This window comes from Microbacterium sp. bgisy207 (assembly GCF_057706855.1).
On record NZ_JBYIPB010000010.1, the window covers coordinates 1 to 115343 of the forward strand.

Annotated in this window: 98 protein-coding genes, 1 tRNA gene and 1 pseudogene (1 of these 100 running past the window's edge); 66 read left to right on the forward strand and 34 right to left on the reverse strand. The window is 69.4% G+C overall.

Annotated features, from left to right (window positions below):
• Window positions 1-1101, reverse strand: a 1101-nt coding sequence (locus AC3ENO_RS10735; protein WP_434970612.1) for a hypothetical protein, incomplete at its 3' end; no start/stop codon positions are given.
• A gap of 742 nt (window positions 1102-1843) precedes the next feature.
• On the opposite strand from AC3ENO_RS10735, the gene AC3ENO_RS10740 reads away from it, so the two are divergent.
• The gene (locus AC3ENO_RS10740; protein WP_434970613.1) at window positions 1844-4489 is read left to right on the forward strand and encodes a LuxR C-terminal-related transcriptional regulator; all 2646 of its coding nucleotides are present in this window, start codon (window positions 1844-1846) and stop codon (window positions 4487-4489) included.
• On the opposite strand, the gene AC3ENO_RS10745 is transcribed toward AC3ENO_RS10740, so the two are convergent.
• Window positions 4400-5689: an MFS transporter gene (locus tag AC3ENO_RS10745; protein ID WP_434970614.1), complete on the reverse strand. Its 1290-nt coding sequence runs from the start codon at window positions 5687-5689 to the stop codon at window positions 4400-4402. The two genes, AC3ENO_RS10740 and AC3ENO_RS10745, sit on opposite strands and share 90 nt — an antisense overlap.
• Window positions 5690-6043: 354 nt before the next feature.
• Between AC3ENO_RS10745 and rplM the strand changes: the two genes are divergently transcribed.
• Genes rplM through glmM form a run of 3 tightly spaced genes read left to right on the forward strand, consistent with a single transcriptional unit; the run spans window position 6044 to window position 8388 of the window.
• Complete coding sequence (gene rplM, locus AC3ENO_RS10750) at window positions 6044-6490, forward strand: 50S ribosomal protein L13 (RefSeq protein WP_434970615.1); 447 nt, start codon at window positions 6044-6046, stop codon at window positions 6488-6490.
• Window positions 6491-6531: 41 nt separating this feature from the next.
• Window positions 6532-7002: a 30S ribosomal protein S9 gene (rpsI, locus tag AC3ENO_RS10755; RefSeq protein WP_434970706.1), complete on the forward strand. Its 471-nt coding sequence runs from the start codon at window positions 6532-6534 to the stop codon at window positions 7000-7002.
• Between the two features lie 21 nt (window positions 7003-7023).
• Window positions 7024-8388 carry a phosphoglucosamine mutase gene (gene glmM, locus AC3ENO_RS10760; protein WP_434970616.1) on the forward strand — a complete coding sequence of 455 codons (1365 nt, stop codon included), beginning with the start codon at window positions 7024-7026 and terminating at the stop codon, window positions 8386-8388.
• Between the two features lie 515 nt (window positions 8389-8903).
• On the opposite strand, the gene AC3ENO_RS10765 is transcribed toward glmM, so the two are convergent.
• Both AC3ENO_RS10765 and AC3ENO_RS10770 read right to left on the reverse strand, forming a co-directional pair.
• A complete protein-coding gene (locus AC3ENO_RS10765) occupies window positions 8904-9836 on the reverse strand; it encodes a Ppx/GppA phosphatase family protein (RefSeq protein ID WP_434970617.1) in 933 nt (310 codons plus the stop codon).
• An 82-nt stretch (window positions 9837-9918) separates the two neighbouring features.
• Entirely contained in the window at window positions 9919-10494 is a 576-nt protein-coding gene (locus AC3ENO_RS10770) for a YdcF family protein (RefSeq protein WP_434970618.1), read from the reverse strand.
• A gap of 133 nt (window positions 10495-10627) precedes the next feature.
• Between AC3ENO_RS10770 and coaA the strand changes: the two genes are divergently transcribed.
• From coaA to AC3ENO_RS10825, 11 genes and pseudogenes are all read left to right on the forward strand, one after another.
• Window positions 10628-11590 carry a type I pantothenate kinase gene (gene coaA / locus AC3ENO_RS10775; RefSeq protein ID WP_434970619.1) on the forward strand — a complete coding sequence of 321 codons (963 nt, stop codon included), beginning with the start codon at window positions 10628-10630 and terminating at the stop codon, window positions 11588-11590.
• A 167-nt stretch (window positions 11591-11757) separates the two neighbouring features.
• Complete coding sequence (locus AC3ENO_RS10780) at window positions 11758-13059, forward strand: esterase/lipase family protein (RefSeq protein WP_434970620.1); 1302 nt, start codon at window positions 11758-11760, stop codon at window positions 13057-13059.
• 156 nt (window positions 13060-13215) lie between these two features.
• On the forward strand, window positions 13216-15069 hold the full coding sequence (gene glmS / locus AC3ENO_RS10785) for a glutamine--fructose-6-phosphate transaminase (isomerizing) (RefSeq protein ID WP_434970621.1): 1854 nt from the start codon (window positions 13216-13218) through the stop codon (window positions 15067-15069).
• 151 nt (window positions 15070-15220) lie between these two features.
• Complete coding sequence (locus AC3ENO_RS10790; protein ID WP_434970622.1) at window positions 15221-20503, forward strand: lamin tail domain-containing metallophosphoesterase family protein; 5283 nt, start codon at window positions 15221-15223, stop codon at window positions 20501-20503.
• A 66-nt stretch (window positions 20504-20569) separates the two neighbouring features.
• Window positions 20570-20917: pseudogene (locus tag AC3ENO_RS10795) on the forward strand (holo-ACP synthase); the annotation flags it as partial.
• Between the two features lie 164 nt (window positions 20918-21081).
• On the forward strand, window positions 21082-22221 hold the full coding sequence (gene alr / locus AC3ENO_RS10800; RefSeq protein ID WP_434970623.1) for an alanine racemase: 1140 nt from the start codon (window positions 21082-21084) through the stop codon (window positions 22219-22221).
• A complete protein-coding gene (gene tsaE, locus AC3ENO_RS10805) occupies window positions 22218-22724 on the forward strand; it encodes a tRNA (adenosine(37)-N6)-threonylcarbamoyltransferase complex ATPase subunit type 1 TsaE (RefSeq protein ID WP_434970624.1) in 507 nt (168 codons plus the stop codon). The genes alr and tsaE overlap by 4 nt, the downstream gene beginning before the upstream one ends.
• A 50-nt stretch (window positions 22725-22774) precedes the next feature.
• The gene (tsaB, locus tag AC3ENO_RS10810; protein ID WP_434970625.1) at window positions 22775-23521 is read left to right on the forward strand and encodes a tRNA (adenosine(37)-N6)-threonylcarbamoyltransferase complex dimerization subunit type 1 TsaB; all 747 of its coding nucleotides are present in this window, start codon (window positions 22775-22777) and stop codon (window positions 23519-23521) included.
• The gene (gene rimI / locus AC3ENO_RS10815) at window positions 23518-24018 is read left to right on the forward strand and encodes a ribosomal protein S18-alanine N-acetyltransferase (protein WP_434970626.1); all 501 of its coding nucleotides are present in this window, start codon (window positions 23518-23520) and stop codon (window positions 24016-24018) included. Before tsaB ends, rimI begins: the two co-directional genes overlap by 4 nt.
• Entirely contained in the window at window positions 24015-25136 is a 1122-nt protein-coding gene (gene tsaD / locus AC3ENO_RS10820) for a tRNA (adenosine(37)-N6)-threonylcarbamoyltransferase complex transferase subunit TsaD (protein ID WP_434970627.1), read from the forward strand. The genes rimI and tsaD overlap by 4 nt, the downstream gene beginning before the upstream one ends.
• On the forward strand, window positions 25133-25501 hold the full coding sequence (locus AC3ENO_RS10825; RefSeq protein WP_434970628.1) for a hypothetical protein: 369 nt from the start codon (window positions 25133-25135) through the stop codon (window positions 25499-25501). Before tsaD ends, AC3ENO_RS10825 begins: the two co-directional genes overlap by 4 nt.
• 101 nt (window positions 25502-25602) lie before the next feature.
• Here the strand turns inward: AC3ENO_RS10825 and AC3ENO_RS10830 are convergent, their stop codons facing one another.
• Entirely contained in the window at window positions 25603-26802 is a 1200-nt protein-coding gene (locus AC3ENO_RS10830; protein ID WP_434970629.1) for a class I SAM-dependent methyltransferase, read from the reverse strand.
• Between the two features lie 40 nt (window positions 26803-26842).
• Window positions 26843-28207 (reverse strand): extracellular catalytic domain type 1 short-chain-length polyhydroxyalkanoate depolymerase, encoded by a 1365-nt coding sequence (locus tag AC3ENO_RS10835; protein WP_434970630.1) that lies wholly within the window; start codon window positions 28205-28207, stop codon window positions 26843-26845.
• Between the two features lie 348 nt (window positions 28208-28555).
• Here AC3ENO_RS10835 and groES point away from each other — a divergent pair, with 348 nt between their 5' ends.
• Together groES and rarD are read left to right on the forward strand one after the other, a co-directional pair.
• A complete protein-coding gene (groES, locus tag AC3ENO_RS10840; RefSeq protein ID WP_341577724.1) occupies window positions 28556-28852 on the forward strand; it encodes a co-chaperone GroES in 297 nt (98 codons plus the stop codon).
• Between the two features lie 387 nt (window positions 28853-29239).
• On the forward strand, window positions 29240-30181 hold the full coding sequence (gene rarD, locus AC3ENO_RS10845; protein ID WP_434970707.1) for an EamA family transporter RarD: 942 nt from the start codon (window positions 29240-29242) through the stop codon (window positions 30179-30181).
• Between the two features lie 363 nt (window positions 30182-30544).
• Here the strand turns inward: rarD and AC3ENO_RS10850 are convergent, their stop codons facing one another.
• Genes AC3ENO_RS10850 through AC3ENO_RS10860 form a run of 3 tightly spaced genes read right to left on the reverse strand, consistent with a single transcriptional unit; the run spans window position 30545 to window position 33509 of the window.
• Window positions 30545-30913 carry a metal-sensitive transcriptional regulator gene (locus AC3ENO_RS10850; RefSeq protein ID WP_434970631.1) on the reverse strand — a complete coding sequence of 123 codons (369 nt, stop codon included), beginning with the start codon at window positions 30911-30913 and terminating at the stop codon, window positions 30545-30547.
• Complete coding sequence (locus AC3ENO_RS10855) at window positions 30910-33306, reverse strand: heavy metal translocating P-type ATPase (protein ID WP_434970632.1); 2397 nt, start codon at window positions 33304-33306, stop codon at window positions 30910-30912. The genes AC3ENO_RS10850 and AC3ENO_RS10855 overlap by 4 nt, the downstream gene beginning before the upstream one ends.
• The gene (locus tag AC3ENO_RS10860) at window positions 33303-33509 is read right to left on the reverse strand and encodes a heavy-metal-associated domain-containing protein (RefSeq protein ID WP_434970633.1); all 207 of its coding nucleotides are present in this window, start codon (window positions 33507-33509) and stop codon (window positions 33303-33305) included. The genes AC3ENO_RS10855 and AC3ENO_RS10860 overlap by 4 nt, the downstream gene beginning before the upstream one ends.
• A 241-nt stretch (window positions 33510-33750) precedes the next feature.
• Here AC3ENO_RS10860 and AC3ENO_RS10865 point away from each other — a divergent pair, with 241 nt between their 5' ends.
• Entirely contained in the window at window positions 33751-35022 is a 1272-nt protein-coding gene (locus AC3ENO_RS10865; RefSeq protein WP_434970634.1) for an ABC transporter substrate-binding protein, read from the forward strand.
• Window positions 35023-35243: 221 nt separating this feature from the next.
• On the opposite strand, the gene AC3ENO_RS10870 is transcribed toward AC3ENO_RS10865, so the two are convergent.
• Genes AC3ENO_RS10870 through AC3ENO_RS10885 form a run of 4 tightly spaced genes read right to left on the reverse strand, consistent with a single transcriptional unit; the run spans window position 35244 to window position 39306 of the window.
• Window positions 35244-36008, reverse strand: a complete 765-nt coding sequence (locus tag AC3ENO_RS10870) for an ABC transporter ATP-binding protein (protein WP_434970635.1) — start codon at window positions 36006-36008, stop codon at window positions 35244-35246.
• Window positions 36005-37018, reverse strand: coding sequence for an ABC transporter ATP-binding protein (locus AC3ENO_RS10875; RefSeq protein WP_434970708.1), 1014 nt, complete (start codon window positions 37016-37018; stop codon window positions 36005-36007). Before AC3ENO_RS10875 ends, AC3ENO_RS10870 begins: the two co-directional genes overlap by 4 nt.
• Window positions 37019-37022: 4 nt before the next feature.
• The gene (locus AC3ENO_RS10880; protein ID WP_434970636.1) at window positions 37023-38003 is read right to left on the reverse strand and encodes a branched-chain amino acid ABC transporter permease; all 981 of its coding nucleotides are present in this window, start codon (window positions 38001-38003) and stop codon (window positions 37023-37025) included.
• A 13-nt stretch (window positions 38004-38016) separates the two neighbouring features.
• Window positions 38017-39306, reverse strand: coding sequence for a branched-chain amino acid ABC transporter permease (locus AC3ENO_RS10885; RefSeq protein ID WP_434970637.1), 1290 nt, complete (start codon window positions 39304-39306; stop codon window positions 38017-38019).
• 237 nt (window positions 39307-39543) lie between these two features.
• Here AC3ENO_RS10885 and guaB point away from each other — a divergent pair, with 237 nt between their 5' ends.
• From guaB to AC3ENO_RS10925, 8 genes are all read left to right on the forward strand, one after another.
• The gene (guaB, locus tag AC3ENO_RS10890) at window positions 39544-41046 is read left to right on the forward strand and encodes an IMP dehydrogenase (RefSeq protein ID WP_434970638.1); all 1503 of its coding nucleotides are present in this window, start codon (window positions 39544-39546) and stop codon (window positions 41044-41046) included.
• A gap of 225 nt (window positions 41047-41271) precedes the next feature.
• On the forward strand, window positions 41272-41919 hold the full coding sequence (locus AC3ENO_RS10895) for a hypothetical protein (protein WP_434970639.1): 648 nt from the start codon (window positions 41272-41274) through the stop codon (window positions 41917-41919).
• A 162-nt stretch (window positions 41920-42081) separates the two neighbouring features.
• A complete protein-coding gene (locus AC3ENO_RS10900) occupies window positions 42082-42360 on the forward strand; it encodes a DUF2277 domain-containing protein (RefSeq protein WP_434970640.1) in 279 nt (92 codons plus the stop codon).
• 47 nt (window positions 42361-42407) lie between these two features.
• Window positions 42408-43202 carry a HesA/MoeB/ThiF family protein gene (locus AC3ENO_RS10905; protein WP_434970641.1) on the forward strand — a complete coding sequence of 265 codons (795 nt, stop codon included), beginning with the start codon at window positions 42408-42410 and terminating at the stop codon, window positions 43200-43202.
• Entirely contained in the window at window positions 43199-44422 is a 1224-nt protein-coding gene (locus AC3ENO_RS10910) for a molybdopterin molybdotransferase MoeA (RefSeq protein ID WP_434970642.1), read from the forward strand. Before AC3ENO_RS10905 ends, AC3ENO_RS10910 begins: the two co-directional genes overlap by 4 nt.
• Window positions 44419-44889 carry a cyclic pyranopterin monophosphate synthase MoaC gene (gene moaC / locus AC3ENO_RS10915; protein WP_434970643.1) on the forward strand — a complete coding sequence of 157 codons (471 nt, stop codon included), beginning with the start codon at window positions 44419-44421 and terminating at the stop codon, window positions 44887-44889. The genes AC3ENO_RS10910 and moaC overlap by 4 nt, the downstream gene beginning before the upstream one ends.
• Window positions 44886-45932, forward strand: coding sequence for a DUF6457 domain-containing protein (locus AC3ENO_RS10920; protein WP_434970644.1), 1047 nt, complete (start codon window positions 44886-44888; stop codon window positions 45930-45932). The genes moaC and AC3ENO_RS10920 overlap by 4 nt, the downstream gene beginning before the upstream one ends.
• Window positions 45932-46165: a MoaD/ThiS family protein gene (locus AC3ENO_RS10925; RefSeq protein ID WP_434970645.1), complete on the forward strand. Its 234-nt coding sequence runs from the start codon at window positions 45932-45934 to the stop codon at window positions 46163-46165. Before AC3ENO_RS10920 ends, AC3ENO_RS10925 begins: the two co-directional genes overlap by 1 nt.
• A gap of 189 nt (window positions 46166-46354) precedes the next feature.
• Here the strand turns inward: AC3ENO_RS10925 and moaA are convergent, their stop codons facing one another.
• Genes moaA through AC3ENO_RS10945 form a run of 4 tightly spaced genes read right to left on the reverse strand, consistent with a single transcriptional unit; the run spans window position 46355 to window position 50842 of the window.
• A complete protein-coding gene (gene moaA, locus AC3ENO_RS10930) occupies window positions 46355-47473 on the reverse strand; it encodes a GTP 3',8-cyclase MoaA (RefSeq protein ID WP_434970646.1) in 1119 nt (372 codons plus the stop codon).
• The gene (locus AC3ENO_RS10935) at window positions 47470-47928 is read right to left on the reverse strand and encodes a molybdenum cofactor biosynthesis protein MoaE (RefSeq protein WP_434970647.1); all 459 of its coding nucleotides are present in this window, start codon (window positions 47926-47928) and stop codon (window positions 47470-47472) included. Before AC3ENO_RS10935 ends, moaA begins: the two co-directional genes overlap by 4 nt.
• Window positions 47928-48485, reverse strand: a complete 558-nt coding sequence (locus AC3ENO_RS10940; RefSeq protein WP_434970648.1) for a MogA/MoaB family molybdenum cofactor biosynthesis protein — start codon at window positions 48483-48485, stop codon at window positions 47928-47930. Before AC3ENO_RS10940 ends, AC3ENO_RS10935 begins: the two co-directional genes overlap by 1 nt.
• Window positions 48482-50842 carry an FdhF/YdeP family oxidoreductase gene (locus tag AC3ENO_RS10945; RefSeq protein ID WP_434970649.1) on the reverse strand — a complete coding sequence of 787 codons (2361 nt, stop codon included), beginning with the start codon at window positions 50840-50842 and terminating at the stop codon, window positions 48482-48484. Before AC3ENO_RS10945 ends, AC3ENO_RS10940 begins: the two co-directional genes overlap by 4 nt.
• Before the next feature lie 216 nt (window positions 50843-51058).
• Between AC3ENO_RS10945 and fdhD the strand changes: the two genes are divergently transcribed.
• On the forward strand, window positions 51059-51937 hold the full coding sequence (gene fdhD / locus AC3ENO_RS10950; RefSeq protein ID WP_434970650.1) for a formate dehydrogenase accessory sulfurtransferase FdhD: 879 nt from the start codon (window positions 51059-51061) through the stop codon (window positions 51935-51937).
• 6 nt (window positions 51938-51943) lie between these two features.
• On the opposite strand, the gene AC3ENO_RS10955 is transcribed toward fdhD, so the two are convergent.
• Complete coding sequence (locus tag AC3ENO_RS10955) at window positions 51944-53434, reverse strand: DHA2 family efflux MFS transporter permease subunit (protein WP_434970651.1); 1491 nt, start codon at window positions 53432-53434, stop codon at window positions 51944-51946.
• Window positions 53435-53501: 67 nt separating this feature from the next.
• On the opposite strand from AC3ENO_RS10955, the gene AC3ENO_RS10960 reads away from it, so the two are divergent.
• From AC3ENO_RS10960 to AC3ENO_RS10985, 6 genes are all read left to right on the forward strand, one after another.
• Window positions 53502-54113, forward strand: a complete 612-nt coding sequence (locus AC3ENO_RS10960) for a TetR/AcrR family transcriptional regulator (RefSeq protein WP_434970652.1) — start codon at window positions 53502-53504, stop codon at window positions 54111-54113.
• A gap of 166 nt (window positions 54114-54279) precedes the next feature.
• Window positions 54280-55398 carry a GuaB3 family IMP dehydrogenase-related protein gene (locus AC3ENO_RS10965; protein ID WP_434970709.1) on the forward strand — a complete coding sequence of 373 codons (1119 nt, stop codon included), beginning with the start codon at window positions 54280-54282 and terminating at the stop codon, window positions 55396-55398.
• Window positions 55395-56237, forward strand: a complete 843-nt coding sequence (locus AC3ENO_RS10970) for an SURF1 family protein (RefSeq protein ID WP_434970653.1) — start codon at window positions 55395-55397, stop codon at window positions 56235-56237. Before AC3ENO_RS10965 ends, AC3ENO_RS10970 begins: the two co-directional genes overlap by 4 nt.
• A 9-nt stretch (window positions 56238-56246) precedes the next feature.
• A complete protein-coding gene (locus AC3ENO_RS10975; protein ID WP_434970654.1) occupies window positions 56247-56783 on the forward strand; it encodes a DUF3817 domain-containing protein in 537 nt (178 codons plus the stop codon).
• Between the two features lie 28 nt (window positions 56784-56811).
• Window positions 56812-58395, forward strand: a complete 1584-nt coding sequence (gene guaA / locus AC3ENO_RS10980) for a glutamine-hydrolyzing GMP synthase (protein WP_434970655.1) — start codon at window positions 56812-56814, stop codon at window positions 58393-58395.
• 138 nt (window positions 58396-58533) lie between these two features.
• Complete coding sequence (locus tag AC3ENO_RS10985) at window positions 58534-59928, forward strand: glycosyltransferase family 4 protein (RefSeq protein WP_434970656.1); 1395 nt, start codon at window positions 58534-58536, stop codon at window positions 59926-59928.
• Between the two features lie 108 nt (window positions 59929-60036).
• On the opposite strand, the gene AC3ENO_RS10990 is transcribed toward AC3ENO_RS10985, so the two are convergent.
• Window positions 60037-60957 (reverse strand): Bax inhibitor-1/YccA family protein, encoded by a 921-nt coding sequence (locus AC3ENO_RS10990; protein ID WP_434970657.1) that lies wholly within the window; start codon window positions 60955-60957, stop codon window positions 60037-60039.
• Between the two features lie 122 nt (window positions 60958-61079).
• On the opposite strand from AC3ENO_RS10990, the gene AC3ENO_RS10995 reads away from it, so the two are divergent.
• From AC3ENO_RS10995 to AC3ENO_RS11010, 4 genes are all read left to right on the forward strand, one after another.
• Window positions 61080-62111 (forward strand): glycerophosphodiester phosphodiesterase family protein, encoded by a 1032-nt coding sequence (locus tag AC3ENO_RS10995; protein ID WP_434970658.1) that lies wholly within the window; start codon window positions 61080-61082, stop codon window positions 62109-62111.
• A gap of 93 nt (window positions 62112-62204) precedes the next feature.
• The gene (locus AC3ENO_RS11000) at window positions 62205-63860 is read left to right on the forward strand and encodes a sensor histidine kinase (RefSeq protein ID WP_434970659.1); all 1656 of its coding nucleotides are present in this window, start codon (window positions 62205-62207) and stop codon (window positions 63858-63860) included.
• 313 nt (window positions 63861-64173) lie between these two features.
• Window positions 64174-65832 (forward strand): PAS domain-containing sensor histidine kinase, encoded by a 1659-nt coding sequence (locus tag AC3ENO_RS11005; RefSeq protein ID WP_488185775.1) that lies wholly within the window; start codon window positions 64174-64176, stop codon window positions 65830-65832.
• Window positions 65833-65995: 163 nt separating this feature from the next.
• Window positions 65996-67672, forward strand: coding sequence for a sensor histidine kinase (locus tag AC3ENO_RS11010; protein ID WP_434970661.1), 1677 nt, complete (start codon window positions 65996-65998; stop codon window positions 67670-67672).
• On the opposite strand, the gene AC3ENO_RS11015 is transcribed toward AC3ENO_RS11010, so the two are convergent.
• From AC3ENO_RS11015 to AC3ENO_RS11025, 3 genes are all read right to left on the reverse strand, one after another.
• Window positions 67673-67969, reverse strand: a complete 297-nt coding sequence (locus AC3ENO_RS11015; RefSeq protein ID WP_434970662.1) for a hypothetical protein — start codon at window positions 67967-67969, stop codon at window positions 67673-67675.
• A gap of 111 nt (window positions 67970-68080) precedes the next feature.
• Complete coding sequence (locus AC3ENO_RS11020) at window positions 68081-68359, reverse strand: helix-turn-helix transcriptional regulator (protein ID WP_434970663.1); 279 nt, start codon at window positions 68357-68359, stop codon at window positions 68081-68083.
• A gap of 49 nt (window positions 68360-68408) precedes the next feature.
• On the reverse strand, window positions 68409-68657 hold the full coding sequence (locus tag AC3ENO_RS11025) for a hypothetical protein (RefSeq protein ID WP_434970664.1): 249 nt from the start codon (window positions 68655-68657) through the stop codon (window positions 68409-68411).
• A 90-nt stretch (window positions 68658-68747) separates the two neighbouring features.
• Between AC3ENO_RS11025 and AC3ENO_RS11030 the strand changes: the two genes are divergently transcribed.
• Genes AC3ENO_RS11030 through AC3ENO_RS11040 form a run of 3 tightly spaced genes read left to right on the forward strand, consistent with a single transcriptional unit; the run spans window position 68748 to window position 71722 of the window.
• Window positions 68748-69674, forward strand: a complete 927-nt coding sequence (locus AC3ENO_RS11030; protein WP_434970665.1) for an ABC transporter ATP-binding protein — start codon at window positions 68748-68750, stop codon at window positions 69672-69674.
• Complete coding sequence (locus AC3ENO_RS11035) at window positions 69671-70714, forward strand: ABC transporter permease (RefSeq protein ID WP_434970666.1); 1044 nt, start codon at window positions 69671-69673, stop codon at window positions 70712-70714. Before AC3ENO_RS11030 ends, AC3ENO_RS11035 begins: the two co-directional genes overlap by 4 nt.
• A gap of 24 nt (window positions 70715-70738) precedes the next feature.
• Complete coding sequence (locus tag AC3ENO_RS11040) at window positions 70739-71722, forward strand: hypothetical protein (RefSeq protein ID WP_434970667.1); 984 nt, start codon at window positions 70739-70741, stop codon at window positions 71720-71722.
• Window positions 71723-71874: 152 nt separating this feature from the next.
• On the opposite strand, the gene AC3ENO_RS11045 is transcribed toward AC3ENO_RS11040, so the two are convergent.
• Window positions 71875-73575, reverse strand: a complete 1701-nt coding sequence (locus tag AC3ENO_RS11045; protein WP_434970668.1) for a DUF222 domain-containing protein — start codon at window positions 73573-73575, stop codon at window positions 71875-71877.
• A 167-nt stretch (window positions 73576-73742) separates the two neighbouring features.
• On the opposite strand from AC3ENO_RS11045, the gene AC3ENO_RS11050 reads away from it, so the two are divergent.
• Window positions 73743-74291, forward strand: a complete 549-nt coding sequence (locus AC3ENO_RS11050) for a DUF421 domain-containing protein (RefSeq protein ID WP_434970669.1) — start codon at window positions 73743-73745, stop codon at window positions 74289-74291.
• Between the two features lie 101 nt (window positions 74292-74392).
• Complete coding sequence (locus AC3ENO_RS11055) at window positions 74393-74584, forward strand: hypothetical protein (RefSeq protein ID WP_434970670.1); 192 nt, start codon at window positions 74393-74395, stop codon at window positions 74582-74584.
• A gap of 25 nt (window positions 74585-74609) precedes the next feature.
• Here the strand turns inward: AC3ENO_RS11055 and AC3ENO_RS11060 are convergent, their stop codons facing one another.
• The gene (locus tag AC3ENO_RS11060) at window positions 74610-75785 is read right to left on the reverse strand and encodes a Mur ligase family protein (RefSeq protein WP_434970671.1); all 1176 of its coding nucleotides are present in this window, start codon (window positions 75783-75785) and stop codon (window positions 74610-74612) included.
• A gap of 199 nt (window positions 75786-75984) precedes the next feature.
• Between AC3ENO_RS11060 and AC3ENO_RS11065 the strand changes: the two genes are divergently transcribed.
• Both AC3ENO_RS11065 and AC3ENO_RS11070 read left to right on the forward strand, forming a co-directional pair.
• Window positions 75985-76569 carry a helix-turn-helix domain-containing protein gene (locus AC3ENO_RS11065; protein WP_434970672.1) on the forward strand — a complete coding sequence of 195 codons (585 nt, stop codon included), beginning with the start codon at window positions 75985-75987 and terminating at the stop codon, window positions 76567-76569.
• Window positions 76560-77018, forward strand: coding sequence for a hypothetical protein (locus AC3ENO_RS11070; RefSeq protein ID WP_434970673.1), 459 nt, complete (start codon window positions 76560-76562; stop codon window positions 77016-77018). The genes AC3ENO_RS11065 and AC3ENO_RS11070 overlap by 10 nt, the downstream gene beginning before the upstream one ends.
• Window positions 77019-77055: 37 nt before the next feature.
• On the opposite strand, the gene AC3ENO_RS11075 is transcribed toward AC3ENO_RS11070, so the two are convergent.
• The 3 genes from AC3ENO_RS11075 to AC3ENO_RS11085 form a co-directional block, all read right to left on the reverse strand.
• Entirely contained in the window at window positions 77056-77841 is a 786-nt protein-coding gene (locus tag AC3ENO_RS11075) for a nucleotidyltransferase domain-containing protein (RefSeq protein ID WP_434970674.1), read from the reverse strand.
• Window positions 77842-77874: 33 nt separating this feature from the next.
• A tRNA-Met gene (locus tag AC3ENO_RS11080) sits at window positions 77875-77947 on the reverse strand.
• A 60-nt stretch (window positions 77948-78007) separates the two neighbouring features.
• Window positions 78008-78619, reverse strand: coding sequence for a MerR family transcriptional regulator (locus AC3ENO_RS11085; RefSeq protein WP_434970675.1), 612 nt, complete (start codon window positions 78617-78619; stop codon window positions 78008-78010).
• A 94-nt stretch (window positions 78620-78713) separates the two neighbouring features.
• Here AC3ENO_RS11085 and AC3ENO_RS11090 point away from each other — a divergent pair, with 94 nt between their 5' ends.
• Window positions 78714-79130 (forward strand): hypothetical protein, encoded by a 417-nt coding sequence (locus AC3ENO_RS11090; protein WP_434970676.1) that lies wholly within the window; start codon window positions 78714-78716, stop codon window positions 79128-79130.
• Between the two features lie 9 nt (window positions 79131-79139).
• Here AC3ENO_RS11090 and AC3ENO_RS11095 read toward each other — a convergent pair whose 3' ends face one another.
• Window positions 79140-79556, reverse strand: coding sequence for a YccF domain-containing protein (locus AC3ENO_RS11095; protein ID WP_434970677.1), 417 nt, complete (start codon window positions 79554-79556; stop codon window positions 79140-79142).
• A gap of 94 nt (window positions 79557-79650) precedes the next feature.
• Window positions 79651-80358 carry a DUF1684 domain-containing protein gene (locus AC3ENO_RS11100; protein WP_434970678.1) on the reverse strand — a complete coding sequence of 236 codons (708 nt, stop codon included), beginning with the start codon at window positions 80356-80358 and terminating at the stop codon, window positions 79651-79653.
• 109 nt (window positions 80359-80467) lie between these two features.
• Between AC3ENO_RS11100 and AC3ENO_RS11105 the strand changes: the two genes are divergently transcribed.
• The 10 genes from AC3ENO_RS11105 to AC3ENO_RS11150 all read left to right on the forward strand — a co-directional run bounded on the left by AC3ENO_RS11105 (window position 80468) and on the right by AC3ENO_RS11150 (window position 94523).
• A complete protein-coding gene (locus AC3ENO_RS11105; protein WP_434970679.1) occupies window positions 80468-83137 on the forward strand; it encodes an ABC transporter substrate-binding protein in 2670 nt (889 codons plus the stop codon).
• A 76-nt stretch (window positions 83138-83213) separates the two neighbouring features.
• A complete protein-coding gene (locus AC3ENO_RS11110; RefSeq protein WP_434970680.1) occupies window positions 83214-84152 on the forward strand; it encodes an ABC transporter permease in 939 nt (312 codons plus the stop codon).
• Window positions 84149-85006, forward strand: a complete 858-nt coding sequence (locus AC3ENO_RS11115) for an ABC transporter permease (RefSeq protein WP_434970681.1) — start codon at window positions 84149-84151, stop codon at window positions 85004-85006. Before AC3ENO_RS11110 ends, AC3ENO_RS11115 begins: the two co-directional genes overlap by 4 nt.
• The gene (locus AC3ENO_RS11120; protein ID WP_434970682.1) at window positions 85003-86571 is read left to right on the forward strand and encodes an ATP-binding cassette domain-containing protein; all 1569 of its coding nucleotides are present in this window, start codon (window positions 85003-85005) and stop codon (window positions 86569-86571) included. The genes AC3ENO_RS11115 and AC3ENO_RS11120 overlap by 4 nt, the downstream gene beginning before the upstream one ends.
• Window position 86572: 1 nt before the next feature.
• Window positions 86573-87661 (forward strand): peptidase C39 family protein, encoded by a 1089-nt coding sequence (locus AC3ENO_RS11125; protein ID WP_434970683.1) that lies wholly within the window; start codon window positions 86573-86575, stop codon window positions 87659-87661.
• A 73-nt stretch (window positions 87662-87734) separates the two neighbouring features.
• Window positions 87735-90131, forward strand: a complete 2397-nt coding sequence (locus AC3ENO_RS11130; protein WP_434970684.1) for an ATP-dependent helicase — start codon at window positions 87735-87737, stop codon at window positions 90129-90131.
• Window positions 90132-90257: 126 nt separating this feature from the next.
• Entirely contained in the window at window positions 90258-91841 is a 1584-nt protein-coding gene (locus tag AC3ENO_RS11135) for an aspartate:alanine exchanger family transporter (protein ID WP_434970685.1), read from the forward strand.
• A 96-nt stretch (window positions 91842-91937) separates the two neighbouring features.
• Window positions 91938-92969: an SseB family protein gene (locus tag AC3ENO_RS11140; RefSeq protein WP_434970686.1), complete on the forward strand. Its 1032-nt coding sequence runs from the start codon at window positions 91938-91940 to the stop codon at window positions 92967-92969.
• On the forward strand, window positions 92959-94014 hold the full coding sequence (gene ligD / locus AC3ENO_RS11145; RefSeq protein ID WP_434970687.1) for a non-homologous end-joining DNA ligase: 1056 nt from the start codon (window positions 92959-92961) through the stop codon (window positions 94012-94014). Before AC3ENO_RS11140 ends, ligD begins: the two co-directional genes overlap by 11 nt.
• Window positions 94011-94523: a nitroreductase family deazaflavin-dependent oxidoreductase gene (locus tag AC3ENO_RS11150; RefSeq protein WP_434970688.1), complete on the forward strand. Its 513-nt coding sequence runs from the start codon at window positions 94011-94013 to the stop codon at window positions 94521-94523. Before ligD ends, AC3ENO_RS11150 begins: the two co-directional genes overlap by 4 nt.
• A gap of 19 nt (window positions 94524-94542) precedes the next feature.
• Here AC3ENO_RS11150 and AC3ENO_RS11155 read toward each other — a convergent pair whose 3' ends face one another.
• From AC3ENO_RS11155 to AC3ENO_RS11165, 3 genes are all read right to left on the reverse strand, one after another.
• Window positions 94543-95589 carry an ATP-dependent DNA ligase gene (locus AC3ENO_RS11155; protein WP_434970689.1) on the reverse strand — a complete coding sequence of 349 codons (1047 nt, stop codon included), beginning with the start codon at window positions 95587-95589 and terminating at the stop codon, window positions 94543-94545.
• Window positions 95590-95633: 44 nt separating this feature from the next.
• Window positions 95634-96791, reverse strand: coding sequence for an AI-2E family transporter (locus tag AC3ENO_RS11160; RefSeq protein WP_434970690.1), 1158 nt, complete (start codon window positions 96789-96791; stop codon window positions 95634-95636).
• Window positions 96792-96886: 95 nt separating this feature from the next.
• Complete coding sequence (locus AC3ENO_RS11165) at window positions 96887-98353, reverse strand: phytoene desaturase family protein (protein ID WP_434970691.1); 1467 nt, start codon at window positions 98351-98353, stop codon at window positions 96887-96889.
• Between the two features lie 183 nt (window positions 98354-98536).
• Here AC3ENO_RS11165 and AC3ENO_RS11170 point away from each other — a divergent pair, with 183 nt between their 5' ends.
• Window positions 98537-99022, forward strand: coding sequence for a flavodoxin family protein (locus AC3ENO_RS11170; RefSeq protein ID WP_434970692.1), 486 nt, complete (start codon window positions 98537-98539; stop codon window positions 99020-99022).
• A 61-nt stretch (window positions 99023-99083) separates the two neighbouring features.
• Here the strand turns inward: AC3ENO_RS11170 and AC3ENO_RS11175 are convergent, their stop codons facing one another.
• Window positions 99084-99761: a TetR family transcriptional regulator gene (locus tag AC3ENO_RS11175; protein WP_434970693.1), complete on the reverse strand. Its 678-nt coding sequence runs from the start codon at window positions 99759-99761 to the stop codon at window positions 99084-99086.
• A 209-nt stretch (window positions 99762-99970) separates the two neighbouring features.
• Here AC3ENO_RS11175 and AC3ENO_RS11180 point away from each other — a divergent pair, with 209 nt between their 5' ends.
• From AC3ENO_RS11180 to purH, 10 genes are all read left to right on the forward strand, one after another.
• Complete coding sequence (locus AC3ENO_RS11180; RefSeq protein ID WP_434970694.1) at window positions 99971-103564, forward strand: glycosyltransferase family 2 protein; 3594 nt, start codon at window positions 99971-99973, stop codon at window positions 103562-103564.
• The gene (locus AC3ENO_RS11185; protein WP_434970695.1) at window positions 103561-105138 is read left to right on the forward strand and encodes a chitinase; all 1578 of its coding nucleotides are present in this window, start codon (window positions 103561-103563) and stop codon (window positions 105136-105138) included. Before AC3ENO_RS11180 ends, AC3ENO_RS11185 begins: the two co-directional genes overlap by 4 nt.
• Window positions 105139-105268: 130 nt before the next feature.
• A complete protein-coding gene (sucC, locus tag AC3ENO_RS11190) occupies window positions 105269-106432 on the forward strand; it encodes an ADP-forming succinate--CoA ligase subunit beta (protein WP_434970696.1) in 1164 nt (387 codons plus the stop codon).
• 36 nt (window positions 106433-106468) lie between these two features.
• Window positions 106469-107371 (forward strand): succinate--CoA ligase subunit alpha, encoded by a 903-nt coding sequence (gene sucD, locus AC3ENO_RS11195; RefSeq protein ID WP_434970697.1) that lies wholly within the window; start codon window positions 106469-106471, stop codon window positions 107369-107371.
• 129 nt (window positions 107372-107500) lie between these two features.
• Window positions 107501-107935 carry a nitroreductase family deazaflavin-dependent oxidoreductase gene (locus AC3ENO_RS11200; RefSeq protein ID WP_434970698.1) on the forward strand — a complete coding sequence of 145 codons (435 nt, stop codon included), beginning with the start codon at window positions 107501-107503 and terminating at the stop codon, window positions 107933-107935.
• Between the two features lie 131 nt (window positions 107936-108066).
• Window positions 108067-108654 (forward strand): hypothetical protein, encoded by a 588-nt coding sequence (locus AC3ENO_RS11205; protein WP_434970699.1) that lies wholly within the window; start codon window positions 108067-108069, stop codon window positions 108652-108654.
• Window positions 108651-110240 (forward strand): polysaccharide deacetylase family protein, encoded by a 1590-nt coding sequence (locus AC3ENO_RS11210; protein ID WP_434970700.1) that lies wholly within the window; start codon window positions 108651-108653, stop codon window positions 110238-110240. Before AC3ENO_RS11205 ends, AC3ENO_RS11210 begins: the two co-directional genes overlap by 4 nt.
• 43 nt (window positions 110241-110283) lie before the next feature.
• Window positions 110284-111540: a cell division protein PerM gene (locus tag AC3ENO_RS11215; protein WP_434970701.1), complete on the forward strand. Its 1257-nt coding sequence runs from the start codon at window positions 110284-110286 to the stop codon at window positions 111538-111540.
• 4 nt (window positions 111541-111544) lie between these two features.
• Complete coding sequence (purN, locus tag AC3ENO_RS11220; RefSeq protein WP_434970702.1) at window positions 111545-112129, forward strand: phosphoribosylglycinamide formyltransferase; 585 nt, start codon at window positions 111545-111547, stop codon at window positions 112127-112129.
• A gap of 102 nt (window positions 112130-112231) precedes the next feature.
• Window positions 112232-113839 carry a bifunctional phosphoribosylaminoimidazolecarboxamide formyltransferase/IMP cyclohydrolase gene (gene purH, locus AC3ENO_RS11225; protein ID WP_434970703.1) on the forward strand — a complete coding sequence of 536 codons (1608 nt, stop codon included), beginning with the start codon at window positions 112232-112234 and terminating at the stop codon, window positions 113837-113839.
• 141 nt (window positions 113840-113980) lie between these two features.
• Here the strand turns inward: purH and AC3ENO_RS11230 are convergent, their stop codons facing one another.
• Window positions 113981-115343, reverse strand: the 3' portion of a protein-coding gene (locus AC3ENO_RS11230) for a dihydrolipoyl dehydrogenase family protein (RefSeq protein WP_434970704.1). The gene runs 56 nt beyond the window's last position; the window shows 1363 of its 1419 coding nt (coding positions 57-1419); the start codon falls outside the window, past its right edge; it ends in the stop codon at window positions 113981-113983.

The window sequence follows — 115343 nt, forward strand, 5'->3', positions numbered from 1 at the left end:
AAGAAGCGCAGCGCTCAACAACGTCACCCGAAGGAACTCGAGTTGACGCAGGGGAGAGGTCTGGGCGTGCAGGCCGATCAGTCGACGGATGGCCTCAGCCGAGTCGCCGGATCCCACCGCGACGGCTTCGCGCAGCACGCGATAGATCGCCGGGCGCTCATCGATGCCGCTGAGAAGCACACGGGCCTGCGGGACGTCGCCTCGCAGGAGTGCCGCTGTCGCATGAGCCGCCGCGAACACACTTCCGGGCACGCCCTGGCCGGGAACGAATCCCGAAGCCGCGGGCTGAAAGCGAGCCACGCTCGCCTCAGCTTCATCGAGTCGCCCGCGACGCAGATGAAGTCGGAACAGGACATCCACGCGGTAGGGCCAGAGCTCACCCAGAAGCGGCACCGGGATCCGCTCGACCTGCTCAACCGCATCATCCAAGCCGCCGTCGCCGGCGACCGCTGCCGCTGCCAGCGCGGCGTGCGCGTCGATGACGTGCTCGACCCAGCTGGAGGTGCGCGGCAGCTCCGCGGCCAGCGCGAGCTTGCGCCGCGCTGTCCGAGGATCGCCGTGAAGCGCGTGTACGAGTGCCGGCTTCACATATGCGTCACGAAGGAGCGCGGTAAGCGGAGCCGGGGGCGGCGTCCGGCGCGCGAGCGTGAACGACGCCAGTGCCTCGGCCAGGTCGCCTGTCAGCATCTGTGACAGTCCCAGTTGCACGGCCTGGAAGGTCGCCATCCCGGCGGTCTCATCGAACAGCGCATTCATCCGGGGGGACTCGGAGGCCCGTCGCATGACGTCGGCTGCCTCGCGCGCCTCGCCGCGAGCGCGGGCATCGAAGAATGACGCCGCCATCTCGCTGGGGTCAAGGTCCGTCGTTGAGTGAGCCACAACGGGCCCGTTCAGGAACAGGCGGAACGCGCGCACCGCGCTGCCAGCCGGGATCGAATCCGGCGGGATGGCGCGCAGGATCTCGCGCATCTGGTCAGGAGGCACTCCGAACCACGCTTCGAGCGGGGAGCGGGTGATGATTGCGACGACCTCATCCGCATTGCCGGCATCGTGGGCCGCGAGAAGGCGCACCCCAGTGGTGACCTCGATCTGCGGCTCCATCGCGAACCCTTCACCCCCACCGCCCGCCGGGTATCGGGCGTCACCTGCACATCTTCACGCGCATTCGGCACGAGTCTAGGACGCGGCACCCGTGTCCCCAGCGCATTGGAGAGTGCGCGTCGAACCCCCGTGAGTTCCGCCGCGTGAGCCGCTGAGACGGGTCGAGCGATGGCCGCTCGGGAAAGCGGCCATCGCTCCGGCCCGAAGGCCGCCCCCCACGCGATCGCGAGCGTGATCTCCAGGTCGCATCGGATCGCGCTCCGCGGCAGGGATCGCTGCCGCACGAGTCGACGCTAGCCAAGCCGCCGTGCCGCCGAGAACCAGGGTGCGCAGGTTCACCCGACAGATCACCCGGGTCGCGGGTCTGAGGGCAGCCGCGCCAGGGTGAATGGGCGGGCGAATTTCGCGGTCGGTAGCTCCTACCTCGACGGCGGGGTGCTTACGCTCGCCACGGGACTCCCAGATCCCTCCAGCGGCGGGCCGCGTAATCTCCCCGAGTGGCGGCCCGCCGTCTGGATCCGCGCACCGATCATCCGCGCTAGAAAGGCACGCCCGTCATGACGAATCTGCGCTTGGCCCTCGCGTTCGCCAGCCTGTTTCTTCTGGGCACGTGTCTTCTGTTGGTCGGAGCAATCGTGCGCGGCACCGTTACGGGGCCTGTGCCCCTGTTCTGACGGCCCGTATCCTAGGGGAGGCGCCGCCACGCCCTCCCTCGCCCCGTGGCGATGCCGAGGTCGATTCGATGGGTCTTGCCGGAGTTCCGCGCCTTCCCGGCGCGCTGATCGATCGCGCACGCCTCGAAGCCGTTCTCGAGGAAGACTATGGCCTGGGTGTGCTGTGTGCGCCAGCAGGTATGGGAAAGACCGTCGCGATGGCCCAGTGGGCAGCCCGGACTCCACGCCGCGGCCTCTGGCTCCGCGTCACGGACGGCGGAGGCTCGCCGACCGTCTTCGCGGGCCACCTCGCCCTGGCCCTCCACGACTATGGCCTTCTCGACTCCGGGAACCCGCTCGCGGCAGGGCCCGCCGCCTTCCAGTTCGTCGCCGAGCCCTGGGATACGCTCCGCCGAGGGCTCGCCCGGCTCGGAGAGCTCGCACTCGCGATCGATGAGAGCGAATATCTCGAACCCGACACCGTCAGCGGCGTCATCCGGCTTCTGAACGATCTGCCATCGCTGTCGGTGCGCACCACCACCCGCGTGGCGAACGGTTTCGTCGAGCCCGCCCTCACGATCGCGCTCGACGTCGTCGTGCTGCGCGACGACGAACTCGCCCTCACTCGGGGTGAGACGGCGGCGCTCCTTCACGCCGATGAAGACACTCCGATCGTGTCGGATGTTCTCGACCACGGGGGCGCGCCCGGGCTCGCTCGGCTGCTGACCTTCGACGAGAGCGCGACGGGAGGGCGCGGCGGCGACCGGACCCTGCGGGAGATCGACTCGTCTCGCGTCTCGGAGATCGTCGACTCGTTCCTGCGCATCCGAAGGCCGTCCTGGGACTCGCGGTTCATCGACTTCCTCGAAGCGATCTGTCTCGCGGATGCCGTCGACATCGAGCTCGCTGTCCGCCTGACCGGAGAAGCCGATGCCGCAGCACTCCTCGACCGCGCGGAGCGGGAAGGGCTCGGTCAGTGGCGTGGGCACGGCAGCCACGGCCTCCGGCGGGAGGCTGCCGCCCTGTTCGAACCGTCGCCGTTCGCGCAGCGGGCACTCTCGGCATCCGCTCGCCGCAACATGCAGGCAGAGCGGCTTCGGGAACTCGAACTCTCAATTGCGCGCTGGGAGAGCGAGCACGGCCGACCGTTCGAGGCGTTGCGGAGGGCAACCACCCAACGGGACTGGCCGTTCGTGACCGACATCGTGCGGCGTTCGTCGAGCGAGTTGCTCCCGTATGGCGGGCAGATCAGCCAGCTGTTTCGCGACGTTCCGCTCACCACGCTCGGTCGCCTTCCCCTCGTGACCACCCTGTTGGCGCTCATCGCCAACGCGCGACCCGATCACCGGCTGCGCGCGCTCGAGTACTTCCTCCTGGCGGCCTACGGATCCCGCCAGCGGTCGGCGACCCGAGACCCCGCGGACCGCGTGCTTCTGGGCACGCTCGAATCCGTGGCGCAACGTGTCTCCGGCAGGGACGGTGGAAAGGCGGCGCGGAAGGCGTTCGATACAATCGAGGCGCTGTCCCCCAGCGACCGCTCACGGCTGGGGCGCAACGAGCCCAGTGTCTGGAATCAGATCGGGACGAGCCTGCTCTACAGCGGTGATGTCCCCCGGGCCATTGCCAGTTTCCGGCAGGCCATCGCCGCCAGCGACGCCGGGGGGTATCGAGCCGGACTCCAGGGACTCGCGCTCCTAGCCGGCACGCATGCGCTGAACGGAGAGATGACGCAGGCACGCGCCGTCGCGGATCGAGCCGAATCGCGCGAGTGGCCCGACCGGTGGAAGACCGGCTACCCCGGGAGCTTCCTCCAACTGGCGCATGCGCTGATCGCTCTCGAGTCCGGGGACGCCGCAACGGCACAGGCTCACCTGCACACACTCGACGAGCATCGCGAGACGATCGAGCACTGGGCCCCACTCCTGCACGTGGACGTCCTCATCGAACTGCGTCTTCACCGAGCCGACACCGCTCGCGAGCGCATCCGGAGCATCGCGAGCGCACAGCGGGCCCGGCGGGCAGTGTCACATTTCACGGGCGATCGGCTGCGACACACCAGCGCGCTGGCCGCTCTCGCGGCAGGGGACCTCTCAGGCGCTGAGCGAATCCTCGGCCGTGCCGGTGACCCGCGCACCGCCGTGAGCCGCGCGCGCATTGCTCTCACCGGCGATGACCCCGAGCGCGCGCTCCGGCTCCTCACCGCGGCCCCGGGTGAAGCCATGTCGGCGCGGACGCGCGCCGAACACCTCGCCCTCACCGCTGCTGCCGTCGCTGTCCTGGGACAAGACGATGCGCATGCTCGCGCCGCGAACCAGCGAGCCGACGCTGCGCTCGCTGAAAACGCGCAGATGCTCGCCCTGGCGCTGGTGCCGGATGCCGCACTCGAGAAGTTGGCCACCAGCGCACATCGCCTCGCGCAGCGCGCCTTCGCGAGGCGGGTGGAGCGAGCCCGGGGCTGGGGGATGATTCCATCCCCGGGTGTGGCTCCACGACTCACATCCCGTGAACTGGCCGTTGCCAGCGAACTCGGCCGCCATGAGGGTGTGTCGCAGATCGCCGCCGCCCTCAACGTCTCGCCCAACACCGTCAAGTCCCAGTTGCGTGCGCTCTACCGCAAGCTCGGCGTGAACACCCGAACCGACGCGCTACGCGTGCTCGCGGCCTGGGGGCTCGTACGGCCGGGCGTCGACACCGGCTTCGACGACCTTGACGCTCGCGGACCGCAGGAAGGGTAGGACCGCCAAGCCGGCGAGGCTCACCACGGCGGCGCCTACGCACAGGGCCGTGAAGTTGTCGGCGGCGCCCGAGATCGGATCCGAGCCGCCGAGGGTGAGCAGCCAGGCGGCGATGCTCGGGACCATGATCTGGGGCAACGTATCGGCGATATTCAAGGCGCCCAGATATCGGCCGCCGGCGCCGACGGGGATGCGACCCAGCGCTGTCGTGAGATTCACCGCTAGGAACATCCCCATGGCGATCCCGCCCAGAACCGCGCTCACCACCAGGGCCGGCGCGCTCCCGGCGCCCGCCCGAACGATTGCTGCGATCGCCAGGAGGAGAGCCGAGGCAGCGAGCAGGATGCGCGGATCGATCCGGTCGGCGACCCAGCCGACGGCGAGGGCTGCGCCGACGATCGCCGCGCCGCCCGCCAGCGTCGACAGCGATGTGAGCGCGGTGGCGCCGCCCGCCGTTCCGGTGATTCGGTCTGCCACGAGGTAGAGCATGAACGAGGTCACGAGACCGAACGCCACCGACTGGATGAACCGGCTGACCCACACCGGGGCGAATCGGCGGATCGAGCCGATGCCGCCAGGTCCGGCATCCGGGGTTTGCTTCGCCATCACGGCGCGCGGCGGGAGCATCGCTGCCGCGATGACGGCAATGGCTACTGCCACAAGCGACATGGACATCGTCACCGTTCCGATGTGATCAGGAAGAACACTCGACAAGAGCAGGGGAGGGACGGTGCCGAGGAACGCCGCAGCAGAGAAAGCTCCCGACGCCCGCCCACGCTCGGCATCCGGAACGGCGTCAGCCAGAAGGCCCGCCGCCGCTGCAAGGAGTGCGTTGTAGGACACCTGCACGAGAACCCACGCCGTCAACAGGATCCCGATCGAGGGCGCGACCACGAGCAGGGCGGTCGAAGCGAGCCCGAAGACGGCGCCGCCGATGATCCACGGATGCCGCGCCCCGAGCCGCGAGCGCGTGCGGTCTGAGAGTGCCCCGAAGAGAGGATTGGCGATCGTCGCCGCCACCGCGCCAAGGGTCACAGCCAGCGCGAGGATGCCGGTTCGCTCTGTCGGGGGAGCGAGAAGATCAACAGCCAGCGGCAGACCGGTAATCGCGGGCGCCGTCATTGCCCCGATCCCGACAAGGTTCAGGGCCGCCGGAACCAGTGCCCCCCGTCCCAGTCGACGACGCAGGGCAGGAGGCATGAGCGCCAGGGTAACCTCTCGCGAGTTCGGGTGCCGACGAAAAGCGCCGGGAGCGACCGGGATGCTAGGTCGCAACGGCGCACCGTTTGGCGCACACGCCGGCGCCGCCGCCACGCCTGCGGCGTGTCGCGGTCGGGGTGCGCCGTTGCGACAGGGCTGGTACCACGGGCACGGCGCGGATGGTTCGCGCGCAGCATCCGGATGCCGTAAGCTATCCCTTTGGTGCTTGCCTCACTGCGGCAGACACCTGCGAACGTGAGCCCTCCACTGGCGTGTTCGGCGGCCTTCGGCCTCGGAACCACCCCGGAGCGGGATTCACGAACTCCTCCGTTCGAACCAGAAAGCAGCACTATCGTGACGCGCACATTCACCCCCAAGGCTGGCGAAATCCAGCGCGAATGGCTCGTGATCGACGCCACCGACGTCGTTCTCGGCCGCCTCGCCTCCCACGCCGCAGCGCTCCTGCGCGGCAAGCACAAGGCCACCTTCGCGCCGCACGTCGACAGCGGCGACCACGTCATCATCATCAACGCCGACAAGGTCGCCCTCACCGGCCAGAAGCTCGAGCAGAAGAAGGCCTACCGCCACTCCGGTTACCCGGGCGGCCTGAAGGCCGTCTCGTACAGCGAGCTGCTCGAGAAGAACCCCGTCCGCGCCGTCGAGAAGGCCATCCGCGGCATGCTCCCCAAGAACAGCCTGGGTCGCCAGCAGCTGTCCAAGCTGAAGGTGTACACGGGTGCCGAGCACCCGCACGCCGCTCAGCAGCCCAAGACGTACACGCTCGACCAGGTCGCCCAGTAAGCGCCGGACAGACCCAGAAGGACATACTCGTGGCGAACGACATCACCGCAACCGAGCCCACCAGCTACACCACCGAATCCGCCGTCGACGTCGAGGCCGTCGAGGCCGCGCGCCCCGTGCTCAACGTGCCCGGCGCAGCCGTCGGGCGCCGCAAGGAGGCCATCGCGCGCGTGCGCCTGGTCCCGGGCACCGGCACGATCACCGTCAACGGCCGCACGTTCGAGAACTACTTCCCGAACAAGCTGCACCAGCAGCTCGTGACCGACCCGTTCACGCTGCTGAACCTCACCGGCGCCTACGACGTCATCGCCCGCATCCAGGGTGGCGGCCCCTCGGGCCAGGCGGGCGCCCTGCGCCTCGGGATCGCGCGCGCTCTCAACGAGATCGACGCCGAGAACAACCGCCCGGCTCTCAAGAAGGCCGGCTTCCTCTCGCGCGACGCCCGCGTGAAGGAGCGCAAGAAGGCCGGTCTCAAGAAGGCGCGCAAGGCTCCGCAGTACTCGAAGCGTTAATCGCTTCGCGCAGCGCGTACCATGCCGCTTTTCGGCACGGACGGCGTGCGAGGGCTCGCCAATGGCGCCCTCACCGCCGATCTCGCACTTTCCCTGGCCCAGGCGACCGCCGTCGTCCTGGGCCAGGGGCGCACCGCTGAGGCCCGCCGCGCGGCGGGTAAGCGGCTCACCGCTGTCGTCGCACGCGATCCGCGCGTGTCGGGGGAGTTCCTTGTCGCCGCCGTCTCGGCAGGCCTTGCCTCCTCTGGCGTGGATGTGCTCGATGCCGGCGTGCTGCCGACCCCGGCGTTGGCGTACCTCGTCGGCGACCACGATGCCGACTTCGGCGTCATGGTCTCGGCATCCCATAACCCTGCCCCCGACAACGGAATCAAGATCTTCGCGCGCGGCGGGGTGAAGCTGCCCGACGTCGTCGAGCAGCGCATCGAAGCCGCCATGAGCGGTGACAAGCTGCAACCGACCGGCGCCGCCGTGGGTCGGATCGCTCGGTTCTCGGATGCGGAGGACCGCTACGTGCTGCACCTGCTGCAGTCCCTGCCGCATCGCCTCGAGGGTCTGCACGTCGTGCTCGACTGCGCGCACGGCGCGGCATCCGGGGTCTCGCCGCAGACCTTCTCGGATGCCGGAGCGCGCGTGACCGTCATCGGCGCCGATCCCGACGGACTGAACATCAACGATGGTGTCGGGTCGACCCACCTCGACCAGCTCGCGGCCGCGGTCGTCGCGCACGGCGCCGACCTCGGCATCGCCCACGACGGCGACGCCGACCGCTGCCTGGCCGTGACGGCCGAGGGCACCGTCGTCGACGGCGACCAGATCATGGCGATCCTCGCCGTCGCGCTCAAGGAGCGCGGGGAACTCACCGCCGACACGCTCGTGGCGACCGTCATGAGCAACCTCGGTCTACACCGGGCGATGGCCGCTCACGGCATCCGTGTCGAACAGACGGCCGTGGGCGACCGGTACGTACTCGAGCGGATGAACGAGGGCGGCTTCGCGCTCGGCGGCGAACAGTCGGGCCACGTCATCATGTCGCGGTTCGCGACCACCGGAGACGGACTGCTGACGGGCCTGCACCTCATGTCGGAGATGGCGCGGACGGGGCGCTCGCTCGCCGAACTCGCCTCGATCATGACCGTCTACCCGCAGGTGCTCGTGAACGTGACGGGAGTCGACCGTTCGCTGGTGGCGACAGACGAGACCGTGCAGGAGGCCGTTGCGCGAGCATCCGCCGCCCTGGGGCTGTCGGGCCGCGTGCTGCTGCGCCCCTCGGGGACCGAGCCGCTCGTACGCGTCATGGTCGAAGCGGCGGATGCCGAAACCGCCCACGCCCACGCCGAAGCGCTCGCCGACGTCGTCCGCGAGCGGCTGAGCCTGCCCTCCTGACACCGGAACGGGCATCCGTCCCCGGCGTGGCGGGTGTGACGGGCGTGGTGAGGCGGCGCAGCGGCGCGCGGGGGCTAACTCCTCAATCCCGGCCGCCGCACCGCCGCGTCCGCGCGCACGTGCGCCCATCGGCGTCGACCGTTGAAGAGTAGGCAACGGTCGAGATCCCTGTGCTGCCTCCGCGCGCTCGGGGATTCGTGTGTAGAGGACGCGCAGAGGCGCCGACACGACGACGGCGACTGGAGGCAGCGTTCCGGCGGGTGGGTCCGGGCGGCCCTGAGGTCCAACGGCGCAGGTATCCGGCGACACGCCGCGGGCTGCGTCCTGGGGCCGGCGTGTCGGGCACGGTATGCGCCGTTGCGTTAGCGGACCCCGTCGCGCTGCCGAGCCTGATCAGCCCAGCCCGCCCGCCGACCCCACAAGTCCGGCGCCGAACCCTCATGTTTCGGCAGCGCAGGGGTGTGTGTTCGCAACCGGAGCTGTGGGTTCGCGCCCTCGAGGGGGAGGGGGAGGGATCAGCCCCAGCCCATGGACTCGATGTACCGCAGCAGCACGCCCTCGCGCAGCGCCCACGGGCTCACCTCGAGCTCGTCGACATCCATCGCCCGCATCGCCTCGTGCAGGACGACCGCGCCGGCGACGATCTGGAAGGTGCGGTCGGCGGTGATTCCGGGAAGCTCTTGCCGGGCGGATGCCGGGATCCGCGCCAGCCGCGGAATCCACGACCCGAGTGCGGCGCGAGGGAGCATCATCCGTTCGCTTCCGGACCATCCTGGAAGCGGGTAGCCGACGAGTTTGGCCAGCGACCGGATCGCCTTGGAGGAGCCGACGGTGTGGTCCGGGCGGGGAAGCGCACCGAACGTCTTGGCGAGCGGCTTGAGCGTCTGGCGGGCGTGGGCGCGCAGCCGATCGACAGCCTCCTCGCCGGGCGGATCGTCGGGAAGGTAGGCGAGGGTCATCCGTCCGGCACCGAGGGGAACGGATGCCGCCTCATCGGGAAGCTCGTCGGCGCCCGCTGCGATCTCCAGGGACCCGCCGCCGATGTCGAAGAGCAGGATCTGACCGGCGGACCACCCGAACCAGCGGCGGACGGCGAGGAACGTGAACCGGGCTTCGGCGACCCCGCCGAGCACCTGGAGCGGCTGACCCAGCGCCTCCTCGATGCGGGCGATGACCTCCGGTCCGTTCGTCGCCTCGCGCACGGCCGACGTCGCCGTCGCGAGGAACTCGTCGACGTTCTCGCTCTCGGCGACGGTGCGGGCCTGCGCGACCGCCTTCACCAGTGCTCGGATTCCGGCCTCACTGATTGCGCCATCCGCCGTCAGGTAAGTCATGAGCCGGAGGACGGAGCGGTGACTGGTGGTCGCCAGGGGGCGGCCGCCGGGGTGCGCGTCGGCAACGAGAAGATGCACGGTGTTCGAACCGATGTCGAGAACTCCCAGACGCACGGGGGACAGCCTATCGGTGGTGCGGATCGGGCCGCCGACCGGCGCCGGGGAGGGTGAGCCCAGACCAGGGCCCAGACCACGCTCAGGTCAGGGCGTCCGCGGGCGGCTCGGCGCAGCCGAGGATCCACGCCTTCACGAACGCGGCAGTTTGGTAGGCGTAGTTGTAGATCCACCGCGACAGGGTGAGGTGCTCGTCGACGGGGATCACGGTGGTCGCGGCATCCGCGCACAGCCCGAAGATGTAGCTCGTGCGCAGGACGTGCGGCGTGTATGTCAGGACGATGACGTCGTCTCCCGCCGCGGCGTACGCCTCGAGCATCGCCGCTTCGCCTCGCGTCGTGAACGGATCGGGAGTGCGGCAGGTGACGTAGGAGCGCCAGCAGTAGGCGAGGTCATCGGCGGAATCGGCGCCCGACGGCGGAACGGACACGAGCACCTCGTCGGCGACGCCGCGTTCCCGCAGGCTCTCGGCATCCGCGATCCGGGGCGCCGTGGGCGGTCCGATCACGTAGATCAGATCGGCCTTCGGCGGCGTCGGGGTCGGCGGGAAGACATACAGCGGAAGCCCGACGAGTCCCACGAGCGCGAGAGCACTCAGGATGCCGAGAGCAGCACGCCGGGCCCACCGCGCTCGCCTGATGATCGACTCGTCGTCCACGCACAACCTCCGTCTCCTCCTGCGGCGACCTCGGCGTCGACGTGCTCCGACGAGCCACAGTGTACTGAGCCGATGCGGACTCGAGCTGCCCGCAGGTGCAGGAGGATCGCGTGTGCGGGGATACGATGGCCCCGTGCCCAGCGATGCCGCCGCCCTCGACGCCCGCGAGCAGCTGAATCCACAGCTGTACCGAGAGATCCTGCGACACGACTGGGCGCGGCTGGCCGCTGACATGCGCCAGCCCCTCACCGAGACCGAGATCGTGTCGCTGCGGGGACTGGGCGACCGCCTCGATCTCGACGAGGTCCGCGAGGTCTACCTTCCGCTCAGTCGCCTGCTGAGCCTGTACGCCGGCGCCACCCGCCGGATCGGCGCCGACACGAGCGCATTCCTGCAGGAGGCCGACACGACGACCCCGTTCGTCGTGGGCGTGGCCGGGTCGGTCGCGGTCGGAAAGTCCACGATCGCCCGTCTGCTGCGCGAACTCATGAGCCGCTGGCCCGACACCCCCCGCGTCGAGCTCGTGACAACCGACGGCTTCCTCTACCCCAACGCCGAACTCGAGCGTCGCGGCATCATGCACCGCAAGGGGTTCCCGGAGTCCTACGACCGGCGCGCACTCGTGCAGTTCCTCACCGACGTCAAGAGCGGAGCGCCCGAAGTGCGCGCTCCGTTCTACTCCCACATGAAGTACGACATCGTCCCGGATGCCGTCATCACGGTGCGCCGGCCGGACGTCGTGATCGTCGAGGGGCTGAACGTGCTGCAGCCGCCGCCCTCGCCGAACGAGGTAGCCGTCAGCGACCTTTTCGACTTCTCGATCTACGTGGATGCCGACCCCGAGCACATCACCCAGTGGTTCGTGGACCGGTTCCTCGCGCTCAAGCACAGCGCGTTCGCGGATCCGGGATCCTTCTTCAACGTGTTCTCGGACCTCACCGACGAGACTGCCGTCGAGACCGCGTTGGGGTTCTGGAACGAGATCAACCTGCCGAACCTCATCGAGAATGTCCTCCCGACCAAGCATCGGGCGACACTAGTCCTGCAGAAAGCTGCCGACCACGCCGTCGACCGGGTGCTGCTTCGCAAGGTGTGATCTGACGCAGTCGCCAACGCTCTCGAGCTGAGAGCGGTCCCATACCGCCCCCGCGCACCCCGATATCGCGACACGCCGATCGTCATGATAAAGATGAACTATGCGGGGTGGTCACCGGGGGCCGTATGAAAGCGCTGCACCCTAAGAGGTACGCGCGCTCTTTCGGCGTGACGTTCCTGTCGGCGATAGCGGCAGGGGCGCTGATCGGAGTTCCCGGATTGGCGTCCGCGGCGCAGGCCGATCCGGCGGTCTCTGCCGCATCCGTCGCCGCGATCGTCTCCGCCGCCGCCCGTCCGATGGTGTCCAGCACCGCCCCCGCGCCGGGCACCGTGACGGATGCCGCATCCTGCCTGTCGGGAACGTCCCCGTATCTCATCCGGCTCACGGGGACCGACGGCGACCCCGTCCGAAACCCCGTGCTGCTGGTACACGGATGGCTCAGCACCGCCATGCCCGAGGCCGAGGCAGGGCCTCGCCCCGTCACGACGAGCACCGGGATCGCGAACTCTCCGTTCTCGCGCCCTGTGGAGTGGTCATCGGACGGCGAGCCCGCGGTGGATCTGCGTTCGCTGCAGGAGCGACTCACGGAACTGCCCGACACATCGGTCTTCGCCTTCGACTATTCCTCGATCGCCGCGCTCTGGGTCGGCCACACGGCCACCTCGCCGGCGCTGGCGGGCGCGATCGAATGCCTCGCGGCTCTGTCGGGGGAGAAGGTCGACATCGTCGCGCACTCGATGGGCGGGCTCGCCCTGCGCTATGCCCTCGGTGGCAGCGACGAGGGCGTCACCGTGCACGTCGGGCAGGTCATCACCGTCGCGACGCCGAACGAGGGGTCCGAGGTCGCCTCCGTCGTCTCGGGGATCGGTGAGGCGACGGAGGCGGTGTTCTCGTCGGCATCCGTGCTCGCGCAGATCGCCCTGCCGGCGATCGTCGGCATCTGCAACCGCGAGATGGAGTCGGACGCGCGTGTCGGGTGCGACATCCCGCCGAGCGTGCGGACGGTGTTCGCGGTCGCGGGAGACGGTGGCCAGGCCCTGCGGGCGGGGTCGGTCGAACTGTCGAGCGTGCCCGCCTGGCCGACGAGTCTGCGCATCCACGCCATCGCGGGCGACTACCGCATCCACCTCACCTCGGGGCTCGTGCCGCCCGAGGCCTTCACGGCGATGCGCGACCTGGCGCGCGGGTTCGGATTCGATCTGGCCCCGGCCGTCGACGAGACGATCGAGGCGGGCGACGGGATCGTGGAGGTCAGTTCCTCGACCGCGGACGCCGCATCGACCTTCATCGCGCGCTGCGAGGTCTCGATCGATCTCACGACGACCGACGGCGCGGCGCAGTTCGGTGACATCGCCGATCGTTTCGGCGGCATCCCGCCGCTGGCGGGCCCCTGCGCGCACGACCGGTTGTTCGAGAACGACGACGTCGTCCGGGACATCGTCGAGACGCTCGAAGCGTCCCGCGGATAGGTCGGTCGAGACGCTCGAAGCGTCCCGCGGATAGGTCGGTCGAGACGCTCGAAGCGTCCCGCGGGGAGGTCGGTCGAGACGCTCGAAGCGTGCCGCGGACCGTATTCCCGGCGGCGACGCAGGATGACGGCATCCATGCCCCGTACCATGTGTGGAATGTGTGGAATCGTCGGCTACGTCGGGCCCCGTGAGAGCCAGCCCATCCTCATCGCCGGACTGTCGCGCCTGGAGTACCGCGGGTACGACTCGGCCGGCATCGCCGTCATCGACGCGGAGGGCCACCTCGGGATGCGCAAGCGCGCCGGAAAGCTCAGCGTGCTGCGGAACGACCTCAGCGAGCATCCGCTTCCGGCCGGTACGACCGGCATCGGCCACACCCGCTGGGCCACCCACGGCGGACCCACCGACGCCAACGCCCACCCGCACCTCGCCGACGACGACAAGCTCGCGCTGATCCACAACGGCATCATCGAGAACTTCGCCGGCATCAAGGATGAGCTCCGCGAGGAGGGCTACGAGTTCCGCAGCGAGACCGACACCGAAGTGGCGGCGGTGCTGCTGGGCCGGGAGTACCGTGCCCACGAGGGGGATCTCGTCGCCGCGTTCCGCGCCGTCGTCCGCCGCCTCGACGGGGCGTTCACGCTCCTCGCGATGCACCGCGACAACCCGGGCCTCGTCGTCGGGGCGCGTCGCAACTCCCCGCTCGTGATCGGCCTCGGCGAGGGAGAGAACTTCCTCGCCTCCGACGTCGCCGCGTTCGTCGAGCACACGCGCCAGGCCCTCGCGATCGGTCAGGACGAGATCGTCGCCATCACGCCCGCCGGCGTCGAGGTGACCGACTTCGACGGCAACCCGGTCGGCGTCGAGCCCTTCGAAGTGCTGTGGGATGCCGCGGCCGCCGACAAGGGCGGATGGTCATCGTTCATGGCCAAGGAGGTGTCGGAGGAGCCGGAAGCTGTCGCGAACACCGTGCGTGGCCGCGTCCGCGACGGTCTCGTGTCGATTCCCGAACTCGACGGTCTCGACGATCTGTTCGCGGGCATCACCCGGGTCATCATCGTCGCCTGTGGCACCGCCGCCTACGCCGGCATGGTCGGCAAGTACGCCATCGAACAGTGGGCGCGAGTGCCGGCGGATGTCGAGCTGGCGCACGAGTTCCGCTATCGCGATCCCGTGATCGGCCCCGACACCCTCGTCGTCTCGATCAGCCAGTCCGGCGAGACGATGGACACGCTCATGGCGGTCAAGTACGCCCGAGAGCGGGGAGCCAAGACCCTGTCGATCTGCAATACGCAGGGCGCGACGATCCCCCGCGAGTCCGACGCGATCGTCTACACGCACGCCGGCCCCGAGGTCGCGGTCGCCTCGACGAAGGCGTTCGTCGCGCAGATCACCGCGCTCTATCTGCTCGCACTGCACATCGGGCATGTCCGTGGCACGCTCAGCGACACCGAGATCCGGCAGCAGGTGCTCGAGCTCGAGGCGGTTCCGACCAAGATCGCGCGCGTGCTGGAGGGCGAGCAAGAGCACATCGAGCAGTTCGCCCGGTGGATGGCCGACACGCAGTCGGTGCTGTTCCTCGGTCGGCACGTCGGTTACCCGATCGCGCTCGAGGGTGCGCTCAAGCTCAAGGAGATCTCGTACATCCACGCCGAGGGCTTCGCGGCCGGGGAACTCAAGCACGGCCCGATCGCGCTCATCGAGCCGGGTCAGCCGGTGTTCGTCATCGTCCCGTCCCCGCGGCACTCGCCGCTGCTGCACTCCAAGGTCGTCTCCAACATCCAGGAGATCCGCGCGCGCGGCGCCCGCATCATCGCCGTCGCGGAAGAGGGCGACGCCGCTGTTCTGCCCTACGCCGACGAGGTGCTGCGCATCCCGCTGGCCGACCCGCTCTTCGAGCCGCTGCTGGCTGTCGTGCCGCTGCACATCTTCGCGATGGGACTCGCGACGGCCAAGGGGCTGGACGTCGACCAGCCGCGCAACCTCGCCAAGTCCGTCACGGTGGAGTAGTCGCCGCTCGGCTCGCGGGGCATCCGTAGAGCTGGCCGCACCCGTAGCGCACCGAGATCTCACCCGCTGGTTACGCCGTGTTCACCCGGGCGTCGCCGGTGGTCACGTGGGCTTCATAGGTTCGCAGGGTTGCTCCAGACGAAAGCTGTTCATGCCCCTCTCCACCCCCGCACGCCTGTTCCGCCCCTTCTCCCTCCTCACCGCCGCCGCAGTCTTGGTGACACCTCTTGTGGTCGCCGCTCCCGCTGCTGCAGCTCCCGAGACGCCGAGCCTGCTGATCACCGAGATCGCGCCCGATAACTCCGGGTACGACGACTTCGAGTTCATCGAGGTCCACAACGCGGGAGGCACCGCGGTCGACCTGAGCGCTGAGGGCATCGAGCTGTCGTACATCTACGCCGACAGCGACGACACCGCCTCGGACGTGCCGCTGACCGTCGCGCCGGGCACGACGGTTGAGGCAGGGGAGACGATCGTCCTCTGGTTGAGCTACGCCACCTCGACGGTCGACAGCTTCGCCAAGACGGTCGAGGACTTCCGAGCGCACTTCGCCGCGACGCAGCCCGAGCTGGGGTACGACGTCGTGCGCGTCACCGGCCAGGCGGGGATGGCCAACGGTGGCGACCGCGGGGTCCGGCTGAGCGCGGATGACGTCGAGATCGCGCGCTCCTTCGTGCCCGTCGGGGCCGCGGGAGCAGACCTCAGCGTCCACTTCCAGGTGCCGGCATCCGGAATCTCGGCGGCTGTCCTCGAGACCCGCTCCGCTCCCACCCCCGGCGCGATCGTGCCCGAGGCACTCGTGGCCGAGGAGCCCGAGCCGGTCGTCGAGATCGCCCCGCGCGACCTCGTCATCACCGAGTTCGCGCCCGACAACGCCGGCACCGACCGGTGGGAGTACGTCGAGGTCTACAACACCACCGACCACGACATCGACCTCACGGCGACGGGCACGAGCGTCGTCTACGACTACGTCTCGAACGCCAAGGCGCTCGAGGTCCCCGCGGGCAGCGTCATCCCCGCCGGCGAGGCCGCGGTGCTGTGGCTGCAGTACTCGCCCAACACCGACGGCTACACCGCTGCCGACTTCCGCACTTTCTACGGCGCGGATGCCGATCTCACGGTGATCCCGATCACCGGCCAGTCCGGGTTCGCCAACGGCGGGGGCCGCGGCATCCGTCTCGTCTCGGGCGAGGAGGTCATCACGGAGGCCTGGTACGCCGCCGGGGAGGTGGGGAGCGCCCTGAGTGTGGACTACCGCCTGCCCGCACGCCTCACCGAGACGATGATGGCGGTGCTCGCGACACAGGTCGCCCCGACGCCGGGCGTCATTCCGGCAGACACCCTCGTTCCGGCCCCGTTCGACCCGCAGCCCGACGCCGACCTCGTGACGGCGCCCCTGCAGGTCACCGAGGTGGCGCCCGATACGTCCAACATGGGCGGCTCCGACGCGTACGAGTTCATCGAGGTCTACAACGCCACCAGCGCACCCGTCGACTTCTCGGACTACACCCTGAAGTACCTGTACCCGCTGGCCGACCTGACCAACTCCTCGACGACGCTGTGGCCGGCGACCGTCCGGAATGCGACGATCCCCGCGGGCGGTGTGATCGTCTTCTGGATCAAGAACGGCGCCAATGACGCCCTCACGGCTGCCGACTTCAACTCCCACTTCGGCAGTTCGCTGGTCGCCGACGAGAGCCTCTTCGAGATCCGCTCCGGCGGAATGGCCAACTCGGCAGCGCGAGGGCTCGAGATCACGACGAACACGGGCTTCACCGTCAACCGCGCGTACTACAACCTCGGTGGCGTCGACGACACGACCCCCGACCAGCCGATCCAGTACGCCGTCAACCACGACGACCTGACCCTGCAGACCAAGCTCGGTACCGCGAGCGCCACGCCCGGCGCGATCGCGCCCGAGCAGGTCGACGACGGACTCATGATCGTGCCCGGTGACACCACGGCACCCCAGATCACCGACCAGACGGCCGCCGAGATCGCCGCGGGCGTCGACTTCGAGATCGCCGTCGTGGCGACCGACGATGTGCAGGTCAAGACCGTCTCGATCGCCGTGCGCAGCAACCTGGATGCCGAGCCGGTGCGCTACGAGATCGTCTCGGACGGTGCCGATCGCTACGCCCTGCCGATCGCGGCCGCGGACCTCACCGGCAAGCGCTGGTTCGAGTACACCGTCGTCGCCGACGACGGTGCGAACGAGACCGTCGTGGGTCCGGTGCGGGTTCCGCTCGCCGGGGTGGACACCTCACCGGTGCGACTCAACGTCACCGACGAGCAATGGGTGCGCGGCAACGTCGACCTGATCGCCGGCGGCGATACGTATCCCGCCGACGTCGAGCTCACGATCGACGGAACCCCCGTCGAGGCCTCGCCCCAGCTGGAGGCCGCACCGGTCTTCGCGTTCGAAGCCAGCGGCGTCGACACGTTCTTCCGCAACGGTGTCAAGGTCGGCGGCGACGTCCTCACGATCTTCGACGACGGGATCTACTCGGGCTGGGAGACGATCTCCACCTCCGTACCGCTCGCGTACGTCACCGCGGGGCAGACCGTGACCGTCAGCGTCTGGGCAGGCACGAAGGCCGCACCCGAGATCGACCCCGACGAGAACAACGACGACTTCAGCATCCGCGGTCTGCGTCTCATCCTCCCCGACGGCCGGACTCTCACGCCGACCGGGTACGACGACCCCACCCTCGTGCTCTCGATGGGTGACAGCGCCGGAAAGTACGAGTTCTACGAGGCGACCTTCACTGTGCCGTCCGACGCGGCCACCGCCGTCGGCTACACGTGGGACACGACGACGGTCACCGACGGCGAGCACGTGGTCGCGGCATCCGTCACCGGCACCGAGGTCGACGCGAACGTCCGGGTCGACAACACCCTGCCCGAGATCGTGACCGACCTCGAGACCGGCAGGCTCTACCAGGGGGCGTTCACGATCGATGCGCAGGCGACCGATCTCGGCTCGGGGCTCGTGTCGCTCGAGACGACCCTCGACGGTCGTGTCGTGACGCTGCCCTACGCGACCTCGTCGCTGATCCTCCCCGAGGGCGACCACGAGGTGGTCATGACCGCGACGGATGCCGCCGGCAACGTCGCCGAGAGGATCATCACCTTCCGCACCCCCGTCGAGAACCCCGCCGTCACGCTCGTGACGCCGGAGGACGGCGCGACAGTCGAAGAGGGCTCGGTGACGCTCGAGGCCCGGGCCGTGGACCCGACCGGCGACGTCCTCGACGTCACCTTCGCCGAGGGTCACGCGCTGAGGGTCGGTGACGGTGTGACGGCGTCGACCGGGACCGTGGGCACCGCCGACACCACCGACCGCACTGCCGCGCGGACGCTCACTGCCGACGAGGTCAGCAGGATCGGGGAGTTCGACGGTCAGACGCTTGTCGAGACATCCGGAACTGCCTTCCCGTACCAGCTGTTCGACGTCGCGGTGCCCGCGGATGCCGGAGACGACGCCCGCGTTCGCGTGCACTGGGAGGGTTCGGCCAACGCCGACGCGAAGCTCCTGCTGTACGCGCTCGGAACCGACGGCAGCTGGGACGAGGTGGATCGCCTCGTCACCGAGGACGACGTCACGACCGTCGCGCTGGACGCGGTCCTGCCGGTGGCCGGCTACGCCGCAGGCGGCACCGTGCGTCTGCTCGTGCAGCACTCCGAGGGCTTCGCCGGCGAGAACCTCTCGACCCGCGACAGCGTCGTGGAGCCCGAGCACGCCGAAGACACTCCTCGGTCGGACTACGACTTCACCCTCGCGGTCGAGTCGGACACGCAGTACTACAACGAGGAGTTCCACCAGCACCAGACGGCGATCCACGACTACCTGCTGCGCGAGCGGACGGATCTGAACCTGCAGTACCTGTTCCACACCGGCGACATCGTGGACGACTACGACCAGCTGTGGCAGTGGGACTTCGCCGACCCCGAGTACCAGAGGCTCGACGACGCCGCCCTGCCCTACGGCGTGCTGGCGGGCAACCACGACGTGGGCCACAAGGAGGTCGACTACACCAACTACGGCACGTACTTCGGCGCCGACCGCTTCGACGCCAACCCCTGGTGGGGCGGGGACTACGCGAACAACCGCGGCCACTACGACCTGGTCACCGCGGGCGGCATCGACTTCCTCATGCTCTACATGGGCTGGGCGCCCGGGGACGCCGAGATCGCCTGGATGAACGAGGTCCTCGCGCAGTACCCCGAGCGCATCGCCGTGCTGAGCCTGCACGAGTACATGCTCACGACCGGCGGGCTCGGACCCATTCCGCAGCAGATCTACGACGAGGTCATCGCCACGAACCCCAACGTGCGCATGGTCTTCTCGGGCCACTACCACGACGCCTACACCCGCATCGACGGGTTCGACGACGACGGTGACGGCACGGACGACCGGCAGGTCTACCAGATCCTGTTCGACTACCAGGGTCTGCCCGAGGGCGGTCTTGGCTACCTGCGACTGCTGCACTTCGACAACGAGGGCAAGCAGGTCATCGCGCGCACCTACTCGCCCTCGCTGGGCGACTACAACGCCGATGACCCCTCGCTCGACCCCGAGCACCAGGAGTTCACGATGCCGTATGCGGCGCTGGGCATCGAGCCTGCTGAGAAGGTGCTGCGCACCGACGGCGTGCGGGTCGACGTGCTGACCTCGCACACGATCGGTGCCGTGAGCGATGTCGAGAGCGGCTCGACCCCGTCGGTGACGTGGGATGCCGCACCCGGCGAGTACGGGTGGTACGCGTCGTCGGTCGACCCGTACGGGGCGACCGCGGACTCCGAGGTGCGCACCCTGACGGTGGTCGCGCCCTCGGGCGGTGACGGTGGCTCCGGTGACGGTGGCTCCGGTGACGGCGGCTCCGGTGACGGCGGCTCCGGTGACGGCGGTTCGGGTGATGGTGGTTCGGGTGACGGTGGCACCGGTGACGGTGGCGCGGGTGATGGCGGCTCGGGCAACGGCGGCATGCCGACCCAGAACACGGTTCCCGTGAGCGTCCCAGACCTCGATCCGTCCCTCGAGGGTCTCATCGCGCCCACTGGCACGCTGCGGGTCGGCGACCCGGTGACGATCTCGGTGCCGGGCCGCGACGGCGAGTGGGTGCAGGTGTGGTTGCACTCCACACCCACCCTGATCTCGGGATGGACGCAGGTGGCAGGCGGAACCGTGACGGCCACCGTCCCGGCCTCGATCCCGGCGGGCACGCACACACTCGTCGTGCAGAACAGCAGCGGCGTCATCGGCTGGGCCACGGTCACCGTCTCGGCGGCGACCGGTCAGGCCGCCATCAGCGACGGCGTGATCGCCGACACGGGCGCCGATGCGCGACCGCTCGGCCTCCTCGCCGTCATCGCGTTCGCCGTGATCCTCGCCGGTGGGGCGATCCTGGTCCGGCGTCGCATCGCCTCCTGACAGGAGCCGGCGGTAGGGTGGCGGATGCTGCGGCATCCGTCACCGCCGCCGGCTGAGGAGTGGTCCATGATCGTCGGGATCGGCGTCGACCTGGTCGACATCGCGCGGTTCGAGCGCACGATCGCCCGGACCCCGAAGCTGCTGCCCCGACTGTTCTCGCCGAACGAACGGATGCTGAAGCCGCGCTCGCTCGCGGCCCGTTACGCCGCGAAGGAGGCGCTCATCAAGGCGCTGGGCGGATCCGACGGCGTGCACTGGACCGAGATCGAGGTCACGCCCGAGGCATCCGGCCGCCCGTGGTTCACCCTGACCGGATCGACGGCCGAGGTCGTCGCCGCCCGGTCGATCACGACCCTCCACCTCTCGATGTCGCACGACGCCCACCTCGCGACCGCCTACGTCATCGCCGAGTCCGGCACCGTCATCGAACCCGGCGTCAGCCCGGGGGCGCGAACCCACACATCCGGCACCGAGCCCACAGCATCCGGCGCGCGAAAGGTGTGGGCTGGTGCAGATGGTGTGGGTTCGGCGGCCGAGGCTGGGGCCGAGGTCGGGGGCGGCGCCGGGGTGGAGGAGCGATGAGCGTCATGCCTGGGTCGAGGGTGCCGGAGGGCGTGCTGCGGGAGGCGGTCGTCGACGTCGCTGCCATCGCCGCGAACGTGCGGCACCTGCGCACCCTGACCGCGTCCGAGGTCATCGCCGTCGTCAAGGCCGACGGCTACGGACACGGCGCGACCCGGTCGGCCGTGGCCGCGCTCGCGGGAGGCGCGACCAGGATCGGCGTCTCCGACATCACCGAAGCCCTCGCGCTGCGCCGAGCGGGCATCACGGCGCCGATCGTCGCGTGGCTGCATGCCCCCGGGACCTCCTTCCGCGAGGCGGCGCACGCGGGGATCGAGCTCGGCATCTCGAGCTTCGCTCAGCTGCAGGAGGCGGCAGCTGCCGCATCCGTCGACCGCCCCGTCGGGGTGCACCTCAAGCTCGAGACGGGCCTCGGTCGCAACGGCATCGCCCCCGTCGACTACGGCATCGTGTTCGCCGAGGCCGCCCGACTCGAGCGCATCGGGAAGCTGCGGGTCATCGCCCTGTTCAGCCACCTCTCGAACACGAGCCCCGAGGACGATCGGGCGGCGCTGCGCGTGTTCCTGGATGCCGCCGGCTCGGCGGCCGCGCTCGGCCTTGCCCCGCCGCTGCGTCACCTTGCCGCCACCCATGCCGCGATCGCGCTGCCCGAGACGCGCCTGGGCTGCGTGCGCCTGGGCATCGGAATCTACGGGCTATCCCCGTTTGCAGACCGTACCTCCGCCGACCTCGGGTTGCGTCCCGCCATGACCCTGCGCGCAGCGGTGGCGGCGGTGCGCCGGGTGGATGCCGGACACGGCGTCTCGTACGGCTATCAGCACCGCACCGAGCGCGAGACGACCCTCGCGCTCGTATCGATCGGGTACGCCGACGGCGTCCCCCGGAACGCATCGGGACAGGGGCCTGTCACGATCGGCGGGCGAACCTTCCCGGTGGCCGGACGCATCGCGATGGACCAGTTCGTCGTCGACGTCGGCGACCACCCTGTCTCGGTGGGGGACGAAGCAGTCCTGTTCGGCGACTCCACGCTGGGCGTGCCCTCCGCTGATGCCTGGGCGCGCGCGGCCGACACGATCAACTACGAGATCGTCACACGCATCGGCCCGCGTGTCCCGCGGCGGCAGGTGTCCTCGTGAGCGGTCTCGACGACCTCGTCGGCGAGCGCCAGATCGCGAGTCCCGCCGACATGCACGCCCTCGGGGTCGAGATGGGACGGATGCTTCGCCCGGGCGACCTGGTCGTCCTCACCGGTGTGCTCGGGGCCGGCAAGACGACTCTGACGCGCGGTATCGGCGAGGGGCTGGGGGTGCGAGGCCCCATTCAGAGTCCGACGTTCGTGCTCGCGCGCACCCATCCGTCACTGGTCGGCGGGGCGCCGCTCGTCCACGTGGACGCCTACCGTCTGGGATCCGCCGCCGAGCTCGACGATCTCGACATCGACTACGACGGATCGGTGGTCGTCGTGGAGTGGGGTCGCGGCATGGTGACGGGCCTGCGAGATCACTGGTGGGATGTCGAGCTGCAGCGCGAATGGCACGGCACCGGCGTCGACACCGCCTGCGGCACCTACGGGCCCGCCGCGGCCGAGCTCGACGCCGACGCACCGCGCCTGGTCAGCATCCGTCGCGAGCCCTCGTGACCGCGCCTGACCGCGCCTGACCCGGGTCGTCTCGCGGATACCCTGGAAGGATGATTCTCGGCATCGATACCTCGGTCGGCACCGCGGTCGCGGTCGTCGAGGCCGACGGTGTGGTCTTGGCCGATGTCTCGAGCGCGAATCCGCTCGGACACGCGGAGGTCATCGGCGACCTGCTGCAGACGGTGCTCGGCACCGCGCGCGCCGATGCTCCCCTCGGCCACGCCGGAGCCGGCACGCCGGGAGAAGCGGCGGACATCACGGCGGTCGCCGCGGGCATGGGCCCCGGCCCGTTCACGGGGCTGCGCGTCGGCATCGCCGCCGCCCGCACATTCGCGCTGGGGCGGGGCGTGCCGCTCATCCCCGTCGTGAGCCATGATGCGGTAGCTCTCGGCATCCTGCTCGACGAGGCGCTGCGCGAGGGCGCGACGGCGACGGATGCCGAACCGGCGCGTTTCGCCGTCGTCACGGATGCGAGGCGCCGTGAGTTCGCTTACACGGTCTACGCCGGCATGGACGACGACGGTCTGCCCGTACGGGTCACCCAGCCCGCGCTGAGTCCGCGCGATGACCTCGATGCCGTCCTGGCCGAGGTGGGCGCGCAGCGACGCGACGCCTCGGCAGTGTCAGCGGCGATGATCGCGCTGGTCGCGGCGCGCGCGTCGGCGGCCGGGCGAGAGGTCGGCCCGCGCGACGCTCTGTATCTGCGCTCACCCGACGTGACCGTGCCAGCCGGGCCGAAGGCCGTGTCCGCCGGGCCGAAGGCCGTGTCCGCCGGGCCGAGGAGGGTGGGCGCATGAGTCTGCGCCGTGCCACCAGCGCCGACCTCGACGCGATCATGGCGATCGAGCGGGCCTCCTTCCCGACGGACGCGTGGTCGGAGGCGATGATGGCGGCGGAACTGGCCTCGCCGCATTCGATCTACCTCGTCGTGGCCGACAGCGACCGGGTGATCGGCTACGGCGGTGTGCGCGCCGTGCGCGGGGCCCCGGATGCCGACATCCAGACGATCGCGCTCGCCGAAGCCGCCCGCGGCACGGGGAGGGGGCGCGACCTCCTCGTCGCTCTGCTGGCCGAGGCGCTCGCCGCGGGCGCGAAGACCGTGTTCCTCGACGTGCGCGAGGACAACTCTGTGGCCCGCGCCCTGTACCGCAGTGTCGGGTTCCTCGAGGTGGGGCGCCGGCCCCGCTACTACCAGCCCGACGACATCGACGCGGTCGTCATGCAGCTCGACCTCGCTTCCTGGGACGCCGCACGCCAGCCCGGGGCGATCGCGACCGGGGGAGTGTGCTCATGAGCGTCATCCGACCGCCCCGCGAGCCTCTCGTGCTCGGGATCGAGACCAGCTGCGACGAGACCGGCGTCGGGATCGTCCGCGGCCGCACCCTGCTCTCGAACACCATCGCCTCGAGCATGGACGAGCACGCGCGCTACGGCGGCGTCGTCCCCGAGGTCGCGGCGCGCGCCCACCTGGAGGCGCTGCAGCCGACGATCGAGGCCGCCCTCGCGGAGGCGCAGGTCGAGCTCACCGACATCGACGCTGTGGCGGTGACCTCCGGCCCGGGCCTTGCCGGCGCCCTCATGGTCGGGGTGGGAGCGGCCAAGGCGCTCGCGGTCGCCCTCGATGCGCCGCTCTACGCCGTGAACCACCTCGTGGGTCACATCGCCGCCGACCTCCTCGATCCGGATGCGCCGCCGCTGGAGTACCCGACCGTCGCGCTGCTCGTCTCCGGAGGCCACACGTCGCTTCTGCTGGTGCGCGACCTCACGAGCGATGTGGAACTCCTCGGCGAAACCGTCGACGACGCCGCCGGTGAAGCATTCGACAAGATCGCCCGGATCCTCGGGTTGCCCTACCCCGGCGGGCCCGAGATCGACCGGGCGGCGGCATCCGGATCCGACGGGCGCGGCGGCACCCGCGCGGGCGACCCGAACGCGATCCGCTTCCCGCGCGGACTCTCTCGCGCCAGCGACATGGCCGAGCACCGATACGACTTCTCGTTCTCGGGCCTGAAGACCGCCGTGGCCCGGTGGGTCGAACAGCAGGAGGCCGCCGGCCAGCCCGTCTCGACCGCCGATGTCGCGGCATCCTTTCGGGAAGCGGTGGTCGACGTGCTCGTCACGAAGGCGCTCGCGGCGTGCGCGGACCTCGGTGTGCCGCGCCTGCTGCTCGGCGGGGGCGTGATCGCCAATCGGCGGCTGCGGGAGGTCGCGCTCGAACGGGCGGCTGCGGCGGGAGTCACCGTGCGGATCCCGCCGCTGTCGTTGTGCACCGATAATGGGGCCATGATCGCCGCTCTCGCATCGGAACTGATCATGTCCGGACGGGCACCCTCGACGATGGCGTTCGGCGCGGACTCGACCCTGCCGGTCACCGAGATCCAGGTGGCCTCCTCGGTGGGGGACGAAGCATGAGCGATCGCGGACGCGGATTCTCGCGGTTGCCCACCGCGCCGGTGGACGTGCCGACGACCCTCAGCGGACCCGACCTGTCGGAGGATCGTCCCGGCTGGGAACCGGATGCCGCCCCCGTTGACGCATCGAGCTTCGACCGGGGGTTCGCCGCGTGGGCCCTCGGCTTCGGGATCGTCGGACTGGCCGTCTCCCTCTTCGTCGGGTGGGGCTTTGTCATCGGGATCGTCGCAATCGTCTCGGGCATCATGGCGCTGCGGCATCCGCGGGACAGCCGCCGCGTCGCGGTGTGGGCGGTCGTTCTCGGCGCCGTCTCGATCGTCTACAGCCTCGGCTGGCTCGTCTACGCCTGGACCGTGCTGACCTGACCGGCGCGTCAGCGGGCGGGCACGCGTTTCGGTCGCGTCGCGGTGCGGGTACCGTGCGACGGATGCGCAGAAGGGCGCGACCGAACGGAAGGGTGGCCAGGTCAGGATGCGGGTGGCACGCGGTCGGCAAGGATCGCGGCGCGGGCGCCGGCGATGCGCGTCATGATGAGGGTCGCTGACTCGTCGCCCTTCAGACGCAGGCTCTGACGCAGCGCAGCGGGGTCGACATCCACCCCGCGCTTCTTGATCTCGAGGATGCCGATGCCGCGCTCCCGCAGCGCCCGCGCGAGCTTCTTCGTGTCGGCCGGCAGCACCTCTCGCACGCGGAAGGTCTGCACGAAAGGGCTCGTGAGCGGCTCATCGGCGGTGAGGTACGCGACCTTCTCCGACAGCATCCCGGCGCGCAGCGACCGGGCGACCTGCCCGATGAGCCGGGCACGGATGACGGCACCGTCGGGCTCGTGGAGGAACTCCCCGATCGCGCGCACGGGTTCGTCCTCGGTGTCCGCGGGCGCCGTCAGCTCGGCAGCATGCTGCCCGCGCAGCACGAGGGCCGACCGGGTCACTCCCTCGCGCGCGAGCTGCCCCGACCACAGGACGAGCTCGACGGTCGAGCCGTCCGCGCTCACCCACTGCGCCTCGAGCCCTCCCGGGATCCGGTCGCGATCCAGACCCGGACCCAGCTTTGCCCCACCCGGCATCCTGCCGAGGAGGTCGAAGACCCATTCCAGCGACGGGGACCAGTCGTCCGCGCGCGATCGGCCCGTCTCGCCGTGCCCCGACGTGCGGCGCGCCGGATCCAGCCAGACCGCTTCCACGTCCGCGAGATCCTGGTCCTCGGCGCGGCCGACCCGGACGGTCGCGGACGGCCCGAACGGGGAGAGGTTCACGGTCGCGAGGGCGGCGGTCACCTCGTCGGCATCGACGGCGTCGACACGGATGCCGAGACTGGCCAGCGCGAGAGCGTCGCCGCCGATCCCGCACCCCAGGTCTGCAACGCTCGCGATCCCGGCCCGCTGGAAGCGACCGGCGTGGTGGGCGGCGACCGCGAGCCGCGTCGCCTGCTCGAGACCGGCGCGAGTGAACAGCATCCGTGCCGCGAAGTCGCCGAACTTGGCACGCGCCCGCTCGCGCAGCCGCGCCTGCGTCACGACCGCCGACACCAGGTCGGGGGAGTGACCCGCGTTCCGCAGCCGCGACACCGTGCGGGCGACCTCATCGCTGGAGGTGACGGGGTCCAGACTGTTCAGCAGTTCGAGCCCCGCCGGCGTCAGCAGCGCCCGCACCTCGGCGATGTCCATTCATCCACCCTAGGTGCGGGCGCCGCTCACGCTGAGCGCGTCAGCTGCAGCCGCTGACGAGGTCCCACGAGGATGCCGAGACCCGCTGCAGGCTCGTGACGGTGGCGTCTCCGAGCCCCAGATAGTCCTGGGTCCCCACCGCGTAGTAGGGGTTGTAGGGGTTCACTCCGTACGACGTGGCCCGGCCGGCGGTCTTGTGGGTCGCGTTCGTCGCGGTGACGCAGTCCGTCGGCGTCGGCGTGCTGGTCGGCGTCGGCGTCGGGGTGGCCGTCGGCGTCGGGGTGGCCGTCGGCGTTCCGGTCGGCGTGGGCGTCGGTGTGGGGGTCGGTGTGGGGGTGCCCGACCGGTCGACGCGCCGGTTGTTGTCGAAGAAGAAGTCGGTCACGTACGCCGGGTAGTCGATGCTGTTCGCGCTGATGTAGGAACCGCCCGCGCCCGCGCCGGCTGGCCAATTGTGCCCGAGACCCGTGTTCTGGATCACCGACACCCGCGGTCCCTCGGCGTCGGAATACAGCGTCCCGCTGCCGGAGGTGTTGGTGCCCGCCAAGCCGGACAGACCGAAGGTGGAGGCCTGGTCGGCGTCATAGATGTCCGCCATGATCTGTCCGTTGAGCGTGTTGTACCCGGTCGCGACCGTGGAGTCGTTGTTCCCGTAGACGACGGAGGTCAGCTGCGTCTCGAACGCCCCGGATGCCGACCCGGCGAAGCTCGTGCAGGTCGACACACCCTGGTTCTTCGACACCGCCACCGACGAGATCTGCCCCGAGGAGGTACCCACGGTGGGACCGGCGTTGATGCCGATGCCGGCGAACACGTCGGGCGCGAGGCATCCCATCACCATCGTCTGTCCACCGCCCGAGGACAGCCCCGACACGTACACCTGGTCGCCGTCGATTCCCAGACTCGCGCGCGCCGTGAGGGTGGAGGCCAGGGAGAGCAGGTTGTCGTCGTGTCGCGCCGGGGCGGTGCGCGAGTGGTTCGCGTCGTAGTAGTCCCAGCATCCGAGGATCACCCCGCCGTTGGGGGCGTCCGGAAGCGCAACGACCATGCCGTACTCGTCGGCCGTGCGGGCCCAGTTGCCCGCGGACTGCAGATCCGACGCCTTCTGCACACAGCCGTGGAGCGAGATCATCAACGCCCGGCCGGCGGGAAGCGCGGCATCCGTGGTCGGAGTGTAGAGCCGCACCGACATCCCGGCGATCGTCTCGGTCGTCCACGTGCCGGTGCCGTCCGTCGATCCGCCCGAGCCGCCACCGCCCGAGCCATTGGTGCAGCCGGGCAGGGTTTCGAACCCCGGCGGACAGGTGATCGCCTGAGCCGCCGGAGCGAGAGCGGTCAAGCCTGCCACGGCCACGCCGGCTGCCACGAGCGCGCCGAGAGCGCGCTGTCGGAAACGAGAGAGCATGCGTCATCCCTTCGTCGACTCCGGCCATCGCCCCGGGCGCCATTGCGCGGGCATCCCGGTCGGAGCCAGCATCCGTCTGCGTCGAGCGGATGCCGAACGTGCGTCATCGCACGGGGGTCACGCTATATGAAAGATGATTCAGTTACCAGGTTAAGCAGGGGTGGATGGCAGCTTTCTCACGCCCGGAATCTCCGGAGCGGGCGGAGCGGGCCTTGTGAGGCGGTGAGCCGGGATTCGTGTTGGCACTCGCGTTGCGTGAGTGCCAGTGCTTCAATACACTGGCGTTAGCACTCTCAGTGTGTGGGTGCTAACGAGTCTTGGTATCTCAAGGAAAGCAGAGGTAGACCCGTGTCGGTTTCCATCAAGCCGCTCGAGGACCGCATCGTCATCAAGCAGGTCGAGGCCGAGCAGACCACCTCGAGTGGTCTCGTCATCCCCGACACCGCGAAGGAGAAGCCCCAGGAGGGCGAAGTCATCGCGGTCGGACCCGGTCGCATCGATGACAACGGCAACCGCGTTCCCCTCGACGTCGCCGTCGGCGACCGCGTCATCTACAGCAAGTACGGCGGGACCGAGGTGAAGTTCGGTGCCGACGAGTACCTGGTGCTCTCGGCCCGCGACGTGCTCGCGGTCGTCGTCCGCTGAGTCGACAACTCTTCGACGGGGCTCGGATGCTGCGGCATCCGGGCCCCGTCTGTCGTTTCCGCATGACCGCCTCTGCGTGGCGTGCCGCCCACCGGCCTCAACCCCCCCACGCCTCTCGCGCCGAGCCCACGCCTCTCGCGCCGAGCCCACGCCTCTCGCGCCGAGCCCACGCCTCTCGCGCTGAGCCCACACATTCCTTGTGACGGATGCTGTGGGTTCGGCGGGGAAGGTGTGGGTGCAGCGCCAGGGAGCGGGCGGAGCGGGGACCGGGCCTAGAGTGAGGGAGTGACGCGCGACTCGCTCCCCGGGGACGGGGGTTCTGCACCGGCGACGGGGGATGTTCCCGCATCCGGCGCTGCCCAGATCGCGGGCTCCGACGCGGCGGGGCTGGCTCAGGAGGCTCCCGCGGACGCTGCACGCGAGCGGTTTATCGGCGGTGTGTTCGCGTTCTCGGCCTACTTCCTCTGGGGCTTCCTGCCGCTGTACTTCATCCTGCTTGCTCCGATGACTGGCTGGGAGCTGGTGGGATGGCGCATCCTGCTCTCCCTCGTCTTCTGCGTCCTCCTTCTGACCGTGATGCGCGCCTGGCGGCCATTTCTCGCGATCGTCCGGCAGCCTCGACTGCTCGGCTGGACGGCGCTGGCTGGCGCGGTGATCTACGTCAACTGGCAGGTGTTCATCCTCGCGGCCCTCTCGGGCCACGTCATCGAGACAAGCCTCGGGTACTTCATCAACCCGATAGCCACGGTGCTTCTCGGCGTACTCGTCCTACGAGAGCGGCTGCGCCTGACGCAGTGGGTGGCGATCGCGATCGCCGGGCTCGCAGTCATCGTCACGATCGTCGGCTACAACGCGGTGCCGTGGGTCGCGCTTACCCTTGCAGCATCCTTCAGCATCTACGGTCTGATCAAGAAACGCATCGGACCGTCGGTGGATGCGGTCAGCGGGCTGACACTGGAATCGGCCTGGCTCGCACCGCTCGCGGTCGTGCTGCTTGTCGTCACGTCGCTCACCAGCGGACTCACCGTCGGATCGTACGGGATCTGGCACACGGTCCTGGTCAGTCTCGCCGGCGCCGCGACAGCCGTGCCCCTCCTGCTCTTCGCGGCCGGCGCGCGGCGCATACCCCTCACCGTCGTCGGACTGCTGCAGTTCATTGCGCCGATCATGCAGTTCATCACGGGCGCATGGATCCTGGGCGAACCCATGCCGCCGGAGCGATGGATCGGCTTCGGCCTGGTCTGGGTCGCGTTGGCGGTTCTGACCGTGGACTCGCTCGTGTTCGCTCGCCGTTCGCGCGGGGTCAGCGACGTCGCCGAGGTCACCTGAACCGAGCGCGCCGCGGAGCCGCATCCGCGTCGGCGACCCTCGAGCGGCGTCCCGCCGCGATTCGTTTGCCGCAACACGCCGCATCTTCTTCGCGAGCAGGCGGTGTGCGGCAACTGAACGGCCGCCGTCGCCGGCGCGCTCGATTCGTTTGCCGCAACACGCCGTATCTTCTTCGCGAGCAGGCGGTGTGCGGCAACTGAACGGCCGCCATCGCCGGCGCGCTCGATTCGTTTGCCGCAACACGCCGCATCTTCTTCGCGAGCAGGCGGTGTGCGGCAACTGAGCAGCGGCCACCGCAGCGGGCCACCGCAGCGGGCCGCCGCAGCGGGACCAGGCCGACCCGGCCGTGCAGTGAGCTGATCCTCAGCGCACGAAGCGCGCGATAGCCGCTGTGGCCTCGCGGATCTTCTCCTCGGCCTGCTCATCGCCCTGTCGCGCTGCATCCACGACGCAGTGCCGCAGGTGATCCTCCAGCAGACCGAGGGCGACGGACTCCAACGCCGCCGTCACCGCGCCGATCTGAGTGAGGATGTCGATGCAGTACTTCTCGTCCTCGATCATCGACCGGATGCCGCGCGCTTGACCCTCGATGCGCTTGAGGCGGTTGAGATACCGCTGCTTGTCGCCGATGTACCCGTGGTGGGACGCCGCGGCCTCCGGGGGCGTCGCCGCCTCCGTGGGGTGCGCGATGGCGGAATCGGCCGCTGCCGGGTGCCCGGTCACGTGACTCATCCCTGTCTCCGTTCGTTCACTGCTGTGCTCTCTTTCGCCGCTGTGCGCGACCCGACGGCGGGGTCCACGCTCTGAAAGCGACGCAGCCGCAGGCTGTTGCCCACGACGAAGACGCTGGATGCCGCCATCGCCGCCCCGGCGATCATCGGGTTCAGCAGCCCCAGCGCGGCGAGCGGAATCGCCGCGACGTTGTAGGCGAAAGCCCAGAAGAGGTTCCCGCGGATCGTCCGCAGCGTCGCGCGCGACAGCCGGATCGCGTCCACCGCCCCCAGCAGGTCGCCGCGCACGAGGGTGAGATCGGACGCCTCGATGGCGGCATCCGTGCCCGTTCCCATCGCGATACCGAGGTCGGCCTGCGCGAGGGCGGCGGCATCGTTGACGCCGTCGCCCACCATCGCCACGACACGGCCGCGTCCTTGAAGGGCGGCGATCTGGGCCGACTTCTCGGCCGGCAGCACTCCCGCGATGACCTGACGGATGCCGACCTCGTCGCCGACCCGCCGCGCGACGGTGTCGTGATCGCCCGTGAGCAGGATCGGCTCCAGCCCCAGCCCGCGCAGCCGGGCCACGGCATCCGCGCTGGAGCTCCTCACCGAATCCGCCACGGTCAGCAGGCCACGCGCCTTTCCGTCCCACGCGACGAGGACGGCGGTCATCCCCTGCGCGCGAGCGGCGTCCGCGGCACGGCCGAGTTCGGCATCCGGGTGCACCGACCATTCGGCCAGCAGCGCGACCGACCCGACCACGACGGCGTGACCGGCGACGACCCCCGTCGCGCCGCGCCCGGGAGCCGAGGAGAACGACTCGACGGCGGGGAGGCGAACCTGCGCAGCATCCGATGGCTCCGCGTCGCTCCCGACGCGGAGAGCCTCCCGCGCGGCCGCCGCGATCGCCTGGGCGATGGGGTGCTCGGATGCCGACTCCACGGCTCCGGCCAGGCTCAGCACCTGCGCGGGGTCCTCCCCGGCGGCGGGCACGACCTCGACGAGTGACATCCGTCCCTCGGTGACGGTGCCGGTCTTGTCGAGTACGACAGTGTCGACGCGTCGTGTCGATTCCAGGATCTGCGGGCCCTTGATGAGGATGCCCAGCTGCGCGCCGCGGCCGCTGCCGACCAGAAGCGCGGTGGGCGTTGCCAGGCCCAACGCGCACGGGCAGGCGATGATGAGCACCGCGATGGCGGCGGTGAGCGCCATCGCCACACCGCCGCCGATCAGAAGCCACGTCGCGAGCGTCGCTGCGGCGATCACGATGACGATCGGGACGAACACCCCCGCGACGCGGTCGGCGAGCCGCTGCACCTCGGCCTTGCCCGCCTGCGCCTGCTCGACCAGGCGTGCCATCTGCGCCAGCTGGGTCTGCTCTCCGACGCGGGTGGCCCGGACGATCAGCCGCCCGCCGACGTTGACGGTCGCGCCCACGACCGCGTCGCCCTCGCGTACCTCGACCGGCACCGACTCACCGGTGATCGTGGAGGTGTCGACCGCCGAGGTTCCCGACACGACCACGCCGTCGGTGGCGATGCGTTCGCCGGGCCGCACGACGAACTCATCGTCGACCCGGAGCTGGGCGACCGGAACCCGCGTCTCGACGCCGCCCCGCAGCACCGCGGCATCCTTCGCGCCGACTTCGAGCAACGCGCGCACGGCGCGACTGGCCTGCCGCTTCGCGCGCACCTCGAGGTAGCGTCCGAGCAGCAGGAACATCGTCACACCCGCCGCGACCTCGAGATAGATCGTGCTCCCCGCCTCTCCCGGCTGGGCGATCCACGTGAAGCCGTGCGACATACCCGGCATCCCCGCCTCGCCGAGGAACAGCGCGTAAAGGGACCACAGATAGGCGGCCGACACCCCCATCGAGACGAGGGTGTCCATCGTCACCGCGCCGTGACGGAGGTTGATCGCCGTCGCGCGGTGGAAGGGCCACGCCGCCCACACCACGACCGGGGACGCGAGCGCCAGCGACGCCCACTGCCAGTAGGTGAACTGGAGGGCGGGGATCATGGCGAGAAGGATCACGGGCACCGACAGCACGACGGCCCCGATGAGACGCTGTCGCAGCGCGTGGAGCTCGGGGTCGGCGTCGGGCTCGGACGCCGGTTCGTCGTCACGGGGTGGTGCGGGCAGCGTCGCGGTGTACCCGGTGCGTTCGATCTCGGCGATCAACGCCGCGGTGTCCGGCCGGTCGAGAACCGGTGCGCCGGCGGCCGCGGTGTCGTCGGCGATCCGCACGATCGCCTTCTCGGTTGCGTAGTTGACGGATGCCGAGACTCCCGGCATCCGGTTGAGGCGCTTCTCGATCCGTGCCGCGCACGACGCGCACGTCATCCCGCCGATCTCGAGCTCGATCGGGGCGGGGGAGGCCCCCCGATCGGCGCGAGCGGCAGTGGTCACAGCCGGGCCGCGTCGTAGCCGGCCTCGTCGACGGCGCTGAGGACGGCATTGTCATCGAGGGTCTCGGCGCTCACGGTGAGCAGGCCCGTCGACGCGCTGACCTCGATGGCCGTGACGCCGGGGATCCGCGAGACCTCATCGCGCACTGCCCGCTCGCAGTGGCCGCAGGTCATTCCGGTGACGAGGTATTCGTGTTGTGCCATGGCGGTTTCTCCCTGTGCTGTTCGCATCGATACCCGTACCCCCTAGGGGTATGGAGCACAACGATACGCGCCTTCTCGGTGTTTCGCACGGGTTGACCGGCTGGCGGGGGCGTTTGGTAACGATTCGTCGGCGTTACACATCGTTAACGCACCGCAACACCCGCGAGACCAGTCCACGGATAGGTTATTGGCACTATGCGGGTGCCCCACGGGCCCGCGTCCATCCACAGCAAGGAGCATCATGGGCGTCTTCACACGATCCCGCGCAGGCTCGATCCTCGGCGGTATCGCCGTCGTCGGTGTCAGCGCGGTCTTCCTGGCGGGTTGCGCCGGCGACTCTGGCGGCGGGAGCGGTTCCACTGAGCCGGGCGAGTCCCTCGATCTCAAGATCGGCACGGCGCTGCCCGTCACCGGTAACCTCGCCTTCCTCGGCCCGCCCGAGATTGCGGGCACCGAGTTCGCCAAAGCAGAGATCAACGCCGCCGACATGGGCATCCAGGTCGAACTCATCCAGGGCGACTCGGGTGACACCGACAACAAGGCCTACGAGACCGAGATCCCGCGTCTGCTCGGTGAAGGCGTGTCGGCCATCATCGGCGCCGCATCCTCGGGTGTGTCGTTGCAGTTCATCGACCAGGTGGTCGGGGCGGACGTGATCCAGTTCTCGCCAGCCAACACCTCGGCGGCCTTCACGACCTACGACGACAACGGCCTGTACTTCCGGACCGCGCCGTCGGACATCCTGCAGGGTGAGGTGCTCGGCAACCTGATCGCCGAGTCGGGTGCGCAGACGCTCGGCATGATCGTCCTCAACGACTCGTACGGAACCGGACTCGCCGAGTTCGTCACCGAGGCGTTCGAGGCTGCCGGCGGCGAGGTCGTTGCGGCCCCGACGTACAACACCGGTGACACCAACTTCTCGGCTCAGGTCTCGGAGGTCGTCGCGGCCAACCCCGACGCGATCGCCCTGATCACGTTCGAAGAGGTCACGACCATGCTCCCCGAGCTGTTCGCAGCCGGTGTGACGGCAGACCAGCTGTACTTCGTCGACGGCAACCTGTCGAACTTCGGCACGAACGGTGTCGACGTCGGCGGTTCGCTCGAGGGCGCGAAGGGCACGTACCCCGGTCTCTCCCTCGACACGATCGAGGACTTCACCAGCGCGCTGCAGGAGTTCTGGGTCGGCGAGGGCAACGAGGAGCTCGCAGAGTTCGTCTACGCCGCCGAGTCCTACGACGCGGTCATCCTGCTCGCGCTCGCCGCGCTGGCTGCCGGTTCGACCGACTCGCTCGCGATCGCGGAGAAGCTGCAGGAAGTCTCGGGCGGCTCCGGTGACGGCGAGGTCTGCACGACGTTCGCGGAATGCGCCGAGATCATCAACAGCGGAGGTGTCGCCAACTACGACGGTCCCTCCGGCCCGATCACCTTCGACGAGGTCGGCGACCCGACCGAGGCCACGATCGGCATCTACGAGTACACCGCCGAGAACAACTACGTCCCCTACGCGGGCTGAGTCGTCTCGACACCAGCGGGGCCTCGACCTTCGGGTCGGGGCCCCGCCTCTGTGTCTCCGCCATCCGACGCGGCATCCGTCGTGCGGCATCCGGTGCGGCACGCCGAACCCACAGCATCAGTGCCGAACCCACAGCATCCGCAGGACCAAAGGTGTGGGCTCGTGAGTGAATGTGTGGGTTCGCGCGGGTCCGGAGAGTTGGATGCCTCGCGTGGCGGGCCTTACGCGCCCAGGGTGCCGAGGTACAGACCGATGACCTTCGGGTCGTTCAGGAGGTCGCGACCCGTGCCGGTGTAGGCATCCTTGCCCTGATCGAGCACATACCCGCGGTCGCAGATCTGCAGGCACCGGCGGGCGTTCTGCTCGACCATGATCGTCGTGACCCCGGCCTTGTTGATCTCGCTCACCCGCAGGAAGGCGTCGTCCTGACGTGCCGGCGACAGTCCCGCGGAGGGCTCGTCGAGCAGAATGACAGCCGGGTCCATCATCAGTGCGCGGCTCATCGCGACCATCTGGCGCTCACCGCCCGACAGCGACCCGGCACGCTGGTTGAGGCGCTTGCCGAGTTCCGCGAAGATCCCCGTGACGAACTCCAGCCGCTCGGCGTAGAGCTTCGGGCGCTGGAACAGGCCCATCTGGAGGTTCTCGGCGATCGTGAGGCTCGGGAACACGTTGTTGGTCTGCGGCACGAACCCGACGCCCTTCGCGACGAGCTTGTTCGCCCGCAGGCCCGTGATCTTCTCGCCGTTGAGCGAGATGTCGCCCTGCCGCACCTTGACCTGTCCGAAGATGGCCTTCAGCAGCGTCGACTTGCCGGCGCCGTTCGGTCCGATGATGCCGATCAGCTCGCCGTCCCAGGCAGTGAGCGTCGTGCCGTTGAGGATGTTCACCCCGGGAAGGTAGCCCGCGTGGACGTCGTCGACGAGGACGACCGGTGTGCCCTCGCGCGCGGCAGGACGCTCGTCGGTGGAGATCGCGTCGGTCATGAGTTCTCCGTCTCCGTGCCCTGAGCCGGCCGCCGTGCGCCGTCGGACTCGTGATGGTGTGACTTCTCGATCGCGGCGTCGAACTCCGCGACCTCGTGCTGCAGCTCGATGGCCGCGGTGTTGAGCTCACCCGGCACCCGACCGGTGACGACGCCCAGATCGACGTCCTGGTGCGATCCGAGATAGGCGTCGATGACGGCGGGGTTCTGCATGACGGAGTCGGGTGGCCCTTCCGCGACGATCCTGCCCTCGGCCATCACGACGACCCAGTCGGCGATGTGACGGACCATGTGCATGTCGTGTTCGACGAACAGCACCGTCATCCCCTCTTCCTTGAGATCGAGGATGTGGTCCAGCAGCGATTCGGTCAGCGCCGGGTTCACGCCGGCCATCGGCTCATCGAGCATGACGAACTGCGGAGAACTCATCAGGGCGCGGGCCATCTCGAGAAGCTTGCGCTGGCCGCCGGACAGGCTCGCGGCGAAGTCGGACTCCTTCGCGTCGAGCTTGAACTTCTTCAGCAGGACCCGCGCGCGCTCTTCGATCTCGGCATCCTGTGTGCGCCACAGGAACGGGAACAGGGAGGCGAAAAATCTCTCGCCGCGCTGGTGGGTGGCGCCCAGCTTCATGTTCTCGAGCACCGTGAGCAGACCCAGCGCCTTCGTGAGCTGGAACGTGCGCACCGCTCCCATCCGCGACACCTTGAACGCCGGAACCCCGGCAAGCGCTGTCCCGTCGAAAGTCCACGACCCCTCGTCGGGCTTGTCGAAGCCGGTCAGCAGGTTGAAGAAGGTCGTCTTTCCGGCGCCGTTGGGGCCGATGAGCGCCGTGATCGCGTTCCGCGGAATCTCGAGGTGCTCGACATCCACGGCGGTGAGTCCGCCGAAGGTGCGCTTGACACCATCGGCGACGATGATCGGGTCGACCTTCGCGACTCCCGGCCGGATCTGCCCATCGGGGTCCTCGCCTTTGTGGAGCCCGGTCGTCTTGGGGCGCGCTACGGGCGCCAGTGGCTCATCGGACAAAGCTCAACTCCTTCTTGTTCCCGAGGATCCCCTGCGGGCGGAAGATGATCAGCAGCATGAGCGCGACCCCGATCAGCACGAACACCAGCTGCTGCGCCTGCTCCCGGGAGAGGAAGGGCAACAGCCCCGCATCCACCATGGCCGGCAGCAGGTTCGACAGCAGCGCGCGCACGACCCAGAACAGCACCGCGCCGAGCACGGGACCGAAGATCGTCGCGGCGCCGCCGAGCAGCAGCGCTGTCCAGATGAAGAACGTCTGCGACGTGACGTAGATGTTCGGATTCACGTTCGTGCCCATCGCGGTGACGATCCCGCCGGCGGCGATGATGATCCCGCCGATCACGAGCGCCTGCAACTTGAACGAGAAGACGTTCTTGCCGAGCGAGCGCACCGCATCCTCGTCCTCACGGATGCCCTTGATGACCCGGCCCCAGGGGCTGCGCATGAGCGACCAGGTGAACAGAACCGCGATGGCGGTCAGCACCAACCCGATGATGATGACCCACCACTGATCGCTCGTGTAGGTCCACGGACCGAAGCCGTATGTCCCCTCCGGAAGCGGATTGGATGCCCGGAACTCGGCCTGGAAGCCGAACAGACCGTCGGCCGACCCGGTGACATCCTTGTAGGCCGTCGAGAGGAAGAGCAGCCGAACCACCTCAGCGGCGGCGATCGTCACGATTGCGAGGTAGTCCCCGCGAAGCCGCAGCGTCGGGATGCCGAGGATCAGCGCGAAGACTGCCGCGAGCACGAATCCGACCAACGCTGCCAGCCACCACGGCAGACCGAACGTGAGGATCGAGATCGCGAAACCGTAGGCGCCGACGGCCATGAAGCCGGCGACACCCATATTGAGCAGGCCCGCGAATCCGAAGTGGATCGACAGGCCGATCGCCGCCAGCGCGAAGCCGAAGGTCGTGGGGCTGAGGATCTGGCTCAGCGTGTTGCTCAGAATCTGACCGAAGTCCATCGTCGTACCCCCTTCAGCCCACTCGCTCTGTTCGACCCAGGATGCCCTGCGGTCGGAAGAGGAGGATCAGGATCAGGACGACCAGCGCGCCCACGTACTTGAGATCGTCGGGAACCCCGAACAGGCTCGTCGTCTCGACGAGGATGCCGACGATGAGCGAGCCGACCAGAGCGCCCAGCGCCGTCCCGAGGCCGCCGAGCACCACGGCGGCGAACAGCAGCAGCAGGATGCTCGAGCCCATGTCCCACTTGATGCCCGGGCGGAAGTACGCCCAGAGGACACCGGCCAGACCGGCAAGTGCCGCAGCGAGGACCCACACGATCCGAACGATCGCATCGACGTCGATGCCGGATGCTGCAGCGAGCGAGGGATTGTCGGAGACTGCCCGGGTGGCGCGGCCGATGCGGCTGCGCGTCAGCCACAGCGCGAAGATGATGATCACCACGACCGAGATGAGCATGCTCACCAGGTCCATCCACGTCAGCACGATCGAGCCGGGGAGCGGGATCACGCCCGACAGGGGGTTCGGCAGCTGCAGCGTGCCGCCGCCGATGAACATCTGGAAGACGTAGCGCAGGGCGAGCGAGAGTCCGATCGAGACGATCATCAACTGCACGATGCCCAGGCCTTTTCGACGGAGGGGTCGCCAGAGCCCTGCATCCATCGCGTAGCCGAATCCCCCCGACACGATCACCGCCAGGGGGACCGCGACCAGGAGCGGCAGACTCAACCCCACGGCGAACAGCAGCGCCATCAGCGCTCCGAACGTCACCATCTCACCGTGCGCGAAGTTCGAGATGCCGGTCGTGCCGTAGACCAGGGACAGACCGATCGCGGCCAGCGCGAGCATGAGCCCGAAGTTGACGCCGTTGACCAGCCGCTCCATGAACTGGTCGAAGAAGGCCGTCGTATGGCGTTCCCCCTCCCCGATGAAGAAGTTCGTCGTCACGCGTCCACCGGGCCCGACCGTGACCTCCCGCACGTTGGGGGTCGGGTCCTCGCCGGTCTCGTCGATCACGGCGATCCCCTCGGGAAGCGTGTCTTCGTTGAGCGTCACGGTGTAGTCCGCGTTGCGTTCGGGAACGCCCACCGACCACTGACCCTCGGCATCCGTCTCGACCGACTGCTCCCCGCCGGGGCCGTCCACCGTCAGCTCGACGCCCTCGAGCGGTTCACCCTCCAGCTGAACGTTGCCGCTGATGCGGTAGGGATCGTCGTCGGCGGCGATCGCCGCGGTGGGCAGGGCGAGGAGGCCGACGAAGGTCAGTACCAGCGCGAGAAGCGAACCGAGGCGATGGCGCATCGTCCTGGCTCGGGCATTCGGATGTGTCACTCAGACCTCCCGGACGGCAACGGCCGAGGAAGTCGCTTCGACCGTGATAGACGACCGTACGAGCGTAATGTGTCCACGGTGTTTCCGGGGCATATTCGAGTGAGAACGATCCCAATCCGTTGCCGAGCCGGACGCCGAGCTCGACGGGGAATGCGCGCGGGTGCGCGAACGTAGAATTCTCTAAAGGCCGCCGTCCCCAGGAGAAGCATGGACACTCACGACCCGTTCGGATTCGTCGGACTCACCTATGACGACGTCCTGCTCCTGCCCGGACACACCGACGTCATCCCGAGCGAGGCTGACACCTCTTCACGGGTCACGCGCCGGATCACGGTGGCGATCCCGCTCATCTCGAGCGCGATGGACACGGTGACCGAAGCGCGCATGGCGATCGCCGTCGCGCGGGAGGGGGGCCTCGGCATCCTGCACCGGAACCTGTCGATCGAGGAGCAGGCTGCCCAGGTCGATCGCGTCAAGCGGAGCGAGTCCGGAATGATCTCGGACCCGGTCACCACGACGCCGGATGCGACGATCGAAGAGGTCGACGCGATGTGCGCGACCTACCGGATTTCCGGGCTCCCGGTCGTGGATGCCGAGGGGACTCTGGCCGGGATCGTCACGAACCGGGACATGCGCTTCGTCTCCGGTTTCGAGCGCAAGACGACGCTCGTGAAGGATGTCATGACCAGCGAAGGTCTGATCACCGCGCCCGTCGGCATCGGCGCGAACGACGTGATCGCGACGTTCGCCAAGCACCGCGTCGAGAAACTGCCCCTCATCGACGAGCACGGCAAGCTCGCGGGGCTCATCACGATCAAGGACTTCGACAAGAGCGAGAAGTACCCGCTCGCGACCAAGGACGAGCACGGGCGCCTCCGGGTGGGGGCTGCGATCGGGTTCTTCGGCGACGCGTGGGAGCGGGCCGAGGCGTTGCGCGATGCCGGGGTGGACGTTCTGGTCGTCGACACCGCCAACGGTCAGTCGGCCGGCGTCATCGACATCGTCCGCCGGCTCAAGGCCGACCCGTCGTTCGCGGCGATCGACATCATCGGCGGGAACGTCGCGACCCGTGAGGGTGCGCAGGCGCTGATCGATGCGGGGGTGGATGCCGTCAAGGTCGGCGTCGGTCCGGGGTCGATCTGCACGACGCGTATCGTCGCGGGCGTCGGCGTTCCCCAGATCACCGCGATCTACGAGGCGTACCTGGCCGCGCGCGAGGCGGGAGTACCGGTCATCGCCGACGGTGGCCTGCAGTACTCGGGCGACATCGCCAAGGCGCTCGTCGCCGGCGCGGACTCCGTCATGATCGGGTCGCTGTTCGCCGGTACCGACGAGGCGCCGGGCGAGATCGTCTTCCAGGGCGGCAAGCAGTTCAAGCAGTACCGGGGCATGGGTTCGCTCGGTGCGCTGCAGACCCGCGGTAAGAAGACCTCGTATTCGAAGGACCGGTACTTCCAGGCCGACGTCCCCACCGACGACAAGCTCATCCCCGAGGGGATCGAGGGTCAGGTCGCCTACCGCGGACCTCTCGCAGCTGTCGCGTATCAGCTCGTCGGAGGCCTGCGGCAGTCGATGTTCTACGTCGGTGCCCGCACGGTCGAGGAGCTCAAGGCCAAGGGCAAGTTCGTGCGCATCACCTCGGCCGGTCTCAAGGAGTCGCACCCGCACGACGTGCAGATCGTCGTCGAGGCCCCCAACTACAAGCGCTGACCCCCCCAGCCCTAGCCCCCAGCCGTCCTAGCCCCCGGGCATCCGCGAAGTTCGCAGAATCGCGCGAAGGTCGCATCCCTCGCCCGGAATCCTGCGGAGTCGGTGCGATTCTGCGACGGTGGCAGCCGTGCCCTCCGATCCTCCCCAGGGCTGCGGGCCCGTCGCTCGTGCGCAGACGGATGCCGAGAGCAGTCCCCGGCGCGGGGTGCACGCGAGGCTGCGGGGATGAGGGCAGATCTGGATGAGTGGCTGCGGCTCAGGGAGGGCATCGCGCACCGCGCGGACATCCTGCGTGCGGGGTATGCCGTGGCGACGATGCGTCGGTTCGTCCGTGACGGGCCGGCGCGCGTCATCCGTCGAGCGTGGGTGACACTTCCCGATGCTGCGCCCGATCTGGTCACCGCCGCGACCGCGGGCGGACGGATCTCGTGTGTGTCCGTCGCGCGCCGGCGAGGGTGGTGGGTACCGCCCGGCCTGGACCCGCATCCTCACCTGCACCTGGTTCCCGGCTCCGGGTCCGCGCGCCTGCCCGAGGGATGGCTCGGCCGTCTGCACTGGACGATGCCTCTCGCGCCGCAGGGCCGCAGTCTCACGACGACGGTCGAGGACGCACTCGCGCATATCGCAGTGTGCGTGCCCCACGATGCGGCGCTCGTGCTGTGGGAGTCGGCGGTGCGCGTCGAGGGTCTCGCGCCCGAGTCGCTTCGGCGCATCCGGTGGACCACGCGGGTTGCACGTGAGTTGGCGGCGGAGCTCACGCTCCGCGGGTACACCGTGCTGCGCGTGAGCTATGTGCAGATCGTGCACGACTGGCCGTCGGTCGAGCGCCGCATCCGTAGCGCCATCGCGGCACGTCTGCACCTCGCCTCCTGACCCGCACCAACCCCACAGAACTGCGCGAGCTTCGCAGGATGCCGCGTGGATTGTGCGAACCTCGCGTGATTCTGCGAGGTTCGTGCGGGCGGGAGGGGGACAGGGGAGGAAGAAGTGGGTGAGGGGGAGACGGATGCGGCGGGGCCGCGTATCGTCGGGGCCATGTGCCGGAACATCCACACTCTTCACAACTTCGAGCCCGCCGCGACCGATGACGAAGTGCGTGCGGCGGCGCTGCAGTACGTCCGGAAGATCGCCGGGACCACAAAGCCCTCGAAGGCCAACCAGGAAGCCTTCGATCGTGCCGTCGACGAGATCGCGCACGCGACGCAGCACCTTCTGGATGACCTCGTCGCCGTCACCCCGCCGAAGAACCGGGAGGAGGAGGCGGCCAAGGCACGCGCCCGGGCCATCGCGTCGGGCCGGTACTCGGCGGCCTGACGCCGCGCGCCAGGCCATGCCCGCGCGTCCGGGGCTAGCGTAGGGGCATGGCACTTCCCCCTCTCGTCGAGCCCGTCGATGCGCTGACGGATGCTGAACTCGAGCGCACGGCGCGGCACCGGGCGCTCTTCGCGATCGGCGATATCGGACAGCGGCGGCTCGCGGCCGCTCGCGTTGCGGTCGTCGGCGCCGGAGGGCTGGGGTCCTCGGTCATTCTCGGGCTGGCTGCCGCCGGCGTCGGCACGATCGGCATCATCGACGACGACGTCGTGGACCTCACCAACCTGCACCGGCAGATCATCCACTCCGTGGACACTCTCGGTGAGCCGAAAACGGAAAGCGCTGCGGCGCGCGCACGGGGCCTTGCTCCCGAGGTGCGCATCCTCGAGCATCCGGTGCGCCTCACCGCCGCCAACGCGCGGGAGATCCTCGGCGCCTACGACCTCGTGCTCGACGGCTCCGACACCTTCGAGACCCGCGACGTCGTCGACGCCGCCGCTGCCGAGCTCGCAATCCCGGTGGTCTGGGGGAGTGTGCTGGAGTTCTGGTCGCAGGTCACCGTCTTCTGGTCGGCACCGCCTGCCGGTGCCCAGCCGGTGCGACTGAGCGACCTGTTCCCGACCGGGTCGACCGGGCAGGTCTTCACGTGCGCACAGGTCGGTGTGCTCGCATCCGTCTGCATGCAGACCGGGTCCCTCATGGCCTCCGAGGCGATCAAGCTGATCGTCGGCGTGGGTCGGCCCCTCCTGGGGCGGGTAGCGGTCATCGACGCTCTCGCGGGAACGATGCGCGAACTCGAGGTCCGTGCCGCCGCGGCAGCTGCCGTACCCTCGCACGCATGAGCTTCACGCGCACCGTCGCCGAGCACCGCGACGCCATCCTCGCCGCGACGCCGCCACTGACGCCCAGACGGCTCCCGATCGAAGAGGCTCTGGGGCGCACGAGCGCCGAGGACGTCGTCGCGACCCTTGAAATACCCGCGTTCGAGAACTCCGCGATGGACGGGTACGCGGTCCGCTCCGCCGATGGGGCCGCGCCGCGAACCGTCGTCGCCGATATTCCGGCGGGCGCGGTCCCGAGCGTGGAGATCGGGCTTGGCGAAGCGGCGAGGATCATGACCGGCGCGCCGCTTCCGGTCGGCGCCGATGCGATCGTGCCCCACGAGCAGACCCACGAACCGTTCCGCGAGGTCGCGCCGGGTGCCGTCGTGCGTATGGATGCGGCCCCCGCGGCGGGTGCCCACATCCGGCGCCGAGGCGACGACGTATCTGTCGGGGATGTCGTCGTGGCCGCCGGGCAGCGCCTCGGCCCGCTGCAGCGTTCCGCGGCCGCCGCGGCGGGTGCGGCATCCGTTCTTGTCCGCCCCGCGCCGCGCGTGGTCGTGATCGCCAGCGGCGACGAGCTCGTCGCGCCCGGCGAGCCGGTCGGGCCGGGGCAGATCCCCGAATCCAACGGACTTCTCCTGGACGGCCTCGTGCGGGGAGCGGATGCCGAGATCGCGGGTCTGCTCCGCGTGGGTGACGACCCGGCGGCGCTGCGGCGCCTGCTCGCCGATGTCGAAGCTGACGGTCCGGACGCGATCGTGCTCACGGGCGGGGCGAGCGTGGGCGCGTATGAAGTGGTGCGGGACGTGCTCGAGCCGACCGGAGTGCAGTTTCTCACCGTCGCGATGCAGCCGGGCAAGCCGCAGGGGTACGGCACGGTCGGCGGCGGCATCCCGGTGTTCTGCCTCCCCGGAAACCCGGTGAGCGTCGCCGTGTCGTTCGAGGCGTTCGTGCGGCCGGCGCTGCTGCAGATGCAGGGACGCCGGGAGGTGCTGCGTCCCGTCATGCGCCTGCGTACCGCCGCGGGGTGGCGCACGCCGCCTGGCCGCGAGCAGTTCATGCCCGTCGCGCTCGACCGTTCCGACTCGTCAGCGTGGACCGTTCGTCCCGCGACCGCCGGCGGGTCCGGCTCTCACCGCGCCGGCGCGCTCGCGCTCGCTGAGGCATGGGCGGTCATCCCGGCATCCGTCGAACAGGTCGCCGAGGGCGACGCGGTCGATGTCATGCTGGTGCAATGAGCTTCACGCACCTCGACGAATCCGGCAACGCCCGCATGGTGGACGTCACGGGGAAGCAGCCGACGGTGCGCGCGGCATCCGCGCGAGCCTTCGTGGCGATGGCCGCCGAAACCGTGGCAGCGTTGCGCGACGGCGCCGTTCCCAAGGGCGATGTGCTTGCGGTCGCGCGCATCGCCGGCATCCAGGCTGCCAAGCGCACCCCCGAGCTCCTGCCGCTGGCACACGTGATCGGCGTGCACGGGGTCGTGGTGGATCTGCAGATCCAGGAGTCGGGAGTGCAGATCGCTGCGACCGTTCGCACCGCCGACCGCACGGGCGTCGAGATGGAGGCGCTCACGGCCGTCACGGTCGCGGCGCTCTCGATCGTCGACATGGTCAAGGGCATCGACCGCACCGTCACGATCGCCGAAGCGTTCATCACGGCCAAAGAGGGCGGCAGATCCGGATCGTGGACGCGCCAGGCGTGATCTCCGGCACTCCCACGCCTGCTCGGCGGGCTCGCCTGGCGGCGATCATCCTCTCGGGCGGGCGCGCAACCCGGATGGGCGGGGTGACCAAGACCGCCCTGACGGTGGCCGGGCGCTCGCTTCTGGCACGCACGACGGATGCCGCGCTCGCGGCATGCGACGGCGCCGTCGTCATCGTCGGAGAAGCTCCCGACGACGTGCGGGTGGACGGCGACCGGACAGTCGTGGTGCGCGAGGACCCGCCGGGCGGGGGACCGGTGGCGGCGCTCTCGGCGGCGCTTCCCTTCGTGGATGCCGACCGCGTCCTGCTCCTCTCGGGCGACCTCGTCGCGGGCGATGCTGCCGTGACCACGCTCGTGGCTGCGGGCGCGGCGCTCGACGCATCCGTAGACTCCACATCCGTAGACTCCGGGCCCTCGCGGCGCTCGGGGTCGGCTCCTTCGGGGTCATCGGATGTCGGCGCAGGGGGCGCTGTGCTCGTGGACTCCGGCGGCCGCACGCAGTGGCTGTGCGCCCTGGTCTCAACGCGCGCGCTCGGCGACGCGGTCGCTCGGCGCCAGGCGGGGGCACCGGGCGCCGGCTCGCTCCACGGCGCGCGGATGAGTGAGGTCGTGGGAGCCCTCGGCCTCACGGAGGTTCCGGACACCGCCGGGGTGTCCGCCGACATCGACACATGGCAGGATCTGTCCCGTGCCCGATCCCGAACGTCAGGAGCGCACATGAGCGATCGCACCCTTCCCCCCGAAGCCCTCGACGAGTGGTCGTCGGTGCTTCGGGACCGCTTCGGGTTGGATGCCGACCAGGTGCCGATCGGGCTCGTGCTGGATCTCGCGCGAGATGTCGCGCATGATGTCGCGCGTCCCGCGGCGCCGCTGAGCGCCTTCATCGCCGGCCTGGTCGCGGGCAGGGCCGGGGGTTCCGGCGACGACACGGCAGCCGCGATCGCCGAGATCGTCTCCCTCGCCGCGGCGTGGGCCGAGGGGCGCGAGGAGAGCGGGCAGCCGGCCGATCGCGGGCCCGGCGGTGGCGGAGGTGGCCTCTGATGGCGACAGTTCGTTACTTCGCGGGTGCTGCTGAGGCCGCGGGTGCCGACGAGGAGATCCGCGCCGAGGCGACTCTCGACGCGCTGCGTGCTGCCGTCGTGGCAGATCACGAACGCCTCGGGCTCGTCCTCCCGCGGTGCGCCGTGCTCGTCAACGGCGAGCGATCGGATGCCGATATGCCGCTGTCGGCATCCGATGTCGTCGACATCCTGCCGCCTTTCGCCGGCGGCTGACCCGCGCTCGACATCCTGGCCCACCCGAGCTTGTCGGCGCGCTCTGCCCAACTCGGCCGCCGAACCCACTGGTCTCGCGCCGAGCCCACACGTTTCTGTGCGTGGAAGGTGTGGGTTCGGTCAGGAAGGTGTGGGTTCGCGGGACTGGCAGAGGGTACGGCGCAGGGGCCGCCGCTCAGGATGCGGGGCTCAGCCGCCGATGGCGCTCATGGGGCGCTGGGGCTGCAGAAAGCCGGGGTCGTCGATGCCGTGACCGGCGCGCTTGCCCGCGATCGAGCGTCGCAGCAGGTCGGCGAGGGCGTCGTCATCCGCCGGTCCTCGGCCGTGGCTCCCGCGCAGCAGCGGAAGCAGGTCGGACTCCTCCCGGGCGAACAGGCAGTTGCGGAGCTGGCCGTCGGCGGTCAGTCGCACTCGATCGCACGCGCCGCAGAACGGCGCCGACACCGACGCGATCAGGCCGACGGTCGTCGGCCCCCCATCGACGAGGTAGTCCTGCGCCGGTGAGGAGCCCCGCTCGCCGATCGGGGTGAGGGTGAACCGTCGCGTGAGGCGGTCGAGGATCTCGTCGGCGCCCACCATCTCGGTCCGTGACCAGGTGTGTCCGGCATCCAGCGGCATCTGCTCGATGAAACGCATCTGCGCACCGTTGTCGATCGCGAACTGCACGAGATCGACGAGTTCGTCGTCGTTGACCCCGCGCATCGGCACGGCGTTGAGCTTGAGGGGCGAGAACCCGGCGCGGCGGGCCGCACGGATGCCGTCAAGAACGTCATCGAGCCGATCCCGGCGGGTGAGCTCGGCGAAGCGGTCTGGCCGCAGGGTGTCGATCGAGATGTTGACCCGCGTCAGTCCCGCGTCGCGCAGCGGGTCCGCCAGCTCGGGGAGCTTCAGTCCGTTCGTCGTCATCGACACCTCGAGCGGACCCGAGACGCCCTCGATCGCCGATATCCGTCTGACCACGTCCACGATGTCCCGTCGCAGGAGGGGTTCCCCTCCGGTCAGGCGCACCTCGACGATCCCGAGGCTCGCGAGGACCTCGGCGACCCGCACGATCTCATCGGTGGTCAGGATGCTGCTCTTGGCGAGCCACTCCACACCCTGCTCAGGCATGCAGTAGGTGCACCGCAGGGAGCACCGGTCGGTCAGCGAGATACGCAGATCCCGGTGGACGCGCCCGAACCTGTCGACCAGCTGTCCGCGCGAGCCGGCGCCAGCCCGCGGGCCCCGCGTTGCGCGCCCGCTGCCTGCCTCGTCCGTCGGCTCCGGGCGTGCGAGGGTCGCGGGCATCGGCAGCGGTACGGCGCTCATACGTCCAGTCCCACCCAGCTCGCGGTGCCGTCGTGCTCGTGCTGGCGCTTCCAGATCGGGAGATCGGTCTTGATGCGCTCGATGAGCGCCCGGCACACCTCGAACGCGGGCGCGCGGTGCGCGCTGGCGACCGCGACGACAACGGCGAGCGCGCCGACCTCGAGTCTGCCGACCCGGTGCGTGACGGCGACCGTGCACTCGGCATCCGTCTGTGCTGCGCACGCCGCGGCGAGCTCGGCGAGGATCCGCTCGGCGTCGGGATGGGCCGAGTACTCCAGCAGCGTCACATCGCCGCGCGCTCCGGGGTCATGATCGCGGACGGTTCCCACGAAGGTTGCGATGCCGCCCATCGTCGGGCCCGACACGGCGGCGATGTGCGCCGCCAGGTCCAGGGGCTCGTCGCTGATCCGAGCGATTCGCACGGTGCCCGCGGCAGCCCCGACGTCGGCGGCCATCAGTGATCACCACCGGTCAGCTGGTCGAGCACGTGCGGCAGCAGCGGCAGCAGGGTGTCGAGGCCTTCGGTGGCACCGCGCGAGGACCCGGGTAGGTTCACGACCACGGCACCGGGTCCGTCGATGACGCCGACGATCCCGCGAGAGAGCGCCGCCATCGGCGTGGATGCCGCTCCTTCCCGGCGCAGCAGCTCGGCCATCCCCGGGATCTCCCGGTCGATCACGGTCCTCGTGGCTTCGGGGGTGCGATCGCGCGGCCCGACGCCGGTTCCGCCGGTCGTCACGACCACGCGGGCTCCCGCCTCGAGTGCACGTCGGATGCCGGTGCCGACCGACTCCTCGCCGTCGGCCACCACGATCGCGGGGTCGCACACGTAGCCGGCTTCGACAAGGCGGTGAACGAGGGCGGGGCCGGTCGTGTCGGGGCGCTCGCCCGATGCCGCGCGGTCGGATGCCGTCACCACCGCCGCGCGTACCCTCACGTCCTCTGTGATCGGCGCGGAGCGGGGGGCGACGGCAGCGGTCGCGTCGGTGACAGCATCCGGAGCGGCTGTCACGATCCTGGCTGCCCGTTCCGCAGTGCGGGCGTGCCCGCTGTGCGGCGTTCGATGCGGACGATCACGGACTTCGAGGTCGGGGTTCCCGACCCGTCGGCGGTCGAATCCAACGGCACGAGGACGTTGGTCTCGGGGTAGTACGCGGCGGCGTTGCCGACCGGGGTGTCGTAGTGCACGACGCGGAACTCCTCGGCGCGGCGCTCGGTGCCGTCGGTCCAGACCGACACGAGGTCGACGATCTCGCCGTCGGTGACGCCTGCGGCATCGGCGTCCGCACGGTTGACGAGCACGACGCGGCGGCCGTCGCGGATACCGCGGTACCGGTCATCCTTCCCGTAGATCGTGGTGTTGTACTGGTCGTGGCTGCGCAGCGTCTGCAGGAGCAGATGCCCCTCGGGGATGCGCGGGTACTCGAGGGTGTTCGCCGTGAAGATCGCGGTTCCGGTCACGGTCGTGAAGCGGCGCGCATCGCGGGGGCCGTTGGGGAGGAAGAACGTGCGCCCCTTCGCGATGCGCGCCTCATAGTCCTCGAAACCCGGGATGACCGCTTCGATGTGCGCGCGCACGCGGGCATAGTCGGCTTCGATGGCCTTCCAGTCCGCCTGCGGCGCGTTGGGCAGGGCGTTGGGCCCGGTGAACAGGCGCTCGGCGATCCGCGCGACGATCGCCACTTCCGACAGCATGTCGTCGGCGGGGGGCTTCAGGCGCCCCCGGGAGGCGTGCACGGCACCCATCGAGTCCTCGACGGTGACCCGCTGGTCGATGCCGCCGCGGTGGTCGCGGTCGGTCCGGCCGAGCGTCGGGAGGATGACGGCGCGCGCGCCGGTCACCAGGTGCGACCGGTTGAGCTTGGTCGAGACCTCGACAGTGAGGCGAAGGTTGCGCATGGCAGCCTCGGTGACGGCGGTGTCGGGGGTCGCCGACACGAAGTTCCCGCCCATTCCCATGAAGAAGCGGGCCTTTCCGTCGCGCATGGCGCGGATCGCCTCGACGGTGTCGTAGCCGTGCGTGCGGGGCGCGGTGAAGCCGAACTCGGCGTCGAGCGCCGCGAGGAACGGCTCGGGCATCTTCTCGTAGATCCCCATTGTGCGATCACCCTGCACGTTGGAGTGGCCGCGTACGGGGCACACTCCGGCGCCGGGGCGCCCGACATTGCCCTGCAGGAGGAGCAGGTTCACCACGTCGCGCAGCGTCGCGACCGAATGCTTGTGCTGCGTCAGACCCATCGCCCAGCACACGATCGTCGCGGGCGATGCGATCACCAGGTCGCCGATCTCCCGCATCCGTGCCTCGCTGAGCCCCGTCGCGGTTTCGAACTCGGTCCAGGATGCCGCCTGCAGGCCATCGGCGTAGGCGGCGAAGTCGCTCGTGTGCTGCGTCAGGAAGTCGGTGTCGAGGATGCCGGGCTCGCCGGCCTCGATGCGCCGGTCGTGCTCCTCGAGCAGGTGCTTGCCAAGGGCCTGGAACAGCGCCTGATCGCCGCCCATGCGGATCTGGACGAACTGGTCGGCGATCGGGGTGCCGTCACCGATGACGCCGCGGGGGGTCTGCGGGTTCTTGAACCGCATGAGACCCGCCTCGGGGAGCGGGTTGACCGCGACGATCGTGGCGCCCTTGAGTTTGGCCTTCTCGAGTGCACTGAGCATCCGGGGGTGGTTGGTCGCCGGGTTCTGTCCCGCGACGATGATGAGGCTCGCGTTGTGGATGTCCTCGATGGAGACGGTGCCTTTGCCGATCCCGAGCGTCTGCGAGAGCGCGACGCCGCTGGACTCGTGGCACATGTTCGAGCAGTCGGGCAGGTTGTTCGTGCCGATCCCCCGCACCAGGAGCTGGTAGAGGAATGCGGCCTCGTTGGAGGTGCGACCCGACGTGTAGAAGATCGCCTCGTGGGGGCTCTCCAGGGCGCGCAGCTCGTCGGCGATGAGGTCGAGCGCCTCGTCCCAGCTCGCCGGGCGGTAGTGCGTCGCGCCCTCGTCGAGGATCATCGGTTCCACGAGACGTCCCTGCTGGCCGAGCCAGTAGTCGTCGTGCTCGAGCAGGTCGGCGACCGAATGCTGCGCGAAGAACTCCCGCGTCACCCGGCGCACGGTTGCTTCTTCGGCCACGGCCTTCGCGCCGTTCTCGCAGAACTCGGCGATGTGTCGCTTGTCTTCTTCGGGCCACGCGCATCCCGGGCAGTCGAACCCGTCCTTCTGGTTCACGCGCAGCAGCGTGCGGGCGCTGCGCACGACGCCCATCTGCTCCAGCGACATCCCGAGCGCGTGCATCACGGCGGGCACCCCGACCGCCTCGGTCGCCGGCGGCGAGACGCGCACCTTCGACTCGTCGATGTCTGCAGTGGGGGCGGGCTTTGCCATGGTGAATTCTCCGGGTGGACTCTCCGGCGGGAGTGGCCGCGCGGTCGATGCCGACGCCGGTCGACGCGCACGCCGGTCCACGCCGACCTCTCCTGACGAGACTAACGCCGATCCCGGCATCCGGTCCCCACCTCAGGAGAGGTCGATCGCTCGGTGGTCGGTCTCCCCGCGTTCCCCCGGCGGCAGGCACAATGGGAGAGGACGAAGGGGTTTCGTATGGCAACGGGGATGGCACGCCACCGGGTCACGCGCGTGCGCATGGGCGACGGGGCGGATGCCGCGACGACTTCGACGCGCGAGGACGTGGTCGCCCGCGAGGAGCCGCTCGAGATCCGCATCGATGGAACGTCCTGGTCGGTGACCATGCGCACCCCGGGCGACGACTTCGACCTCGTCGCCGGTTTTCTCGTCTCCGAGGGCGTGATCGCCGCGCGCGACGAACTCGCCTCGCTGCGGTACTGTGCCGGATTCGACGAGTTCGGCCGCCGCGAAGAGAACACCTACAACGTGATCGACGCCGTGCTCGGTCCCGGTGCCGTCCCGCCCACGGATGCCCACGCTCGCCACTCCACGACGACCTCCGCGTGCGGTATCTGCGGCACCACCTCCATCGAGGCTGTCGGCAAGCAGTCCCGTTTCGAGGTGGCTGACGACGGCATCCGTGTCGACGCGGCCGTCCTTGCCCGCCTGCCCGACGTGCTGCGCGAGAAGCAGGCGCTGTTCGACCGCACCGGTGGCGTCCACGCGGCCGGGCTGTTCACCAGCGACGGTGAGCTGCTCTGCCTGCGCGAGGATGTCGGACGCCACAACGCCGTCGACAAGATCGTCGGCTGGGCGGTGCGAGAAGATCGCCTGCCGCTGACGGGAACGGTGCTGCAGGTGTCGGGGCGGGCCTCGTTCGAGCTCGTCCAGAAGGCCCGGCTTGCGGGTATTCCGGTGCTCGCCGCGGTCAGCGCGCCGTCGTCGCTCGCAGTGGACCTGGCCGCGGCATCCGGCATGACCCTCGTCGGTTTCAGCCGCGGCACGAGTCTTGCCATCTACACCCGTCCCGATCGCGTCCTCGTGCCGACGGCCGCCGAACTCGCCGCGCGGTGAGCCGGCCTACGCTCTGACGGCGCGCCGGGACCCGTCCTGTGCGGCGCGGGTCGCGGGGTTCGAGGCGATGACGGATGCGGCATCCGCACGGCCCGCCGGGAGCCAGAGTGCAGCGATCGCACTGAGCACGAGCACGAGACCGCCGACGACCACGGCCGGGCGCGCAGCGGTGACGTACAGGTCGGGTACCAGTTCGCCGCCGGCACCGAGGAAGACGGCGGTCAGCACCGCCGTACCGAGCGCGAGTCCGATCTCGCGAACTGTCGAGTTGACGCCCGACGCCTTCGCGTGATCGACGAGGTGGAGGGTTGCCAGCAACGCTGTCGCCGACGGCGCGAACACGAGACCCATCCCCACCCCCGCGATCACGAACGGCACGACCATGGCGGCGTACGGGGTGTCGAGATCGATGATGACGCCGAGCCAGAGCAACGCTGTCGCCTGCAGGACGAGACCGAGGACCATCAGGATGCGCGTCCCGACGCGAGGGGCGAGCATGCCCGCCAGCGGTGCGACCACCATCGGGGCAAGGGTCCACGGCGTCGTGCGGAGGGCGGCCTCCCACGGGGACGCGCCCTGGACGACCTGCATGTACTGGATGAGCAGGAAGATCGCGCCGAACGTGCCGAAACTGAACCCGAAGCCGGCGATGTTGGTGACCGTGAAGCTGCGGTCGCGGAACAGCCGCAGTGGGACCAGGGGAGCGGCGGTGCGCGCTTGCCATCCGACGAATCCCGCGAGCAGGGCAGCGCCGGCGACCAGTTCGGCGATGACGCCGAACGATGCCCACCCGTCGTCGTTGCCGCGGACGATCGCGTGCACGAGAAGCACGACGCTCGGGGCGATGAGCGCCGTCCCGACCAGGTCGAGGCGCACGCGCGCGCCGCGATCGTTGCGCAGCGCCCACAGGGCGAACGGGATCGCGATGATCGCGATCGGCACGTTCAGCCAGAAGATCGCCTGCCAGTTCCAGCCCTCCATGATGGCGCCGCCGACGAGCGGTCCGACAGCCACACCCAGCCCCGACACGCCGCCCCAGATGCCGATCGCCAACGGCCGGCGCTCGGGGCTCACTCCGCCCGACAGGAGTGCCAGCGAGAGTGGGAAGATCCCCGCGCCGCCGATGCCCTGCACGGTGCGCGCCACGATGAGCTGGGACGGGTCGGCGCTCAGCGCTGCGAGAACGGATCCGATTCCGAAGACCGCGATTCCCAGCGCGAAGACGGTGCGTCGTCCGAAACGGTCGCCGAGCGCGGATGCCAGCAGGATCGTGCCCGCGAACGCAAGTGTGTAGGCGTTGACGAACCACTGGAGTTCCTCGACGCTCGCGCCGAGGTCGCGGTGCAGCACGGGGAGCGCATTGGTCATCACCAGGTTGTCGAGGGTCGCCATGAACATCGGGACGGATGTCGCAGCCACGACGAGCCCGAACGCGCGCGGCCGCGATCCGGGGCCGATGCCACTGTGCCGGGCGGCGGAATCGAGGGCGGTGGACACGAATGCCTCCAGGGTTGTAATCGGATGATTACTTGGAATGTAGTAATCGACTGATAACCTGTCAAGCGTGAGTCAGCACACCACGCAACGGCGCATGAGCTCCGAAGAACGTCGCGCGGACATCCTCCTCGCGGCGCACGCGGTCTTCGGCGCTCGCGGGTACGAGGGGGCGACGACGGATGAGGTGGCGCGCGCGGCCGGTGTGAGTCAGCCCTACGTCGTCCGGCTCTTCGGCACGAAGGAGTCGCTCTTCCTTGCCGTACTGCACGATGCCCTCGAGCGGCTGCTCGAAGGGTTCCGCGCCGAACTGGCCTCGACGCACAGCGACGCGCCGGTGCAGGAACGCATGGGTGCGGCGTATCTCGAGCTGCTGCAGGTGAGGGGGCTGCACCAGACGCTTTCGCACGCCTTTCTCCTCGGCGGGCACCCCGTCATCGGGCCCGCCGCACGCGAGGGGTTCGTGCGGGTCTGGCGTTTCCTTCGCGACGAGGCGGGCTTCGACCCCGATACGGCGCAGTCTTTCCTCGCGGAGGGGATGCTGATCAACACCATGATCGGGCTTCGCCTGATCGACCACGTCGACGCGGATGGCGGCATCCGTGAACTGTTCGAAACCTGCTTCCCGACGACGATGCGGGCGGTGCGCGACGTGGCCCCCCGCGGAGACGAACCGTGGTGAGTGCCGACTGCCGACTTTCCGATCGCCGAACCCGCACCTTTCGCCGCGAACCCACGCGATCCGGCGCGCATCGCGTGTGGGCTGGGATAGAAAGGTGTGGGTTCGGTGCGGGCTGGGATCACGCGCGGGATCATTACAGCCCGACGGTAGGCTGGGGCGCGTGACCATGGAGATGGAGATCGGACGCGCCAAGCGCGCCCGCCGCGCGTACTCGTTCGACGACATCGCCGTCGTCCCGTCGCGCCGCACCCGCAACCCCGAGGATGTCTCGACGGCATGGTCGATCGATGCGTTCCAGTTCGACATCCCGGTGCTCGGTGCCCCGATGGACTCCGTTGTGAGTCCGCGCACCGCGATCATGCTCGGTCAGCTCGGTGGCCTGGGGGTGCTCGACCTCGAGGGGCTGTGGACCCGGTACGACGACCCCGATCCGTTGCTGGCGGAGATCGCCTCCCTCGATGAGGCCACGGCGACTCGTCGGATGCAGGAGATGTACGCCGAGCCGATCAAGCCCGAACTCGTGCGCGACCGCCTGCAGGAGATCCGGGACGCGGGCGTGACGGTCGCGGGCGCCCTGACGCCGCAGCGCACGCAGCAGCTCTACGAGACCGTCGTCGCCGCGGGCGTCGACCTCTTCGTCATCCGGGGCACGACCGTCTCGGCCGAGCACGTCTCGAGCGTCGACGAACCGCTGAACCTGAAGAAGTTCATCTACGACCTCGACGTTCCCGTCATCGTCGGAGGTGCGGCGACCTACACCGCCGCGCTTCACCTCATGCGCACCGGTGCGGCGGGCGTCCTCGTCGGCTTCGGCGGCGGGGCTGCCTCCACGACGCGCGGTGTGCTCGGCATCCATGCGCCGATGGCCACGGCTGTGGCCGACGTCGCCGGCGCCCGTCGCGACTACCTCGACGAATCGGGGGGACGCTACGTCCACGTCATCGCCGACGGCGGCGTCGGGACATCGGGCGACATCGTCAAGGCGCTCGCGATGGGCGCCGACGCGGTCATGCTCGGCGTCGCGCTGTCGCGGGCGACGGATGCGCCGGGCCGCGGCTATCACTGGGGTCCTGAGGCCCACCATCCCAAGCTGCCCCGCGGTCGCCGCGTCAAGGTCCAGCAGGTCACGAACCTCGAGTCCGTGCTGTACGGCCCGGCGCCGGTCGCCGACGGGACGGCCAACCTCATCGGCGCGTTGAAGAAGTCGATGGCCACCACCGGGTACTCGGACCTCAAGGAGTTCCAGCGGGTCGAGGTGGTCGTCGCGCCGTACACGGGCGGATGACAGACCAGATCTCCTTTCCGCCGACCCTGCGGGAGGTCATGCTCCGCCCCCGCTGGATCGGGGTCCTTCTCTTCGCGCTGGTGGTCGCGGGCGTCTTCGCCTGGCTCGGGCAGTGGCAACTCGCCCGCGCCATCGACACCGACCCGCTGCCTCCCGGGGCCACCGAGCAGGTTCGTCCCCTCGCGGAGGTCGCGTCCCCCGGCGAGTATCTTCCCGAACCCCTGGTCGGTCAGCGCGTCGAGGTGACCGGTCGCTGGGTGCCCGGCGACTTTCTCATCGTCTCGTCGCGGTTCAACGATGGGGTCGAAGGGTACTGGGTTACAGGCCAGCTGCGCCTTGCTGATGCGGCGGCCCCCACATCCGTTGCCGTCGCTGTCGGCTGGGCGCCGACTCTCACGGATGCCGAATCCGCCGCCCAGGCGCTGGAAGCGCTAGCCGCCGCGGGGGAGCCGGTCACGATCGTGGGGCGATTGATCTCCGATGAGGGGCCGCTTCCGCCGCCGCGCGGGGAGCCGCCGCTCACGATGATCCGGATGTCGCCTGCGGCGCTCCTGTCGCAGTGGCACGATACGGCGGGACTGGACGTGTATCGCCCGTACGTCGCGTCGCAGTCCGCGTCCGGCGGTTTGGTCGACATCGTCTCACCGGCGCCGAACGCCGGCTCGACCGTGAACTGGCTCAACATCTTCTACGCCGCCGAGTGGGTGGTCTTCGCCGGCTTCGCCTTCTACTTCTGGTATCGCCTCGCCAAGGACGCGTGGGAGAAAGAGGTCGAAGAGTTCGAGGATGCCGTGGCGGACGCATCCGGGTCGGGAAGCGTGACCGCAACCGGCGACTAGAATGGGCCCATGCCTCGCGAGCCGAAACCGTCGTCTTTTCCGGCCATTCGCGGAGCCCTGACCTTCTACCAGGTCGCCTCGATCATCACCGGCGTGATGCTCCTTCTGCTCCTCGCGGAGATGATCCTCAAGTACTCGCCGCTGCACGTCGAGCTGTTCGCCGGCGGATCGGGCGGCTTCTTGTGGTTCGCTCCGGTCATCGTCGGCCCCGGATGCGAGTGGTACTCCTTGTTCGTGCCCGGCGGGCTCGGCTGCGAACTGGAGTCTGCGGGGGACGGGGTCAACGTCTCGCTGTCGATCCTCGTCGGCCACGGCTGGTTCTACGTCGTCTACCTGTTCGCCTGCTTCCGGGTATGGAGCCTCATGCGGTGGCGCTTCGGCCGCTTCATCACGCTCGCCCTCGGCGGAATCGTTCCCTTCCTGTCGTTCTTCATGGAGGCTCGGGTCGCACGCGAGGTCAAGAGCTACCTCGCCTCCCGCGAGTCCGAGACGCATGACCTCGCCGAGCACTCCACGCTGACCCGCCAGACCCCCACCGCGTCCTGAACCCGCACGCGCCGACCGAAAGCATCCGGTGACAGAACAGACCGAGACCTCGCAGCGACCCGTCCTCGTCGTCGACTTCGGCGCGCAGTACGCCCAGCTCATTGCCCGTCGCGTGCGAGAGGCGGGCGTCTACAGCGAGCTCGTGCCGCACACCGCAACGGCCGCCGAGATCGCCGCGAAGGACCCGATCGGCATCATCCTGTCGGGTGGACCCTCATCCGTGTACGAACCCGGTGCGCCGACGCTTGACCCGGGCGTGTTCGATCTGGGCGTGCCGACCCTCGGTATCTGCTACGGATTCCAGGTCATGGCTCAGGCTCTCGGCGGCGTCGTCGCCAACACCGGCCTGCGCGAGTACGGCGCGACGGATGCCAGCATCATCCGCGACGAGAGCGTGTTGTTCGACGGTCAGCCCGCCGAGCAGAACGTGTGGATGAGTCACGGCGACCAGGTCTCGGAGGCTCCCGCGGGGTTCGAGGTGCTCGCTCGCACCGGAGCCACCCCGGTGGCCGCGTTCGGAAACGACGCGCGTCGCATGTACGGCGTGCAGTGGCATCCCGAGGTCAAGCACTCCGATCACGGACAGCGGATCATCGAGAACTTCCTGCACAAGGCCGCGGGCCTTCCCGCCGACTGGAACAGCGGCAACGTCATCGCCGAGCAGGTCGAGCGGATCCGCGCGCAGGTCGGCTCGGGACGCGTGCTTTCGGCGCTGTCGGGCGGTGTGGACTCTGCCGTGTCGACAGCCCTCGTGCACAAGGCCGTCGGCGACCAGCTCGTCGCGGTCTTCGTCGACCACGGGCTGCTGCGCAAGGGCGAGCGTGAACAGGTCGAGCAGGACTACGTCGCCTCGACCGGTGTGCGTCTGGTGACCGTCGACGCCCGGGAGACGTTCCTCGAGGCCCTCGCCGGGGTCAGCGATCCCGAGCAGAAGCGCAAGATCATCGGACGCGAGTTCATCCGCGCGTTCGAGCGGGTCCAGCGCGAGCTCGTCGACGAGGCCAAGGCCGACGGTGAACCCATCCGCTTCCTCGTGCAGGGGACCCTGTACCCGGATGTCGTCGAATCCGGCGGCGGCGCGGGAACCGCGAACATCAAGAGCCACCACAATGTCGGCGGGCTTCCCGAGGATCTGCAGTTCGAACTCGTCGAGCCGTTGCGGACACTCTTCAAGGACGAGGTCCGCGCGATCGGACGCGAGCTCGGTCTTCCCGAGGTCATCGTCGGCCGCCAGCCCTTTCCGGGGCCCGGTCTTGGCATCCGGATCGTGGGTGAGGTCACCGCTGACCGCCTCGAGATTCTGCGTGATGCCGACGCCATCGCCCGCGAAGAGCTGACCAAGGCGGGGCTGGATGCCGAGATCTGGCAGTGCCCCGTGGTGTTGCTCGCCGACGTGCGGTCGGTGGGAGTTCAGGGCGACGGGCGCACGTACGGGCATCCGATCGTGCTGCGCCCCGTCTCGAGCGAGGACGCGATGACCGCCGACTGGACGCGGCTGCCCTACGACGTGCTCTCGCGCATCTCGAACCGCATCACGAACGAGGTGCGTGAGGTCAACCGCGTCGTGCTGGATGTCACCTCCAAGCCCCCGGGGACAATCGAGTGGGAGTGACGCGAAGCGGCGCTCACACTCGAATGATGGGCGCAGTGTGGCACTCGACCGCGGGAGCGGGCGAGTGGGAGTGACGCAGAGCGGCGCTCACACTCGAGCGATGGGCGCAGTGTGGCACTCGACCGCGGGAGCGGGCGAGTGGGAGTAGCTCCCACCGGTGGGGGTGCTTTGCCGGAGGCGCGTTACCTCGTGCTCGCGTCGCGGCTCGTTCCCGACCGCGATGGCGGGTTCACGATCTCGGTGCTTCGACGAGCGGCTGACATGGCAGCCGCCGGCGCGGATGTCACACTCCTGACCGTCGACCCCGGTGAGACTGCCGACCACGACGCTCACCGAGCCGAGTGGGTGCGGCGCGGGCTGCTTGCGGACCGTTCCCGGCTTCGGAACCTCTTCGATGACGCGCGATCCGATCCGTCGTGGCTGCGGCGCGCGGCGCGTCCGGGCCCCGTGCCGTCATCCCCGTGGCCGAGGCGTGCCATCACCGACGTCAACGGCGCGACCGTCCTCGATCTGCCGGTCGTGAGTGACGATCCCGCCTGGCATCTGACGGATGCCCCCGTCCAGGTCTACGACGGCGGCGCGGTGATCGGCTGGCTGCCCGGATTCGGCGGTCTCTATCGCGCGTGGCTCAACGCCGTCGCGGCGGTTGCTGCACCGAGCGAAGAGCCAGTGCCAGTCGTACTGTGCGAGGCGCGGCAGATCGGCGAGACGCTGGTCGCCGCGGGCAAGCCAGCGCTGGATGCCGGCATCCGCGTGCTGCACACGACGCACGCGTGCCATGTCCTTTCGCCGTTCCAGTGGGACTCGCCGATGGATGCCGCCTGGGAGCGGTGGTTCGAGATCGCAGGCCGGTTCGACGGCGTGCTGTGGTTGACGCCCTCGCAGCGCGATGACGTCGAGCGGCGGTTCGGCGCGCAGTGGATGCGGTCGTTCGTCGTGCCGCATCCTGCCCCGGCGGTGTCCGTGTCCGCCGATCCGGTCGCCGGCCGGATCGTCATCCTGAACTCGCTGATCCCCCGTAAGCGCGTCGACCATGTGCTGCGGGCGCTTCCCGCGGTGCGCTCGGTCGTGCCGCACGCGCACGTTCGCGTATTCGGCGACGGTCCTGCCCTCCCCGAGCTTCGAGCGCTGGCGGCCGAGCTGGACATCCGGGATGCCGTGGAATGGATTGGTCACGTCGCCGATCCCGCGACGCAGGCCTGGGCATCCGCCGACGTGCTCGTCCTGGCGAGCACGAACGAGGGACAGCCGCTGGTGATCCTCGAGGCGCTCGCGGCGGGTGTTCCGGTCGTCGCGTACGACATGCCCTACGGTCCGCGCGACACCCTCGCGCACGGGGGCGGCGTGCTCGTCGCCGATGGCGACATCGACGCCCTGGCCGCAGCGCTCATCGACGTGCTCTCGGATCGGGAGCGTCACGCAGAGCTTTCGGTCTCGGGACGAGCCGCTGCTGCGGCGATGGATGCTGCGGCATCCATGCGTGCCCTGGGCGACGCCGTCCGTGCCGCCCTGGCCGATCCCGTCAGCCGCTGACACCTCGCGCGCGCCGCGCCGAGCCTCCAGGGGCAAGGGCGAGCGTGCGCCGAATGCAGAAGGGCCGCCCGACTCCGGAGAGTGGCGGCCCTTCTCAGGATCAGTGCGTCAGTTGTTCCCGCGCAGAATCGCGAGGATGCGCAGGATCTCGATGTAGAGCCAGACGACCGTGACCATGATGCCGAAGGCACCGAGCCACGCGTACTGGCGCGGGGCGCCGTTACGCACGCCCTGCTGGATCGAGTCGAAATCGAGCACGAGCGAGTACGCGGCCATGATGACTACGAAGACGCCGATGATGACACCCAGGGGGATGCCGAAGATCTCGATCGTGCTCGACATGCCGAAGGCGCCGCCTGCGATCGGGGCGTTGAAGACCATCAGCAGGACGTTGACCAGCGAGTACACGAGGTAGCCGATCATCGCGATCATGAAGACCTTCGTCGCCTTCTTGGAGGCGCGCACCTTGCCGCTGGCAAACAGCGCCAAGGTCACGCCCACAACCGCCAGCGTGCCGATCGTCGCCTGGATGACGATGCCGGGCCAGATGAACTCGAAGAACGCCGAGATGGCGCCGACGAACAGGCCCTCGAACGCCGCGTAGCCCCAGATGAGCGCGGGGCGGATCTTCTTGCGGGACGTGAAGATCACGACCATCGCGAGGACGAAGCCACCGAGCGCCCCGACGATCCACGGGATCATCGTCGGGTTGGGGTTGGTGGCCGTGACCGGCGCCATGGTCCACATCCAGCCCACGACCGCAGTCACCAGCAGGATCGCGAACAGGCCGATCGTCTTGATGACGGTGTCTTCGACCGTCATCCGTCCGGTCTCGATCGCACCTGCCGACGGTGCCGCGTAGGCGCCCTCGAGCTGGGCATTGACTGCGGCATCCGTTGCCGCCGCGTGGGTGGATGCGTACTGGGTCTGCGCGCCGAAGCCGCTCTGGCCGCTCGTCGGGAAAGCGCGGCCCGCGCCCTGCTCCTGGAACGCGGGGTTGTTGAATGCGGGGTTGTTTCCAGCCGCCACGAGTTCTCACACTCCAAAGTCCGTGAAAAACAGCCGTCTGCTGTTGATCAAGCGTATCGGACGGGTGTGGTCAGGCGACCGGCGACCGCTGTGAAGCCGCTATGAACGACTAGCCTGAGCGCGTGAACCGGCCCCTGATCATCGGCCACCGCGGTGCGCCCGGCTACCGCCCCGAGCACACGCGCAGCTCCTATGAGCTCGCGATCCGGATGGGGGTGGACGCGGTCGAGCCCGACGTCGTGGTCTCCCGCGACGGCGTTCTGGTCATCCGTCACGAGAACGAGCTGTCGACGACGACGGATGTCGCTGAGCGGCCCGAGTTCGCAGGCAGGCGCACAACGAAGCGGATCGACGGGCTCGACCACGCGGGGTGGTTTGCCGAGGACTTCACCTGGGAGCAGCTTGCGACCCTCCGCTGCAGAGAGCGGATTCCCGGCATCCGTCCCGCAAGCGCAGCTTTCGACGACCAGGAGCCGCCGCTGCGGCTGCGCGATCTGCTGGCGCTGCTCGACGAACACCGAGCGCAGGGCCGTGTGGTCATCCCGGTCATCGAGATCAAACACGCCACCTTCTTCGCGTCCCTCGGGTGGGACATGGCCGCGCTTCTGGATGCCGAGCTGCAGGCAGGGGGATGGCATGACCGCCGCGTCGTGGTCGAGTCGTTCGAACTCGGTGTCCTGCGGCAGCTTCGCGAGCGCGGAACGACCGCAGAACTGGTGTTCCTCATGGAGGCCGACGGCGCTCCTGTCGATCGGCACACGAGCCCCGGGGCGCGAACGTATGCCGAGTGGATGCAGCCCGAGGGTCTGGATGTCCTGGCCGCCGAGGTCGACGGAATCAGTCCTGACAAGGCAGTCATCCTGACCCCGGATGTCCAGGGCTCCACGATCGGTCCGGCGCCGTTGATCACGCGAGCGCACGAACGAGGCCTGACCGTGTTCACCTGGACATGTCGCCCCGAGAATGCCTTCCTCCTCCCGGAGTTCCGGTCGGGCGAACTGGCCGACTACGGCGATTGGCGTGGTGAGTGGAGCGGACTGCGCACCGCGGGCGTGGACGGCATCTTCGTGGATCACCCCGACCTCGGCATCGAGGTCTTCGGATGCGGGGCTCACAGCGAGATGTCGACAGATCAACGAGGTGTTGACATATAAACCCGGCAGCGGAATCGTGTGAACCGGGTACAGGAATCGTGAGATCACGGTTCGTATCGCTGTGACGCGGCAGTGGCACGGAGGGTGATGTCCTTGGTCGACACACAGGCGGATACGCTGCGCGTGCAACCCTGGGCTCAGGTAGCCATTCTTGTCATCTCGGCTGTCACCTTCGTCGCCGGAACCGTGGGGTACGGGTTCCCGCTGCTGACCCCCGTGGCCGTATCGTTTGCCGTTCTGATCGCGGGAACTGCTGTCGTGTTCTGGGTGGACCGCACCCGAGACCGGGTCGATACCCGATGGCTTTCGATCGTTCCCCTGTTGGACATCATGGCCACGGCGGTCATCGCGGCACCGATGTCACACGATCTGCAGTTCGCCGCTGTCCTCGTGATCCTGCCGTTGATGTGGCTCGCGCTGGCGTTCGATCCCCTTTCCATCGCAGTCGGCGTGGTGTTCTCGGCATCCGTGCCTGCCGCGCACTCGCTGGCCACCGACGACTGGCCGGACCACCCGGTGGACTGGGTTCCGTTCGTCCTGGCTCCCGTCGTCATGTCCGTCTTTGCTGCCTCGGCTTTCCTCGTCGGTCGTGCACTACGCGCTAATCAGCGCGCAACTGACGCGACGATGAAGCGACTGCGAGCGGAGTCGCGGGCGCGGGCCGCGGATGTCGCGACGATGGCCGCGATCGAAGAGGGAACCGAGGACGCCGTCGTCGTCTTCGATCGCGCAGGCGAGCTCCTGCGAATCAACGACAAGGCGCGGCGTCTCGCAACCAAGGCCAGGCTGGACTTCCGTCAGCCCGGGCTGGGAGACCACCGTATCTTCGCTGCTGATAGGCGCACCCCGCGGGTGTTCCCGAGGGATTCGATTCGCAAGGCCATGGAGCTCTCGGTCGCTGTGGAGCACGTGGCCTGGCTCGGCGCGGAGGGTGACCAGGTCGCGGTGCACTATCGGATCTTTCCGATCGTCACGGGCGGAGAGGTCGTTGGCGCGGCGATCATCGCTCACGATGTCACTGAGCTCGTGGAGGCGATCGAGATCCGCGACCGTTTCCTCGACGCGGTCGGGCACGAGCTGCGCACACCGCTGACCGCGTTGCTCGGAGAGACCGATCTTGCCCTCATGGGCGAGGTCCCGGATGACGTTGCGGAGCGTCTCTCCGCTATCGACGAGGCCGCGAGCCGCGTGCTCACCGCAGTGGAACGGCTCGTCGCTGCCGGCCGCGAATCGGTATCCATGATGCGCGACACGGCCGACATTGCCATCATCACGGGCGATACCGTGGCCGACCACCGTGGTCTCGCCGAGGAGTGCGGCGTGGCGCTTCGGGTCGTAGACCGGAGGGTGGGCTTCTCGCGCGTGGACACGCGTGTCTTCCGCTCCATTCTCAGCGAGTTCCTCGTCAATGCGATCCGGTTCACCCCGGCGGGAGGCGAAGTCGTCGTCACGACGGACGTCGTTGACCTGGTGGGACCGGTGGTGGAGATTCGCGACACCGGGGTCGGGATGACTGACACCGAGAGACGCCGCGCTTTCGAGCGCTTCTACCGCTCGGATTACGCGCGCGATAATGCGATTCCCGGCGCTGGTCTAGGGCTTTCGATAGCAAAGAAGCTCGCCGACCAGTCGGGGATCGGTGTCGGACTGTATGCCACGGTGGATGGGGGAACCCTCGCCCGGCTGATGCTGCCCAGCGCGGACCCCGAGGACTTCGCCTCGGCTGTTGCGGTCGTGCCGAGGCCGTAGGTCAGAGGTCGAGCGCCGTTCGCTGCGCGTCCTCATCTCGCTGCGACCGAAGCGTGTAGCTGCAACCGAAGCGCTCGCCGCGCCCCGTCCGGACCCAGTGCGATACGCGCACTGTCGCCGGCGTCGAGCACGAGCCACGTCTGGTCCCCAATCCTCCGCCGGGCCGGCCTCGACGGCGTGTTCGTGGACCATCCCGATCTGGGAGTCGCGTCCTTCGCCTGAGTGCTTGACAGCGTGCGTCGTCTGGGCGACGGTTGAGGCGGGGGTGACCTCGATGGATGAGTTGGCCCGTGTCGGACAAGGTGGTTCGACAGTGACCGGCGCGCAGAGCCGTGAGCAGGAGGCTGCGGTCTCCCCGGTGATGCTTCGCACTCAGCCGTGGACGCAGTTGGCGTTGCTCGCGGCAGCCGTGGGTGTGGTCGCCACCGCCCACGCGTTCGGAGCCGACATGCTCACTCCTAGCGCACTCACCGGTCTGGGCCTCATCGCCGTCGGTGCGCTGGTGATGGTCATCCTGTCTCGGATCCGGCCGCGAGAGCACACGGCGTGGGTGGCGGTTGTCCCGCTCAGCGGCCTGGTCGGCATCCCCTTGATCCGCAACGAGGCGTCAGAGCTGGTCGACGGCATCGGGTTCATGATGGTGTTCCCGTTGGTGTGGCTGGGGGCGGCGTTCCCCCTGGCCACCATCGCGATGGGGATCGTGCTGGCCGGTGCGATTCCCCTCGCCCCTGCGATCAGTGCTGGGCGGGTCCCCGACGCGGCGCCGGAATGGATCGCGTTCGGGGTCTTCGTCGCGTTCGCAGCTCTCATCGCCCTGTCGGCCTTCGTGACCGCCCACCAGCTGCGTCGGGAGGTGTCGCATCGCCACGCGGCGCTCGCGGCCTCCCGTGAGGCGTCCGACGCCCAGGAGCGCCTGTCGGCAATATTCCAAGCGGTGTCCGAGGCGACGGAGGATGCCGTCATCGTCTTCGACCCGCACGGCCGAGTTCTCACCGCGAACGGGTCTGCTCATCGCCTGGCGAAAAGGGCCGGAGTCGACCTCGAAGGGTCCTCCTTCTCGCGCGGTCGGTGGGTCTACTCCGCGGATCGGCGGACTCCGTTGCTGCTGTCGCGTGACGCGATCGCGGAGCTGGCGCGCAGACCCGGTATCCGTGCGCGGATCGCCTGGCTGGGGGAGCGCGACCAGGTCGCGGTCAACTATTCCGCGCATCCGATCTCTCACGACGACGAGCCCCTCGGGTTCGTGTTGATCGCCCACGACGTCACTGACCTCGTCGAGGCGATCGAGGTGCGCGACCGCTTCCTCGATTCGGTGAGTCATGAGCTGCGGACGCCGCTGACGGTGCTCATGGGCGAGACGGAGCTCGCTCAGATGGAAGACGTGTCCGAACGCGTCGCTTCGCGTCTTGATCGCGTGGATCAGGCAGCGCAGCGGCTCTTCAGCACGGTCGAGCACCTTCTGTCGGCCTACCGTAAGACGGTGCGCGCCCTTCCACAGACCACGAGTGTCGCGCTGACCGTCGGGGATGTCGTGGAGCGGGAAGCGTCGCTCGCGCGCGAACGTGACGTGCGGGTGCGGTTCGCCGATCATGGGGTGGGTACAGCGAGTGTGGACCCGCGGAGCCTTGCTGCGATCCTGGACGAGCTCCTCCGTAACGCGGTCCTCTACTCACCGCCCGGTGCCACGGTGTCGATCGACACCCGGCGCGACCAGGACCGGCCGGTCGTTGAGATCACCGACGCCGGTGTCGGGATGAGCGAGACTGAGCGCCGTCGCGCCTTCGACCGCTTCTACCGCACGGATTTCGCCCGTGAGCAGGCTCTCCCGGGAGTGGGGCTCGGGCTGTCGATCGCGCAGAGCCTCGCCGAGGGGAACGACATCTCGATCGAACTGGAGCCGGCGCCGCGTGGAGGAACCCGGGCGCGGGTGTGGCTTCCGCCGGCGATGCGCTCCGACGAGGAGGCGGCGTGATCGTCGTGCGCGCCGCGGGGGTCGGTGCGGTGGCGCGGCACCGCGCCTGACGGTCTCCACGGCACACGCCGGAACAGTTCTTGACAGACTCCCGGTCAGCCGGAAGGGTGAGCCAGACGAGTCCGGAAGGGTGAGGCGGACCGGGCTAGGGGTTGATGCAGTAGTGAATCGAGGAGCGGCGCTCGGCGACCCGATTTTGCGCCTGCGCCGTCAGCCCTATCTGCAGGTCGGGCTGGTCATCGCCGCATGCGTCGTCCTGCTGGTCGATGCCCTTCGCGGGGGAAACTGGTCGTATTGGTTCGCCGTGGACGGATTTGCCGTCCTGGTCGTCGGACTCGGCATCATGATCTTCGTCGCCGTCGCCCGGCCGTCTGGGCCGGGACGCTGGATCGCGGTGGTGCCGCTGGCCGACCTGGTCGGCGTCGCACTGATCTGGCCCGGTGTGGAGGAAGCGTTCCCGTCGGCGGCGTTGCTGTTCCTGCCGCCGCTGATGTGGCTCGGGCTCGCGTTCCCGCTCCCGATGGCCGCGCTCGGCGTCGTGCTGGTCTTCGTTGCCCCCGCGGTCGCGCTCGCGCGGGAGACCGGCGCCTCGCTTTCTGAGGATGCCCTCGCGAACCTGCCGTTGTTTCCGCTGATCGGCGCGCTCGTCACGGCGTCGGCCTACGTCGTCGGTCGCCTGCTGCGCACGGAGCATGAGCACGCTGCGGAGGCATTCGAGCGCGTCCTGGTGACCATGCGCTCGCAACGCGACCAGGCCGAGGTGTTCCGATCCGTGCTCGATGCGAGTCCCAACGCGATCGCCGTCATCACGCCCCGTGGCCGCATCCTGCATCGAAATGACGCATTCGATGCGTTGGTGGCTCGCGCGGGTCTCGACGTGGGGACGGACTGGTCGGAGGGCCCCGCCTCTCACGTCTACGGTGAGGACCGCAGTTCTCGCGTGCGGCTTGATCGAAAGCTGTTGGCGCGGGTCGCCAGTAGCTCTCGCAGCGAGCGCCGCACCATCTGGGTCGGCGCCCCCGGGGATCAGCGGGCGATGAGCGTGACGGTGCGGCCCATCGCCCGCGGCGAGGAGCCCATCGGCGCCGCGTTCATCGCGGCCGACATCACGAGCCTCGTGGACGCGGTCGATGTTCGTGATCGCTTTCTCGACATCGCCGGGCATGAGCTGCGGACGCCGCTCACCGTGCTCTTGGGCGAACTCGATCTGCTCGACCTCGAGGGTGCCCCGCCCCAGCAGAACGAGCGGCTCGCGCGGATCGAGGCAGCCGCAATGCGTCTGCGGGAGGTCGTCGACAAGGTCATCGCCGCAGGTCGGCAGGAGGTGTCCGCATCACGCGAGGTGACCGACGCCGCCCTGATCGTGACGCAGGCCGTCGCAAACTGGCGGCCCGCTGCCGACGAGATGCGGGTGGACCTGACGGTCCGAGAGATGTCTTCGTTCTTCGCGTACGTCGACTCGTACCTGTTGCGCCGCGCTCTCGAGGAGTTGCTCTCGAACGCGCTGCGTTTCACGCCGCCGGGGGGTGCGGTCCGTGTGAGCGTTGAGCGCGACGGCGAGCGACCCGTGATTGTCGTGACCGATACGGGGATCGGGATGACGGCGGGTGAGCAGCGACGCATGTTCGAGAAGTTCTACCGCACCGACAGCGCACACCGCAGCCAGATCCCGGGCTCGGGGTTGGGGCTGCACATCGTTCGCACGATCTGCGACCAGTGCGGAATCGATGTGTCGGTGCGGTCGACTCCCGGCCGAGGGACATCGGTGCGGCTCGCGCTTCCGCCGGCAGCCCAGACGCCGAGACCGGGCCGGGATCGCGATACTCGCCGCACGAGCTGATCATGCGTCGGCGATACGCCGCAACGTCGTGTCCCGCCGAAGGTCGCGCACGAGTCGGGGAAGCTCGTCGAGCGCGATCTCTACGCCGATGCCGTTGCCCGCGTCGATCACGAGCCAGGTCTGGTCTTCGTCCGCCCGTCGCAGGATGCCGACCTCGAGGTCGGCATCGTCCCCGACGCCTCGCGCCCCCACGCCGCGGACGCGTGCGCGCACCGCTGTTCCCGGGCTGCGGTGATCCTCGTCCGCCGGATGGCTCGTTGCCGCGTGCGGTGTGACGCACCAGCTGTGCTCGCACATCGTGCCGCTCCTTCTCAGGCGGGTCGACAATCTCCGCCAGCGATGTCTGGGGTGGGCACGGTGCGTCTATCGGACCATCGACCTCCGACATCGCCGGTGGCGGATCCGTGGCTAGCGGCCTGGGGCGATGCCGGGCAGGTCAGGGGGAAGGATGCTGGCGAGCGGCACTCCCAGGACCTCGGCGAGCGAGGCCAGCGTGCGAAGACGCGGGTTCGCGGGCGTTCCCGGATTGGATTCGCCCTTCTCGAGCTTGCGATAGGTGAACGTCGAGATTCCGGCAGCGTGTGCAACGCGCTCCTGCGATAGCCCTCGATGGGCGCGCGCACGGGCGAGGGCGACGCCCAACGCCTCGACGTAGTCGGTCCAGGGGTCGTTCTCAGGAGTGGACACGGATCCAGCGTCGCGGACGATTCGGTGATACATGCACATGTATACCTTCTCATTCGCGGCCCCCGTGACAGTCATGGTGTCGACGTCTGGGCGTCACGGCGATGCTGTGCCGCGGCTGGGTTGCCGTGCGGGGATAGTGCGCGCGGATGCTCTCCGCGGACACCGCCGCACCGGCTGTCGCGAGCACGACCCCGACAACGAGCGCGATCAGGCGCCAGTCGCGTCGTGGCCCGCCCCGCTTGCTGGTGGCTCCCACCCCGCCCACCCGCTGCTCCGACCCCGAATTCTCGAAGAGCATGTATACATGCTACACGATCACCGCGGCATCGCTCGAGGTGGCCGGCTCGCACGCCCGCAGCCCACCCCTCGCCTCGCGTAGGGTGGGCACATGGATGCCGCCATCGTCGTGACTGGACTGCGACGCTCGTTCGGCCGGGTCGAGGCGGTTCGCGATGTCTCGCTTCATGCCCGTCCGGGTGCGGTCACCGGGTTGGTCGGCCCCAACGGGTCGGGCAAGACGACGCTGTTCCTCATGCTCGCCTCGCTCTTGGCCCCGGATGCGGGAACGATCCGTATCGGTGACATCGATCCCATCGAGCAGCCACAGGCGGCGAGGGCGATCCTCGGCTGGATGCCCGATGCCCTGGGGACCTGGGGTGCGCTCTCCGCGCGCGAGACGCTCATCGTCACCGGGCGGCTGCACGATCTGCCCAAGGACGTCGCGCGCGCACGCGCCGATGAACTGCTCGAACTCGTCGAGCTGACTTCGCTCGCGTCTGCGCCCGCTCGCGTCCTCTCGCGCGGCCAGAAGCAGCGGCTCGGACTTGCTCGAGCCCTGGTGCACGACCCGCGCGTTCTCCTGCTCGACGAACCGGCATCAGGATTGGACCCGGCGGCCCGCGTCGAGCTGCGACACCTCCTTCGCCGATTCGCCGCAGAGGGGCGCACGGTGCTCGTATCCAGCCACGTCCTCGCTGAGCTCGAGGAGGTCATCGACGACGCCGTGTTCCTCGTCGCCGGCAGCTCCGTCGACTCCGGCACGGCGGTTGCCGCGCGTCGCACGCGGGACTGGCGGATCCGGTTGCTCGGTCAGCCGACGGATGCTGCAGCATCCGTCACCGCGGCTCTCGAGTTGCCAGCGGACGCGGTGCGCGTCGACCGAGCAGATGTCCTGATTTCCGTCGCGACGGACGACGATGCGGCGGCAGCCCTTCGCCGACTCGTGGAGCGCGGCGTGCCGGTGAGCGAGTTCGCGCCCGCCGTCGGCGACCTCGAACAGACCTTCCTCGACCTGCGCGGAGGTGATCTCTCGTGAGCGGGAACCGCCTGGGGACGCTTGTCCGCCTCGATCTCACGCAGCGGGTGCGCAGCGTCGCCTGGTACGTGCTGCTCGGCGTATTCGCCGCGCTCCTGGTCCTCGTCACGGCGCTGTCGCTCCTCGCCTTCTCGTACTCGGACGGCGTAGGCGCGGGCGTCTACTCGGTCGTCGTCTTCGTTGTCCTGCTCCTGGTCGTCCTCGTCTCTCCGACCCTGTCGGGGAACGCGATCAACGGCGATCGGGATGCCGCGAACCTCGCCCCCGTCCAAGTGACCCTCGCGACGACCGCTGAGATCGTGCTGGCGAAGTTCCTCGCCGCGTGGCTCACGGGTCTGTCCTTCGTCGCGGTGGCGGTGCCGTTCATGCTGGTCGCCGCCCTCAGCGGCGGAGTCGACCCGCTCGTGGTGCTGGTCTCTCTGGTGATCCTCATCGTCGAGATCGCGATCGTCGCCGCCATCGGCGTCGGCCTCAGCGGAATCGTCGCCCGCCCGCTGTTCTCTGTCGCCGTCACCTATCTGGTGGTCGCGGCGCTGGTGGTGGGCACGCCGATCGCCTTCGGCCTCGGGGGCGCCGCGATCCGCACTGACGTCACCCAGTCGTATCGCAGCTACGTCTACGACGACTCGGGGTTGCCGACGACGAACCCGCCGACGTGTGGCCCGTGGGAGAGCTATTCGTACGAGGTGCCACGATTCGACACGGTCTGGTGGCTGCTGTCGGCGAACCCGTTCGTCATCCTCGCCGACGCGACCCCGGCCCGTTTCAGTACCGGCGGATACCCCGAGGATCTTTTCGGGAATTTCGCTGTGCTTGTCCGCGGAGCTCAGATCCCGCCCGAGGACAGTGTGACGTGGGATGAATGCGCGTGGGCGCCGACTACTCAGTCCACCCCCGAGGAGATCTACTCGCAGACGACGCCGAGCTGGTTCGTCGGCCTCGCCGTTCAGGTTGTGCTCGCCGGCGCTCTCCTGTGGTGGGGCGGGTCGCGAACCCGTACGCCATCGCGGACTCTGCCGCCGGGCACGCGCATCGCGTGAGTGGGTTCCCGGGAGCGTGAGGGGATGAGGTCCGCGGTGCGGCGCACCATCCTGGCCGTCGTGGCGGCGGCGCTTCTGCTTGCGCTCGGGGCGAGCATCGCCGCGGTTGCGCCGGACGTTCTTGCCACCAGCGCCGAACCCGCAGCCCGGATGCGGGTTGAGCAGGGAGCCGCCGGTTTCGAGCGCGATGTCGCGATGGCGTGGCTTGCGCGGGCTCTTCTGGTGCTCGCGGTCGCGTGGGTGGTGATCGGGATGTTGTCGGCGCGCACGCGCCTGGTTCGTCGTCCTGGGGCGGCGGCTGCACGCGCGGCGTGGCTGGCGGCGACGCGCCCATGGCGGGCGCGGGAGTCGACACTCGGGATGCTGCCACTGGACCGTTGGTTGCTGATCATCATTCCCGGCGGCCTGCTTGTTGCGACGCGGGCTGTGCAGACCTCGTTCCTGTCGTGGACGCACATGGCGCTCGTGCTCGGGGGGTGGCTCGTGTTCCTGCTCGTCGTGCGGGCGTTCGTGCGTGAGCGCTCGCCGTGGCCCGTTGTCGCGGCGGTCGGTGGCGTGCTCGTCCTGCGCAGCATCCTGACCCTGATCGTGCTGTCGATCGCGGGCCCGGGCGGATACTGGTTGGTCCTCTGGGCCGATCCGGTGCCTCGTACCGTCTACACCACGATCGCGTTCGCGCTGTTCGTGTGGCTCTTCGTCGCGGCGGGGTGGGCGTTGTCGAGCCAGTTCGGTGCCCGACGGGGAACGGGCATCGTGCTGGCCGGCATTGGCGCGGGCCTTGCGATCCCGGCGGCTGTCATCGGACTGGTCGGGCTCGACGGGTTCCCGACGCTGTGGAACGACGAGATGGGGCTGCTGTTGTGGGGTCTCGCGCGGGTTCTCGGCCTCACGACTCACGCCGACATTCCCCCCGCAGCGCCGTGGATCGCCGCGGGCGTCGGTGTCGTGGTGGCTCTCCTGGGCGTGTTCCTGGCGCTGACCTGGCGACGCGACGATCCCCGCCGGTGAGCGCGCCCGCGACGGCGCGGCGCTGCCGACGGCGCGGTGCTCTCTGTGGCGCGATGCTGCCTCTGGCGCTGTGCGTGAGTCGGTCGACCAGCGGGTGTCGTCCGTTTCGCTTCACGGACGTCGATGACGCTTCACGGACGTCGATGAGGCTTCTAGGACGTCGATGACGAGTCGAGCATCGTCGAGGCGCTGCGGCGTGCGGGGATCGACATGGTGGACCGAGGTGCCGCGCCGACCTGAGATCCGCGCAGCTGCGCGGCCGGCGCGTCCGGTGGGGACACTGTCGTGGCGATCGCCGTCGCGGTGGATGGCGTGCGCCAGGGTGGTCGGTCGGGTGGCGGCGGCGGGTCCCACGCCCACGACCAGGGCGCTTTCGTGCGCAGCGGCCGCGGCGGGGTCTCGGTTCCGTCCGGTGATCGGTGTCCGGGTGGCGGGATGAGGATGAACGGGCCGAGTCCGTCGCGGACGATGCGCCACCCGTTGTTGTGAAGTTGCATGTGGTGAAACCGGCACAGCAGGATGCCGCGGTCAATGTCGGTCCTGCCGCCGTGTGCGACGTGGTCGATGTGATGCGACTCGCAGTACGCGGCGGGCACCGGGCATCCGATCCCGGCGCAGCCGCCGTCGCGGATCGCGAGCGCAAGCTTCTGCCTCGCACTGAAGAGGCGCTGCTCGCGACCGAGGTCGAGGGGGTTGCCACGGTTGTCGACGGTGACGTCGATCGAGCCGTGCTGGCACAGGGTGCGATCGATGATCGTTCCCGGGAGGGTGTCTCCGCCGTCTTCGGCGTGACCGGTAGCGATCATGCGGCCGAGCGGGTCGCGGGGGCCCGACTGGTCTTTGACGATGACCATGCGAACGCCGGGCTGGCGGACGCCGAAGACATCGGCGGCCTCGGCTACCGCGCCGGCGCGCAGGACGTCGACCAGCAGGTCGTACTCCAGCTGTTCGTTGGTGCGCGGGTCATCGGCGAGCTCCGCGGCTGCGGCACGTTCGGCATCCGTGACGAAGCGGGGGCCACCGCGCCGGGGCCGAAGCGCTGCCGCGAACATCGATCGCACGAACAGCGCCATCTCGTCATCGAAGGTGATGTGACCGTGGTGTTGGCCGTGCTGGTCGATCCACATGCGCAGCGAGCGCTTCTCGTAGCGGGTCTGGAACCGGCACGCTGCCCCGGTCGGATCGAGGATGTCGCGCATCTGCCGTGCTCGGCTTCGCAACTCCTCGACAGATGCGCCCTCGACTGCCTCGTCGATGAGGGATTCCGCCGCGACTGACCAGGCGAGAGCAGCCGCGGCCGGGTCGACACCCTCGGCTTCGGGTTCGCCGAGTCCGCCCCGGATCGCATCGTGCTGGGACGGTGTCAGCCGCCCCTCGAGCAGGGCTACCCGCATCGGCGAGTGCCATGGCGTGCGCGCGGATGATTCGGCGGGGTCGGCGCCTGGTGACGGTGAATCGTCGCCGGTGCCGGCAGCGTCGCCGCTCTCGACATCCGCCGGTTCGGTGGAGCCCGCATCGAGCAGGGCTGCCCCGACGCGCAGCTGGCGCAGGGCGTCAGCGCGGCTTCCGCCGGTGATCGACTGGATCAATGCGGCCGGCGACGCGTGGCCCTGGCCCGCTGCCAGCCCCGAATGCCCCTGTTCGCGACGGGACCTCGTCGCCGCGACGCCGGCGACCACGGACTGCAGGCGCTCGGCATCATTGGCGATAGCCGTGACATGACGGAGCACCTCCAGCACGGAGGCGTCGGACAGTGCCGCTGCACCGGCGGGTAGCCCGGTGGGTTCGACATCCAGCTCGGCGAACACAGCGAGCTGGTCGAGCCGCTCGCGCATTGCCGTGAGGATGTTCATGTCTTCAGGACATCACCAACCTCCGACATTGGCGGGCATCTCGCCGTCGCTCGAAAATGCCTGTGGACAGGGCTTTGTTTCGCGGCTCTGGGGAGGAAGCGACAGGCGCATCGGAGCCCGCGGGGGCAGTGAGATCGGCATCCGGCGACCCGCGCAAGGGTGTTCCGGTGCATCGCGAGCCGACCTACTCTCACGGCATGTGGTTCGACAGCTGGTCAGACATCGTCCGCGTGCTCCTGGTCGGAGTCGCGTCCTACGCGTTCCTCATCGCCTCGATACGCATATCGGGCAAACGCACGCTCGCCCAGCTCAATGCCTTCGACTTCATCGTCACGGTCGCGCTCGGATCCACGCTCGCGACGATCCTGTTGACCTCGGATGTCGCGTTCGTCGAAGGGATCGTCGCCCTCTCGCTTCTGCTCCTGCTGCAAGCGGTGGTTGCGTTCGCCGCGGCGATGTCGCGTCGCATCCGCAAGCTCACGACTGCCGCCCCCACTCTGCTGCTTCGCAACGGTGCAATCGACGAGGACGCCCTCCGCCGCCAGCGCGTCGCACGCGCCGATGTGGAACAGGCCGTGCGCCAGAGTGGTGCAGGTGACCTGTCGTCCGTCGCGGCGGTCGTGATGGAAAGCAACGGGAAGCTCAGCGTCATCTCGCGAGATCGGCTCGGTGATGCATCCGCGCTCGGTGCACTCGGTCTGTCGAAGGAAAACTGAGTGGTCGGCGTGACCAGGGCCTTGCGCGCCGCGGCGAGTCATCGTTGAATCGGTATCGCGTCGCCGAGACACCACGTCGCCGGGACGCGAGAGGGGGCGCCATGGCTGACGAAAACGGGCACTATGACCCGGATGGCGGGTATGACCCGGATGGCGGGTATGACCCGGATGGCGGGTATGACCCGGATGGCGGGTATGACCCGGATGGCGGGTATGACCCGGATGGCGGGTATGACCCGGACGGCGGGTATGACCCGGACGGCGGGTACGACCCCGATACGGGAAGCGCGTGACCGCTGAGGCAGTGCGGCGCGCCGGCTAAGGACGTGTCATCGCGGCGCGGATGATCTCCCGATCATCGTGGGGGACGCGTTCCCTCCCGACGAGCTGGTAGTTTTCGTCTCCCTTGCCCGCGACCAGAACGGTGTCGCCCGGCCGCGCCATCTCGATCGCGGCGAGGATCGCGTCTCGGCGTGCCGGGATCTCGATGCATCCCGGCACGCCTTCGCGCACCTCCCGGCGAATACGATCGGCGGGCTCGCGGCGGGGATTGTCGTCAGTGAGGATGGCGAGGTCGGCCAGCTGACGGGCGATCTCGCCCATGGGGCCTCGCTTGCCGCGGTCGCGTTCGCCGCCGGCGCCGAAGACCAGGATGAGGCGTCCCGGTGTGCGCGCACGTACGGCCTGCAGCGCTGTTCGGAGCGCACCGGGGTTGTGCGCGGTGTCCACCATGGCGGTGACGCCATCGTGTTCGGCGATGACCTGGAGCCTTCCCGGCGGCGGCGCGACGTCGTGGAGAGCCTCCGCGACGTGTGCGGGATCCCCGCCGGCTCCGATCACCGCAGTGGCGGCGAGGACCAGGTTCGTCGCGGCGATCGAGTGCACGGTGGGTAGCACCGCAGGGTAGGAAGAGTCGCCGATCATCAACCGAAGTCTGAGCCGACCGTCGACTTCCTGCGCGCCACCCATCCGTACCTCGCCGCCGTCACCGACGGTGATCAGATTCGCACCGCGCCGCGCAACGGCGGCGCGGACCAGATCTCCCTGAGCCGAGTCGGTGGCGAGAACGGCGATGCCGTCGGGGCGCAGGTACTCCTCGAACAGACGCAGCTTCGCCTTCCAATACCCGTCGATGCTGCCGTGCACGTCGATGTGATCTCGTTCCAGCCCCGTCGAGACGGCAACGTCGACTTCGACCCGCTCGAAGAGTCCATCGGCCAGGATACCGACGTATGCCTCCAGCGAGACGGCATCCGCTCCAGCCCGGGCCTGCGACCCGATGAGCTCCGGCAGATAGTCCGGGGAGCGGCGGGTGTTCGCCTCGTGAACGTCTCCGCTTACGTCGGTGATGCCCGTCGAGTCGTAGCTGGCAGCTCGCCATCCGATGAGGGTCATCAACTGCCGAGTCGCGGTCGCGACGCTCGTCTTGCCGTTGGTGCCGGTGACGGCCGAGACGACCGGCCGGCCCTCGGGTCGTGGGACTGGTGTGATCATCCTGCTCCTGGGGAGTGGCGGCGCCTGTATCGCGGAACCTATCCCACCCGCGCGCCGCGCGCTACCGGCGAAGGCTCGCGCTGAACGGCGTCGGCCGCTGCGGCAGCACGATCGGGCAACGCGAACCAGGTATCCGACTTCGGTGCAGGGGGAGATGGACCGGTTGACTATCGATATAACGGATAATAATATCCACTATATGAGAACAGAGCCGCCTCTTCTCGCTCCGATCTTCCGGTCGGACGGGCAGGCGCGCCTGCTGTCGGTCCTTCTCCTCGGCGATGGGGAGCTGAGTATCACCGACGTTGCGACCCGCGCGCAGCTCGCTTACCCCACCGCTCATCGCGAGGTGGCACGTCTCGTGGATGCAGGCATCCTCGTCGAGCGTCAGGTCGGACGTACGCGATTGGTTGCCGCCAACGCCGATAGCGACCTCGTCCCGCCGTTGCGCCAAATCCTCCAGGTCGTCACAGGCCCTGTCACCCTTCTCTCCCGAGAACTTGCCGGCATCGAGGGCATCGATTCGGCGTTCATCTACGGATCGTTCGCAGCGCGGTTACGCGGCGTCGACGGTCCGGCTCCCAATGACATCGACGTGATGGTGGTCGGGACGCCAGAGGCTGAGCTCGTCTACCAGGCATGTGATCGGGTCGAAGAGGTGGTGCACCGTCCTGTGAACGCGACGATTCTGACCCCGGCTGAGCTGGCAGCGGACTCGGGTTTCCTTGATCATGTCCGCGCAAGCCCTACGGTCTCGATCCTTGGGGATGTTCCGTGGCAGTGAACCCGCTGACGAAGACGCAGCGGGACGCCATCGATGTGCTGGTTTCTGCGCGTCGACTCGAGAAAGTCCCGCCGGATCCAGCCCGCGCTGCCGCATTTCTCGCCGCGGCGGCTGAGCGGATCAGCCAGCTTCCACTGCTGACCAGCGTCGTCGTCGCATACGATCTCGCCTACGACGCGGCGCACGATGTCGGCGAAGCACTGCTTGCGGCGCACGGATACCGCACGCGCAACGGCGTGGGTCAGCATGAAGCGCTCGGGCGCTACGTGCGCGCCGTACTCGACTCGCCGCCCGGTGATCGCGCGGCGACTCGATTCGATCGACTACGCCGCGTACGGAATAAGAGTCGCTACGACGCTATCCCCATAGGTGCGGTCGAGGCTGCGCTTGCGCGACAAGCCGCTCACGAGCTTCATGTCGCTGCGATCGCGCGCGGAGTCGGCACCTGACGGACGGCTGCCAACAGCGCTGCGACGGATGCCGGACTCAGCCGATCTCCGCGCGGAAGAACGCGTCGGCACGGGCTCTCGATTCCGCAACGTCGCGAGTCGGCGGCATTGTCTCGAACCGCTCCGCATCGTCGAGCTGTTCCGTGACGAAGCGCTGCAGGATCTCCGGCGCCTCGCCCGAGCCCAGCTCCCGCGTCTGGGCTTTGAGTGCGATGAGGTCTCGCGCCGCATCCCGGATGCCGGCACTGACGTCCCCCTCCGAGAGCAGCGTCGGCAGATCCATGGGTGGCACTGCCTCGTCGGTGTGGACCGCGAGCCAACGCAGTGCCGCTGCGGGGCGCAGGACATAGAAGAAACGCTTCAGCGAGGGCGGACCCGACCGCTGTTGCAGGGCGACATGGCGATAGTGGCGTCCGACGGCGGCACGCTCTGCGACGTCGGATGCCAGCGCCAGAAGGCGGTCGCGAAAGCCGGCGTCGCCGGTGTAGACGATGGGCGAGCGGAGCCATTCGATCGCGGTGGCGTTGCCTTTCGTTATCAATCGCACGGCCTTGGTCAGATCCCAGCCGTTCACATCGAAAACCGCATCGAGGGGTGTCTCGATGACATCCCGCTCGGGCCACAGCGAGAGGTAGCGCTCGCGGGGCCGCACGTAGATGAAGCGACAGTCGTAGTCGCTGTCGGGCGAGGGGAACCCCCACGCGCGGCTGCCGCTCTCGATCGCCCAGGGGATGCGCACGTCATGCTCGCTCGCCACCGTTGACAGGCGCTCGTCGATCTCGGAGACGACACTTGGCTTGAGGCTTGGTGGGATCGTGCGCACGGCTCGACCCTACGCGTCGGGGAGAAGCTATCGACGCGACGGCGGGAGTCGAACCCGCTGCGCGACCGGGTATGAACCGGTGCCCGGAACCATCCGGTCCGCCGCGATACGGCCCAACGCTAACCGCGGCCCCTGACGCTCGGCTGGCGTGTTTCTTACCGTGACGTCACATGTCGTCATCCGTCGCCCGCGTCGCGAGCAGATGCTGGTGCGCCAGTCGGCGCAACGCGAGGATCGCGGGCTCATACATCGCGGTGCCGAGCACGGCGTACGAGATCTGCTCGCTTCCGCTGAGCTCTGCGAGCGGGATCAGCTCGGCGGCTGCAATCTGCAGGAGCGGTCCGGCATAGCGGGCGGCGGTGTCGGCATCCCAGGCCAGCCCCGCGGATTCGATCCCGCGGATCGCGGCCTCCAGTTGTGCAACCGCGGCGAAGCGCTCGTCGTACGTGAGCCCCAGCGCCTCGATGGTCTCGCGCGCGCGCTCGGTGCTCGTCTCGTCGGCGTACGGCGGCAAGGCGCTCACGGCCTTTCCGAGCGTCGCGTACGCCGAGTCGTCGGGCTCGTCGATCAGAGCCAGAATCTCCTTCACTCGGGCAAGCGGGAGTGCCCGCACATCACTGAGCGCCTGGATCACACGCAGGCGTGCGAGGTGCTCGTCTCCGTACTCGGCGCGGGTCGCCGATGTGGCTGCGCCTCGGGGCAGCATCCCTTCCCGGATGTAGAACTTGATCGAGGCGACGGGGATGCCGCTGTGCTCAGACAGTTCGGAGATGCGCACGATGCTCCTTGCTTGGATAGTTTCACTATCTTATATTGGGTAGTGACACTATCCAATACGCGCCGGCGGCGCGGAAAGTCGAAGCGGAGCATCCATGTCCCCGATCCTGTCCATCGTCGTCGGCGCCACGCTGTTGACGGTCATCACCATCGCCTACGGCGGCACGTTCGTCCTGCGCGCCACGACCGGCGGCTACCCGTTCAACGGGTTGCAGAAGACGTTCTTCCGGGCAGGTCACGCGCACGCGGGCGTCCTGGTCATCCTCGGGATCGTCTGCGCACTCACACAGGCATCCGCAGGAGTGACGGGCGGTTGGGAGTGGGCAGCAGTCGGCGTGCTCGCGTCGGCGATCCTGGTTCCCGCAGGGTTCTTCCTGTCGGTGATCGGTCGTGATCCGCAGAAGCCGGGTCGGGCGATGGCCCTGCTCTGGGCCGGCGTCGCCGTGCTCGCCGTCTCGCTTGCCGTGGTCGGAGCATCCGTCATCGCAGCCGGCGTGGCAGCGCTCAGCTGAGCTGCGAAGTCAGCGGGCTACAGAGTCGGCGGCGCGGTCGAACTGACCGCCCCGGCGCTTCTCGACGATCTCTTTGCCCAGCGGCATCAGCGAGACCGGTACGAGCTTGAAGTTCGCGATTCCCAGCGGGATGCCGATGATCGTGATGCACAGCGCCAGCCCCGACAGGATGTGACCGATCGCGAGCCACCAGCCGGCGAGAATGACCCACACGACGTTTCCCAGGAACGAGAACACCCCGGAGCGTGGGTGGTCGACGACCTCTCTGCCGAAGGGCCAGAGCGTGTAGAGGCCGATGCGGAACGACGCGATGCCCCACGGGATCGTCACGATGAGCACGCACAGGATGACCCCCGCGAGCATGTATCCGAGAAACAGCCAGAACCCCGACAGGACGAGCCAGATGATGTTCAGGAGGGTGCGCATGGCATCCATTCTGTGTCGGGCACCTGGGTAGCGGGTGGATGTCAGTCGGTACGCGCCAGGGCCGCAGCCTCTCCTGCGGAGCTCGCGTGCACACCTAACGCACGAGGCGCTCGCCCGCGCGAACGGGGATCTGCCAGCGGTTCGTCGGCGGGGGAAAGACGCAGACATAGCCGTCCGAGAACGCGCACGGTGGCAGGTACGCGCGGTTCAGGTCGACCGCGACGGTCCCATCCGATGCGGGCGGCGGCATCCGAAGGAAGCGGAAACGATAGCTGTCTGTTCCGCTCGTGGCGTCGGAGAACGCGGCGAACAGCCATCCGTCGTCGAGAGTCCGCACGCACAGGCGCACGTGGCCCTCGGGCAGAGCGAGGTCAAGGACACCGTCGAGATCCTCCGTGCTGTGGTGTCCGTCCACAGCCACGCTCGGAACCTCCCGCGTCGGTGAGCGATCGAGGCGCGCCTCGAGCCGCATCGCCTCATCCGTCGGCCATCGTTCGATCCGGGAGATGCCGCGGCGAGCGGGGGCCTCAGGGTCATACACCCGCAGCGCGACCGCGCCATCGCGTTCGAACCCCCGAAGCTCGAGCGCACCCGACTCCCAGCGGTCTCCGGGTGCAAGGGTGACGACCCCGGCCTCCGTCGTCCCGACCGCACGGCCGTCGTCGTCACGCCACTGACCCGGCGCGCCGTCGAACGCGCGGGGGATCTTGTCCAGCCAGTGTGTCGCCGCGAGGGTGGCGATCCCGCCCGCCGACCAGACGGCGGCGTCGCGGCGCGCTCTCCACTCTTCGTCGGTCGTCATGACGGCCTTCCCCTCGGATCCGCGGCGGTCGGTGGCTCGGTGGCCAGGAAAAACACTCGCGAAACATATTGTTACACCATCGAAACTCAGTGATAGATAGCATCTCGCTATGGATCGACGGAGCGACATCGACATCGACGCGCTGACACGAGCGCTCGACGTGCACTCGCTCCGCATCCTCGTAGCGATCGACCAGACCGGCTCGATCAGCGCTGCCGCGCGCTCCCTCGGCTACTCGCAGCCGACGATCACGCAGCATGTGCAACGCCTCGAGGCACGACTGGGCGTGGCCCTCGTCGTACGCACGGCGCGCGCCGCGCGGCTCACGCCCACCGGCGCGCTGCTCGCGCAGCACGCTCCGCGCATCGATGCCAGCTTGACGGCGGCGGCGACCGAGTTGGCACGGATGCTCGGGCGCCGGGCGGATCTCGTTCGCATCGCCGCCTCTGCCGAGGCCGTGGGCACTGTCGTCGCACCCACCCTCGGGCGTCTTGCCGCACAGCAGCCCGACATCGACGCCTCGTTCGTCGAGGCCTCCGACAACGCGGCAGCGCTCGCCCTCGTGCAAGACGGCCGGGCAGACATCGCGGTGACGCTCACGCTCGCCGTCAGCGGTGAGCGGCATGGGACGGCGCGACGCGGCGGCATGCGCTCGACGTTCCTGTTCGCCGAAGAGATCATCGCGCTGAGCACCGCCGACATCCCGGATGCCGGCGGGCGCATCGATCCGGCGCTGCTGGCCGATCAGCTCTGGATCCGCGGCGCGGGCTCACCGGGGGATCTCCTGGCCGAACGGCTCGAGCGCCCCCGCGCGGGAGACGACATCCTGGTCTCGAGCGCGGCAGCCGCCGTGGCCCTTGCCCGTCACCGCGTGGGCACGACCTTCGTCGCCGAGAGTGCGCTCGCGGGAATCGATCTTCCCGACGGGCTCCGGGCGTGGGGCCTGTCTCCTGCCGTTACCCGCCGCGCCACCGCGACCATCCTGGTCGAAGCCGCGACGATCCCGGCCGTCGAATCCGCGCTTCGCGTGCTCGCCTCGCTTCGCCCCTCATCCGCCGAGGTCGAGGTCATCCTCGACGCCCGGCGCCGCAGTGCCGGTCATCGAGCCCGGTTCGGCACCGCACCCACGACCCATCCCGTCCGCACCGCACCCACAGAGGAGAGTCCTATGCCCTTCCCGTCACCCGTCCGTCTCGCCCAGGCGGGCGCCGTCGTTGCCGCTGGGGCGCTTCTGCTCTCCGCGTGCAGCGGGAGCGCAGCGCCCGAGGCGAGCACCGCGCTCGCCGACAGCGGCGAGCAGATCGACAGCATCACCGTCGCGCTCCCCGGCTCCCTCTCGAACCTGTACGTCGGGCAGGAGTCCGGCATCCTCAACTATTACATCGCCTCGATCGCGCAGGAGGGGCTCGTCTCGATCGACGCTGAAGGCGCCATCCAGCCGGCGCTGGCCGAGTCATGGTCTCAGCCCGATGACGTCACCTACGTCTACGAGCTGCGCGACGATGCCATGTTCCAGGACGGCACCCCGGTCACCGCCGACGATGTCGTCTTCAGCCTCAACGAGGCGCGCGACGAGACGACCTCGCCGGGTCTTGCCTACTACATGACCAACGTCGAGTCCGTCGAGAAGACCGGTGACAGCGAGGTCACCATCACCCTCACCGAGCCGGATGCCGCGTTCGCGAAGAACATGAGCACCGGTGGCGCGGCCTTCATCACCTCGAAGGCGTTCTGGGAGGCCAATGACGGGAACGTCGGCACCGCATCCTCGCTCCTGCTCGGTTCCGGCCCGTACAAGGTCACGGAGTTCGCGCCCGACTCGCACGTCACGTTCGAGCGCAGCGACACCTGGTGGGGCGAAGAGCCGAAGGTGAAGAACATCACGGTGAACTTCGTCCCGGATGAGTCGACGAGGCTCCTGGCAGCGCAGTCCGGTGACATCGACGTGGCCTTCAACGTGCCGCTCGCGCAATCCACGCAGTGGGAGAACCTCGACACCATGCGGGTCGATTACGTCAACGATCTCTCCTACGTGGGTCTGTACTTCAACACGAGTGTCGCCCCGTTCGACGACCCCAAGGTGCGCGAGGCGATCGCTCACGCCGTCGACCGCGAGGCCTACGTCGACAAGCTGCTGCGCGGGCACGGCGAAGCGGCCACCGCGATCATGACCCCCGAGTCGCTCGCCGCCGTGTACTCGCCGGATGTCGCCCGCGAGAAGCTCGCCGAGATCCCGCAGTGGGACTTCGATCTGGATGCTGCCAAGGCCGCGCTGGCCGAGTCGGGCTACCCCGACGGCTTCGAGACCGAGATCCTCACCCCGAACACGGGACCGCAGCTGGGAACGGCGGCTCAGGCCCTCGCCCAGAACCTCGCCGAGATCGGCATCACGCTCAACGTGCGTGAGGTTCCGATCGAGGAGTGGCTCGCGAGCCTGGACGCGTCCAGCGACTACGGGCTGAACATGATGTGGTACTTCTCGACGCTCGGCGACCCGGCAGAGATCCCCAGCTACCTGCTGGGAGTCGGCAACCCCGCCGCGTACGACAACCCCGAGATCATGTCGCTGCTCTCGCAGATCGGCGCCGAGTCCGACCCCAGCGCGCGGATCGACCTGCTCATCGAGGCCGAGACGCTGCAGGCCGAGGATGCCGTGAACGTGCCGCTGTGGTGGGGCCAGTCGGCCACCGCCTTCGCGAACGATCTCGGGATGAACGACTACAGCGCATTCGCGTTCATCTCGTCGTGGCCGACGCAGCTCTACCGGGCTGCTCCGTAAGGGGATCGGGTCTACCGCAGTGACAACGGGTTCACCCCTCCGAGCACGCGCACCGCGATCGCGGCCCTTGGGCCGGATGCTCGCAGTGCGCGTGCTCGGCATGCTCGGGGTGTTGCTGGTGCTTTCGGTCATCGTCTTCTCGCTGATGTACCTGGCGCCCGGCGACATCGTCAAGAATCTGCTCGGGAACCGGCCGACCTCGCCGGAGGCGGTCGCGGCCATCCGTGCCCAATACCACCTCGACGACCCGCTGCCGGTGCAGTATCTGCGATGGCTCGGCGGCTTCCTCACGGGCGACCTCGGAGAGTCGATCCGGTTGCAGACCTCGGTCGCCGACGCGATCGGGTCGCGGGTCGGGCTGACCGCGCTGCTGTGCGGCATCGCCTTCGTGCTCGCCCTGGTCGTCGCGATCCCGCTCGGTGTGCGCAGCGCCGTGCGGGCGGGGGGCCCGTCTGACCGCGTCGCGAGCGCGCTGGCCGTCGTCGGCCTGAGCGCCCCGACCTTCGCGGTGGGTCTCCTGCTGCTGTACGTCTTCGCCTACTACCTGCCGCTCTTTCCCGTCTACGGAGCGGGGTCGGGCGGGCTCGACACTCTCTGGCACCTGATCCTGCCCGCCATCACACTTGCGCTCGGTCTGGGGGCGATCATCCTGAAACTCACGAGGACCGCGATGCTGCGCGAGCTCGAGACCGACTACGTGACCTCCGCCCGCGCGCGCGGGCTCTCCGAGTCACTCGTGCAGCGGATCGCGCTGCGCAACGCGGCGATTCCGATCGTGACCGGTGCGAGCCTCGTGCTCACCTTCCTGGTCGGCGGGACGGTGCTGGCCGAGACGACGTTCGCGCTGCCGGGCCTGGGAACGCTGCTTCAGGATTCCGTGCTGTTCAAAGACATCGCGGTCGTTCAGTCGCTGACGCTGCTGGTGGCGATCGTCATCGCGGTGATCGCGCTGCTGGCCGACATCGCCTACATCCTGCTCGATCCGAGGGTCCGTGAACGGGGGGTTCCCGCATGACCGCGGCGATCGAGCTGATGACGGCGCCCATGAGGCGTCGACGACGGATGCCGATTCTCATCCTGCTCTCCATCGGCGTCATCGTGCTGGCGGTCCTTGCGGCTGTGCTCGGTCCGCTGGTCTTTCCGGATGCGATGCGTCAGGACATCCTGTCGGCGCTGCTGCCCCCCGGCACCGACGGCCACCTGCTGGGCACCGACGAGCTCGGGCGCGACGTGTTCGCGATGACGGTCGCGGGGACGGCCTCGGCGCTGATCGGACCGGTGTGCGTTGCGGTCGGGTCGATGCTGCTCGGCATCCTGCTGGGCACCCTCGCCGGCTACCAGCGCGGATGGCTCGACTTCCTCATCAGCCGCTGGACCGATCTGCTCCTGGCCCTTCCCGTGCTGCTGGCGGCCATCGTCGTGGCGGGTGTGTTCGGCGGCGGGTACTGGGTGACCGTCCTGCTCCTGATCGCGCTGTTCTCACCGTCGGACATCCGCATCGTCCGCGCCGGCGTGCTCGAGCAGTCCGCCCGCCCCTACATCGAGGCCGCGCAGATGCTCTCGCTCTCCCGGTGGCGGGTCATGTTCCGCCACATCCTCCCGAACGTCTCCACGCTCGTCATCACGAACGCGATGCTCAACGTCGCGTTCGCGATCGTCGCGTTCTCATCACTGTCGTTCCTCGGAGTCGGCGTCCCGCCCGGGACTGCCGACTGGGGACGCCAGCTCACCGACAACCGGGCGATCATGTTCGACAACCCCGCTGCTGTCATGGTGCCGGCCACGCTCATCATCCTCGTCGCGTGCGCGATGAACCTGGTCGGCGACTGGCTGGGGCAGCGTCTGTCGCAGGTGGGGGAGGACGCATGAGCGGCGTGCAGATCCAGGGACTGACAGTCCGCGGCCCCCAGGGCGTCGTGGTCGAGCCGTTCGACGCGACGATCGCTGCCGGGCGCACCCTTGCGATCATCGGCGAGTCGGGTTCGGGAAAGACGTTGAGCGCGAAGAGCCTCATCGGTCTGTTGCCGCGCGGATTCCGGGCCGGCGGCACCGCCGTGGTGGCAGACACCACCATCCCGCTCGATGCCCCGCCGTCGGCGTGGGTCTCGGTGCGCGGTGGCACGGTGGCGCTGCTGCTGCAGGACCCGTTCACGAGCCTGTCTCCGGTTCACCGATGCGGCGACCAGATCGCATGGACGCTGCGAGCAGCATCCGACCGCCGGATGCCGCCCGCCGAGGTGGCCAGGGCGGTCGCCGCACGGCTGGCGGAGGTGAAGCTGCCCGAGCGTGTGGCTCGTTCGTATCCGCACCAGCTGTCGGGCGGGATGCGGCAGCGCGTCGCGATCGCTGCGGCTCTGGCCGCGGATCCGAGACTGCTCATCGCCGATGAGCCGACGACCGCGCTGGATGCCTCCAACCAAGCGGAGATCCTGGACCTGCTGCGCGCGGTGCAGGCGCGCCGCGATCTCTCGGTGATCCTCATCTCCCACGACCTCGGGCTGGTGCGCGGCCGCAGCGACGACGTTCTGGTCATGCAGCACGGCGTCATCGTGGAGCGCGGCGCAACGAACACCGTGCTGTCGGCGCCTCAGCATCCGTACACCCGGGCGCTCATCGACGCCGACCCCGTGCTCGCGCCACCCCGGGAGACGGTGGTGCCCGAGGAGGCGCAGACGGCGACCCTCGTGCTGGCGCGGGGTGTGACCAAGCACTTCGGCGAGCGGACCGTCCTGGACGGGGTCGATCTGCGCATCGGCGAGGGCGAGATCGTCGGGGTCGTCGGCGAGTCGGGTTCCGGCAAGTCGACCCTCGCGCGCTGTATCGCGGGGCTCGAGCGCGAAGACGCCGGCACGATCTCGTTCGACGGCGACACGCTCGCCCCGGGTCGCCGGTCGCGCACGCCCGCGCAGATGCAGATCGTGTTCCAGGATCCGTATTCGTCGCTGAACCCCATGATGTCGATCGGGGCGATCCTGCGGGAGGCGCTCACGGTGGCGCGACGCCCGGCATCCGATGTGGCGCAGCTGCTCGAGACCGTCGGCCTGCCCGCCGGTTTTGCCGCGAAACGCCCCGCCGAGCTTTCGGGTGGACAGCGTCAGCGCGTCGCCATCGCCCGGGCGCTGGCTCCCCGCCCGAGACTGCTCATCTGCGACGAGTCGGTGTCGGCGCTCGACGTCTCGGTCCAGGCGCAGATCCTGGCGCTGCTCACGCGGTTGCGTGACGAGCTCGGGATCTCACTGCTGTTCATCTCCCACGACCTGGCCGTCGTGCGGCTGCTCGCCGACACGGTCACGGTGCTGTGGGATGGCCGGGTCATCGAGTCCGGACCCTGCGACCGCGTGCTCACCGACCCACACCACGAATACACCCGGATGCTGGTTGCTGCCGCGCACCGTGAGAACACGTCGGTGCGTGCCGGCGACAGAGAGGACTGACGTGCAAGCGATCGAACCGACTCTCGCGGAGGGCGCCGCCGGCGTCGCCGCGGTCTTGGCCGCCGGAGTGGCCGATGCCCTCGGGACGGAACGTGCCGCGCGCTGGCGCATCGGGCGGGACGGCTACCGGCCGGCGGTGGAGGCGCTCGCCGACGGCGACCGCATCCTCGCGGCAGTCTTGACCTCCGGGCGCCCCGCGACCGCGGCGACGAAGATCGTCGATCTGTGGGTGTCACCGGATGCGCCGGACGGCGCTGCCGACCGCCTCGTCGAGGGCGTGCTGGCCCGGGCACGTGAGCGCGGTGACGCGGCGGTGAAGTGGGAGCTTCCCGAGGGCGCCACGGCGCCCGCGAGCGCTGCCGACCACGGTTTCGCGCGGATGCGTGCGCCCTGGGGCGCCGTCGGCACGGAGGTGACGCAGGGCCTGGTGCGCTGGCTGGTTCCGATCGCGCACAAGGAGCCGGGGTATTACGGCCAGACGACGCTGTTCACGTGCGGCGCGGTGGCGGGGCTGATCGCCGCCGAACGCTTCGGTCGCCCCGGCTTCGCGGGGGAGACCGAACCTGATCGTGAACTCGAGATCGACTTCTGGCGGCGTGCGAGCAACTACCCCGCGTGCGAGCCGATCGGCTTGGCCGTGACGGTGCAGGAGCATCTGGGCGCCGGCGGTGCCGTGCAGGTGGCGTTGGACCACCCCGGCCCGGTGCTGCTGGAGGACTTCAGCGGCTTCGATCACGACTTCCGCGCTGAATTGCAGCGGGAGTCCCGCAAGCGCGCAGCAGATCTCGGCATCCCGATCGACGGTGCCCGGGTCCCGATGTCAGAGGTCGCTACCCGGGTCGCTGCCGGTGAACAGGCACTGCTTCTCATCGACGAAGCCCCGATGCACGCGGACCCCGGGCCGCACTGGATCGTGGCCCACGCCGCCGCCGGACCGTACGTCGTCGTCGAGGATCCGTGGGTGAACCGTGAGACCGGAGAGACCTGGGTCGATACGCACGAACTGCCGATCCACGTCGACGATCTCGAGCGTCTGGTCGCCTGGGGCCCGGACGGTTACCGCGGCGTCATCTTCCTTTCGGCGCGCTGACCGGCGGGGATCCTGCCCGAGGCTCGCACCGCCCGGCGTGAATGTCGGAGGCCGCCAATAGACTTGGGGGGTTATGGATGCGGTGGACGACGAGCTGCTGACCGGCCTCAATCCGCCGCAGCGCGAAGCGGTGCTCTACCGTGGGCAGGCGCTGCTGATCGTCGCGGGCGCAGGCTCAGGCAAGACGCGTGTGCTCACGCACCGAATCGCCTCGCTGCTGCGCTCCCGGGAGGCCTGGCCGAGCCAGATCCTCGCGATCACCTTCACCAACAAGGCAGCCGGCGAGATGCGCGAGCGTGTCGGTCAGCTCGTGGGGGAGCACGCGAAGGGGATGTGGATCTCGACCTTCCACTCCGCGTGTGTGCGCATCCTGCGGCGTGAGGCCGAGCAGTTCGGGTTCACGAAGGCGTTCACGATCTACGACTCCGGCGACTCCCGCGCGCTCATCAAGCGGCTCGTCAAAGAGCACGAGGCCGATGCGTTCGGCCTGACCCCCGCGGGGGTGCAAAGCCGCATCTCCAAGCTCAAGAACGAGCTCGCGGATGCCGAGTCCTACGCCCGCCAGGCGAACATGAACGACCCCGCCGAGCGCCTCTTCGTCGAGATCTTCGGTGACTACCAGCGGGCGCTGCAGCGGGCCAATGCGTTCGACTTCGACGACCTGATCGCCCAGACGGTGTACCTGTTCCGCGCCTTCCCGCAGGTCGCCGACGTGTACCGGCGCCGGTTCCGGCACATCCTCGTCGACGAGTACCAGGACACCAACCACGCGCAGTACGCGCTCATCCACGAGCTCACCCGTCCCGTTACGGGGGCGGCGGCCGAGCCGTACTCGGTCGGCGGGATGATGATCTTCGAGCCCGATCAGGCGCCCGAGCTCGACGGCGCCTCGCTCACCGTCGTCGGCGACTCCGACCAGTCGATCTACGCGTTCCGCGGCGCCGACATCCGCAACATCAGCGAGTTCGAGCGCGATTTCCCCGGCGCCAAGGTCGTGCTGCTCGAGCAGAACTACCGGTCCACGCAGAACATCCTTTCTGCGGCGAACGCCGTCATCGGCCACAACTTCGACCGGAAAGACAAGAAGCTGTGGACCGACGTCGGGGCGGGGGAGCAGATCGTCGGGTTCACCGGCTACTCGCAGCACGACGAAGCCCAGTTCGTCGCCGATGAGATCGAGGCGCTGCGCCGCACGGGCGTGGAGTACAGCCAGATGGCCGTGTTCTACCGCACCAACTCCCAGTCCCGCGCGCTCGAAGAGATCTTCATCCGCTCGGCGGTGCCGTACAAGATCATGGGCGGCACGAAGTTCTACGAGCGCGCCGAGATCAAGGACGCCCTCGCCTACCTGGTCGCCGTGGCCAATCCTGCCGACGAGATGGCCGTCCGCCGCATCCTGAACAAGCCCCGTCGCGGCATCGGCGACGTGACCGAGACGGCGATCGCCCGGTACGCCGCCGACGAGCAGATCACCTTCCGCGATGCGCTCGCGAACGCCTCGGCGTTGGGGGTGGGTCCGAAGATCCAGGCGGCGATCGCCCAGCTGGATGCCGTTCTGGCCGAGGCCGGCGAGCTCATGCTGCCGGCATCCGGGGAGCTGGCACCTCCGACCACCGTCGCCGAGGGGTTGCAGCTGCTGCTGAACAAGTCCGGCTACCTCGACGCCCTGCGCGCCTCCCGCGACCCGCAGGACGAGGCGCGCATCGAGAACCTCGACGAGCTCGTCGCCGTGGCCCGCGAGTTCGCGCGCAACAATCCCGAAGGCACGGTGGTCGACTTCCTCACCGAGGTCGCGCTGGTTTCGGATGCCGACGACCTCGAGGACGCGAGTGGGTCCGTCTCGCTCATGACGATGCACACCGCGAAGGGCCTCGAGTACGACACCGTGTTCATCACGGGCGTCGAAGAGGACCTCATTCCCCACCGCATCTCGGCAGGAGAGCCGGGCGGGCCGCAAGAGGAGCGTCGCCTGTTCTACGTCGGCGTCACCCGCGCCCGCTCGCGCCTGTATCTCACCCTCGCGATGACTCGGGCGCAGTTCGGCGAGGTCTCCGTGGCGATGCCCAGCCGCTTCCTGCAGGAGATCCCCGCGACGCTCATCGACTGGCGGCAGTCTCCGGGCGACGTGAATTCGCGCGGCGGATCCCAGTCCCGCGCCCTCAACGCGCGTCCGCGCGGCGGATTCGGTTCGTCGACCGGTGCGGGCGGCGCGGGACGCTACGGTGATGCGCTCGTGCCCCGATCGACGTCGATCGAGAAGTTCGCCAACCGTGTTCCCGCGAAGGTGCGCGACAACGGCGACATGGTGCTCGCGCCGGGCGACCGCATCCGTCACGATGATTTCGGCGAGGGACGTGTGGATGCCGTGACCGGCGAGGGCGCCAAGCGTGTGGCGCACGTGCGCTTCGACTCGGCGGGCGCAAAGAAACTCCTCATCAAGATCGCTCCCATCGAGAAGCTCGACGCGTAGAGTGCGGGACCTTCGCCCCTGAGCATCAGGGTCGTCTGCGCGTACGATCGCCGTGATGGCGCGAGCGAGGGTGCACGGACGCCCAGGGCCGCGGAGACGGTCAGGCCCGCTCGACAAAGGAGGCCCATGACCCTCGCGCCGTTTCTGACGCTCTTGTCCGAGCATCCGGTGCTCGTGCTGTTCCTGGTCACCGGCATCGGCGCGGCGATCGGCCGCATCCGGCTGTGGGGGATGTCGCTGGGTGCCGTCGCCGTGCTCTTCACGATGATCGCGCTCACGGCCTGGGGAGTGTCCCAGGGCGTCGTGATCGAGGTGCCCGCATACGTCGGGGACTTCGGACTGGTGCTGTTCGCCTTCAGCATCGGCGTGATCGCCGGGCCGGGTTTCGTGAACGCGCTCCGCACCTCCTACTGGATGCTGCTGCTGGTCTCGGCCATCATGATCGCCGCCGCCGCCCTGACGCTGTGGCTCGGGTGGATGCTGGATCTGTCGCCGGAAACGATCGCCGGCGCCTACGCGGGGTCGGTGACGAGCACCCCCGCTCTCGCGGCCACCGGGGGCAGTCCCGCCGCCACTGTCGGATACGCGAGCACCTATATCTTCGGCGTCGTGGGCGCGATGGGAGCCGTCGTGCTCGCACTGCGCCACAGCCGCACCGACACCGACGCGCCGCCGCGCATTGTCGATCTCGTGGTGCGAATCGACACCGACAGCAATCCGACGATGACCGACCTCACCCGCCGGCACGGTGGCCGCGTGCTGGTCTCGCGCTTGCGTCGCCCCGACGGTGAGGTGATCGTCGTCGGTCCCGACACGGTCCTGGAGAAGGGGTCGATCATCAACATCGTCGGTCCCGAGCGGGTCGTCGCCGCCGTCACCGACCAGTTGGGGCATCCGTCGACGCTGAACATCACCCACGATCGCAGCCGACTCGACTATCGGCGCATCATCCTGTCGGACTCGCGGTGGTCGGGGCGCACGATCGCGCAACTCGGTGTCGCCGAACGATTCGGCGCGACGATCGTGCGGGTGCGGCGCGGGGATGTCGAGTTCCTCGGCACCCCCGACTTCGTGCTGCACCAGGGCGACAGGTTGCGGGTCGTCGCTCCGCGCGATCAGCTGCCCGCGGTCACGGCCTTTCTGGGCGACTCCGAGCGGGGCATGGCCGACCTCAACCCCGTGGCGCTGGGCCTGGGCATCGCGGCAGGCATGTTGCTCGGGCTCATCGAGGTGCCGCTGCCGGGCGGATCCCACCTGTCGCTCGGTGCGGCTGCCGGCGCGCTCATCGTCGGCCTGGTGATGGGCAGGATCGGGCGGATCGGTCGCTTCGTGACGACCATCCCCAACGCCGCAGCGACGGCTCTGGGCGAGCTCGGCCTGCTGATCTTCCTCGCCTACGCCGGCTCGAAGGCGGGGTCGCAGATCCTCCAGGCGATCGCGTCGGGAGAGATCGTCGCTCTCGTCGCAATCGGGTTGGTCGTGACATCCTTCGCGATGTTCGGCACCTACCTGCTGGTGCGACACATCCTGCATCTGGGGGGAACCAAGCTGTCGGGTGTCATCGCCGGAGCGCAGACCAATACCGCCATCCTCGCCTTCGCCCAGGAGCGGACCGGCCACGACGTCCGTGTCGCCCTCGGCTACAGCCTCGTCTATCCGACAGCGCTGGTCGTGAAGATCTTGCTCGCCCAGCTCCTCACGCTGTTGTGACGCGGAGCGGCCGCGGGCGGCCTCCGCGCCTACCGCGTTTCCCGAACTGTGACAACCCTGGTCCCGATCGGCGTCCGACGTCTGTAGCCTCGAAGCATGGCTCTGTTCTCTCGACGCCCCGCAGAAAAGCCTGCCGAGACGCCTGAGGTCGCCCCAGAGGGCCCGGCCACGGATGCCCCGGCCTCGGACGCGTCGGCAGAGGAACCGGACTTCGACGCTGTCGTCGGAATCTCGATGTCGTCCTTCCAAGGCCTCGGCGCGCCGGCACCGGCGCCCGGCAGCGGAGCACAGGACACCGCGCCTCCGGCGCCGACGGCAGGCGAGGCCGACAGTGCCGCGCGCCCCACGCCGCAGGACAACGGTCCGCTTGTGGCCGCCCTCGCGGCGCTCCCCGAGCGGCCGGAACCGGCCCAGCTGCTCCAGGTGGCGCGCCAGCTGCTGCAAGGGCACCTCTATCTGCGTGTCAAAGGCGACGCCAAGCGGATGCTCGCCGAGGGCGAGAACATCCCCCTCGCCATCACGACGATCGGTGAGAACCAGTACGTTCTCGCCTACAGCGGAGTGAACGCGCTGCGGGCGAGCCTTGCCGCCGACGGTGCCACCGACACCTCGGCGATGGCACAGCCGGCGCAGGCGGTCCTGCGATTCCTTCTGTCCGGCACGTATGCCGGACTCATCGTCGACCCGGCGTCCGCCCCCGCGCGAGCGCTGCTCTCCCGCGACCTCATCGCCCAGATGATGGAGCAGGCCGATCCGGAGTTCCGCGTCAAGAAGCTGCTCGCGGCCCGCCGCACCGACTCCACGCCCGATGAGGTCGTCGCGGCCATCCCGTCCTCGCGCCTGTGGATCGCGGTCAACAAGCCCGAGGGTTCGGATCAGGTCGGTGTCGCCGAGGCCCGCACTGCCGATGGTGACCGTCTCATCGAAGTGTTCACCCATCCCATCGAGATCGCCGCGCTCGGGCGCGGCGATCGCCCCGCCTCCGTGACCGGCGCACAGCTGGGAGCCGCGTTGCGCGCGGACCCTGGCCTGGCCGGCATCCTCATCGATCCCGCAGGGCCGTGGATCCGACTCGATCGTGATCAGCTCGCTCCGCTCATGGTCGAGACGCCCAGCGATGGCGACTGACCGGATCATCCTCGAGATACCCGGTCCGGACGGAGACCGGGAGGTCGGCCTGTCCAGTCCCGATCGCGTCCTGTGGCCCGCCGTCGGGATCACCAAACGCGAGCTGGCCGAGTACCTCCTGGCGGTCGCCGTCCCCTTCCTCGCGGCCAACGGCGATCGGCCGGTCTCGCTCGAGCGTTACCCCGATTCGGTCGAGGGGGAGATGTTCTTCTCCAAGAACCCGCCCAAGGGTGCGCCGCCCTTCGTCGACACCGTCACCGTGACTTACAACAGCGGGCGGCGGCATCCGCAGATCGTCCTCACCGAGCCCGCCGCCGTCGTGTGGGCCGCGCAGATGAACACCGTCGTGTTCCACCCGTGGGCTTCGCGGACCGCGAACACCGACAACCCCGTCGAACTGCGCATCGACCTCGACCCGCAGCCGGGCACCGACTTCGCCGACGCCGCCGCGGTGGCCCCCGCGCTGCGGGACGTCCTCGCCGAGGCGGGGCTGGAGGCGTGGATCAAGACGAGCGGGAATCGCGGCATCCACCTGTTCTGTCCGATCGAGCCGGAGTGGGAGTTCCTGGATGTCCGGCATGCGGTGATCGCCGCCGGCCGCGAGCTGGAGCGACGGATGCCGGAGCGCGTCACGACCAACTGGTGGAAGGAAGAGCGCGGGCAGCGGGTGTTCATCGACTTCAACCAGGCAAATCGCGACCGCACGATGGCGGGCGCGTACAGCCCTCGGGCATTACCGACGGCGACCGTTGCCACCCCCATCACGTGGGACGAGCTGGCCTCCGTCGATCCGGCATCGTTCACGGTGCGCACCGTGCCGCAGCGCCTCGCCGACATCGGCGACCCCTGGGCGGAGTTCGGCGCGTCGCCCGGCAGGATCGACACGCTGCTGCAGTGGTGGGAGCGAGACCTCGCGGACGGCCTCGGAGAGTTGCCCTTCCCGCCCGAGTTCCCCAAGATGCCCGGCGAGCCCCCGCGGGTCCAACCCAGCCGGGCGCGCACGCCCGACCCGACCGACCATCCCGAGACCGAGGGGGACTCGTGACCGCATCGACCGCAGGTGAATCCCGCGCCGACCAGACCGCCGGGCGGACCGAGGCGGCGACGATCGACCAGTGGATCGCACGTGCGCTGCGCAGCCGGTGGATCGTGCGTGCGCCCATTCCGCTCTTCCGGGCGGGACTGGGCTGGGTCTTCGGAGGTCGCCTCATGCTCATCGAGCACATCGGCCGCACGAGCGGGGAGCCACGGTACGTCGTCGTCGAGGTCATCGAGCGCGAGACGAACGCGATTCGGGTGGCCTCCGGACACGGACCGAAGGCGCAGTGGTTCCGAAACCTCTCCGCCCACCCCGCCGCACGCCTCTGGGTCGGCCGAGCGAAGGCTGTGCCCGCGGTCGCGCGCATCCTCCCCGACGAGGAGGCTGCCGCCGTGTTGGCGCGCTACGCGCGGGTCCATCCCGATGCGTGGGAGCACCTGAAGGCTGCGATGGACGAGCTCGCGGGTGGCGATGCCTCCGTCCCCGTGATCGAGTTCACCCCGCCGCCGCGCTGATCCGACCGGCAGCCGACGGTCACCTCTCGAGCACCGCTCCCACGTCGTACGCACGCACCGACTCGAGCTGCTCATACGTGCAGGAGCGGGGATCGCGGTCGGGCCGCCACCGCAGGAACTGGACGGTGTGCCGAAAGCGCCACTTCTCGAGCTGGTCGTAACGCACCTCGAGCACCCGCTCGGGCCGCAGCTGCACGAACGACACGTCCTTCCCCGACGCGAAGCGGGACCGCTCGCCCTCGCCCGTGATCGCCGCACCGGACTCGTCGCGCTCGACCAGGGGCGCCAGCTCCTCGACGAGCGCGAGCCGACGCGCGTTCGACCAGGCCGCGACACCACCGACCTGAACGAGCTGACCGTCGTCGGTGTAGAGGCCCACAAGAAGCGATCCGACCCCTTGGCCGCTCTTGTGGATGCGGTAGCCGAGCGCGACGACATCCGCCGTGCGCGCGTGCTTGATCTTGAACATCGCGCGCGTGCCCGGCGCGTACGGCTGCGCGAGGGGCTTCGCCACCACTCCGTCGAGGCCGGCGCCCTCGAACTCCTCGAGCCAACGGTTCGCAAGGTGCGGGTCGGAGGTCGTGCGCGTGAGGTGCACCGGATGCGGCACGCTGCGCAGCAGGTCGACCAGCTCGGCGCGCCGAGCGGAGAACGGCTCGGCTGCCAGGTCGCGGTCGCCGCGGGCAAGGATGTCGAAGGCGATGAACATCGCGGGCGTCTGCTCGCTGAGCATCCGTACCCGCGACGCGGCAGGGTGGATGCGCGCGGTCAGCGCGTCCCAGTCGAGGCGCTGGGCGCCGGGCTCGCCCAGCGCGATCACGATCTCGCCATCGAGGAGGCACGGCTCCGGGAGCAGCAGGGAGAACGCCTCGACCAACTCGGGGAAGTATCGCGTGAGGGGTTTCGAACCGCGGCTGCCGATCTCGAGATCCGTGCCGTCCCACGACACGAGGGCGCGGAAACCGTCCCACTTCGGCTCGAAGCTCAGGCCGCCCGCGCTCGCGCCCGGCTCCGGGATGCGATCGACGGACTTCGCGAGCATCGGCTCGGGGATGGCGTAGGGCATGGGGTCAGCATCCTGTCTCGCCGGGCGACTGTCCAGCCCCCAGGTCAGGACGGCGCCGGCTCGGTCCTCTTGCGCCGAGCCCACCGGGCCGGCAGGTCCGGACCGTCCCACACCTGCACGATGCCCCAGGCGACGGCCGTGATCGGCACAGCCAACACGGCGCCGACGATGCCGCCGAGCACGGTGCCCACGGTCAGAGCGATCAGGATGACGAACGAGTGCAGCTTCATGGAGCGGCCCATCAGCACCGGTTGCAGGAAGTTGCCCTCCAGCTGGTTGACCGCCACGACCACCCCGACGACGAACAGCGCGTTGACCCACCCGTTGGCCACGAGCGCGACGAGGGCGGCGAGGATGCCGGCGATCGTCGCACCGACGATCGGGATGAAGGCGAGAAGAAAGACCAGGACGGCAAGCGGTAGGGCGAGCGGGACCTGCAGGATCCATAGGCCGATGCCGATGCCGATCGCGTCGACGAGGGCGACCGATGCCGTGCCTCGCACGTAGGCGCCGAGGGTCGAGACGGTCTTGTCGCCGATGCGGCGCGCCCGGGCTTCGGCGGAGCCGCGGAAGGGACGCAGGAGGAACTCCCACATCCGCGGTCCGTCCTTGAGGAAGAAGAAGAGCACCACGACCATCAGCACGAAGCCGGTCGCGAAGTTGGCGACGACGCTCACCCCCGCGATGGCACCGGTGCCGAACTGTGCGCTCGTGATGAAGTCCTGGAGGGAGGCGATCCACTGGTCGATCTGTTCCTGATCGATCCCGAACGGCAGCGTCTGCACCCACTGCCACAGCTGCTGGGCGCCGGCCTCTGCCTGACTGTAGAGCATGTCCCACTGGTCTCGGACCGCCCAGACGATGAGCCAGCCGACCCCGCCGAGCAGCAGCACGATCGCCAGCAGCGCGATGAGGGTCGCAAGGATGGACGGAACGCCGCGGCGCCGCATCCAGCTCATGGCGGGGGCGAACGCCGACGCGAAGATCAGCGCGAGCAGGACGGGGATCACCACGAGCGTGATCTGCTGGAGCCCCCAGATGATCCCGACCGCGAGCGCGACCACGACGATGATCTGCAGGCCGCGGGTCGCAAGCATCCCGAACTTGTCGCCCCACATCTTGCTGGGCGGGACGATGCCGTCGTCGGGGACGGCGAGGGCGCTATTGCTGTCCTTGTGCGAGCCGATGCCGAACAATCCCATTCCTCGACCGTAGCCGCGTTTGCCGGGCGCGCGCACCGGCTTGACGGGGGAGGCGGTTTCCGCAACGCCTTCCCCCAGGCGTGGGCGCCGTGAGGTCAGTCGAGCTCGCCGAACAGGTCGCCGAGAGAGATCGGCACTCCGGCCGCGTCGCCGAGCGCGGTGCGCGCCGCGTGCCAGCCGCTCATCCCGTGCACGGCGGGCCCCGGCGGGGTTGAGGCTGAGGCCAGGTACACGCCCGGCAGCGGCGTTCGCCACGGATGCCGTGACACCACGGGACGGCGGACCGCTTGCGCGATCGTGAAGGCGCCACCGGAGATGTCGCCTCCGATCTCCGCGGGGTTGAGGTGAGCCCGCTGCACCGCGGTCGAGGAATGCAGCGCCAGAATCCGGTCCCGGACACCGGGTGCGAAGCGCTCGATCTGGGCGAGGATGGCATCGGTCGCATCCACCGGTGAACCGAGCGGAACGTGTGTGTACGCCCACAGCACTGCCTTGCCGGCGGGAGCGCGCGTCGGATCGATCACCGACGGCTGCACGGCCAACACGAACGGTCTGCGCGGGATCCGGCGGCGGAGGACCTCACGTTCGGCGGCGATGATCTCCTCCCGGGTGCCGCCGAGGTGCACGGTCGGTGCACGGCCGACTTCGGGGTCGCGCCACGGGACCGGCCCGTCGAGGGCGACATCGATCTTCATGACGCCCGGCCCGTACCGGTAGCGGCGGATCGCGCCGGCGTAGCGGGCAGGAAGACCGGACGCCGTGAGCAGCAGCCGTGGCGACGTGTCCAGGATGAGGAGGTCGCCCGCGCGCGGATCGCCCCAGTCCAGGTCGTCGAGGGCGGTGACGCGCACCCCCGTCTCGATGACCCCGCCGTGGGCACGGATGTCGTCGGCCAGCGCATCCGCGATCGCCTGCGCACCTCCGCGGGGGACCGGCCACCCGCCGGCGTGCCCGTGGGCCGCCAGCAGCAGGCCCGCCGCGGCCGACGCCAGCGACGGCATCCACGTGTTGGCGTGCGCCATCGCGCCGGCCATCAGGGCGGCGGCGCGGGGTGTGCGAAAGCTCTGCGACCCGAGGCGGGTGCCCTGCTCGAGTACTCGGATGCCGTAGCGCAACGCGGTCAGCGGATGCTGCGGCATCCGGATCAGCTGGTCGCTCGTGACGGCGGTGAGCTCGTCGATGTGCCGCGCGAGAGGGCGTGTCATCGCCAGCCAGGCGCGGCCGTCGACGCCGAGGTCCTGCGCGGCGCGGTCGACATCGCGCCAGGCGATCGCGGCCGGCCCGTGGTCGAGCGGGTGTGCGTACGAGGCCTCGGGAATCAGCCACGAGACGCGCTGGTCCAGGCGCATCGCCCGGAACACGGGCGACGCCAGTGCCGCCGGATGGACGGCCGAGCACACGTCATGACGGAATCCGGGCAGTGTCAGCGCCTCGGTCCGCACCCCGCCGCCGATCCCGTCGGCTGCCTCCAGGACGCGCACGCGCAGTCCCGCCCGGGCCAGTGTCGCCGCGGCGGTCAGACCGTTCGGGCCGCTGCCGACCACGGTTGCGTGCGCCGCCATGTCGCCAGTCTGCCAGTCTCGGCACCCGCCGGCCCGGACATGCCAGGATCCGGGGCCCGTAGCGCTCAGCGCGGTGGCGCGGGTCGCATCGCCGGCGTTGACCGCTCACGTGCTGGCCGGGAAGAATCCGGGGGAGCGACGGATCCCGCCGTTGCCCGGATCCACGAGAGCGCCGCTGAGTCGATGAGCACACGGATACAGGTCGTCTACGAGTCGCAGTTCGGCAACGTCGAGCGCCTTGCGGAGGCGATCGCCGCCGAGTTCGGTGTCGCCGCGCGCGCACTGTGGGAAGGCGGCCCGGAGGTGGACACGGGCACCGATGTGGTGGTTCTCGGCGCACCCACGCATATGTTCACGCTGTCGACGGCGCTCAGCCGATCACTGGCGCGCAGCAGCGGCGGTCGGGGCGGCCCGGGAATGCGCGAGTGGCTGGCAACCGCAGCGCTGGAGCGCGCCGGAGCCGTTGCCGTGTTCGGCACCCAGAGCAGCCGGTTCTCGGGATCGGCGACGAGGGCGGCCGTGCGCCGCGCGCGTGGGCGCGGGTCGACCGTGATCGGGTCGGCGGAGTTCCTGGTGACAGCGCAGGCAGGCCCCCTCGCCGCCGGTGAGCTCGACCGAGCCCGGGACTGGGCGAGGGCGATCCGGCAGCAGATCGCCGGGGCGTCCTGACGCGCACGGCAGTCTGGGTCGCCACGGCCGGTGCGCGCCCTCGCGGCCGGCGCAGTCGCGCTCAGCCCTCGAGAGTGGAGCCGATCCGGCGGGTGACCTCGGCCAGCGGCATCCGCCGGGGGAACACGGCCACGACGACCTCGTCGTGCTCCGGGTGCGCGGGGTCGGGGTGCACGCCGAACTTGCGCATGACGTCATCGAGCGCATGGCGCAGCACCGACACGGGGACGGGTGCGGTGTCGCGGAGCAGCTGACGGAGCACATGGTTGTGGACGGCCGCGATGGCCGCCGAGAAGCCGACCGCCTCGACCGGGTCAAGCCCGGGCAACGCGCGACGCAGGTACTCATCGAACAGCCGCTCGTATCGGAACACTGTGACGATCTCGCGCTCGCGAAGCGCCGGTACCTTGCGCACCACCGAGTAGCGGCGCCGCGCGAGGTCGGGGTCGGCAGCGAAGTGCTCGAACACCGTCACGGCGGCATCGCACACCGCCGCCCACGGGTTCTCGTGCGGCTGCGACAGATACTCGCGCACCCGAGCGAGGAGCACCTCGTGGTCGGCGAACACCACGTCGTCCTTGCCGCCGAACTGCCGGAAGAAGGTGGACCGCGAGCTCCCCGCCGCCTGCGCGATCTGCTCGACGGATGTCGCATCGAAGCCATTCCGGTCGAACAGATCGAGCGCGACAGCGACGACCGCGTTCCGCGACGACGGTGTGGCGGCTGAGGTGTCGGACATGCCGTGAGCCTACCGCCGGGGGAACCTCAAGTTTGTCTCAGCGTTACCTCAAGGAAGGGGCCGCTCCGCCCAGGATCACCCCATGAACACCCGGTTTTCCGGTATCGGGCGGTAGCGTCGCCGTGCGGGGTCGCTTCGGGTGCGCAGCATCCGTCGGCGCCGCGTTTGCTTGAGAGGCGTCCGATCAGCGGACAAGGATGGAAGCGCGGATGAGCACACGCACAGCGCTGCCGTCGACACGACGGCCGCAGTGGGGTTCCGAGAAACGGCGTGAGCCGCTCTCGACCGTGCACGCGCGCCCATCGGCCGCGAAAGTGGTGTGGGCGCGGATCGCGATCGGCGCGACGATCGCCGCCTGGCTCGGTTACATGGTCGTGACGATCCTGCCCCAGCTGTTCGCCAATGAGGGGGTGTTCCGAACGCTCGAGGCCATCCTGTACGCGGCGGTCGTGACGTTCCTGACTTTCTCCGCGCTCATGTATCTGGTCGCGCGCGAAGGTGCACTTCGGCGGTTCCGCGACCACGTCCGCGCTCCGCGAGGCGAGCTCGACCGGCACTTCGCCGACGGTCATCAGGACGGGCTGACGGTGCTCATCCCGTCGTATGCCGAAGAGCCGGCCGTCGTACGCAAGACGATGTGGTCGGCGGCCCTTCAGGAGTATCCGTCGCTGCGGGTCGTGCTGCTCCTGGATGACAGCCCGTTTCCCACGGACCCGGCCGTCCGCGAGCGACTCGAGGAGACGCGCCGGATCGCCTCAGACATCGAGACGGCTCTCGCCGAGCCCGGCGAGCGATTCACGGCTGCCCTCCTGGCCTACGAGAACGAGTGGCTCCTGGGCGGCACGATCGCCCCGGACGCCGTCGACACGCTCCGCGATGAGTACGTCGCTGCCGTGGCGTGGCTTCGTGCCCTCGGCGACGCCTGGCCCCACGAGGATCACGTCGACACCTTCTTCATCGACCAGGTCGTCGGTGGGCTCGCCGATGACCTGGATGCGACGGCGGTGGCGTTGCAGGCCGCCGTGGATGCCGATGCCGCACCGACCGGTGAGCGACTTCTCGAGCTTCACCGCCGACTGGTGCGGATCTTCACGGTCGAGGCGACCACTTTCGAACGCAAGCGCTATGCGTCGCTGTCGAACGAGCCCAACAAGGCGATGAACCTGAACGCCTACATCGGCCTGCTCGGCGGGCGCTACCACGCTCATCCGACCGACGCAGGGACGGTGCTGGTCAAGGTCGGCCCCGGCGATGAGGCCGATCTCGTCATCCCTGACACGCCCTACCTCCTGACGCTCGACGCCGACTCGCTGCTGCTGCGCGATTACTGCCTGCGCCTGGTCCACTTCCTCGAGCAGCCGGAGAACCAGCGCGTCGCGGTGACACAGACGCCGTACTCGTCCTTCCGCGGAGCCCCCACGCGCATCGAGCGGCTGGCGGGCGCGACGACCGACATCCAGCACATCCTCCACCAGGGGATGTCGGCGCACGAGGCGACCTTCTGGGTCGGGGCCAACGCTGTCATCCGTCGGCGCGCGCTCGAGGACATCGTCCAGGTCGAGATGGTCAACGGCTACGAGGTCCGGCGCTACGTGCAGGACCGCACCGTCATCGAGGACACCGAGTCGAGCATCGACCTCGCCGACCAGGGGTGGACCCTCGTCAACTACCCCGAGCGCTTGAGCTACAGCGCCACCCCGCCCGACTTCGGTTCGCTCGTCGTGCAGCGGCGCCGGTGGGCCAACGGCGGCCTGTTGATCATGCCGAAGTTCCTGAAGTACGCCCAGCGGCGACGTAAGTCGCACCGGCCGATCACGATCGCCGAGTGGATGCTGCGCACCAACTACATGGCGTCGCTGGCGTGGGCGTCGTTCGGTCTGATCATGCTGCTGACGTATCCGTTCGACAGCAGACTCCTCAGCCCGCTCGTCGTGTTCGCGGCGCTGCCGTACTTCATCTCCCAGGCGAGCGACCTGCGGTACTCGGGCTATCGCACGATCGACATCCTGCGGATCTACGGTTTCAACCTGATCCTGCTGCCGGTCAACCTCGCCGGAGTGCTCAAGTCCATCGAGCAGGCGCTCACGGGCAAGAAGATCCCCTTTGCCCGAACGCCGAAGGTACGCAACCGCACGGCGACGCAACTGCTGTACGTCGTCGCTCCCTACGCGATCGTGATCTTCTCGGTCTTCACCGCGTGGTGGAACATCCTCCACGAGAACTGGGGCACCGCCGCGTTCGCGGCGTTCAACGCGACTCTCGCCGCCTGGGCCATCGTCGAGAACATCGGCATCCTCGAGTCCCTCGCCGACACCTGGCTGGGCCTCACTGACTGGATGTGGGTGGATGCGACGCCCACGAAGCCTGGGCGTGCGCAGGCCGGGTCGCCGCAGACCCAGCCCGACTGGCGGGCGGCGCTCTACCACGGCCATCCCGCGCCGGGCGAGACCGCTCCGGCCTATCTGCCTCCGCCCACGGTTCCCGCCCGCGCACCGATGCTCGAACTGGCTGCACTCGAACAGCCAGCGGTGACCGCGGCGCTGGCACTCGATCCACCGGAACCCGATCCGGTGACGGCGACCCCACCCGAGGTCGCCGACGCCGAGGCGGCTGCTGAGCCGGAACCCGAAGCGGTGCCGGCAGCCGCCCCGGCGGCCCCCGACGCGGAGACGCTCGTCGACCGGCTCGACACGGCACCCGCGATGGCCGAGCCGCAGCCGGAGGTAGACCTCGATGTCGGCCCTGAGCCCCACCTCGACTCCGAGCCCGTGTTCGACCCTGCGCCCCACCTCGACCCCGAGCCCGTGCTCGGGCTGAAGCACGAGGGGGATCCCGAACTCCTGCCGCAGGCCGTGGAGGCGGAGCCGCGGATCATCGCGGCGGCCTCCGACACCTGGGTCCCTGAGCCGCAGGTCCTGGCGGCTGAGGCCGAGCGCCAGACCGTCGTTCCCGAGCCGGAACCGATCACGCAGGCCGACCAGTTCCGCCCCACCTATGCGATCGCCCCCGCCTACGGCATGGAGCTGGTGCCCGACCTGTGGATGCCGGGACCCGGCGGCCGCATCGTCTCAGCGCAGTGGGATGACTTCGGCGACGCCGCCGAGCACCCCGTCGAGATCGCCACCGACGCATGGACTCCGGCCGACCGGCCGGACCGTGCTGTGCAGGTCTATCCGCCGGCTCAGCCGGTTCTCCAGGAGCCGCCTCGCGCCTCGCACTCCGCCGGCTCACCGCCCTTCCCCCAGGCTCATCCCGTGGCGTACCCGGCGACCCCGCAGTACGTCTTCGCGCAGCCCACTGCGGAGCCGCACGCCGGGGTGCGCTACCCGGAAGCGCCCGCGCCCACATCCTCGCGCTGGCAGGATGCCGCACCCGCCGTCGCTGACCACTGGCAGGGCCAGGCGCCGCAGTATTCGGCGCCGCCCGTCGGAGCCCCGGCGCCCTCGCCGACTCCGGTCTGGTACGACCACGCGCCGCAGCCGCAGTATCCGCAGCCGCAGTGGCAACAGACCCACGCTCCGGCGGTCTCCCCGCAACACCGGGTGTGGCCCGCCGAGACGGTGCAACCCTTCTTCCACGCGGGGGAGCCCGTCGGCGATCAGGCAGCGCAGCCGGGAGACTGGCACGCCGTCTCCGCGCCCGAGGAGTGGCCTGCAGGCTCCACCCCGGCCGCGGCGAGGGCCGTCCCCGACGCTGTTCCGGTAGGTGTGCCACCGGGGCGGATGCCACTGCGCAATGAGGTTCCCCTCTCGCCCGGCGCTCCCGTGTCGCGCCCGGTGCGCGGCAGAGGTCGAGGGTGGTGACCGACAAGGCGGCGACGAGTGCCCACGAGCGCAGAGCGACGGGTCCGCACGCCGGCAAACGCCTGTCGCCGTGGCGCGTCATGCTCGGCATCCTCATCGCCGCCGCCGCCGGGGTGGCGATCTGGTTCGGATTCCACACGGTTACCGACCGGGTGGTGATCGACCCGAATCAGCCCTGGTTCGCGGCCTACGTCGACACGACCCTCACCCCGGCCTACGCGTTCGAGTCGCCCGCGTCCGCTGCCGACGAGGATGTCGTCCTCGGGTTCGTCGTCGCGGCCGACGAGAGTACCTGCGAACCCTCGTGGGGGGCGGCCTACTCGCTCGATCAGGCTGCCCGCGACCTCGATCTGGACCGTCGCATCGCGCGGCTGCGTCAGCAGGGCGGCGACGTCGTGGTCAGCTTCGGCGGCCGGGACAACACGGAGCTGGCGGCAGCCTGTCCCGATGCCGAGTCTCTCGCCGCCGCGTACCGGGCGGTGATCGACCGGTACGACCTCACGCTCATCGATCTGGACATCGAAGGCGAGGCGCTCACGGATGCCGCAACCGGCGCGCGCCGAGCCGAGGCGTTGCGCATGCTCCAGGACGAGCGGGACCCCGACGATCCGCTCACGGTGTGGGTCACTCTGCCGGTGACGCCCGAGGGCCTCGATGCCGCCGGTGAGGCCGCGGCCGCACAACTGATCGACGCCGGTGTGCGCCTCGGTGGGATCAATGCCATGACGATGGACTACGGCGTCGACCTCGGGGGTCGGACGATGGGGGATGTCGCGATCTCCGCGATCCGGGGAGTGCGCGACCAACTCGTGGAGATGCTGCGGGACACGGACGAGCCGCTCAGCTCGGCGGCGGCCTGGGCTCGTATCGGCGCGACACCGATGATCGGCCAGAACGACATCGTGGACGAAGTCTTCACGATGGACGACGCCGCTCAGCTCAACCAGTTCGCCCGGGAGGCCGGGCTCGGACGGGTGTCGATGTGGTCGGCGAACCGGGACCGCTCGTGCGGGGACAACTACGCCGATGTGCGGATCGTGTCGAACTTCTGCAGCGGCGTCGATCAGGGCCAGGAGAGCTTCGCGGTGGTGCTCGGCGATGGCCTGACGAACACGGGCACATCCGGCAGCCACACGCCCGTGCCGCTGCCCAGCGCGTCGGCGACGGATGACCCCGCCTCGAGCCCGTACCCGATCTGGAACCCCGAGACCCGTTATCTCGCGGGCTCGAAGGTGGTGTGGCACGGCATGGTCTACACCGCGAAGTGGTGGACCCGGGGGGATGTTCCCGATGACCCGATGGTCAGTGGCGCCGAGAGTCCCTGGGATCTCGTGGGTCCCGTGCTTCCGGGTGAGACGCCCTACGCGGTGCCGACCCTGCCGCCGGGGACCTACCCCGACTGGTCCGGCGATGCGGTGTACCGCGAGGGCGACCGCGTGCTCTATGACGGCGTGCCGTTCGAAGCCAAGTGGTGGACACAGGGCGACAGCCCTGCTGCGGCATCCGACGATCCCGATGGCTCGCCGTGGGTTCCGCTCACCGCCGCCCAGATCGAACAGATCGCGGGCGGCTGAGCGCCCGCGATCACGGCGGCGTCTCAACCGTTCTTTCTCGGGTAGTAGGCTGCTTTCTTGGTCGAACTCTCTCGACATCGAGACATCAGACACCCCTCACCCACCCGACGCCGCAGCGGAGGACATCAGCGTGGATCTGTACGAGTACCAGGCACGAGACCTATTCGAAAAGTACGAGGTGCCGGTGCTCCCCGGCATCATCGCCGACACCCCTGAGGAGGCGAGGGCGGCTGCCGAGAAGATCGGCGGTGTCGTCGTCGTCAAGGCTCAGGTCAAGACCGGCGGCCGCGGCAAGGCCGGCGGCGTCAAGGTCGCGAAGAACGCCGACGAGGCCTACGAGGCCGCGAAGGCGATCCTGGGCCTGGACATCAAGGGACATGTCGTGGGGCGCGTCATGGTCGCCGCCGGCGCCAAGATCGCGGAGGAGTACTACTTCTCCGTGCTGCTGGACCGTGCGAACCGCTCGTACCTGAGCCTGTGCTCGGTCGAGGGCGGCATGGAGATCGAGCAGCTGGCCGTCGAAAAGCCCGAGGCGCTCGCGCGCGTCGAGGTCGACCCGCTCGCCGGGATCACGCCCGAGAAGGCGCTCGAGATCGCCTCAGCCGCCGGCTTCGACGCCGAGCTGGCCCCGAAGGTCGCCGACGTGTTCGTCAAGCTTTTCGCCGTCTACACCGGCGAGGACGCGACGCTCGTCGAGGTCAACCCGCTCGTGCGCACCGAGGACGGCGAGATCATCGCCCTCGATGGCAAGGTCTCGCTCGACGAGAACGCCGGGTTCCGTCACCCCGAGCACGAAGAGCTCGAAGACAAGGCTGCCGCCGACCCGCTCGAGGCCAAGGCCAAGGCGAACGACCTCAACTACGTCAAGCTCGACGGCGCCGTCGGCATCATCGGCAACGGCGCGGGCCTCGTGATGTCGACCCTCGACGTGGTCGCCTACGCCGGTGAGGCCCACGGCGGCGTCAAGCCCGCGAACTTCCTCGACATCGGCGGCGGGGCATCCGCAGCCGTCATGGCCGCGGGACTGGATGTCATCCTCGGCGACCCGCAGGTCAAGAGCGTGTTCGTCAACGTCTTCGGCGGGATCACGGCGTGCGACGCCGTCGCCAACGGCATCAAGGGGGCGCTGGACACCCTGGGCGACACCGCATCCAAGCCGCTCGTGGTGCGCCTGGACGGCAACCGCGTCGAAGAGGGCCGCGCGATCCTGCGCGAGTACGCTCACCCCCTCGTGACCCTGGCCGAGACGATGGACGAGGGCGCCGACAAGGCTGCCGAGCTCGCGAACGTCTGACCCGGCATCCGGACTCAACCGAAGGACTTCACAGACATGTCGATCTTCCTCAACAAGGACTCCAAGGTCATCGTCCAGGGCATCACCGGCGGCGAAGGCACCAAGCACACGGCCCTCATGCTCAAGGCCGGCACGCAGGTCGTCGGGGGCGTCAACGCCCGCAAGGCCGGCACGACCGTGAGCCACACCGACAAGGACGGCAACCCCGTCGAGCTCCCGGTGTTCGCCTCCGTCGCCGAAGCGATGGCCGCGACCGGCGCCGACGTCTCGATCGCGTTCGTCCCGGCCGCGTTCACGAAGGATGCGATGATCGAGGCCATCGACGCCGAGATCCCGCTGCTCGTGGTCATCACCGAGGGCGTCCCGGTCGGCGACACCGCCGAGGCCTGGGCGTACGCGAAGAGCAAGGGCAACACGACCCGCATCATCGGCCCCAACTGCCCCGGCATCATCACGCCCGGCGAGTCACTCGTGGGCATCACGCCCGCCAACATCACCGGCAAGGGCCCGATCGGCCTCGTCTCGAAGTCGGGGACCCTGACCTACCAGATGATGTTCGAGCTGCGTGACCTCGGCTTCTCGACTGCGATCGGCATCGGCGGTGACCCGATCATCGGCACGACGCACATCGACGCGCTCGCCGCGTTCGAGGCCGACCCCGAGACCAAGGCGATCGTCATGATCGGCGAGATCGGTGGGGATGCCGAAGAGCGCGCCGCCGACTTCATCAAGGCCAACGTGACCAAGCCGGTCGTCGGCTACGTCGCGGGCTTCACGGCTCCCGAGGGCAAGACGATGGGCCACGCCGGCGCCATCGTCTCGGGCTCGGCGGGCACGGCGCAGGCCAAGAAGGAAGCCCTCGAGGCCGCGGGCGTCAAGGTCGGCAAGACGCCGTCCGAGACGGCGGCCCTGATGCGCGAGATCATCGAGTCTCTCTGACATCGTCTTCCTCTCGAGACACCCTCCGTCGCGCGAAGCACCGCGCGACGGAGGGTGTCTCGCATGAGGGGTGGTGCCTCGCGGACAGGTGTGGGTGCGGGCGGGGGAGCCGGGCGGTAGCCTGATGCCATGCCGCTGACTGGAGAGTACAAGCCGTCGACGTCGGAGTGGGCGCGCACGCAGGCCGAGACCTATGAGGCAACCGGAGGTGCCGAGGGCTCGACGCTGCGCGGCAAGCCTGTCATCGTCCTGACCACGCTCGGCGCGAAGACCGGGGGGCTTCGCAAGACGGCGCTCATGCGCGTCGAACACGACGGCAGCTACGCGGTGATCGCATCGAAGGGCGGCGCGCCGGACGAACCGAAGTGGGCCGGCAACATGCGCAAGAACCCCACCGTGGAACTGCAGGATGGCGCCACAAAGCGCGACTACCGTGCGCGCGAGGTCGACGGCGACGAGCGCGAGCTGTGGTGGGCGCGCGCGGTCGAGGTCTGGCCCGATTACGACGAGTACCAGAAGAAGACCGACCGGCGTATCGCGGTCTTCGTGCTCGACCCGGCCTGAGCCTCCCCTCCCCGCCCGACGGAGGCTGGGAGTTCGCTCGCAGTGGGGGGTTTTTCCGGTCCGCCGCCAGGTTCTGGACACGCGCGCACGGCACAATTAGCTCGGCGCCGCCCGTGCGCCTCGGAGCCATCATGAACGACACCGCGCGAGCCGCCCCGACGCCTCGTCGCACCGCGACATCCGCCCCATCCCGGTCCCACACCCCCTGGTGGATTTGGACGCTCGCCGCCGTCGGCGTGCTCGGTCTGCTCGCCTTCACGATCGTGATCGGCATCATGGCGGTACCGGCGGCCCTCGCCAACCTGCGCACCCAGGTGGCCAGCGTGCACAGTCCCCTCGTCCTCGGGTCGGGACCGACCTCCGTCGAGGTGGTTGTTCCGGACGGATGGCTCATCACCCGCCCGGACGACTCCCACGCCCTCATCACGACTCCTGACGGCGGCATGACCGTCGATGTCGACCTGGACGCCGAGGCTCCCGCGGACGCGGCAACCACGGCCGGGGTCGCGTCTCCGCTTGTCGAGGTGCTCGCATCCGGGTTGACCGCCGCGCACGGGTCACCCGTCCCGACGTCCGAGGGCGACCCCGCCGACGTGCCCGCCCTCGTCGCTGCCGTTGGCCCTGTGGCCGGCGGCTCGATCGTGTTCTCGGTCTCGACTGCCGACCTCGACCGCTATCGGCCGGCCCTGGCGAACCTGCTCGAAGGAGTGCGCCCGTGACGACCTCGCCCGCGCGTGCGGTACGCCCCGCAGCGACCGTTGCCGCTCTCGCTGTCGCATCCGTGCTCGTCGCGGGTTGCGCGCCGGCCGTCGATGCCAGCTGGACGCCGCCGATGTGGCCGGCGACGACCCTGCAGGTCGTCGAGGAAGAGCCCGCCGCGCTGAGCGCGGAACCCGGGCAGCCGCTGGCCGCCCACGTCTCGCCCGAGCGGATTCGGCAGGACGGCGTCGGGATCCAGGCACGGTACGCGCTGCTGCCCGGCGTCGGGGCGTTCAACGACGCGGTCAGGGCCGCCATCCGCACCGCGGTCGGCGCGCGCCAGGATGCCACCGGCGCGACCTACAGCCCGCAGGCGGGGGCCGTCGGTGCGGGCCTCGCGGACAGGTCCTGTCGCCCCGGTTCAACCGCAGCACCCGCCGCGCAGCTGTTGGCCGACCCGGCACTTGCCGGACCCATCGTGGGCGGCGGTTCGGCGACGGTCGTCTGCGACGTGGTGTGGGCGGCGGGAAGCATGTTCGGGCAGCGCCTGCGCACCCTGATCTCGCAGGCTGACGGCGTGGTCGCCGACAGCGTCGAGACCCTCTACGCCGACACCGCCACCGGGGAAGTCGCCACGGCTGCGCAGCTGTGGACGACGGATGCTGCGGCAGCGCTGGCCGACGAGGTCTTCGAGGGGCTGCGCCGCGCGGCGGGTTCCCTCTCGCTCGCGCCGCTGGCAGACCCGTCCGCCCTCGAACGGCTGGCAGGCGCGCTCGCCACCACTGTGCCCTCACCCCAGGGCGGTATGCAGTTCACGATCCCGGCGGGTTTCACCACCGACGCGCTCGCTGCTCTCGGCATCCCGCCCACCGATGCTGCCCGGACGATCCTCGTCCCTGCCGCGCGAGCCGACCCGCTGCTCACAGACCTCGGCCGGCGGTTGCTGGCCTCCGCCGGGCAGCCGTACTCGGGCCCGAGTGTGCAGAAGCCCGGGGATGTGCCGGTCGACTGTTCGCTGACGCCGTGCGTCGCCCTCACCTACGATGACGGCCCGAGCGATCTCACTCCCGGGGTGCTGGACGCTCTCGCCGCCCACCGCGCTGGCGCAACGTTCTTCGCGATGGGAGAGAAGGCGAAGGCGTATGCGGGGACCCTGCAGCGGATGGTCGCCGAGGGTCATCTGGTCGGGAACCACAGCTGGAACCATCCGGCCCTGACCACGCTCACGGATGCTCAGATCCGGGCGCAGCTGCGCGATACGACGGCTGCGCTGGAGGCGGCGTCCGGTCAGGAGATCACGACCTTCCGCCCGCCGTACGGCGACTACAACTCGCGCGTCCTCGCGGTCGCGGGCATGCCCGCCATCCTGTGGGACGTCGACACCGAGGACTGGAAGGGCCCCGCTGACGACGTGCTCATCGAGCGTGCGGTGACGCAGCCGCGGCCGGGATCGATCGTGCTGCAGCACGACATCCACCAGAACACCGGGCGCACGGTGGGGGCGGTCTGCGACGGGCTCCTCGACCGCGGATTCACGATCGTGACGGTCCGGGACCTGTTTCACGGCGCGGTCCCGACATCCGGGGCGTGGCGCAGCGCTCGGTGAGTCGACCGGCAGCGGGCGCGCTGATCGGTAAGGTCGAACCCGCATGAACCGGGTCATCGTCTTCCTTCTCGCGGCGTTCGACGCGCTCGTCACCGTCGCGGCCGGGGTGGCGGTCGTCCTCGCCCCCGCTACCCTCGTGTGGGTCGTCGGATTCGGTGGTGCCGCGCCGTGGGATGCGCTGTGGCCGACGGCGGCGATGGTGTGGCAGCTCGGTCACGTCGTGCCGCTGGAGATCACACTGCCGGCCGACTACGTCGGGGCCGTCGGCATCGATCCGGATGCGGCGAGCTTCACGCTCTCGCTCGCGCCGCTGGCGTTCGCGGCCTTCGCCGCGGTCTCGGCAGCCCGATCGGGTCGCCGCGCGTCGCGCTCCGGCGCTGCGTTCACCGGCGCAGCCGGGGGCGCTCTCGCGTATGCCGCGGCGGCCGCGGGCATCGCTCTGACCGCCGGCAATCAGGTTGCGGCGACCTCGCTGACCGAAGCGATCCTCTTCCCGGCGCTGGTGTTCGCCGTTCCCGCGCTCCTGGGAGCCATCGTCACCGAATGGCAGGATGCCGATCGCGGGCTCATCGCGGCGGTGCGCGAGCGAGTCGAGGACCTGCCCGAGGATTGGTCTCGAACGCCGACCATCATCGTCCGCACGGGCGCGATCGCGACCGTCGGGATCGTCGGTGTGGCCGCACTCGCCACCGCTGTCGCGATCTTCGCGCGTGGCTCCCAGATCGTCGGTCTGTACGAGGCCTCCCACGTGGATGTCCTCGGTGCCGTCGTCCTCACGCTCGGGCAGCTGCTCTACCTGCCGACACTCATCGTGTGGGCGCTCGCGTTCGTCGCGGGCCCGGGTGTCTCGCTCGGGGTGGGGTCGACGGTCGCGCCGTCCGGAACCACCACCGGCGTCCTGCCGGGTGTGCCCTTGATCGGGGCGCTCCCCGAGTCGACGTCGCCGTGGCTGCTGCTGCTCGTGCTCCTGCCCCTCGGCATCGGGGCCTTCGCCGGGTGGGTCGCCCGGTCGTTGTACTCGGCGGATGCCGAACGCCTCCCGGTCCGCATTGTCACGACACTGGGGATCGCCGTCGTCGCTGCCGCATCTGCGGCAGTCCTCGCGGGGCTTGCGTCCGGTTCGCTCGGGCCGGGGACGCTGGCGCGGGTCGGACCAGAGCCGGGCCCCGTGGCCCTGGCCATCGGCCTCGAGATCGGCGTGGGTGCGGCGATCCTGCTGCTCTCTCCGCGTCGGCGAGTCCGCGAGGACACCGTCGCCCCCGACCTCGCCGCAACAGTGCAGGGGCCCTCGGTAGACTGAACCGGTGCTCACCGTCGCCGTTCTCATCTCCGGCGCCGGATCCAACCTCCGGGCGCTGCTCGAGGCGGCGAACGAGCCCGACTACCCGGCACGAATCGTCGTCGTCGGCGCTGATCGCGACGCTGACGGCCTCTCGCACGCCGAGGCCTTCGGCATCCCCTGGTTCTTCGTGCCCTACGACGAATACCCGAACCGCGAGGCGTGGGGCGAAGCGTTGCGCGACCAGCTCGCGGCGTGGCAGCCGGATCTGATCGTGCTCAGTGGTCTGATGCGGCTGCTGCCGGCCGCGGTGCTCGAGCCCTGGGCGCCGCGCATCATCAATACGCACCCCGCGTACCTCCCCGAGTTCCCGGGGGCCCACGGCGTCCGCGATGCCCTGGCGGCGGGTGTGGCCCAGACGGGCGCCAGCGTCATCGTTGTGGATGCGGGCGTTGACACCGGCCCGATCCTTGCGCAGGAGCGCATCGCCGTGTTGCCCGGTGACGACGAGGCGAGCCTCCATGAGAGGATCAAGCCGGTCGAACGGCGACTCCTGATCGATGTCGTCCGGCGCATCGCGGACGGCGAGATCAACCTTTCCGCCCCGTGACCTGCGTCGTGGATCTCGTACCCGAGGCCGACGACCACCCGAATTCACAGCTTCCCCACAACCCGTGCCCCCGGCCCAGAGCCCTGACAGCGAGGAGACCTGATGGCAGGCCCCAGCCACGACCCGTCCCTGTACCGCGACCGCGACGTCGTGCCCGTCCGACGGGCGCTGGTCTCGGTCAGCGACAAGTCCGAACTCCTCACCCTGGCGACCGCTCTTGCCGAGGCCGGTGTCGAGATCGTCTCGACCGGGTCGACCGCCGCGACCATCCGTGATGCCGGGTTCGCCGTCACCGACGTCGCGACCGTCACGGGCTTTCCCGAATCCCTCGACGGTCGGGTCAAGACGCTGCATCCCGCCGTGCACGCGGGGCTTCTCGCCGATCTCCGCCTCGCACACCACGAGAACCAGCTCGCCGATCTGGGCATCCAGCCGTTCGAACTGGTGGTCGTGAACCTCTATCCCTTCGTCGAGACCGTCGCCTCGGGTGCTCAGGGCGACGACGTCGTGGAGCAGATCGACATCGGCGGTCCGGCGATGGTGCGCGCCTCGGCGAAGAACTACGCGAACGTCGCGATCGTGGTTTCACCGGAGTCGTACGGGTCGGTCATCGAGTCGATCCGTGCGGGGGGGACGACCCTCGCGCAGCGCCGTGAGCTGGCGGCGCGGGCATTCGCCCACACGGCCGAGTACGACCGCGCCGTGGCGACGTGGTTCGCCGACGAGACGCTCGGGGAGGATGTCGACCTTCCGGCGCACCTGACGATCCGCGCCGAGCGCCTCGCGACGTTGCGCTACGGCGAGAACATGCACCAGCGCGCGGCAATCTACACCCGCACGGGGGGTCACGGTATCGCCCAGGCGACCCAGCTGCAGGGCAAGGACATGTCCTACAACAACTACGTCGACGCGGATGCCGCGCTCCGGGCCGCCTTCGACCTGGTCAAGCCCGCTGTCGCGATCATCAAGCACGCGAATCCGTGCGGCATCGCCATCTCGGCACCCAACGCGCTCGATCCGATCGCCAGCGCCCACCTGCGGGCGCACGCGTGCGACCCGGTATCCGCGTTCGGTGGTGTCATCGCCGCCAACCGCAAGGTGACGTTGAAGATGGCCGAGAACCTGCGCGACATCTTCACCGAGGTGATCGTGGCGCCGGACTTCGAGCCGGAGGCTCTGGAGGTGTTCCGACTCAAGAACAACCTGCGGGTTCTCAAGCTGCCCGACGACTGGAAGCAGGAGCCGATGGACGTGCGCCTGATCTCGGGCGGACTCCTGCTGCAGGACGCGGACCGGTTCCCCGACGACATCGAATCGGTCGCCACCGACTGGGAGCTCGTCTCCGGTGAACGGCCGGATGCAGCCACGATGACCAACCTGATCTTCGCGTGGAAGACCTGCCGCGCCGTGAAATCCAACGCGATCGTGCTGGCGAAGGACTCTGCGACCGTGGGTATCGGCATGGGGCAGGTCAACCGCGTCGACTCGTGCCGACTCGCCGTCGAGCGCGCGGGAGACCGTGCGGCGGGGTCGGTGGCGGCATCCGATGCCTTCTTCCCGTTCGCCGACGGCCCGCAGGTGCTCATCGACGCGGGCGTCTCGGCGATCGTGCAGCCCGGCGGTTCGGTGCGTGACGAAGAGGTCGTCAAGGCGGCACGGGATGCCGGCATCACGATGTTCTTCACCGGAGAGCGCCACTTCTTCCACTGAGCGGGCCGCGGGCGCTTTTCACTGAGCGGGCCGCGGGCGCTTTTCACTGAGCGGGCCGCGGGCGCTTTCCATTGAGCGGGCCGCGGGCGCTTTCCACTGAGCGGGCCGCGGGCTCCTCGACCCGCGGCGCACCCCGCTCGTTCAGGGTCTGCCGTAGGTCTCCAGCCATCGCAGCCACACTTCGCTGACGGTCGGATACGCGGGAACCGCGTGCCACAGCCGTGCCAGGGGCACTTCGCCGACGATCGCGATCGTCGCCGAGTGCAGCATCTCCGCGACATCCGGACCCACGAACGTGGCGCCCACGAGGACGTCGCGGTCGCGGTCGACGACGGCGCGGGCACGGCCGCGGTAGTCATCCGATGTCGTCGCGGCGCCGGCGACCCAGGAGAGGTCGTAGTCGAGAACCCGGATGTTGATCCCGGCCGCCTCGGCCCGTTCGGCGGTGAGTCCCACCGACGCGACCTCGGGGTCGGTGAACGTCACCTGGGGGACGTGATCGTGGTCGGCGGTGGCCACATGGGTGCCCCATCGCGAGGTGTCGACGGGTCTGCCCTGGGCCCGGGCGGCGATGACATCACCCGCCGCCCGGGCCTGGTACTTGCCCTGGTGGGTCAGAAGCGCGCGATGGTTCACATCGCCGACGGCGTAGAGCCAGTCGGTGTCTTTCACAAGCATCGTGTCGTCGACGTCGAGCCAGTCGCCCGGGGCGAGACCGACGGCCTCAAGGCCGAGGTCCGCCGTGCGCGGAACCCGGCCGGTGGCGACCAGCACCTCGTCGGCGGTGACCGAGGTGCCGTCCGAGAGCGTGAGCGTGCGCCCTGCGGGGCCGCGCGACGCGGAAACCACATCGACACCGGTGAGCACGCGCGCGCCCTGCGCGGTGAGGGCCTCGCCGACCATCTCGCCCGCGAACGGTTCCATGCCCCCCAACAGCCCGGACCGCGCGATCAGCGTCACGTCGGTGCCGAAGCTCGCGTATGCCGTTGCCATCTCGCAGCCCACGACGCCGCCGCCGATGATCGCGAGGGACGCGGGAGCGGATGCCGCGCTGGTGGCTTCGCGGCTGGTCCACGCTCCGATCTGCGCGAGCCCCGGCGTAGCCGGAAGCAGCGCGGCCGACCCCGTGCAGACCGCGACGGCGTGGATGGCGATCAGATCGACGACCTCCCCGCCCGGGCCGGTGACCTCGACCCGCTTGCGGCCGGCGATCCGCGCGTGTCCGCGGACGAGGTCGATGCCCGCGCTCTCGAGCCACTCGACTTGCGAGGTGTCCGTCCAGTCGTGGGTGATGCGCGTGCGGCGCGCCAGGGTCGCCGCGACATCAACGTCGCCGGTCACCGCCTGGGCGGCCCCGTCGACTGCCCGCGCTGCGCGCACAGCCGCGCCGCTGCGCAGCAGCGCCTTGGACGGCATGCACGCCCAGTACGAGCACTCCCCGCCCACGAGTTCACTCTCGACGATGGCGACCCGCAGGCCCCCCTGCACGGCTCGGTCGGCGACG

Excerpts from the sequence above, each read along its gene's own strand:
- AC3ENO_RS10740 (WP_434970613.1), top strand. The coding sequence starts at position 1,844 with ATGGGTCTTGCCGGAGTTCCGCGCCTTCCCGGCGCGCTGATCGATCGC.
- AC3ENO_RS10745 (WP_434970614.1), bottom strand. The coding sequence starts at position 5,689 with ATGCCTCCTGCCCTGCGTCGTCGACTGGGACGGGGGGCACTGGTTCCG.
- glmM (WP_434970616.1), top strand. The coding sequence starts at position 7,024 with ATGCCGCTTTTCGGCACGGACGGCGTGCGAGGGCTCGCCAATGGCGCC.
- glmS (WP_434970621.1), top strand. The coding sequence starts at position 13,216 with ATGTGTGGAATCGTCGGCTACGTCGGGCCCCGTGAGAGCCAGCCCATC.
- AC3ENO_RS10790 (WP_434970622.1), top strand. The coding sequence starts at position 15,221 with ATGCCCCTCTCCACCCCCGCACGCCTGTTCCGCCCCTTCTCCCTCCTC.
- alr (WP_434970623.1), top strand. The coding sequence starts at position 21,082 with ATGAGCGTCATGCCTGGGTCGAGGGTGCCGGAGGGCGTGCTGCGGGAG.
- tsaB (WP_434970625.1), top strand. The coding sequence starts at position 22,775 with ATGATTCTCGGCATCGATACCTCGGTCGGCACCGCGGTCGCGGTCGTC.
- rimI (WP_434970626.1), top strand. The coding sequence starts at position 23,518 with ATGAGTCTGCGCCGTGCCACCAGCGCCGACCTCGACGCGATCATGGCG.
- tsaD (WP_434970627.1), top strand. The coding sequence starts at position 24,015 with ATGAGCGTCATCCGACCGCCCCGCGAGCCTCTCGTGCTCGGGATCGAG.
- AC3ENO_RS10825 (WP_434970628.1), top strand. The coding sequence starts at position 25,133 with ATGAGCGATCGCGGACGCGGATTCTCGCGGTTGCCCACCGCGCCGGTG.
- AC3ENO_RS10830 (WP_434970629.1), bottom strand. The coding sequence starts at position 26,802 with ATGGACATCGCCGAGGTGCGGGCGCTGCTGACGCCGGCGGGGCTCGAA.
- AC3ENO_RS10835 (WP_434970630.1), bottom strand. The coding sequence starts at position 28,207 with ATGCTCTCTCGTTTCCGACAGCGCGCTCTCGGCGCGCTCGTGGCAGCC.
- AC3ENO_RS10850 (WP_434970631.1), bottom strand. The coding sequence starts at position 30,913 with ATGAGTCACGTGACCGGGCACCCGGCAGCGGCCGATTCCGCCATCGCG.
- AC3ENO_RS10860 (WP_434970633.1), bottom strand. The coding sequence starts at position 33,509 with ATGGCACAACACGAATACCTCGTCACCGGAATGACCTGCGGCCACTGC.
- AC3ENO_RS10865 (WP_434970634.1), top strand. The coding sequence starts at position 33,751 with ATGGGCGTCTTCACACGATCCCGCGCAGGCTCGATCCTCGGCGGTATC.
- AC3ENO_RS10870 (WP_434970635.1), bottom strand. The coding sequence starts at position 36,008 with ATGACCGACGCGATCTCCACCGACGAGCGTCCTGCCGCGCGCGAGGGC.
- AC3ENO_RS10880 (WP_434970636.1), bottom strand. The coding sequence starts at position 38,003 with ATGGACTTCGGTCAGATTCTGAGCAACACGCTGAGCCAGATCCTCAGC.
- AC3ENO_RS10885 (WP_434970637.1), bottom strand. The coding sequence starts at position 39,306 with ATGCGCCATCGCCTCGGTTCGCTTCTCGCGCTGGTACTGACCTTCGTC.
- guaB (WP_434970638.1), top strand. The coding sequence starts at position 39,544 with ATGGACACTCACGACCCGTTCGGATTCGTCGGACTCACCTATGACGAC.
- AC3ENO_RS10895 (WP_434970639.1), top strand. The coding sequence starts at position 41,272 with ATGAGGGCAGATCTGGATGAGTGGCTGCGGCTCAGGGAGGGCATCGCG.
- AC3ENO_RS10900 (WP_434970640.1), top strand. The coding sequence starts at position 42,082 with ATGTGCCGGAACATCCACACTCTTCACAACTTCGAGCCCGCCGCGACC.
- AC3ENO_RS10905 (WP_434970641.1), top strand. The coding sequence starts at position 42,408 with ATGGCACTTCCCCCTCTCGTCGAGCCCGTCGATGCGCTGACGGATGCT.
- AC3ENO_RS10910 (WP_434970642.1), top strand. The coding sequence starts at position 43,199 with ATGAGCTTCACGCGCACCGTCGCCGAGCACCGCGACGCCATCCTCGCC.
- moaC (WP_434970643.1), top strand. The coding sequence starts at position 44,419 with ATGAGCTTCACGCACCTCGACGAATCCGGCAACGCCCGCATGGTGGAC.
- AC3ENO_RS10925 (WP_434970645.1), top strand. The coding sequence starts at position 45,932 with ATGGCGACAGTTCGTTACTTCGCGGGTGCTGCTGAGGCCGCGGGTGCC.
- moaA (WP_434970646.1), bottom strand. The coding sequence starts at position 47,473 with ATGAGCGCCGTACCGCTGCCGATGCCCGCGACCCTCGCACGCCCGGAG.
- AC3ENO_RS10935 (WP_434970647.1), bottom strand. The coding sequence starts at position 47,928 with ATGGCCGCCGACGTCGGGGCTGCCGCGGGCACCGTGCGAATCGCTCGG.
- AC3ENO_RS10945 (WP_434970649.1), bottom strand. The coding sequence starts at position 50,842 with ATGGCAAAGCCCGCCCCCACTGCAGACATCGACGAGTCGAAGGTGCGC.
- fdhD (WP_434970650.1), top strand. The coding sequence starts at position 51,059 with ATGGCAACGGGGATGGCACGCCACCGGGTCACGCGCGTGCGCATGGGC.
- AC3ENO_RS10965 (WP_434970709.1), top strand. The coding sequence starts at position 54,280 with ATGGAGATGGAGATCGGACGCGCCAAGCGCGCCCGCCGCGCGTACTCG.
- AC3ENO_RS10970 (WP_434970653.1), top strand. The coding sequence starts at position 55,395 with ATGACAGACCAGATCTCCTTTCCGCCGACCCTGCGGGAGGTCATGCTC.
- AC3ENO_RS10975 (WP_434970654.1), top strand. The coding sequence starts at position 56,247 with ATGCCTCGCGAGCCGAAACCGTCGTCTTTTCCGGCCATTCGCGGAGCC.
- AC3ENO_RS11015 (WP_434970662.1), bottom strand. The coding sequence starts at position 67,969 with ATGTGCGAGCACAGCTGGTGCGTCACACCGCACGCGGCAACGAGCCAT.
- AC3ENO_RS11025 (WP_434970664.1), bottom strand. The coding sequence starts at position 68,657 with ATGCTCTTCGAGAATTCGGGGTCGGAGCAGCGGGTGGGCGGGGTGGGA.
- AC3ENO_RS11030 (WP_434970665.1), top strand. The coding sequence starts at position 68,748 with ATGGATGCCGCCATCGTCGTGACTGGACTGCGACGCTCGTTCGGCCGG.
- AC3ENO_RS11040 (WP_434970667.1), top strand. The coding sequence starts at position 70,739 with ATGAGGTCCGCGGTGCGGCGCACCATCCTGGCCGTCGTGGCGGCGGCG.
- AC3ENO_RS11045 (WP_434970668.1), bottom strand. The coding sequence starts at position 73,575 with ATGAACATCCTCACGGCAATGCGCGAGCGGCTCGACCAGCTCGCTGTG.
- AC3ENO_RS11055 (WP_434970670.1), top strand. The coding sequence starts at position 74,393 with ATGGCTGACGAAAACGGGCACTATGACCCGGATGGCGGGTATGACCCG.
- AC3ENO_RS11060 (WP_434970671.1), bottom strand. The coding sequence starts at position 75,785 with ATGATCACACCAGTCCCACGACCCGAGGGCCGGCCGGTCGTCTCGGCC.
- AC3ENO_RS11065 (WP_434970672.1), top strand. The coding sequence starts at position 75,985 with ATGAGAACAGAGCCGCCTCTTCTCGCTCCGATCTTCCGGTCGGACGGG.
- AC3ENO_RS11090 (WP_434970676.1), top strand. The coding sequence starts at position 78,714 with ATGTCCCCGATCCTGTCCATCGTCGTCGGCGCCACGCTGTTGACGGTC.
- AC3ENO_RS11095 (WP_434970677.1), bottom strand. The coding sequence starts at position 79,556 with ATGCGCACCCTCCTGAACATCATCTGGCTCGTCCTGTCGGGGTTCTGG.
- AC3ENO_RS11100 (WP_434970678.1), bottom strand. The coding sequence starts at position 80,358 with ATGACGACCGACGAAGAGTGGAGAGCGCGCCGCGACGCCGCCGTCTGG.
- AC3ENO_RS11105 (WP_434970679.1), top strand. The coding sequence starts at position 80,468 with ATGGATCGACGGAGCGACATCGACATCGACGCGCTGACACGAGCGCTC.
- AC3ENO_RS11110 (WP_434970680.1), top strand. The coding sequence starts at position 83,214 with ATGCTCGCAGTGCGCGTGCTCGGCATGCTCGGGGTGTTGCTGGTGCTT.
- AC3ENO_RS11115 (WP_434970681.1), top strand. The coding sequence starts at position 84,149 with ATGACCGCGGCGATCGAGCTGATGACGGCGCCCATGAGGCGTCGACGA.
- AC3ENO_RS11120 (WP_434970682.1), top strand. The coding sequence starts at position 85,003 with ATGAGCGGCGTGCAGATCCAGGGACTGACAGTCCGCGGCCCCCAGGGC.
- AC3ENO_RS11130 (WP_434970684.1), top strand. The coding sequence starts at position 87,735 with ATGGATGCGGTGGACGACGAGCTGCTGACCGGCCTCAATCCGCCGCAG.
- AC3ENO_RS11135 (WP_434970685.1), top strand. The coding sequence starts at position 90,258 with ATGACCCTCGCGCCGTTTCTGACGCTCTTGTCCGAGCATCCGGTGCTC.
- AC3ENO_RS11140 (WP_434970686.1), top strand. The coding sequence starts at position 91,938 with ATGGCTCTGTTCTCTCGACGCCCCGCAGAAAAGCCTGCCGAGACGCCT.
- ligD (WP_434970687.1), top strand. The coding sequence starts at position 92,959 with ATGGCGACTGACCGGATCATCCTCGAGATACCCGGTCCGGACGGAGAC.
- AC3ENO_RS11155 (WP_434970689.1), bottom strand. The coding sequence starts at position 95,589 with ATGCCCTACGCCATCCCCGAGCCGATGCTCGCGAAGTCCGTCGATCGC.
- AC3ENO_RS11160 (WP_434970690.1), bottom strand. The coding sequence starts at position 96,791 with ATGGGATTGTTCGGCATCGGCTCGCACAAGGACAGCAATAGCGCCCTC.
- AC3ENO_RS11165 (WP_434970691.1), bottom strand. The coding sequence starts at position 98,353 with ATGGCGGCGCACGCAACCGTGGTCGGCAGCGGCCCGAACGGTCTGACC.
- AC3ENO_RS11170 (WP_434970692.1), top strand. The coding sequence starts at position 98,537 with ATGAGCACACGGATACAGGTCGTCTACGAGTCGCAGTTCGGCAACGTC.
- AC3ENO_RS11175 (WP_434970693.1), bottom strand. The coding sequence starts at position 99,761 with ATGTCCGACACCTCAGCCGCCACACCGTCGTCGCGGAACGCGGTCGTC.
- AC3ENO_RS11180 (WP_434970694.1), top strand. The coding sequence starts at position 99,971 with ATGAGCACACGCACAGCGCTGCCGTCGACACGACGGCCGCAGTGGGGT.
- sucD (WP_434970697.1), top strand. The coding sequence starts at position 106,469 with ATGTCGATCTTCCTCAACAAGGACTCCAAGGTCATCGTCCAGGGCATC.
- AC3ENO_RS11200 (WP_434970698.1), top strand. The coding sequence starts at position 107,501 with ATGCCGCTGACTGGAGAGTACAAGCCGTCGACGTCGGAGTGGGCGCGC.
- AC3ENO_RS11205 (WP_434970699.1), top strand. The coding sequence starts at position 108,067 with ATGAACGACACCGCGCGAGCCGCCCCGACGCCTCGTCGCACCGCGACA.
- AC3ENO_RS11215 (WP_434970701.1), top strand. The coding sequence starts at position 110,284 with ATGAACCGGGTCATCGTCTTCCTTCTCGCGGCGTTCGACGCGCTCGTC.
- purH (WP_434970703.1), top strand. The coding sequence starts at position 112,232 with ATGGCAGGCCCCAGCCACGACCCGTCCCTGTACCGCGACCGCGACGTC.